The organism is Streptomyces sp. TP-A0874 (genome assembly GCF_001748085.1).
Lineage (GTDB): Bacteria > Actinomycetota > Actinomycetes > Streptomycetales > Streptomycetaceae > Streptomyces.
Genome location: NZ_BBZK01000007.1, coordinates 57,256 through 170,437, shown reverse-complemented (window position 1 = coordinate 170,437; position 113,182 = coordinate 57,256). Strand labels below are relative to the sequence as shown.

The 113,182-nt window shown below is 71.1% G+C and carries 108 protein-coding genes and 4 tRNA genes (2 of these 112 running past the window's edge); 33 read left to right on the top strand and 79 right to left on the bottom strand.

Annotated elements, in window-relative coordinates; all coding sequences use genetic code 11:
- From rpoB to BGP73_RS12990, 9 genes are all read right to left on the bottom strand, one after another.
- Nucleotides 1-1,573 carry the beginning of a DNA-directed RNA polymerase subunit beta gene (gene rpoB, locus BGP73_RS13030; protein ID WP_069814495.1) on the bottom strand. It extends 1,910 nt beyond the left edge of the window, so only the first 1,573 of its 3,483 coding nucleotides appear in the window; its start codon is at nt 1,571-1,573; its stop codon lies beyond the left edge, outside the window.
- Between the two features lie 579 nt (nt 1,574-2,152).
- Nucleotides 2,153-2,539, bottom strand: coding sequence for a 50S ribosomal protein L7/L12 (rplL, locus tag BGP73_RS13025; RefSeq protein ID WP_069814494.1), 387 nt, complete (start codon nt 2,537-2,539; stop codon nt 2,153-2,155).
- 128 nt (nt 2,540-2,667) lie between these two features.
- Nucleotides 2,668-3,240: a 50S ribosomal protein L10 gene (rplJ, locus tag BGP73_RS13020; protein ID WP_069814493.1), complete on the bottom strand. Its 573-nt coding sequence runs from the start codon at nt 3,238-3,240 to the stop codon at nt 2,668-2,670.
- Between the two features lie 277 nt (nt 3,241-3,517).
- Entirely contained in the window at nt 3,518-4,384 is an 867-nt protein-coding gene (locus BGP73_RS13015; protein ID WP_069814492.1) for a hypothetical protein, read from the bottom strand.
- A 426-nt stretch (nt 4,385-4,810) separates the two neighbouring features.
- Nucleotides 4,811-5,527, bottom strand: coding sequence for a 50S ribosomal protein L1 (gene rplA, locus BGP73_RS13010; protein WP_069814491.1), 717 nt, complete (start codon nt 5,525-5,527; stop codon nt 4,811-4,813).
- A 77-nt stretch (nt 5,528-5,604) separates the two neighbouring features.
- The gene (rplK, locus tag BGP73_RS13005) at nt 5,605-6,039 is read right to left on the bottom strand and encodes a 50S ribosomal protein L11 (protein ID WP_069814490.1); all 435 of its coding nucleotides are present in this window, start codon (nt 6,037-6,039) and stop codon (nt 5,605-5,607) included.
- A gap of 268 nt (nt 6,040-6,307) precedes the next feature.
- Nucleotides 6,308-7,123, bottom strand: coding sequence for a transcription termination/antitermination protein NusG (gene nusG, locus BGP73_RS13000; protein WP_069814489.1), 816 nt, complete (start codon nt 7,121-7,123; stop codon nt 6,308-6,310).
- A gap of 80 nt (nt 7,124-7,203) precedes the next feature.
- Nucleotides 7,204-7,491: a preprotein translocase subunit SecE gene (secE, locus tag BGP73_RS12995; protein WP_069814488.1), complete on the bottom strand. Its 288-nt coding sequence runs from the start codon at nt 7,489-7,491 to the stop codon at nt 7,204-7,206.
- A gap of 109 nt (nt 7,492-7,600) precedes the next feature.
- A tRNA-Trp gene (locus BGP73_RS12990) sits at nt 7,601-7,673 on the bottom strand.
- 212 nt (nt 7,674-7,885) lie between these two features.
- Between BGP73_RS12990 and BGP73_RS12985 the strand changes: the two genes are divergently transcribed.
- The gene (locus BGP73_RS12985; RefSeq protein ID WP_069814487.1) at nt 7,886-9,127 is read left to right on the top strand and encodes a pyridoxal phosphate-dependent aminotransferase; all 1,242 of its coding nucleotides are present in this window, start codon (nt 7,886-7,888) and stop codon (nt 9,125-9,127) included.
- A gap of 189 nt (nt 9,128-9,316) precedes the next feature.
- Nucleotides 9,317-10,396, top strand: coding sequence for an adenosine deaminase (locus tag BGP73_RS12980; RefSeq protein ID WP_069814486.1), 1,080 nt, complete (start codon nt 9,317-9,319; stop codon nt 10,394-10,396).
- Here BGP73_RS12980 and BGP73_RS12975 read toward each other — a convergent pair.
- From BGP73_RS12975 to BGP73_RS12950, 6 genes are all read right to left on the bottom strand, one after another.
- Nucleotides 10,386-11,441 carry a UDP-N-acetylmuramate dehydrogenase gene (locus BGP73_RS12975; RefSeq protein WP_069814485.1) on the bottom strand — a complete coding sequence of 352 codons (1,056 nt, stop codon included), beginning with the start codon at nt 11,439-11,441 and terminating at the stop codon, nt 10,386-10,388. The two genes, BGP73_RS12980 and BGP73_RS12975, sit on opposite strands and share 11 nt — an antisense overlap.
- Nucleotides 11,442-11,548: 107 nt before the next feature.
- Nucleotides 11,549-11,983 carry a MaoC family dehydratase gene (locus BGP73_RS12970; RefSeq protein ID WP_069814484.1) on the bottom strand — a complete coding sequence of 145 codons (435 nt, stop codon included), beginning with the start codon at nt 11,981-11,983 and terminating at the stop codon, nt 11,549-11,551.
- A gap of 1 nt (nt 11,984) precedes the next feature.
- On the bottom strand, nt 11,985-12,437 hold the full coding sequence (locus tag BGP73_RS12965) for a MaoC family dehydratase N-terminal domain-containing protein (RefSeq protein WP_069814483.1): 453 nt from the start codon (nt 12,435-12,437) through the stop codon (nt 11,985-11,987).
- Nucleotides 12,438-12,556: 119 nt separating this feature from the next.
- Nucleotides 12,557-12,721, bottom strand: a complete 165-nt coding sequence (gene rpmG, locus BGP73_RS12960; protein ID WP_003948671.1) for a 50S ribosomal protein L33 — start codon at nt 12,719-12,721, stop codon at nt 12,557-12,559.
- A gap of 87 nt (nt 12,722-12,808) precedes the next feature.
- A tRNA-Met gene (locus BGP73_RS12955) sits at nt 12,809-12,881 on the bottom strand.
- A gap of 48 nt (nt 12,882-12,929) precedes the next feature.
- A tRNA-Thr gene (locus BGP73_RS12950) sits at nt 12,930-13,002 on the bottom strand.
- Nucleotides 13,003-13,262: 260 nt separating this feature from the next.
- Between BGP73_RS12950 and BGP73_RS12945 the strand changes: the two genes are divergently transcribed.
- The 6 genes from BGP73_RS12945 to BGP73_RS12920 all read left to right on the top strand — a co-directional run bounded on the left by BGP73_RS12945 (nt 13,263) and on the right by BGP73_RS12920 (nt 18,968).
- Nucleotides 13,263-14,615, top strand: a complete 1,353-nt coding sequence (locus BGP73_RS12945) for an amidohydrolase family protein (protein ID WP_069814482.1) — start codon at nt 13,263-13,265, stop codon at nt 14,613-14,615.
- A 55-nt stretch (nt 14,616-14,670) separates the two neighbouring features.
- Nucleotides 14,671-15,339 carry an SDR family oxidoreductase gene (locus tag BGP73_RS12940; RefSeq protein ID WP_069814481.1) on the top strand — a complete coding sequence of 223 codons (669 nt, stop codon included), beginning with the start codon at nt 14,671-14,673 and terminating at the stop codon, nt 15,337-15,339.
- 373 nt (nt 15,340-15,712) lie between these two features.
- Nucleotides 15,713-17,206 carry a hypothetical protein gene (locus tag BGP73_RS12935; protein ID WP_069814480.1) on the top strand — a complete coding sequence of 498 codons (1,494 nt, stop codon included), beginning with the start codon at nt 15,713-15,715 and terminating at the stop codon, nt 17,204-17,206.
- 25 nt (nt 17,207-17,231) lie between these two features.
- Nucleotides 17,232-17,807 (top strand): hypothetical protein, encoded by a 576-nt coding sequence (locus BGP73_RS12930; protein WP_069814789.1) that lies wholly within the window; start codon nt 17,232-17,234, stop codon nt 17,805-17,807.
- 255 nt (nt 17,808-18,062) lie between these two features.
- Entirely contained in the window at nt 18,063-18,533 is a 471-nt protein-coding gene (locus tag BGP73_RS12925) for a hypothetical protein (protein WP_069814479.1), read from the top strand.
- Nucleotides 18,534-18,542: 9 nt separating this feature from the next.
- On the top strand, nt 18,543-18,968 hold the full coding sequence (locus BGP73_RS12920) for a DUF3592 domain-containing protein (protein WP_069814478.1): 426 nt from the start codon (nt 18,543-18,545) through the stop codon (nt 18,966-18,968).
- Nucleotides 18,969-19,290: 322 nt separating this feature from the next.
- Here BGP73_RS12920 and BGP73_RS12915 read toward each other — a convergent pair.
- Nucleotides 19,291-19,372, bottom strand: a tRNA-Tyr gene (locus BGP73_RS12915).
- A 433-nt stretch (nt 19,373-19,805) separates the two neighbouring features.
- Here BGP73_RS12915 and BGP73_RS12910 point away from each other — a divergent pair.
- Nucleotides 19,806-20,294 carry a YajQ family cyclic di-GMP-binding protein gene (locus BGP73_RS12910; RefSeq protein WP_069814477.1) on the top strand — a complete coding sequence of 163 codons (489 nt, stop codon included), beginning with the start codon at nt 19,806-19,808 and terminating at the stop codon, nt 20,292-20,294.
- 121 nt (nt 20,295-20,415) lie between these two features.
- Here BGP73_RS12910 and BGP73_RS12905 read toward each other — a convergent pair whose 3' ends face one another.
- The 13 genes from BGP73_RS12905 to BGP73_RS12845 all read right to left on the bottom strand — a co-directional run bounded on the left by BGP73_RS12905 (nt 20,416) and on the right by BGP73_RS12845 (nt 34,916).
- A complete protein-coding gene (locus BGP73_RS12905) occupies nt 20,416-23,064 on the bottom strand; it encodes an AAA family ATPase (RefSeq protein ID WP_069814476.1) in 2,649 nt (882 codons plus the stop codon).
- 182 nt (nt 23,065-23,246) lie between these two features.
- On the bottom strand, nt 23,247-23,639 hold the full coding sequence (locus BGP73_RS12900; protein ID WP_069814475.1) for a YccF domain-containing protein: 393 nt from the start codon (nt 23,637-23,639) through the stop codon (nt 23,247-23,249).
- 74 nt (nt 23,640-23,713) lie between these two features.
- Complete coding sequence (htpX, locus tag BGP73_RS12895; protein WP_069814474.1) at nt 23,714-24,577, bottom strand: zinc metalloprotease HtpX; 864 nt, start codon at nt 24,575-24,577, stop codon at nt 23,714-23,716.
- A 198-nt stretch (nt 24,578-24,775) separates the two neighbouring features.
- Nucleotides 24,776-26,506 carry an NADH-quinone oxidoreductase subunit N gene (locus BGP73_RS12890; RefSeq protein WP_079127487.1) on the bottom strand — a complete coding sequence of 577 codons (1,731 nt, stop codon included), beginning with the start codon at nt 26,504-26,506 and terminating at the stop codon, nt 24,776-24,778.
- Nucleotides 26,506-28,185 carry a complex I subunit 4 family protein gene (locus tag BGP73_RS12885; RefSeq protein ID WP_069814473.1) on the bottom strand — a complete coding sequence of 560 codons (1,680 nt, stop codon included), beginning with the start codon at nt 28,183-28,185 and terminating at the stop codon, nt 26,506-26,508. Before BGP73_RS12885 ends, BGP73_RS12890 begins: the two co-directional genes overlap by 1 nt.
- A gap of 3 nt (nt 28,186-28,188) precedes the next feature.
- Nucleotides 28,189-30,186 (bottom strand): NADH-quinone oxidoreductase subunit 5 family protein, encoded by a 1,998-nt coding sequence (locus BGP73_RS12880; protein WP_069814472.1) that lies wholly within the window; start codon nt 30,184-30,186, stop codon nt 28,189-28,191.
- Complete coding sequence (gene nuoK, locus BGP73_RS12875; RefSeq protein WP_069814471.1) at nt 30,183-30,578, bottom strand: NADH-quinone oxidoreductase subunit NuoK; 396 nt, start codon at nt 30,576-30,578, stop codon at nt 30,183-30,185. The genes BGP73_RS12880 and nuoK (BGP73_RS12875) overlap by 4 nt, the downstream gene beginning before the upstream one ends.
- On the bottom strand, nt 30,578-31,165 hold the full coding sequence (locus BGP73_RS12870; protein WP_069814470.1) for an NADH-quinone oxidoreductase subunit J family protein: 588 nt from the start codon (nt 31,163-31,165) through the stop codon (nt 30,578-30,580). Before BGP73_RS12870 ends, nuoK (BGP73_RS12875) begins: the two co-directional genes overlap by 1 nt.
- Nucleotides 31,162-31,704, bottom strand: a complete 543-nt coding sequence (locus BGP73_RS12865) for a 4Fe-4S binding protein (RefSeq protein ID WP_069814785.1) — start codon at nt 31,702-31,704, stop codon at nt 31,162-31,164. The genes BGP73_RS12870 and BGP73_RS12865 overlap by 4 nt, the downstream gene beginning before the upstream one ends.
- Nucleotides 31,705-31,757: 53 nt before the next feature.
- Entirely contained in the window at nt 31,758-32,723 is a 966-nt protein-coding gene (locus BGP73_RS12860) for a complex I subunit 1/NuoH family protein (protein WP_069814469.1), read from the bottom strand.
- On the bottom strand, nt 32,720-33,841 hold the full coding sequence (locus BGP73_RS12855; protein WP_079127486.1) for an NADH-quinone oxidoreductase subunit C: 1,122 nt from the start codon (nt 33,839-33,841) through the stop codon (nt 32,720-32,722). The genes BGP73_RS12860 and BGP73_RS12855 overlap by 4 nt, the downstream gene beginning before the upstream one ends.
- Nucleotides 33,838-34,503: an NADH-quinone oxidoreductase subunit B gene (locus BGP73_RS12850; protein WP_069814468.1), complete on the bottom strand. Its 666-nt coding sequence runs from the start codon at nt 34,501-34,503 to the stop codon at nt 33,838-33,840. Before BGP73_RS12850 ends, BGP73_RS12855 begins: the two co-directional genes overlap by 4 nt.
- Nucleotides 34,494-34,916 carry an NADH-quinone oxidoreductase subunit A gene (locus tag BGP73_RS12845; protein WP_374701141.1) on the bottom strand — a complete coding sequence of 141 codons (423 nt, stop codon included), beginning with the start codon at nt 34,914-34,916 and terminating at the stop codon, nt 34,494-34,496. The genes BGP73_RS12850 and BGP73_RS12845 overlap by 10 nt, the downstream gene beginning before the upstream one ends.
- Nucleotides 34,917-35,181: 265 nt before the next feature.
- Here BGP73_RS12845 and BGP73_RS12840 point away from each other — a divergent pair, with 265 nt between their 5' ends.
- The 7 genes from BGP73_RS12840 to BGP73_RS12810 all read left to right on the top strand — a co-directional run bounded on the left by BGP73_RS12840 (nt 35,182) and on the right by BGP73_RS12810 (nt 44,741).
- Nucleotides 35,182-36,402, top strand: coding sequence for a sensor histidine kinase (locus BGP73_RS12840; RefSeq protein WP_069814467.1), 1,221 nt, complete (start codon nt 35,182-35,184; stop codon nt 36,400-36,402).
- A gap of 15 nt (nt 36,403-36,417) precedes the next feature.
- Nucleotides 36,418-37,752, top strand: a complete 1,335-nt coding sequence (locus tag BGP73_RS12835) for a sensor histidine kinase (RefSeq protein ID WP_069814466.1) — start codon at nt 36,418-36,420, stop codon at nt 37,750-37,752.
- Between the two features lie 251 nt (nt 37,753-38,003).
- Nucleotides 38,004-38,675, top strand: a complete 672-nt coding sequence (locus tag BGP73_RS12830) for a response regulator transcription factor (RefSeq protein ID WP_079127485.1) — start codon at nt 38,004-38,006, stop codon at nt 38,673-38,675.
- A 316-nt stretch (nt 38,676-38,991) separates the two neighbouring features.
- The gene (locus BGP73_RS12825; protein ID WP_069814464.1) at nt 38,992-40,953 is read left to right on the top strand and encodes a 2-oxoacid:acceptor oxidoreductase subunit alpha; all 1,962 of its coding nucleotides are present in this window, start codon (nt 38,992-38,994) and stop codon (nt 40,951-40,953) included.
- A complete protein-coding gene (locus tag BGP73_RS12820) occupies nt 40,946-42,055 on the top strand; it encodes a 2-oxoacid:ferredoxin oxidoreductase subunit beta (protein ID WP_069814463.1) in 1,110 nt (369 codons plus the stop codon). Before BGP73_RS12825 ends, BGP73_RS12820 begins: the two co-directional genes overlap by 8 nt.
- Nucleotides 42,056-42,268: 213 nt before the next feature.
- Complete coding sequence (gene rarD / locus BGP73_RS12815) at nt 42,269-43,294, top strand: EamA family transporter RarD (RefSeq protein ID WP_069814462.1); 1,026 nt, start codon at nt 42,269-42,271, stop codon at nt 43,292-43,294.
- 367 nt (nt 43,295-43,661) lie between these two features.
- On the top strand, nt 43,662-44,741 hold the full coding sequence (locus BGP73_RS12810) for a serine/threonine-protein kinase (RefSeq protein ID WP_069814461.1): 1,080 nt from the start codon (nt 43,662-43,664) through the stop codon (nt 44,739-44,741).
- Between the two features lie 336 nt (nt 44,742-45,077).
- Here the strand turns inward: BGP73_RS12810 and BGP73_RS12805 are convergent, their stop codons facing one another.
- The 4 genes from BGP73_RS12805 to BGP73_RS12790 form a co-directional block, all read right to left on the bottom strand.
- Nucleotides 45,078-45,980, bottom strand: coding sequence for an ABC transporter permease (locus tag BGP73_RS12805; protein ID WP_069814460.1), 903 nt, complete (start codon nt 45,978-45,980; stop codon nt 45,078-45,080).
- On the bottom strand, nt 45,967-46,932 hold the full coding sequence (locus BGP73_RS12800; protein WP_069814459.1) for an ABC transporter ATP-binding protein: 966 nt from the start codon (nt 46,930-46,932) through the stop codon (nt 45,967-45,969). Before BGP73_RS12800 ends, BGP73_RS12805 begins: the two co-directional genes overlap by 14 nt.
- A gap of 87 nt (nt 46,933-47,019) precedes the next feature.
- Nucleotides 47,020-48,183 carry a LolA family protein gene (locus BGP73_RS12795; protein ID WP_069814458.1) on the bottom strand — a complete coding sequence of 388 codons (1,164 nt, stop codon included), beginning with the start codon at nt 48,181-48,183 and terminating at the stop codon, nt 47,020-47,022.
- 237 nt (nt 48,184-48,420) lie between these two features.
- A complete protein-coding gene (locus BGP73_RS12790; RefSeq protein WP_069814457.1) occupies nt 48,421-49,434 on the bottom strand; it encodes a polyprenyl synthetase family protein in 1,014 nt (337 codons plus the stop codon).
- A 371-nt stretch (nt 49,435-49,805) separates the two neighbouring features.
- Here BGP73_RS12790 and fahA point away from each other — a divergent pair, with 371 nt between their 5' ends.
- Nucleotides 49,806-51,029 carry a fumarylacetoacetase gene (fahA, locus tag BGP73_RS12785; protein WP_069814456.1) on the top strand — a complete coding sequence of 408 codons (1,224 nt, stop codon included), beginning with the start codon at nt 49,806-49,808 and terminating at the stop codon, nt 51,027-51,029.
- Between the two features lie 125 nt (nt 51,030-51,154).
- Nucleotides 51,155-51,823 (top strand): GOLPH3/VPS74 family protein, encoded by a 669-nt coding sequence (locus BGP73_RS12780; RefSeq protein WP_069814455.1) that lies wholly within the window; start codon nt 51,155-51,157, stop codon nt 51,821-51,823.
- A 63-nt stretch (nt 51,824-51,886) separates the two neighbouring features.
- Here BGP73_RS12780 and BGP73_RS12775 read toward each other — a convergent pair whose 3' ends face one another.
- Complete coding sequence (locus tag BGP73_RS12775; protein WP_069814454.1) at nt 51,887-52,354, bottom strand: hypothetical protein; 468 nt, start codon at nt 52,352-52,354, stop codon at nt 51,887-51,889.
- A gap of 195 nt (nt 52,355-52,549) precedes the next feature.
- Between BGP73_RS12775 and BGP73_RS12770 the strand changes: the two genes are divergently transcribed.
- On the top strand, nt 52,550-53,158 hold the full coding sequence (locus BGP73_RS12770; RefSeq protein ID WP_069814453.1) for a hypothetical protein: 609 nt from the start codon (nt 52,550-52,552) through the stop codon (nt 53,156-53,158).
- A 276-nt stretch (nt 53,159-53,434) separates the two neighbouring features.
- Here the strand turns inward: BGP73_RS12770 and nuoN are convergent, their stop codons facing one another.
- The 14 genes from nuoN to BGP73_RS12700 form a co-directional block, all read right to left on the bottom strand.
- Nucleotides 53,435-55,090: an NADH-quinone oxidoreductase subunit NuoN gene (gene nuoN, locus BGP73_RS12765; RefSeq protein ID WP_069814452.1), complete on the bottom strand. Its 1,656-nt coding sequence runs from the start codon at nt 55,088-55,090 to the stop codon at nt 53,435-53,437.
- Complete coding sequence (locus BGP73_RS12760) at nt 55,087-56,697, bottom strand: NADH-quinone oxidoreductase subunit M (RefSeq protein WP_069814451.1); 1,611 nt, start codon at nt 56,695-56,697, stop codon at nt 55,087-55,089. The genes nuoN and BGP73_RS12760 overlap by 4 nt, the downstream gene beginning before the upstream one ends.
- A 1-nt stretch (nt 56,698) precedes the next feature.
- Entirely contained in the window at nt 56,699-58,606 is a 1,908-nt protein-coding gene (nuoL, locus tag BGP73_RS12755; RefSeq protein WP_069814450.1) for an NADH-quinone oxidoreductase subunit L, read from the bottom strand.
- Nucleotides 58,607-58,618: 12 nt separating this feature from the next.
- The gene (nuoK, locus tag BGP73_RS12750; RefSeq protein WP_069814449.1) at nt 58,619-58,918 is read right to left on the bottom strand and encodes an NADH-quinone oxidoreductase subunit NuoK; all 300 of its coding nucleotides are present in this window, start codon (nt 58,916-58,918) and stop codon (nt 58,619-58,621) included.
- Nucleotides 58,915-59,739 carry an NADH-quinone oxidoreductase subunit J gene (locus BGP73_RS12745; protein ID WP_069814448.1) on the bottom strand — a complete coding sequence of 275 codons (825 nt, stop codon included), beginning with the start codon at nt 59,737-59,739 and terminating at the stop codon, nt 58,915-58,917. The genes nuoK (BGP73_RS12750) and BGP73_RS12745 overlap by 4 nt, the downstream gene beginning before the upstream one ends.
- Entirely contained in the window at nt 59,736-60,353 is a 618-nt protein-coding gene (gene nuoI / locus BGP73_RS12740) for an NADH-quinone oxidoreductase subunit NuoI (RefSeq protein ID WP_069814447.1), read from the bottom strand. The genes BGP73_RS12745 and nuoI overlap by 4 nt, the downstream gene beginning before the upstream one ends.
- On the bottom strand, nt 60,346-61,704 hold the full coding sequence (gene nuoH / locus BGP73_RS12735) for an NADH-quinone oxidoreductase subunit NuoH (RefSeq protein WP_069814446.1): 1,359 nt from the start codon (nt 61,702-61,704) through the stop codon (nt 60,346-60,348). Before nuoH ends, nuoI begins: the two co-directional genes overlap by 8 nt.
- Nucleotides 61,701-64,262: an NADH-quinone oxidoreductase subunit G gene (locus BGP73_RS12730; protein WP_069814445.1), complete on the bottom strand. Its 2,562-nt coding sequence runs from the start codon at nt 64,260-64,262 to the stop codon at nt 61,701-61,703. Before BGP73_RS12730 ends, nuoH begins: the two co-directional genes overlap by 4 nt.
- Nucleotides 64,259-65,632 carry an NADH-quinone oxidoreductase subunit NuoF gene (gene nuoF, locus BGP73_RS12725; protein WP_069814444.1) on the bottom strand — a complete coding sequence of 458 codons (1,374 nt, stop codon included), beginning with the start codon at nt 65,630-65,632 and terminating at the stop codon, nt 64,259-64,261. The genes BGP73_RS12730 and nuoF overlap by 4 nt, the downstream gene beginning before the upstream one ends.
- Nucleotides 65,629-66,408: an NADH-quinone oxidoreductase subunit NuoE gene (gene nuoE, locus BGP73_RS12720; RefSeq protein ID WP_069814443.1), complete on the bottom strand. Its 780-nt coding sequence runs from the start codon at nt 66,406-66,408 to the stop codon at nt 65,629-65,631. Before nuoE ends, nuoF begins: the two co-directional genes overlap by 4 nt.
- A gap of 17 nt (nt 66,409-66,425) precedes the next feature.
- Entirely contained in the window at nt 66,426-67,748 is a 1,323-nt protein-coding gene (locus tag BGP73_RS12715) for an NADH-quinone oxidoreductase subunit D (RefSeq protein ID WP_069814442.1), read from the bottom strand.
- 94 nt (nt 67,749-67,842) lie between these two features.
- A complete protein-coding gene (locus tag BGP73_RS12710; protein ID WP_069814441.1) occupies nt 67,843-68,592 on the bottom strand; it encodes an NADH-quinone oxidoreductase subunit C in 750 nt (249 codons plus the stop codon).
- A 91-nt stretch (nt 68,593-68,683) separates the two neighbouring features.
- Entirely contained in the window at nt 68,684-69,238 is a 555-nt protein-coding gene (locus BGP73_RS12705) for a NuoB/complex I 20 kDa subunit family protein (RefSeq protein WP_069814440.1), read from the bottom strand.
- Nucleotides 69,239-69,266: 28 nt separating this feature from the next.
- Nucleotides 69,267-69,626: an NADH-quinone oxidoreductase subunit A gene (locus BGP73_RS12700; protein ID WP_069814439.1), complete on the bottom strand. Its 360-nt coding sequence runs from the start codon at nt 69,624-69,626 to the stop codon at nt 69,267-69,269.
- 988 nt (nt 69,627-70,614) lie between these two features.
- Between BGP73_RS12700 and BGP73_RS12695 the strand changes: the two genes are divergently transcribed.
- Nucleotides 70,615-71,451: a C40 family peptidase gene (locus tag BGP73_RS12695; RefSeq protein ID WP_069814438.1), complete on the top strand. Its 837-nt coding sequence runs from the start codon at nt 70,615-70,617 to the stop codon at nt 71,449-71,451.
- Between the two features lie 105 nt (nt 71,452-71,556).
- On the opposite strand, the gene BGP73_RS12690 is transcribed toward BGP73_RS12695, so the two are convergent.
- The 6 genes from BGP73_RS12690 to BGP73_RS12665 form a co-directional block, all read right to left on the bottom strand.
- Nucleotides 71,557-72,858 carry a geranylgeranyl reductase family protein gene (locus BGP73_RS12690; protein ID WP_069814437.1) on the bottom strand — a complete coding sequence of 434 codons (1,302 nt, stop codon included), beginning with the start codon at nt 72,856-72,858 and terminating at the stop codon, nt 71,557-71,559.
- 217 nt (nt 72,859-73,075) lie between these two features.
- Nucleotides 73,076-74,074, bottom strand: a complete 999-nt coding sequence (locus tag BGP73_RS12685) for an asparaginase (RefSeq protein WP_069814781.1) — start codon at nt 74,072-74,074, stop codon at nt 73,076-73,078.
- A 78-nt stretch (nt 74,075-74,152) separates the two neighbouring features.
- Nucleotides 74,153-74,857 (bottom strand): demethylmenaquinone methyltransferase, encoded by a 705-nt coding sequence (locus tag BGP73_RS12680; RefSeq protein ID WP_069814436.1) that lies wholly within the window; start codon nt 74,855-74,857, stop codon nt 74,153-74,155.
- A 67-nt stretch (nt 74,858-74,924) separates the two neighbouring features.
- A complete protein-coding gene (locus BGP73_RS12675; RefSeq protein WP_069814435.1) occupies nt 74,925-75,647 on the bottom strand; it encodes an amidohydrolase family protein in 723 nt (240 codons plus the stop codon).
- A gap of 70 nt (nt 75,648-75,717) precedes the next feature.
- On the bottom strand, nt 75,718-76,920 hold the full coding sequence (gene mqnC, locus BGP73_RS12670; protein WP_069814434.1) for a cyclic dehypoxanthinyl futalosine synthase: 1,203 nt from the start codon (nt 76,918-76,920) through the stop codon (nt 75,718-75,720).
- 139 nt (nt 76,921-77,059) lie between these two features.
- Nucleotides 77,060-77,950: a menaquinone biosynthetic enzyme MqnA/MqnD family protein gene (locus BGP73_RS12665; protein ID WP_069814433.1), complete on the bottom strand. Its 891-nt coding sequence runs from the start codon at nt 77,948-77,950 to the stop codon at nt 77,060-77,062.
- Between the two features lie 327 nt (nt 77,951-78,277).
- On the opposite strand from BGP73_RS12665, the gene BGP73_RS12655 reads away from it, so the two are divergent.
- The gene (locus tag BGP73_RS12655; protein ID WP_069814431.1) at nt 78,278-78,481 is read left to right on the top strand and encodes a cold-shock protein; all 204 of its coding nucleotides are present in this window, start codon (nt 78,278-78,280) and stop codon (nt 78,479-78,481) included.
- A gap of 172 nt (nt 78,482-78,653) precedes the next feature.
- Here BGP73_RS12655 and BGP73_RS12650 read toward each other — a convergent pair whose 3' ends face one another.
- The 5 genes from BGP73_RS12650 to BGP73_RS12630 form a co-directional block, all read right to left on the bottom strand.
- Nucleotides 78,654-78,974 (bottom strand): DUF4229 domain-containing protein, encoded by a 321-nt coding sequence (locus tag BGP73_RS12650; protein ID WP_244501183.1) that lies wholly within the window; start codon nt 78,972-78,974, stop codon nt 78,654-78,656.
- Between the two features lie 79 nt (nt 78,975-79,053).
- Entirely contained in the window at nt 79,054-79,575 is a 522-nt protein-coding gene (locus BGP73_RS12645; RefSeq protein ID WP_069814429.1) for a GNAT family N-acetyltransferase, read from the bottom strand.
- Between the two features lie 61 nt (nt 79,576-79,636).
- A complete protein-coding gene (locus tag BGP73_RS12640; protein WP_069814428.1) occupies nt 79,637-80,332 on the bottom strand; it encodes a UdgX family uracil-DNA binding protein in 696 nt (231 codons plus the stop codon).
- A gap of 67 nt (nt 80,333-80,399) precedes the next feature.
- Nucleotides 80,400-81,566 carry an aminofutalosine synthase MqnE gene (gene mqnE / locus BGP73_RS12635; RefSeq protein WP_069814779.1) on the bottom strand — a complete coding sequence of 389 codons (1,167 nt, stop codon included), beginning with the start codon at nt 81,564-81,566 and terminating at the stop codon, nt 80,400-80,402.
- A gap of 116 nt (nt 81,567-81,682) precedes the next feature.
- The gene (locus BGP73_RS12630) at nt 81,683-82,141 is read right to left on the bottom strand and encodes an Lrp/AsnC family transcriptional regulator (protein ID WP_069814427.1); all 459 of its coding nucleotides are present in this window, start codon (nt 82,139-82,141) and stop codon (nt 81,683-81,685) included.
- 139 nt (nt 82,142-82,280) lie between these two features.
- Here BGP73_RS12630 and BGP73_RS23105 point away from each other — a divergent pair, with 139 nt between their 5' ends.
- Nucleotides 82,281-82,418: a hypothetical protein gene (locus BGP73_RS23105; RefSeq protein WP_170837825.1), complete on the top strand. Its 138-nt coding sequence runs from the start codon at nt 82,281-82,283 to the stop codon at nt 82,416-82,418.
- On the opposite strand, the gene BGP73_RS12625 is transcribed toward BGP73_RS23105, so the two are convergent.
- On the bottom strand, nt 82,415-83,146 hold the full coding sequence (locus BGP73_RS12625; RefSeq protein WP_069814778.1) for a UbiX family flavin prenyltransferase: 732 nt from the start codon (nt 83,144-83,146) through the stop codon (nt 82,415-82,417). The genes BGP73_RS23105 and BGP73_RS12625 overlap by 4 nt on opposite strands.
- 259 nt (nt 83,147-83,405) lie before the next feature.
- Between BGP73_RS12625 and BGP73_RS12620 the strand changes: the two genes are divergently transcribed.
- The gene (locus tag BGP73_RS12620; protein WP_069814776.1) at nt 83,406-83,960 is read left to right on the top strand and encodes a rhomboid family intramembrane serine protease; all 555 of its coding nucleotides are present in this window, start codon (nt 83,406-83,408) and stop codon (nt 83,958-83,960) included.
- A 22-nt stretch (nt 83,961-83,982) separates the two neighbouring features.
- On the opposite strand, the gene mqnP is transcribed toward BGP73_RS12620, so the two are convergent.
- Nucleotides 83,983-84,906 (bottom strand): menaquinone biosynthesis prenyltransferase MqnP, encoded by a 924-nt coding sequence (gene mqnP, locus BGP73_RS12615; protein WP_069814426.1) that lies wholly within the window; start codon nt 84,904-84,906, stop codon nt 83,983-83,985.
- Complete coding sequence (locus BGP73_RS12610; RefSeq protein ID WP_069814425.1) at nt 84,903-86,354, bottom strand: menaquinone biosynthesis decarboxylase; 1,452 nt, start codon at nt 86,352-86,354, stop codon at nt 84,903-84,905. The genes mqnP and BGP73_RS12610 overlap by 4 nt, the downstream gene beginning before the upstream one ends.
- Before the next feature lie 89 nt (nt 86,355-86,443).
- On the opposite strand from BGP73_RS12610, the gene BGP73_RS12605 reads away from it, so the two are divergent.
- Nucleotides 86,444-86,743 carry a PLDc N-terminal domain-containing protein gene (locus tag BGP73_RS12605; protein WP_069814424.1) on the top strand — a complete coding sequence of 100 codons (300 nt, stop codon included), beginning with the start codon at nt 86,444-86,446 and terminating at the stop codon, nt 86,741-86,743.
- 305 nt (nt 86,744-87,048) lie between these two features.
- On the opposite strand, the gene ccsB is transcribed toward BGP73_RS12605, so the two are convergent.
- The 8 genes from ccsB to BGP73_RS12565 all read right to left on the bottom strand — a co-directional run bounded on the left by ccsB (nt 87,049) and on the right by BGP73_RS12565 (nt 94,653).
- Nucleotides 87,049-88,140 carry a c-type cytochrome biogenesis protein CcsB gene (gene ccsB / locus BGP73_RS12600; RefSeq protein ID WP_069814423.1) on the bottom strand — a complete coding sequence of 364 codons (1,092 nt, stop codon included), beginning with the start codon at nt 88,138-88,140 and terminating at the stop codon, nt 87,049-87,051.
- A complete protein-coding gene (resB, locus tag BGP73_RS12595) occupies nt 88,137-89,972 on the bottom strand; it encodes a cytochrome c biogenesis protein ResB (RefSeq protein WP_069814422.1) in 1,836 nt (611 codons plus the stop codon). The genes ccsB and resB overlap by 4 nt, the downstream gene beginning before the upstream one ends.
- Nucleotides 89,973-89,974: 2 nt before the next feature.
- On the bottom strand, nt 89,975-90,739 hold the full coding sequence (locus tag BGP73_RS12590) for a cytochrome c biogenesis CcdA family protein (RefSeq protein WP_069814421.1): 765 nt from the start codon (nt 90,737-90,739) through the stop codon (nt 89,975-89,977).
- A gap of 6 nt (nt 90,740-90,745) precedes the next feature.
- The gene (locus BGP73_RS12585; protein WP_069814420.1) at nt 90,746-91,363 is read right to left on the bottom strand and encodes a TlpA family protein disulfide reductase; all 618 of its coding nucleotides are present in this window, start codon (nt 91,361-91,363) and stop codon (nt 90,746-90,748) included.
- Between the two features lie 191 nt (nt 91,364-91,554).
- A complete protein-coding gene (locus BGP73_RS12580; protein WP_069814419.1) occupies nt 91,555-91,887 on the bottom strand; it encodes a putative quinol monooxygenase in 333 nt (110 codons plus the stop codon).
- A gap of 167 nt (nt 91,888-92,054) precedes the next feature.
- Nucleotides 92,055-93,299 carry an NAD(P)/FAD-dependent oxidoreductase gene (locus tag BGP73_RS12575; RefSeq protein WP_212732809.1) on the bottom strand — a complete coding sequence of 415 codons (1,245 nt, stop codon included), beginning with the start codon at nt 93,297-93,299 and terminating at the stop codon, nt 92,055-92,057.
- 17 nt (nt 93,300-93,316) lie between these two features.
- Nucleotides 93,317-93,514 (bottom strand): ferredoxin, encoded by a 198-nt coding sequence (locus BGP73_RS12570; RefSeq protein ID WP_069814418.1) that lies wholly within the window; start codon nt 93,512-93,514, stop codon nt 93,317-93,319.
- A gap of 29 nt (nt 93,515-93,543) precedes the next feature.
- On the bottom strand, nt 93,544-94,653 hold the full coding sequence (locus BGP73_RS12565; RefSeq protein WP_069814417.1) for an aromatic ring-hydroxylating oxygenase subunit alpha: 1,110 nt from the start codon (nt 94,651-94,653) through the stop codon (nt 93,544-93,546).
- Nucleotides 94,654-94,846: 193 nt separating this feature from the next.
- Between BGP73_RS12565 and BGP73_RS12560 the strand changes: the two genes are divergently transcribed.
- Both BGP73_RS12560 and BGP73_RS12555 read left to right on the top strand, forming a co-directional pair.
- Entirely contained in the window at nt 94,847-95,875 is a 1,029-nt protein-coding gene (locus tag BGP73_RS12560) for an NAD(P)-dependent alcohol dehydrogenase (RefSeq protein ID WP_069814416.1), read from the top strand.
- A 147-nt stretch (nt 95,876-96,022) separates the two neighbouring features.
- Nucleotides 96,023-96,556, top strand: a complete 534-nt coding sequence (locus BGP73_RS12555; protein WP_069814415.1) for an Lrp/AsnC family transcriptional regulator — start codon at nt 96,023-96,025, stop codon at nt 96,554-96,556.
- A gap of 273 nt (nt 96,557-96,829) precedes the next feature.
- Here BGP73_RS12555 and BGP73_RS12550 read toward each other — a convergent pair whose 3' ends face one another.
- The 5 genes from BGP73_RS12550 to hemL form a co-directional block, all read right to left on the bottom strand.
- Nucleotides 96,830-98,290, bottom strand: coding sequence for a cytosine permease (locus BGP73_RS12550; protein WP_069814414.1), 1,461 nt, complete (start codon nt 98,288-98,290; stop codon nt 96,830-96,832).
- Complete coding sequence (locus tag BGP73_RS23100) at nt 98,287-98,433, bottom strand: hypothetical protein (protein ID WP_170837827.1); 147 nt, start codon at nt 98,431-98,433, stop codon at nt 98,287-98,289. The genes BGP73_RS12550 and BGP73_RS23100 overlap by 4 nt, the downstream gene beginning before the upstream one ends.
- A gap of 418 nt (nt 98,434-98,851) precedes the next feature.
- Entirely contained in the window at nt 98,852-100,126 is a 1,275-nt protein-coding gene (locus BGP73_RS12545) for a hypothetical protein (protein WP_069814413.1), read from the bottom strand.
- Between the two features lie 222 nt (nt 100,127-100,348).
- Nucleotides 100,349-101,107 (bottom strand): histidine phosphatase family protein, encoded by a 759-nt coding sequence (locus BGP73_RS12540; RefSeq protein WP_079127480.1) that lies wholly within the window; start codon nt 101,105-101,107, stop codon nt 100,349-100,351.
- Nucleotides 101,107-102,435 (bottom strand): glutamate-1-semialdehyde 2,1-aminomutase, encoded by a 1,329-nt coding sequence (gene hemL, locus BGP73_RS12535; protein ID WP_069814412.1) that lies wholly within the window; start codon nt 102,433-102,435, stop codon nt 101,107-101,109. Before hemL ends, BGP73_RS12540 begins: the two co-directional genes overlap by 1 nt.
- Nucleotides 102,436-102,752: 317 nt before the next feature.
- On the opposite strand from hemL, the gene BGP73_RS12530 reads away from it, so the two are divergent.
- From BGP73_RS12530 to BGP73_RS12515, 4 genes are all read left to right on the top strand, one after another.
- The gene (locus BGP73_RS12530) at nt 102,753-103,307 is read left to right on the top strand and encodes a hypothetical protein (RefSeq protein ID WP_079127479.1); all 555 of its coding nucleotides are present in this window, start codon (nt 102,753-102,755) and stop codon (nt 103,305-103,307) included.
- Between the two features lie 131 nt (nt 103,308-103,438).
- The gene (locus tag BGP73_RS12525) at nt 103,439-104,170 is read left to right on the top strand and encodes a helix-turn-helix domain-containing protein (RefSeq protein ID WP_069814410.1); all 732 of its coding nucleotides are present in this window, start codon (nt 103,439-103,441) and stop codon (nt 104,168-104,170) included.
- Nucleotides 104,171-104,239: 69 nt separating this feature from the next.
- On the top strand, nt 104,240-105,064 hold the full coding sequence (locus BGP73_RS12520) for a dihydrofolate reductase family protein (RefSeq protein ID WP_244501182.1): 825 nt from the start codon (nt 104,240-104,242) through the stop codon (nt 105,062-105,064).
- Nucleotides 105,009-106,967: an elongation factor G gene (locus tag BGP73_RS12515; protein ID WP_069814409.1), complete on the top strand. Its 1,959-nt coding sequence runs from the start codon at nt 105,009-105,011 to the stop codon at nt 106,965-106,967. The genes BGP73_RS12520 and BGP73_RS12515 overlap by 56 nt, the downstream gene beginning before the upstream one ends.
- 22 nt (nt 106,968-106,989) lie before the next feature.
- On the opposite strand, the gene BGP73_RS12510 is transcribed toward BGP73_RS12515, so the two are convergent.
- Nucleotides 106,990-107,481, bottom strand: a complete 492-nt coding sequence (locus tag BGP73_RS12510) for a MarR family winged helix-turn-helix transcriptional regulator (RefSeq protein WP_244501181.1) — start codon at nt 107,479-107,481, stop codon at nt 106,990-106,992.
- A 46-nt stretch (nt 107,482-107,527) separates the two neighbouring features.
- Between BGP73_RS12510 and BGP73_RS12505 the strand changes: the two genes are divergently transcribed.
- Nucleotides 107,528-108,142 (top strand): mycothiol-dependent nitroreductase Rv2466c family protein, encoded by a 615-nt coding sequence (locus tag BGP73_RS12505; protein ID WP_069814408.1) that lies wholly within the window; start codon nt 107,528-107,530, stop codon nt 108,140-108,142.
- A gap of 12 nt (nt 108,143-108,154) precedes the next feature.
- Nucleotides 108,155-108,886, top strand: coding sequence for an isocitrate lyase/PEP mutase family protein (locus tag BGP73_RS12500; RefSeq protein ID WP_069814407.1), 732 nt, complete (start codon nt 108,155-108,157; stop codon nt 108,884-108,886).
- 184 nt (nt 108,887-109,070) lie between these two features.
- Here BGP73_RS12500 and BGP73_RS12495 read toward each other — a convergent pair whose 3' ends face one another.
- The 3 genes from BGP73_RS12495 to BGP73_RS12485 all read right to left on the bottom strand — a co-directional run bounded on the left by BGP73_RS12495 (nt 109,071) and on the right by BGP73_RS12485 (nt 112,192).
- Nucleotides 109,071-110,309, bottom strand: a complete 1,239-nt coding sequence (locus BGP73_RS12495) for a cation:proton antiporter (protein WP_069814406.1) — start codon at nt 110,307-110,309, stop codon at nt 109,071-109,073.
- A gap of 4 nt (nt 110,310-110,313) precedes the next feature.
- Nucleotides 110,314-110,784: a cation:proton antiporter regulatory subunit gene (locus tag BGP73_RS12490; RefSeq protein WP_069814405.1), complete on the bottom strand. Its 471-nt coding sequence runs from the start codon at nt 110,782-110,784 to the stop codon at nt 110,314-110,316.
- Between the two features lie 214 nt (nt 110,785-110,998).
- On the bottom strand, nt 110,999-112,192 hold the full coding sequence (locus BGP73_RS12485; RefSeq protein ID WP_069814404.1) for an RtcB family protein: 1,194 nt from the start codon (nt 112,190-112,192) through the stop codon (nt 110,999-111,001).
- Nucleotides 112,193-112,354: 162 nt separating this feature from the next.
- Here BGP73_RS12485 and BGP73_RS12480 point away from each other — a divergent pair, with 162 nt between their 5' ends.
- On the top strand, nt 112,355-113,182 hold the 5' portion of the coding sequence (locus BGP73_RS12480; RefSeq protein WP_069814403.1) for a hypothetical protein. Its footprint extends 27 nt past the window's final position; only the first 828 of its 855 coding nucleotides appear in the window; the start codon lies at nt 112,355-112,357; its stop codon lies beyond the right edge, outside the window.

The following is a 113,182-nucleotide window of genomic DNA, read 5'->3' as shown; positions in this document are numbered from 1 at the left end:
AGCGGTCCTCTTCGTCGGCCGTCAGGTAGTCGACCTCGTCGGTGACGATGCCGTCCCGGACCCGGCGGTAGGGGGTCTCGACGAACCCGAAGGCGTTGACCCGGCCGTAGGAGGCGAGTGAACCGATCAGACCGATGTTCGGGCCTTCCGGCGTCTCGATCGGGCACATCCGGCCGTAGTGCGAGGGGTGCACGTCACGGACCTCGAAGCCAGCCCGCTCACGGGAGAGACCACCCGGACCGAGCGCCGACAGCCGGCGCTTGTGGGTGAGCCCGGAGAGCGGGTTCGTCTGGTCCATGAACTGGGACAGCTGGCTGGTGCCGAAGAACTCCTTGATGGAGGCGACGACCGGCCGGATGTTGATCAGGGTCTGCGGCGTGATCGCCTCGACGTCCTGGGTGGTCATCCGCTCCCGGACGACCCGCTCCATACGCGCCAGACCGGTACGGACCTGGTTCTGGATCAGCTCGCCGACGTTCCGCAGGCGGCGGTTGCCGAAGTGGTCGATGTCATCGGTCTCGACGACGATCGTCTGGCCGTCGGAGCTGACCGTCTCGCTCTCCCCGGCGTGCAGCTTGACCAGGTACTTGATGGTGGCGATGACGTCGGCGGTGGTGAGCACGCCGGAGTCCAGCGGCTCCTCGCCGCCGAGCTTCTTGTTCAGCTTGTAGCGGCCGACCTTGGCCAGGTCGTAGCGCTTGGGGTTGAAGTAGAGGTTCTCCAGCAGGGTCTGCGCCGCCTCACGGGTGGGCGGCTCGCCCGGGCGCAGCTTGCGGTAGATGTCGAGCAGCGCGTCGTCCTGGCCCTGGGTGTGGTCCTTCTCCAGGGTGGCCCGCATGGACTCGTACTCGCCGAACTCCTCGAGGATCTGCTCGGTGGTCCAGCCGAGCGCCTTGAGCAGGACGGTGACGGACTGCTTGCGCTTGCGGTCGATGCGGACGCCGACCATGTCGCGCTTGTCGATCTCGAGCTCCAGCCAGGCACCCCGGGACGGGATGATCTTGGCGGAGAAGATGTCCTTGTCGGACGTCTTGTCGATGGAGCTGTCGAAGTAGACGCCGGGCGAGCGGACCAGCTGCGAGACGACGACCCGCTCGGTGCCGTTGATGCAGAAGGTGCCCTTGTCGGTCATGAGCGGGAAGTCGCCCATGAAGACCGTCTGGGACTTGATCTCGCCGGTCTCGTTGTTGGTGAACTCGGCGGTGACGAAGAGCGGGGCGGCGTACGTGAAGTCGCGCTCCTTGCACTCGTCGATGGAGTTCTTCGGCGGCTCGAAGCGGTGGTCGCGGAAGGTCAGGGACATCGACCCGGAGAAGTCCTCGATCGGGGAGATCTCTTCGAAGATCTCCTCAAGACCGGACTTCGTGGGGACGTCCTGCCCACTGTCCAGGGCCGATTCGACACGAGCCTTCCAGGCGGCGTTGCCGAGCAGCCAGTCGAAGCTCTCGGTCTGCAGCGCAAGGAGGTTCGGAACCTCGAGGGGCTCCTTGATCTTCGCGAAGGAGATGCGCAGCGGGGCGGTGCTGGCGCCGTTGTTCGTATTGGCGGTCGAGGCGTTGCGCGAGGCGGCCAAGAGGGGGTCCTTCCGAGGGCTCGGACTCACTACGCGCGTACCGGTCCCGCTTCCACACAGAGCCGGGAAACCCCCCAGGTCAAGGAGGCTTCTTCAGCAGTGCACGGAGGCGGGCATGCCCCTGGTGACGGGCAGAGGGCAGCTAACAGGCAGCGCAAAGGGTCAGTGTAGCCCCTTGGCACACTGATGTCCAGAGCAGTTATCCGGAGACCGGCGCAGTACCAATCTCTCCCTCCGGGAGGCGCTGTTTCGGTGGCAGCGCCTCGTTGTTCTTTCTGCAACGCCTGGCGAAAGACTTCCCGCTTCGCCCTCGATCCATGCATCCGATCCCGGATCGTTTGTGAGGACGCGTCCTGAGAATCGCTTGCCGTCTGCCGTACGTCAAGGCCCCCACGCTGCCGACCTCGTCAACCGGACGCATGACCGGAGCAGCGAAGATCACCATACCCACCCGCGCCGACAGGGCAAGGCAGCCGTGTCGGCCGGCCCGGGAACGACGAGGGGCGATCACCCGTTCAGGTGATCGCCCCTCCTCAGAGGGTACGAGACCCCCCGATCGCGCCGGTGCGGCGCTGACGCTTACTTGACCTCGACGGAGGCGCCGGCGCCCTTGAGGGCCTCGGCAGCCTTGTCCGCGGCCTCCTTGGCGACCTTCTCGAGGACCGGCTTCGGGGTGCCGTCGACGAGGTCCTTGGCCTCCTTCAGACCCAGCGAGGTCAGCTCACGCACGACCTTGATGACCTGGATCTTCTTGTCGCCGGCGCCGGTGAGGATGACGTCGAACTCGTCCTGCTCGGGCTCCTCGGCAGCGGCGGGAGCGCCGGGGACACCCGCGGCCACGGCGGCGACCGGGGCGGCGGCCTCGACGTCGAACTTCTCCTCGAAGGCCTTCACGAACTCGGAGAGCTCGATCAGGGTCATCTCGCTGAACTGCTCGAGCAGGTCTTCCTGGGACAGCTTCGCCATGATGGCGTCCTTCCTTGATGCGGCTGGTGCCGGATGTACATTTCGGCGGGCGTACGGGCCCGCTGCGACCGTGGGGACGCGAGGTCACACGCGGATGCGTGCCACACCCCGGAGGGCGTGGGGGCTGACTACTCGGCCGCCTCGGCCTCGGCGGGAGCCGGCGTACCGGCACCGCCCTGCTCGCGCTTGTCCCGGAGCGCGTCCGCGGTGCGGACGAACTTCGAGAGCGGGGCCTGGAAGGTCGCCGCGGCCTTCGCCATGGACGCCTTCATGCCACCGGCCAGCTTGGCGAGCAGCACCTCGCGGGACTCGAGGTCCGCGAGCTTCTTAAAATCGTCCGCCGACAGCGCCTTGCCGTCGAGGACACCGCCCTTGATGACCAGGGCGGGGTTGTCCTTGGCGAAGTCCCGCAGGCCCTTCGCCGCCGCGACCGGGTCCCCGGTCACGAAGGCGACCGCCGACGATCCCTGGAACAGGTCGTCGAGCTGGTTGATCCCGGCCTCATTGGCCGCGATCTTGGTCAGCGTGTTCTTCACCACACGGTACTGAGTGTTCTCACCGAGCGAACGGCGCAGCTCCTTGAGCTGTGCCACGGTGAGACCGGTGTACGCGGTCACGACGGCGGCGTTGGAGTTGCGGAACTTCTCCGTCATCTCCTCAACAGCGGCGATCTTGTCGGGTGCTACCTGCTCCCTCGCCATGAGCCTCGGCCTCCTTCCGGTTGATCAGGACCGCTCGGAAGGGGCTGCAGACAACGAAACGCCCCGGGCGCAGGCGCACGGGGCGATACTCGACCGGACACAACCGTCCGGGAGCTCATCCGATCACCTGCGCGGGTCGTCCGCCGTACGCGGAACCTTCGGCCGCTGCGCTCCCTTTCGGAGCACCTCGGCGACCAGCGGTCTTTGGCTTCTCGCGAAGATTACGCGAACGGAGCCACTCCCGGCAAATCCGCCCGGCGCCGAAGCCGCGGCCCCCTCAGGAGGCGGCTCCGCCCTCGTCGAACACCCCGAGCAGAAGGGTGTCGAGAGGCTTCGACAACTGCTTCCAGTCGAGGATCTCGTCCGGGGAGGGTTCCTCCGCGTCGAAGTGGATGCCGGGGTTCAAGTACGCCAGTTGGCAGTCGAACCAGACCGGCGTGGCGTCCAGCCGAAGCGAGATCCGCTTCGGGTGCTGGTCCTCGTCGACCCACATCTCGATGAGCAGCTTGTCCCCGCCCGGCCGCGCACTCCCGCCGGTGAGCGCCACCCGCTCCGCGGGAGTGCCCACGGCCGCACGCTCGATCGGCGTGAACATGTGCGCGGCCTCCGCGCGGCCGAGCACCTCTTCCAACGCCAGCCGGCCCTTGTATCGCTGGGTCGGCACGTCGTCGAGGGACTCGGCACCGAGGTGCCTCAGATCCGGCGCGTCGGCCAGCAACGCCAGGTACTTCGTCGGGTCCTGGCCGGCGCCCGCCAGCCAGCGGACCACCCCGGAGTTCAACCGGGCCCCCGCGGGCCGATCCGCCAGCGCCGGGAGGTCCGCCCGCAGCCACTCCCTGCCCTTCAGCGCATCCACCTCCGAGTCGCGGCCGTTCACCAGAACCACGCCGTCCCGCCAGACCATGCGGGTGGAGCCCGCTTGAACCAAGGTGTCCGACTCGGGCTCTGCGAGAAACGGCCCGTCGACCCTGACCTCGGCGACGTACGGATCCCATCTCGTGGCTCCCGAGGTCAACGTCCCCTCTTCGTTGACCGTGAGATTCATCTGGAAAGTGGCGGATCCGGACTTCCGCACCACCCCCTGCACGGCCTTCAACTCCTGGACGGCCTCGTCCCGGCTCTGGAGTCGTTCTTTCGGAGCCACGCTCCCCCGACTGCTCTCCTCCGCTTGCCGCGCTTCCCCAACCGGCGACCGCCCGCACCCCGCCGCCGCGCCGGAGAGCAGGACGACCGCGAGTACCGCACCCGCCGTACGCAGGGCTCCTCCCCGTCTGCCCCGGTCCCGCACGGCGCCATCGGTTCTTCCGGCCATATCCCCACCCCTGATGCACCTGACTGCACATCGACAATGTCTGTGAAGATTAGCGCGAAAACGATCACACGTCGCACCAGAATTCATCACACTTCCTACCCGAAACCTGCTGCCCCCCGGGTGGCCGGGGGCAGCGAGCGGAAGACCGCCCTCGGGCAGAGCGAAAACGGCGACGGGCCCCGCACACCCGGCAAGGCGGGGTGTGCGGGGCCCGTCGGATTCGCGTGCGCGTCTCCGGCCGCCGTGTGCGGGTACGGCTCAGACCGCGGGCTCCTCCGTGAGGAGGTTGCGGGTGCGGCTGGCGTCCATCTGGATGCCGGGGCCCATCGTGGTGGTCAGGACCGCCTTCCTGATGTAACGGCCCTTGGCGGCGGACGGCTTGAGCCGGAGGATCTCGTCCAGCGCGGCGCCGTAGTTCTCCACCAGCTTGGTCTCGTCGAAGGAGACCTTGCCGATGATGAAGTGGAGGTTCGAGTGCTTGTCCACCCGGAACTCGATCTTGCCGCCCTTGATGTCGGTGACGGCCTTGGCCACGTCAGGGGTGACGGTGCCGGTCTTCGGGTTGGGCATCAGGCCGCGGGGGCCGAGCACCCGGCCGAGCCGACCGACCTTGCCCATCAGGTCCGGCGTCGCGACGACCGCGTCGAAGTCGAGACGGCCCTTGGAGACCTCGTCGATGAGCTCGTCGGCGCCGACGATGTCGGCGCCCGCGGCCTCCGCGGCCGCAGCACGGTCACCGGTCGCGAAGACCAGGACCCGGGCGGTCTTGCCGGTGCCGTGCGGGAGGTTCACGGTGCCGCGGACCATCTGGTCGGCCTTGCGGGGGTCGACGCCCAACCGCATGGCGACCTCGACGGTCGCGTCGAACTTCGTGGCGGAGGTCTTCTTGGCCAGACGGACGGCTTCGAGCGGGGCGTAGGCGTGCCCCGCCTCGATCTTCGCGTCCGCAGCCCGGAGGGACTTGCTGCGCTTCACTGCTGCTCCTCGGATTCTGTGGAGTCGTGGTGCGGACCGCGCCGGTCCTCCCACGGGTGGTGCTGAGCGGGTGGCTGTCAGCCCTCGACCGTGACGCCCATGGAACGCGCGGTGCCGGCGATGATCTTCTCGGCGGCCGCCACGTCGTTGGCGTTGAGGTCGGGCATCTTGGTGGTGGCGATCTCACGCACCTGGTCGCGGGTGATCTTGGCGACCTTGTTGACGTGCGGCTCGCCGGATCCCTTGTCCACCCCGGCGGCCTTGAGGATCAGCTTCGCGGCCGGCGGCGTCTTGGTGACGAAGGTGAAGGAACGGTCCTCGTAGACCGTGATCTCCACCGGCACGACCATGCCGCGCTGCGACTCGGTCGCGGCGTTGTAGGCCTTGCAGAACTCCATGATGTTGACGCCGTGCTGGCCCAGCGCCGGGCCGACGGGCGGAGCCGGGTTGGCGGCACCGGCCTGGATCTGGAGCTTGATCAGCCCCGCGACCTTCTTCTTCTTGGGAGGCATTGCTCTCTCCGGGTCCTAGTGAGAGGTTCTCGCCCCCAGTCCGGCATCCGGCTGGAGGCATACCGCACAACGATAACGGGTATGGCTGCGCGACTGGAAACCGGGAGGTCAGCGCGGGCCCGAAGCCCGTTCCGACCGACCGGCGCGAACACCGCGGGAGCCGGGGCCCGACCGGATCTCTCCGGTATCGGCCCCGGCTCCCGCGGAACGCTCGCTGCTGCCGTATCGGGCAACGACGCCCCGACGGGCGAACGCTGCCCGGTACGCGTCAGTTCTTCTGGATCTGGTCGAAGCTCAGCTCGACCGGGGTCTCGCGACCGAAGATCTCGACGAGCCCCTTGACCTTCTTGGAGTCGGCGTTGATCTCGTTGATGGTCGCCTGGAGCGTCGCGAACGGGCCGTCCGTGACCGTGACCGAGTCCCCGACCTCGAAGTCCAGCACCTGGACCTCGACCTTACGGCTGGGCACCGGCACGCCCGCCTCCTCGGCGGCGGCCTTCGCGGCCTTCTCCTCCGCCTCCGGGGCGAGCATCTTGACGATCTCGTCCAGGGTCAGCGGGTAGGGGTCGTAGGCGTTGCCGACGAATCCGGTGACACCCGGGGTGTTGCGGACGGCGCCCCAGGACTCGTTCGTCAGGTCCATCCGGACCAGCACGTACCCGGGCAGCTTGTTCTGCCGGACGGTGCGGCGGTCGCCGTTCTTGATCTGGACGACCTCTTCCTGCGGCACCTCGGCCTGGAAGATGTACTCCTCGACGTTGAGCGAGACCGCCCGCTGTTCGAGGTTGGTCTTCACGCGGTTCTCGTAGCCCGCGTAGGTGTGGATGACGTACCACTCGCCCGGGAGGGCCCGCAGCTCGCGGCGGAGCTCCTCGACCGGGTCGACCTCCGGAGCCTCGGCCTCGGCGGCCTCCTCCTCCGGCTCACCACCGGACTCGGCGGTCTCCGCCGCCACTTCGGCGGCGTCGACGTCGGCCACGCTGGAGCCGGCCGTCTCCGGTGCAGCCTCGGCAGCGTCGGCCGTCGCCGCAGCCTCTTCGCCCTCACGGGGCTCGATGGCGTCGTTCAGGTTCGGGTCAGACACGGTGGCTGCTCTTCTTCCTGGCTTCAAGGGGTTGAACCATGCGGAGGCGTGTATCGCCCGACGGACGGCCCCCGCGGGGGTCAGCCGAAGACGTACTTGACGACCTGGCCGAACCCATAGTCAATCACGGTCACGAGACAGATCATGATGACAACGAAGATGATCACCACTGTGGTGTAGGTCACCAGCTTGCTGCGCGTGGGCCAGACGACTTTCCGCAGCTCCGCGACGATCTGCCGGTAGAAGAGCCCGAGCCGACCCAACGGACCCTTCTTTCCACGCCTGCCACCGCGACGGGGCTTCTTCGCCCCCTCGTCCTCCGGACGACCACTTTCAGGCGTCGCGGTGGAGCCGATGGCTTCCGTCACTCGTCCTCACCTGATCCGGGTCGTGGCCGTGCCGCGCCCGGTCGAGCCGCACGGCGGTGCGTTGTCTTTGCATGCAATGGTGTACACGCCCTGGTAAGGACATGTGCAGCAGGGCCGGAGGGACTCGAACCCACAACCGCTGGTTTTGGAGACCAGTGCTCTTCCAATTGAGCTACGACCCTTCGTGACTCACCCCAACCTACCGCATTCGTCCGCGAGCACGGAGTGCGCAGCCCGGTGCGGCTGGTGAAAGCCAACGACGGTTGAGTGTACGTGCTCGCAGGCCCCGCGTCGAACACGAACCTCTCCTCCCGGCCGGTGCCGCGCCCCTCGCACCCGTCTCGTACCCCGGTATGGTGTGCGCTTCCCCGGAACGGTCTGGGACGATGCGCCCATGAGCGCTGCAACCTCCTCTTCCCCACGCGACCGACGGGTCTCGGCCCGGGTCGGTGCCATCTCCGAGTCCGCGACCCTCGCCGTCGACGCCAAGGCCAAGGCCCTCAAGGCTGCGGGGCGCCCGGTGATCGGCTTCGGCGCCGGAGAGCCCGACTTCCCGACCCCCGGCTACATCGTGGACGCGGCGGTCGAGGCCTGCCGCAACCCCCGGTACCACCGCTACACCCCGGCCGGCGGGCTCCCCGAGCTGCGGTCCGCCATCGCGGCGAAGACGCTGCGCGACTCCGGCTACGAGGTCGCCGCCTCCCAGGTGCTGATCACCAACGGCGGCAAGCAGGCCATCTACGAGGCGTTCGCCGCAATGCTCGACCCCGGTGACGAGGTCCTCCTGCCGACCCCCTACTGGACGACGTACCCGGAGTCGATCCGGCTGGCCGGCGGGGTGCCGGTGGACGTGGTCGCCGACGAGACGAGCGGTTACCGGGTCTCCGTCGAGCAGTTGGAGGCGGCCCGCACCGAGCGGACCAAGGTCCTGCTGTTCAACTCGCCGTCCAACCCCACGGGCGCCGTCTACCCGCGTGAGCAGGTCGAGGCGATCGGCCGCTGGGCCGCCGAGCACGGTCTCTGGGTGCTGACCGACGAGATCTACGAGCACCTGCTGTACGGCGAGGCCGCCACCGCGGGCGCCGCCTCGCTGCCGGCGCTGGTTCCGGAACTGCGCGAGCGGTGCGTCGTGGTCAACGGGGTGGCGAAGACCTACGCCATGACCGGCTGGCGGGTCGGCTGGATCATCGGGCCGGAGGACCTGGTGAAGGCCGCGACCAACCTCCAGTCGCACGCCACCTCCAACGTGGCCAACGTCTCCCAGGCGGCGGCCCTCGCGGCCGTCTCCGGCGACCTGACAGCGGTGGCCGAGATGCGCGAGGCCTTCGACCGGCGGCGCCGGACCATCGTCCGGATGCTGAACGAGATCGACGGCGTGGAGTGCCCCGTGCCGGAGGGCGCCTTCTACGCCTACCCCTCCGTGAAGGGGCTGCTCGGCAAGGAGATCCGGGGCCGGCGCCCGAGCTCCTCGGTGGAGCTGGCCGAGATCATCCTGGAGGAGGCCGAGGTGGCGGTCGTCCCCGGCGAGGCCTTCGGCACCCCGGGGTACCTGCGGCTCTCCTACGCGCTCGGCGACGAGGACCTCGCCGAGGGCGTCTCCCGGATCCAGAAGCTGCTGGAGGAGGCCCGGGACTGACCCAGGCACCCACCGCGGGGTGAGATGGAACACAGCGGGGCTCCCGGGATGTTTCCGGGGGCCCCGTTGCCCGTGCCGCCGCACCGGCGGAGCCAAGCCGGAGCCGCTGTTTCGCACAGTTCTGCGAGGCAGTCTCCGTTCGGGAAACCCCACTACCGGGCCGGGCCGCCGATACGGCAAGATCCTGGAATGTCGTTGTCTACCGGGGAGGCCCCCCGCTCGTCCGCCCGTGATGTCCGTCTGCTGCCCAAGGCGCACCTGCATCTCCACTTCACCGGCTCGATGCGGCCCAGCACGCTGCTGGAGCTCGCCGACAAGTACGGTGTGCACCTGCCCCAGGCACTGAGCGGCGGCGCCCCTCCGCAACTGCGCGCCACCGACGAGCGGGGCTGGTTCCGCTTCCAGCGGCTCTACGACATCGCGCGCTCCTGCCTGCGCTCCCCGGAGGACATCCGGCGCCTGGTCCGGGAGGCCGCGCAGGAGGACGCCGCCGACGGGTCGGGGTGGCTGGAGATCCAGGTCGACCCCACCTCGTACGCGCCGCGGTTGGGCGGGCTCATCCCCACCATGGAGATCATCCTGGACGCGGTGGACGAGGCCGCCCGCGAGACCGGGGTCGGGATGCGGGTGCTGGTCGCGGCGAACCGGATGAAGCACCCACTGGAGGCTCGTACGCTGGCGCGGCTGGCGGTGCGGTACGCCGACCGCGGGGTGGTGGGCTTCGGCCTGTCCAACGACGAACGGCGCGGGTTCGCCCGGGACTTCGACCGGGCTTTCGCCATCGCCCGGAACGGCGGCCTGCTGGCGGCGCCGCACGGCGGCGAGCTCTCCGGACCCGGCAGCGTGTGGGACTGCCTGGACGACCTCCACGCGGGGCGGGTGGGGCACGGTGTGCGTGCGGCGGAGGACCCGCGGCTGCTGGCCCGGCTCGCCGAGCGCGGGGTGACGTGCGAGGTCTGTCCGGCCTCGAACGTGGCGCTGGGGGTCTACGAGAAGGCCGAGGACGTACCGCTGCGGACGTTGTACGAGGCCGGGGTGCCGATGGCGCTGGGTGCGGACGACCCGCTGCTGTTCGGCTCCCGGCTCGCCGACCAGTACGAACTGGTCCGCTCCGCGCACGGTTTCTCCGACAGCGAACTGGCCGAACTGGGCCGGCAGTCGGTGCGGGGCTCGCGCGCCCCCCTGGAGGTGCGGGAGCGGCTGCTGGAGGGCATCGACGCCTGGCTCGCGGGGCCGGAGAGCGGCCCGGCGGCCGGTCTCAGAGGCTGACCCCGACCGTCACCGGCTCGTTGACCAGCGTCACGCCGAAGGCCTCCTGCACGCCGTCGCGGACCTCTCGGGCCAGCGCCAGGAGGTCCTCGGTGGTGGCCCTGCCCCGGTTGGTGAGGGCCAGCGTGTGCTTGGTGGAGATCCTGGCCGGGCCGGCGCCGTAGCCCTTGCGGTAGCCCGCCTTGTCGATGAGCCAGGCGGCGGAGGTCTTCACCAGCCCCTCGCCGGCCGGGTAGGCGGGGGGCGCGGTGTCGGCGCCGAGCCGTTCGGCCACCCGCCGCAGGAACGCCTCGTGCTCGGCGCTGGTGAGCACCGGATTGGTGAAGAACGAGCCGGCCGACCAGGTGTCGTGGTCCTCCGGGTCGAGCACCATGCCCTTGCCGGCCCGGAGTTTCAGGACGGTCTCCCGGGCCTCGGCGGCCGGTACCCGGTCCCCCGGCGCCACACCGAGCGCACGGGCCGTCTCGGCGTAGCGAAGCGGGGCGGAGAGACCGCCGGCGTCCTCCAACGCGAAACGGACCCGGAGCACCACGTAGCGCTCCGGGTCCGTCTTGAACCGGCTGCTGCGGTAGGAGAACCCGCACTCCGCGCCCGCCAGGGTGACCTGCTCCCCGGACTTCCGGTCCAGGGCCAGGACCTCGGTGATGGTGGCGGAGACTTCCTGGCCGTAGGCGCCGACGTTCTGGATCGGGGTGGCACCCGCCGAGCCGGGGATGCCGGCGAGGCACTCGACACCGGCCAGCCCCGCCTCCACCGTCCGGGCGACCGCATCGGACCAGTTCTCGCCGGCGGCGAGCTCCAGACGGGTCCCGTCGAGGTCGAAGCCGGTGGTGGCGATGCGCAGAGCGGTCCCCTCGAAGCCCTTGTCGGCGATGACGAGGTTGCTACCGCCGCCGATGATCAGCAGCGGGGTGCCGTGGGCGTCGGCTTCCCGTACGGCGGCCACCACCTCCTCGTCGGTGGTCGCGGTCAGCAGTCGGGTGGCCGGACCGCCGAGGCGGAAGGTGGTCAGCGGGGCGAGGGGCGCGTCGTGGGTTTCCTGCACGGCCCAAGCCTAAGGGGCCGGGGGCCGCCGCCTGGCTAGGCGGCCGCCGGTCGCCCTCCCCGAGGACCGCGTGGACCACGGGTGGCCGGGTCTTCGGGCTGCGGGAGTCAGGCGAGCCGGACCACGGCCCGGGACATGCCCAGCACCTTCTGCCCGGCGCTGGTCGCGACCAGGTCCACCCGGACGGTGCGTTCCTCGTCGTCGAGCTTGGCGGCGACCTTGCCGGTGACCTCGATCACGGCTCCCGCCTCGTCGTTCGGCACCACGACGGGCTTGGTGAACCGCACCCCGTACTGGAGGACGGCCCCGGGGTCGCCCACCCAGTCAGTCACCACCCGGATCGCCTCCGCCATGGTGAACATGCCGTGGGCGATCACGTCGGGCAGGCCGACCCGCTTGGCGAAGCTCTCGTTCCAGTGGATCGGGTTGAAGTCACCGGAGGCTCCGGCGTACCGGACGAGTGTCTCGCGGGTCACCGGGAAGGACCGGGCGGGCAGTTCCGCGCCGACCTCGACATCCGCGTAGGAGATCTCCGCCGCCATCTCAGCCCTCCTCCGGAGCGCGCGCCACCAGCATGGTGTGCGCGGTCACCACGTGCTCGCCGTTCTCGTCGTGCACTTCACCGCGTACCGACATCACGTCGTTGCCCGCCATGGACTTGATCGACTCGATGGACGAGGTCACCGAGAGCCGGTCCCCGGCCCGGACCGGGCGGGAGTAGACGAACTTCTGGTCGCCGTGCACCACCCGGCTGTAGTCCAGCCCCAACTGGGGATCCTCGATCACCTGTCCGGCAGCCTTGAAGGTGATCGCGAAGACGAAGGTGGGCGGGGCGATCACATCCGGGTAGCCCAGCGCTGTGGCGGCCTCCGGATCGGTGTAGACCGGGTTCGGGTCGCCGATCGCCTCGGCGAACTCGCGGATCTTCTCCCGACCGACCTCGTAAGGCCGGGTGGGCGGATAGCTCCTGCCGACGAAGGACTGGTCCAGCGCCATCGGTCCGACACCTTTCGCTGCTGAAGTGAACGGTGCACGCGTGGATACCGCCGCACGGGTGCACGGGACAACAGGAGGCCGCCCCCGGAATCGGGGACGGCCTCACAGTGAATCTCGAATCAGCGCGTCTCGCGGTGCGCGGTGTGCGCATTGCAGCGCGGGCAGTGCTTCTTCATCTCCAGGCGGTCCGGGTTGTTCCGCCGGTTCTTCTTGGTGATGTAGTTCCGCTCCTTGCACTCCACGCAGGCCAGCGTGATCTTCGGGCGGACGTCTGTGGCAGCCACGTGAGTGCTCCTTGACGAACGGATGACAGATGAACGCAGAAAGGAGTAGCCGACCGAAGGACAGACCTCACAATCGGCTACTGTCAGTAGCGGTGACCGGACTTGAACCGGTGACACAGCGATTATGAGCCGCTTGCTCTACCGACTGAGCTACACCGCTTTGATGCGTGCCCGGCCCGCCTGGAAAGACGAGCCGATCGCACATCAGAGCCCCAATACGGAATCGAACCGTAGACCTTCTCCTTACCATGGAGACGCTCTGCCGACTGAGCTATTGGGGCGAGCGGGGACGACATTACACGCTGAGCCGCCGAACGTGAAATCCGTATCCCGTCCGTCAGCCCCTCCCCCGATGTGCCCGGGCAGAGCCTCCGCCGACCTTCCCGGTACGACTATTCCGCTCCTCCGGGAAGCCGCCTCCGCTCCCCCATAGGCTCACCACACCGCTTCGTGATCTTGCGGGTGCGCACGGCGGTTCCACGCACCGAGCCGCGGAGCGTACTTCCTGGACCGCTGACCGCCAGATCCCCCCAGGAGCGCGATGCCCGACAGCCTGCCGCAGCCCCCCGGGCACGAGGGCGCCTCTCCCCGGTCCGACGCCCTGCTGCTCTGCAACGCCCGGCTGGTCGACGGCCGCACGGTGGACGTGCGCCTCAGCGGGGGCCGGATCGAGGCCGTCGGCACCGCCGGCAGCCTGGCGCGGGGCAGCGCGCCCCCGGCCACCGGAGCCCGTCCCCCGGCAGCCGACGCCCCCGGCGGATCCACCACCGCCGCGCTCCCGCCGGCCGGACCGGGCGCGAGGCTGGACCTCACCGGTCATCTGCTGCTGCCCGCCCCGGCCGAGCCCCACGCCCACGGCGACACCGCGTTCACCGCGGAGGCCGGCCCGCTCCGCCACACACCCGCGGAGGTCCGACGCCGGGTCGCCCAGTCCGCCCTGCTGCAACTCAGCCACGGGGTGACGGCCGTGCGCAGCCACGTCCGGATGGGCGACCTGCGGGGGCTGGCCTCGTTGGAGGCCGCACTCGAAGCCGGACGCGCGCTGCGCGGCCTCACCGACCTCTCGGTGGTCGCGCTGCCGAGGCTGCTCACCGGGGTCGCCGGGGCCGACGCCCTGGCGATGCTCCGCGACGCCGTGAAGATGGGTGCGGCCGTCATCGGCGGCTGCCCGGACGTCGACCCCGACCCCACCGGCTACGTCGAAGCCGTCCTCGACCTCGCGGCCGAGTACGGCTGCCCGGTCGACCTCCACACCGACGGGGACGATCCGGCCCGGCTGGCCCGACTGGCGGCGATGGCGGGAAGCCTGCGCCCGTCGGTGACCATCGGCCCCTGCACCGGGCCGGCGCTCTTCCCCCACCAGACCGCGGCCCGCACGGCCGACCGGCTGGCGGCCGCCGGCGTGACCGTGGTCTGCCTGCCGCAGGGACGCTGCACGGCGATGGAGGGCGACCGGCTACCGCCCGCCGGGACCTGCCTCCCGCCGGTCCGGCTGCTGCGGTCGGCCGGGGTGCGGGTGGTGGCCGGCAGCGGGGCGCTGCGGGACGCGGCCAACCCGGTCGGGCGGGGCGATCCACTGGAGGCCGCCTATCTCCTCGCCGCCCAGTCGGGGGAACGGCCGGTGGACGCCTACGCGGCGGTCAGCAGCGGGGCGCGGGCGGCGATGGGACTACCCGAGGTACGGGTGGAGGCCGGCTTTCCCGCGGAGCTCCTGGCCGTCCGCGGCGAACAGCTCGCGGGGGTGCTCTCGCTCGGCTACAGCCGGGTCGTGGTGCACGACGGGCGCGTGGTGAGCCGCACCAGCGCGGTCCGCGAGTACTGCGACCCCACTCTGCTCCGCACCCCGGACCTTCCGCGGCAGGGCCGCTCGGCGGCCGACGACCAGCGGCCCTGAGGGCGTCAGCGCGCCGGACCCGCGGCCCGCCCCGTCGACCGCGTACCGTCACCCCATGCGCATCGTCATCGCTGGTGGACACGGTCAGATCGCCCGGAGGCTGGAGCGGCTGCTCGCGGCCAGGGGAGACACGGTGGTCGGCCTCGTCCGGAAACCGGAGCAGACCGAGCAGCTGAGGGCCGAGGGCGCCCAGGCGGCGCTCTGCGACCTGGAGACCGCCTCGGTCGGCGAGGTGGCGGAACACCTGCGGGGCGCGGACGCCGCGGTGTTCGCGGCGGGCGCCGGACCCGGGAGCGGCGCCGCCCGCAAGGACACCGTGGACCGGGGTGCGGCGGTGCTCTTCGCCGACGCCGCGGAGGCGGCCGGCGTCCGGCGCTTCCTGCTGGTCTCCTCCATGGGGGCGGGCGCCGAGCCGCCGCCCGGGACGGAGCCGGTCTTCGCGGCCTATCTGCGCGCGAAGCGGGCCGCGGAGGAGTCCCTCCGGGCCCGTACCGGCCTGGACTGGACGATCCTGCGCCCGGGGCGCCTCACCGACGAACCCGGTTCGGGCCTGGTCGAACTCGCCGAGAGCACCGGCCGCGCCGCCGTCTCCCGGGACGATGTCGCCGCGGTGCTGCTCGCCCTGCTGGACGACCGGGACACCGCCGGCCGCACCCTCGAACTGGTCGGCGGAGACGTCCCGGTCGCGGAGGCGGTTCGGCAGGCGACCGCTCCCACCGGCTGAACCCCGGTCGCGCCCTCCCCCACCGACTGCGCCGGTCTTCCGGGCCGACTCGACGGCCCTCCACGGTTTTCAGGCGCCACCGGATCCCACGCCTCGAACGACCTGTCGGGCCGTCAGGAGACGTTTCGACGGTGGATTCTGCCCGGCAGCCGCTCCACACCTGCACCGAAGGCCCGAATTCGCCCGGATAACTCCCCGAACTAGGCCCATAATTAGGCCCCTGGCCCTACGGTCCGAACTCCTGTTGCCCATAAGCTCCCCTTCGCAGCCGCACAGGGGAGGACACAACATGTGGTGGTGCTGGGCCAGGGGCCCGAGAAACAGGTCGGGTTGGTCCACCGACCGGGGGGCGACCGCAGCCGAGTACATCGGCATGGTCGTGGTCGTGGTGGCGGTGTTCTCCGCGCTGGTCGGCACGGTGCTGCCGATCGGCGACAACATCCGGGACAAGATCTGCCAGGCGCTCGGCGGAAGTTGCGGGTCCGGTGGCGACAAGGAAGCGTCCGGGGACCCCAACGCCAAATACCAGCCCACGAGTTGCCAGACCCATTCGGTGGCATCCACCAAGGGCGGGAAGGCCAATGTCTCGTTCATGGGCTGGGGTGCCGAAGGCGGGGTGGAATACGGCTTCGAGACCTCGACGAACTGGGTCAACCGAGACACCAACGGCGACGGCAAGATCGACGAGAAGGATCAGGAGACGCGGATCACCTTCACCGACGCCGCTTCGGTGAAGGGCTCCTTCGGAGCGAAGGCCGGGGTCGGCAACGTCGGCGAGGCCAAGGTCGAGATCGGCGCCGGCATCAAGGTCTCCGCCGGGGACACCTGGGTCTTCGACAGCCCGGAGGAGGCCAAGGAGTTCCAGGACAGCCTGGAGAGGTACCAGAACCTCCACCGGCTCAACAGCAGCCCGGCGGGGTTGGTCACGACGCCACTGGGCTGGGCCGGCGTGGGCCCCAAGGCCGAGGAAGACAAGATCAAAAAGGAGCTCCAGTCCCAGCTGGGCAAGAAGCACATCTCAACCGGACAGGTCTCCGTCGACGTCGGCGTCGAGGGCGGCATGCAGTTCGGTCCCGGCAAGGGCAAAAAGAACAACGACGGTGACTCCGGAGGCGACGGCGACGGCGACGACGAGGACTCGCTGCTGCCCAGCGCGGGCGCCGGCGCCAAGGTCAGTATGGGCGGTGATGTGATCTGGGCCACGGACGACACCACCGGCACCAAGTCGTACACCTTCCAGGCCCGCGGTGAGGCCGGAGTCAACGCCAACGTCGACGCGGTCGTCGGGGAGGCACACGGTGAGGCGAAGATCGGCCGGACCGGAGCCATCACCATGACGGTCGACCAGAAGACCGGCGAACTCAAGTCGATCACCATGACCCAGACCATCGACAAGACGCTCAAGGGCGGGGCGAGCGCGAAGAGCCCGGTGGGTAAGGGCGGCGAGGGCAAGGTAGGCGTCGACAAGGGCGGATCGAGCATCGAGGTGATCAGCACCACGGTGCCGTTCGGCCCGGACGCGGACAAGAAGATGACGAACCAGCTCACTCAGGACATGCTCAGCGGCGGCGCCGAGGACATGTTCGGTTACCTCTTCGCCAACGCCCCGATCCCGGAGACCGACCCGGGAGACAGCGACCCCTGGGGCCACATGCTGTACGAGAGCGGCGTCGTCAGTAAGACTACGTACGACAATGTGGAAGACGCCTCGGAAACCGGGCTGGACATCAACCTGGGCATCGTGGGGATCGGTGGCGCCTACACCACCTCGTCCACCGAGAAGACCGTGAAAGAGGCCGAGTTTCTGGGCGCACCGGACAGCGACGGGAATCGTTCCTTCGTTCCCTTCAGCGAATGCGCCAGCTGAATCCGTGCGGCAAGGAGAGATGATCATGAAGCGTCCATACCGACGAACGGCTTTCGCAGCCGTCGCGCTGCTGGCCGGCGGGGTCCTGCTGGCCGGCTGCGGGGGGCAGGACGGCTCCGATGACTCCGCAGCTCCGGAGGGCTGGAAGACCCTGGAGGGTCCGACCGTCTCCGTCTCCTACCCGAAGGGGTTCACCGAGCAGAGCGAGGCCGACCGGGCCGAGTCGAACGACGCGGTCGCCACCTTCGAGGAAGACGGTCGCCTCGCGGCGATGATCTCCATCCAGAGCGACTTCACCGAGGTCGCCGACGCCGAGGAGGCGGCCGTCGCCATGGAGGGGACGGTACAGGCGACCGCACGCTGGACCGGCACCGAGGACATCTCCGTGCAGGGCGTGGACAAGGCCAAGAAGGTCAAGCTCACCTACGTCTCCAACGGGATGAACAACACCCCGGAGAAGGGGGCGACGGTGGACGGTTCGGTGATCACCGGAGTGGACTCCGAGGGTCGTGTCTTCGCCGTCCGGATCGACGCCCAGGAGGGCAAGCTCAGCGCGGCGGACCAGCGGAAGATCATCGAGAGCATCCACGTCACCGGGTAGCCGGCGGGTGCCCGTGCGCGTTCCACCCGCACGACTTGTGGCCGGGGGCATCGCGGCGTCGCCAGAAGCCCTCGGCCACCGGCGGGCATCGGCACCGGGGGCCGGCTCCCGGACGACTCGGATCGGCACCCGCGGACCACGGATTCCGTGAGAACTCGCCCAACGGGCAGGACGCCGGCAGCCGGTTGACACCGCCCCCCCTAGCAAGAGCCGCGTCCAACCGGTCAGCAGCATCGACCAGCAGAGGAATGCCCCGTGTCCTACTCAAGGCAGAACACCCCCTCCGGTCACTACGGTGGCGACAGCTCATACGGCGATTCCGGCCGCCCCCGGCTGCTCCAACTGGTGGTGCCCTGGGCCGCCGGGATCATCGTGCTGCTGGTGACTCAGGCCCTGTTCACCACGCTGACCTGGGATCTCATCGCAGGTAAGGACCTGGAGGCGTGGTACTCCATGTCGCCGGTGAAGGTGGTGCTGCTGGTCTACCTGCCCATGGTGGTCTCCTTCACCCTGGCCACCTGGGCCGCGTGTGCCGTGCACCGCGAGCCCTCATCCGACTCCTGGCCCCGCCATCTGGTGGCCGGCCTGGTACCGACGGTCGGGGCCCAGTTGGTCGCGGCCACCACCCTCGACGAGATCACCCTCTTGGCCGTCCTCGTCCAGGCCGGGTTGCTGGCCGTGGGCTGCACCCTCGGGTTCCTGGTGGACCGGCTCCGGCGGAGGTAGGTTCCGCCGATGGATGTCTTCGACCTCGTCCTCCCGCTGGTGCTCGTCATCAGCGCCGGAATCACCCTGGCCCTGGCCCGCAGCCTCCAGGCCAAGAGCCGCGGGCGCCAGCACGGCCTGACCACGACCGGGCGCTGCCTCCGGATCACCTTCGAAGAGGGGCCCGTCCGAGGTGTCGGACAGGGGCCCAAAACGCAGACCTCGGTCTTCGGCTTCACCGACAGCAACGGTCGATGGGTGGAGTTCGAGGTGTACGGCGCCTACGTACGCGAGGGCAGCTCCGTCACCGTGCGCTACGACCCGGCCAACCCCCGCCAGAGCGCGACCCTCTCCGATGTGCGCGGCGCCACCAGCTGCGCCGAGGTGGCCGCGTTGGTCATCTTCGCCCTCGTGACCCTGGTGATGGCAGTCATCGTGCTGGGCCCGTTGTTCTGAGTGGACGTCGCCGCGCCGGTCCGCGCCAGCGAGCGCCCGCGTGCTTCAGGACGCTGCTGCCGTCTGGCGCTGGTTACCGACCGGTGGCGTCAGACGCCTTCCGCCTCCGCCGGCTGGTCGCCATGCCGGTGGTTCGGTACAGCCAACCACCGTCCCCTCTGGGCGAGCGCCGTCCCACTCCACGGCGTCCCCACGAGCTGGTCAGCAGGCCGTCCGGGGTGAGACACAGAGCACGAACCGCCCGGGCGGCAGCCGCGGACCCCGGAAACGACGAAGGGCCTGTGATCAGCGTTTCTGCTGGTCACAGGCCCTTCTGTTCCTGTGGCGGCGCAAGGATTCGAACCTTGGAAGGCTGAGCCGGCAGATTTACAGTCTGCTCCCTTTGGCCGCTCGGGCACACCGCCTAGAACGCTGCTCCGAATCCGCCCCGGCGGGTTCCTCGCAACGACGTAAACCATACCCGATGGGGAGGGGTGGTCCGCTACCCGGTTGATCACCGGAACGGATCAGCCCGACCTCCGCTCCGGGCTCGCGTACGGGGCCACCGCGCACGCCCGTCGAACGCCGAACAGGGCGCTCCCCACCTCGGCAGCCAGGGCTGTTCCGGCTCCCCGGTGGATCAGCGCACGGCGTCCCGGACGCGCTACGCCGCAAGGCGGAGGTGGCCCGCCGTGCGGGGGTCGCTCTGGCTGTTCCGGCAAGGCGGCGCGGCGCCCCGGCGGCCGTCGTGCGGCCGCCGGGGATCGCGGGACAGCGCTTAGGCTTGTCGCGGCGGGCCGGTTGGGCCCGCGTTTCGCACTCTCCAACTCACGACTATCCACGAGGAGCCAACTCAACATGGCCGACTCCAGTTTCGACATCGTCTCGAAGGTCGAGCGGCAGGAGGTCGACAACGCCCTCAACCAGGCCGCGAAAGAGATCTCGCAGCGTTACGACTTCAGGAACGTCGGCGCATCCATCTCCTGGTCGGGCGAGAAGATCCTGATGCAGGCGAACTCCGAGGAGCGGGTGAAGGCGATCCTCGACGTCTTCCAGTCCAAGCTGGTGCGGCGGGGCATCTCGCTCAAGGCCCTGGAGGCCGACGAGCCCCAGCCCTCCGGCAAGGAGTACAAGATCTTCGCCTCGATGCAGGAGGGCATCTCCCAGGAGAACGCCAAGAAGATCGCCAAGCTGATCCGGGACGAGGGTCCCAAGGGGGTCAAGGCGCAGGTGCAGGGCGACGAACTGCGGGTGTCGTCCAAGAGCCGTGACGCCCTCCAGGCCGTGCAGCAGCTGGTCAAGGGCGAGGACTTCGACTTCGCGGTCCAGTTCGTCAACTACCGGTGAGCGCCCGGGCAACCGGCGGAGCGCACCGGTCCGACTGAGCCGCGGATGAGGGGCGGGTCGCCGAAGCCCATCGACGACCCGCCCCCGTCCGCCCACCGCCCGCCCTCCGCCGCCGGTGGGCCTATCCGGCCGCGGCCCGGTCGGCCAGCTCCAGCCAGGGGGCGGCGTTCGTCCTGGTGAAGACGCGGGCCGCCTCCCGGAGCGCGGAGCGGGCGAGTTCGGGCTCGCCCCGGGAGACGTCGACCGCGGCGAGGGCCAGCAGCGTGCGTCCCCGCTCCAGCGGGAGTTCCAGTTGGGAGAAGCGGCTCAACGCCTGCCCCAGCAGTTCCACCGCGGTTTCGGTGGAGCCGGCGGCCGCCGCTAGCAGCGCCTCCGCACGGTCCAGCGCGGCGAGCACCGAGTGCCGGCCCAGCCGCTCGGCCGTCGGCCGCACCCGGCCGAGGAGGTGCTCGGCGTGCTCCAGGTCCCCGGCGTGCACCAGGGCTTCGGCCAGCTCCTCCTGCCAGCGCAGCATCGAAGGGTCGACGATCAGCTTGCCGATGCCGAGTTCGCCGACCCGGCTCAGCGTCCGCACGGCGGCCCGGGGGTCTCCGGACACCAACTGGGTACGGCCCAGGGCGTAGAGGTTGCGGGCCAGGAACATCTGGTCCTGTTCCTTCTCCGACGCCCACACCCCGCGCCGGGCGTGGTCCATCGCCCGGTCGAACCGGCCGCCGGCCGACTCCGCCATGGCAGCGGTGAACCGGGCCGGTCCGGGCGAGAGCCCCGCCTCGTTGGTGAGGGTGATAGCCCGGCGGGCGTAGTTGAGGGCCTCCTTGCAGCGGCCCCAGCGGGAGGAGGTCTCGGAGAGGGTGCGGAGCACCTCGATCAGGTCTTCGGCCATGCCGGCCCGCTCCACGGTGGGCAGCAGCGCGAGGAGCCTCGCCCGGGCCTCCGCCAGCCGGTCGTCGAAGAGGGCGTGGCGGATGGCGAGGATGCGGGCCGAGTTGTGCAGCCCGGAGGAGACCACGGAGGCTTCGAGGGCCTGGGCTTCGGCGAGTACTCGCTCGGCGTCCGGGTCTCCGAGGATCCGGCCCATTCTGGCCCTGGCGGTGAGGGCCATCGCCGCCAGCTCGTGGTCGCCTTCGGCCGCGGCGATGGTGCCGGCCTCGACGGCGGCTTGCCGGGCCCCGACCGGATCGCCGTCGGAGAGCAGCAGCTTCCAGGTGAGCCGGAGTTGCACCGCTGCGCGCAGCCGGGGATCGTCTCCGGCGTCGGCGAGCGCCTGGGTGTAGATCTCGTCCAGTCCGGCGAGGCCCTGGCCGGCGGTGTCGGCGATGGCCAGACGGGCCCACACCCGGTCGGCGGGGCTGGCGTCGCGGGCGAGGATGGCGTCGGCGGCGCGCCGGGCGAGGTCGGGGCGACCGGCGCGGCCGGCGTCGCCTGCGGCGGCCACCAGCCGGGCCAGCGCGGCGGCGGGACGGTCCGCGGGGGTGCGCTCGGCGGCGAGGAGTCCGAGTTCGGCGGCGCGTGCGCCGTCTCCGCGGCGCCGGCCGGCGGCGGCCGCCGCGGTGAGTTCGACGGCGAGTTCGCCGTCGGCGTAGTCGACAGTGAGGGCGCGGTGCCTGATCACTTCCAGCGGGTCGTCCACCGCGGTGGCGAGTTCGGCGTGGCAGGCGGCGCGCTCGGCAGGGTCCGCGTCGGCGGCGAGCGCGGCGGGCAGCAGGCCGGCGGTGAAGGCGACGCGTCCGTCGACCGAGACAGTGACGAGTCCGGCGGCCTCGGCGGCGGCCAGTTCGCCCTCGGCCTCGTGCCGGCCGGAGCGGCGGATGGTGCCCACCGTGGGCCGGCTGGCCAGTGCGGCCCGCAGCAGGGTCCGCCGTACCTGGCCGGAGACGGCGGCCAGCAGCTCCCGGGCGGCGGCTCCGGCCGGTCCGCGGACCGCCGACTCCCCGCAGAGGGTGGCCGGGGCGGAGTCCGCCGCGGAACCGGCCAGGGCGAGGGCGAGGCGCGGGTTGCCGCCGCTGGCCCGGTGGATCCGCCCGGCCGGTCCGATCGGCAGATTGCGATGGATCAGTAGTTCGGTGATGCCCTCGTCGTCCAGCGGAGGCAGCGGCAGCGTCCGCACTCCGGCGACGCCGCATATCTCCTGGGCGATCCGGCGGGCGGCGGGCGGGCGCCCGAGGACGAGCAGCCGGAGGCCGGGCGGCAGGGGGCGGGCGAGGGCCTGCCGCAGCGGGTCGCTCGTGGCGGTGTCGCCGTCCGCGGCGGATCCGGTGCCGCCTCGGGGGTCGCTTCCCGGGTGGTGGGCGGGCGGTTCCGCGGGGCTCGGTGCGGTGGGCCGAGGGGCGACCAGCCACTGGGCGTCGTCAAGGATCAGCAGCATCGGCGCGCCGGGGGCCGGGGCCTTGCGGAGCGCGGCCAGCAGGGCCTGAGCGGCGTCCGCGGTCATCGTCTTCGGCGCCGTCGGGCGTCGTTCCTCGGTGCCTTCCGGGGCCCGGCCGGTGCCGAGCGGGGCCTGAGCGGCGAGGCCCGCCGCCCCGGGGGGCGGCGGGCAGGCGACGACCTGGGGCCGGGGTGGCTGCGGGGGGTGGGCGGTGATGCGGAGGACGGTCTCCCGCCGGGCCTTGGCGCGGGCTTCCAGGGCGGCGGCGACGGTGGTCTTGCCGCTGCCCGCGGCACCGATCAGAGCTGCCCGGCCGCCGGTGCGCAACGCCTCTTCGAGTTGGACGAGAAGGTTCTCACGTCCGACCGGCTCCCCGGGATACAGACCATCCTCAGCAGGCTGCATCCCCGACCACCGCCTTCAGGTCCATCACTGTCCGAGTTCGTATGCAAGCACATGTGCACGTGCAAGTGCATGTACGTCACAGAGTACTTTTCGCCTGCTGTACCGGGGAACACTTGACGGGATGTACATGATGGCACTTGAGACCCCCTCGAACCGGCCGTCGAGCAGCACCGGACACCGGCTCAGCCGGTGGCGAAGGGCCGGTCGGTGGGCACGATCTCGCGGCCCAGCGGCATCAGGGAGATCGGCAGCATCTTGAAGTTGGCGATCCCGAACGGGATGCCGATGATCGTCAGGCAGAGGCCGATGCCGCCGATGAGGTGTCCCAGCGCCAGCCACCAGCCGGCGAAGATGATCCACAGGACGTTGCCGACGGCCGAGCCGACACCCGCGTCCCGCCGCTCGACGGTGGTGCGGCCGAAGGGCCACAGCGCGTATCCGGCTATCCGGAAGCTGGCGATCCCGAACGGGATCGTGACGATGAGCAGACAGCAGATGATGCCGGCCAGGACGTAGCCGAGGGCGAGCCAGAAGCCGGAGAGCACCAGCCAGAGGAGGTTCAGCAGAGTCTTCACACTTCCACCCTCGCACCTCGTCGTCTCGGTGGCGTGCCTTCCACGTACCGATTCCGTCCGGCGCGCCGCCCGTCTCAGTAGCCGCGGCCGGCCATCCGTTCCAGGCGGGCGATGCGCTCGGCCATCGGCGGGTGGGTGGAGAAGAACCTCGACATGCCGTCGCCGGGCCGGAACGGGTTGGCGATCATCAGATGGCTCGCGGTCTCCAACTGCGGCTCGGGCGGCAGCGGCAGCTGCTGGGTGCCGGCTTCCAGCTTGCGCAGCGCGTCGGCGAGGGCCAGCGGGTCGCCGGTCAGTTGGGCGCCGGAGGCGTCCGCCTCGTACTCCCGCGCCCGGCTGACGGCCAGTTGGATCACCGTGGCGGCCAACGGCCCGAGGATCATGATCAGCAGCATTCCGAAGATGCCCGGTCCGTCGTCGTCCTCGGAGCGGCCGAAGGGGATCAGCCAGGCGAAGTTCACCAGGAACATCACCACCGAGGCGAGCGCCCCGGCGACGGAGGAGATGAGGATGTCCCGGTTGTAGACGTGGCTGAGTTCGTGGCCGATGACACCGCGCAGCTCGCGCTCGTCGAGCAGCCGGAGGATGCCGTCGGTGCAGCAGACCGCGGCATTGCGGGGGTTGCGGCCGGTGGCGAAGGCGTTCGGTGCCTGGGTGGGGGAGATGTAGAGGCGGGGCATCGGCTGGCGGGCGGCGGTGGAGAGTTCCCGCACCATCCGGTAGAGGCCCGGCGCCTCGAACTCGCTGACCGGTCGGGCGCGCATCGCACGCAGCGCCAGCTTGTCGCTGTTCCAGTACGCGTACGCGTTGGTGCCGAGCGCCACCAGAAGGGCGATGATCAGGCCGGTGCGTCCGAAGAAGCCGCCGATGACCAGGATGAGTGCCGAGAGGCCGCCGAGGAGGACGGCGGTCTTCAGCCCGTTGTGCCGACGATGCACGGTACGCCCTCCTGGTAGTGCGAGCAGGGGAACCAGTCCGGGAAGGGGCGCCGCCGCTCGGCGGGGGCCCTCCGTACCGGACAACGGTGGACACCGGCCGCGGGTTCCCCCGGGTTACCCCCGCCTCTGGAGGCGGGGCGAGGTCAGCGGGACCGCGGCCAGGGGCCCGGGCGGGTGCGCGCTGTCGGGCGGAACCTCTCAGAACAGGGCGGTGGCGGCGAAACGGAGTACGAGCTGCGGCGCCCCGGAGAGGGCCAGGCCGATCCCGGCGGCGAGGGCGATGGCGACCGCGGTGGCCCGCGGCGCGGCCGGGCCGCCGGTCGCCGGAGTCCCGGCTGCCTCGGGTGGCGCGACGGCCACCGGCCGGTCGGCGGCGAGGTCGGGGCTCTCCGCACCGGTGCCCCCTCCGGCGGTCCGGTCCGGGCCGCCGGAGCCCGGGTACGGGGTCGGGAGGCTGGTGGCCGGGGCCCGGAAGAGGACCGCCGTCCACTGGAGGTAGTAGTAGAGGGCGATCACCACGTTCACCGCCATCACCACCGCCAACCAGCCGAGGCCGGCGTCGAGGGCGACCCGGAAGACGGTCACCTTGGCGAACAGGCCGATGACCCCGGGGGGCAGACCGGCCAGGCAGAGCAGGAAGAAGCCGAGCGCCAGCGCGGCGGGCAGCCGGTGCGCCGCCATCCCCCGGTGGTCCGCGATCCGGTGACCGCCCCCGGAGCGGCCGACCAGAGCGACGACGGCGAAGGCGCCGAGGTTCACGGCGGCGTACATCAGCGCGTAGGCCACCGTCGATCCCACGGCCCGCAGCGGATCGCCGCCGTAACCGGCGGCGGCGATCGGCACCAGCAGGTAGCCGGCCTGGCCGATGGAGGACCAGGCCAGCAGCCGTACCGCGCTCTGCGCGGACTCCGGGCGCTGCCGCAGTGCGGCGACGTTGCCCACGGTCATGGTGAGCGCGGCCAGCGCGGCGAGCAGCGGCCCCCAGGTCGCGGCACGGCTGGGGAAGGCGAGCACGGTGAGCAGGATGAGGCCGCTGAAGCCCGCCGCCTTGCCCACCACCGAGAGGTAGCCGGCGACCGGCAGCGGTGCGCCGACGTAGGTGTCCGGCACCCAGAAGTGGAAGGGGACGACGGCCACCTTGAAGGCGAAGCCGACCAGGGTCAGCACCACCCCGGTGGCGGCCAGGGTGGACAGTCCGGGCGGCGGGTGGGCCAGGCCGTGGGCCACCGCGGAGAAGTGCATCGAGCCGGTGACCGCGTAGACGAAGCTGGTGCCCAGCAGGGTGACGGCCGTGGCGGTGACGGACGAGAGGAAGAACTTCAGCGCCGCCTCGGCGGAGAGCCGCTCGCCCCGGCGCAGCCCGACGAGGGCGAAGGCGGGCAGCGAGACGATCTCCAGGGCGACCACCAGCGTCACCAGGTCGCGGGCGGCCGGGAGCAGTGCGGCGCCGGCCGCGGAGGAGAGCAGCAGGAACCAGTACTCCCCTGCCGGAAGCCTCAGATCCGGTACCGAGTCCACCGACGGCAGCGCGGTCAGCAGCGCCCCGCCCAGCACCAGGAGCTGGATGGCGAGGGTGAAGCCGTCGGCCACGTAACCGCAGGTGGCAGCCTCGGCGGTGAGGCAGAAGGTGCGGCGCTCAGCTCCGGTGAGCGGGAGCAGGGAGAGGGCGGCGAGGGCCAGCCCCAGCACGGCCGTCCAGCCAAGCAGCGGCTTCCGCCGGTCCGGGAGGAAGAGGTCGGCCACCAGGACGACCAGGCCGGTGACGGCGGCGATGACCGGCGGTGCGACGGCCGTCCAGTCCACCGACTGGACGAGATCGCCCGCCAGGTGCTGCGGCGCGAAGTGCGGGGGGAGGGCCTGTGCCTGTTCCCCGGCCTGGGCCAGCGTCTGGTGCAGATCCTGGTACGCGCCCTGTGCGGTGCGAGCCATCAGCCACCCCCGCCGAGGAGGTTCCGGACGGCCGGGTCGGTGAGACCGAGGATGGCCGCGGGCCAGAGTCCGGCCAGCACGGTCAGGGCGACGAGCGGGCTCCAGGCGGCCAGCTCGTACCGGCGGACGTCGAGCAGCCGGGGCTCGGCCGCCGCCCCCGCCATGCTGCCGGGCCGGTGGGCAGCCGACGCCGAGGGCCCCGCGCCGGCCCCCGACCGGGCGACACCGGACGGCGCGGCGGCGCGCGACGGTTCGGCCGCCGGCTCCCCCATGCAGACCCGCCCCACCACGAGCAGGAGGTATCCGGCGGTGAGCAGGGTGCCGAAGGCCGCGATGCCCATGAAGGCGAGGAACGCCGGCCGGCTGAGGCCCTCGGCCGGCCGGAACGCCCCGAACATCGTGAGCATCTCGCCCCAGAAGCCGGCGAGTCCGGGCAGGCCCAGCGAGGCGATGGCGCCGAAGGCCAGCAGTCCGCCCAGGCGCGGTGCCCGGCCGTAGAGCGCGCCGCCGGTCCGGCCGGCGAGCCGGTCGAGGTCGGTGGTCCCGTAGCGCTCCTTCACCCCGCCGACGAGGAAGAACAGCAGGCCGGTGATGAGGCCGTGCCCGATGTTGGCGAAGAGGGCGCCGTTGACGCCGGTCGGGGTGAGCGTGGCGATCCCCAGCAGGACGAAGCCCATGTGGCCGATCGAGGAGAAGGCGATCAGCCGCTTGAGGTCGCCGCCCGCTCCGGTGCGGGCCAGCGCCAGGCAGGCGAGGCTGCCGTAGACGATCCCGGTCACGGCGAGCGCCCCCAGGTAGGGGGCGAGCGTGCGGGCGCCGTCCGGGGTGACCGGCAGCACGATCCGGACCAGGCCGTAGGTGCCCATCTTCAGCAGGACCCCGGCGAGGAGCACGGAGCCGGCGGTCGGCGCGGCGGTGTGGGCGTCCGGCAGCCAGCTGTGCAGCGGCCACATCGGGGTCTTCACGGCGAGGCCGATCCCGATGGCCAGGGCGGCGAGCAGTTGGGTGGTGTGCCCCAGCGACGCTCCGTCGTCGCCGGCCAGCGCGACCATGTCGAAGGTGCCGGCCTCGGTCCCCACGAGGAGGAAGCCGAGCAGCATCACGACGGAGCCGAGGAAGGTGTAGAGGATGAACTTCCAGGCGGACCGCTCCCGACCGTCGCCGCCCCAGCGGGCGATCAGGAAGTACATCGGTATCAGCACCGTCTCGAAGGCCAGGAAGAACAGCAGCAGGTCGAGGACGGCGAAGGAGGCGAGGGTGCCGGCCTCCAGCAGGAGGACCAGCGCGACGAAGCCCTTTGCGGACGGGCCCGCCGGCTTGTTGAAGTAGCTGTGGAGCGCGGCGAGGAAGGTGAGCAGCGCGGTGAGCACCAGCAGTGGCAGGGAGACGCCGTCCACCCCCAGGTGGATCCGGGTGCCGAGGGCGGGGATCCAGCTCGTGTCCACGGTCGCCTGCATGGTGGCCGGACGGTGGTGGTCGAAGCCGGCGGCGAGTACGGCGGTGAGCACGAGGACCGCGCCGGTCACGGTCACCCCGTGGCGGAGGACGGCCTGCTCGGGCCCGCGGCCGCGCAGGCCCGGCGGGGCGGGCAGCAGCGCGGCCACCGCGCCGGCCAGCGGCAGGAGGACGACGGCCACCAGCAGGTACCCCAGCACGGTGTCGTTGAGAAGGCCACTCACGGGTCACGCTCCGGTGGTGCCGAGGACGGCGGCTACCGTCAGGACGAGGGAGCCGGCGAACAGGACGCCGAGGTAGGTCTGCACGTTGCCGGTCTGGCTGCGGCGTACGGCCGCACCCAGCAGGCCGGGGGCGAGGGCGGCGCCGTGCACGTAGAAGTCGACCACCTCGCGGTCCAGGAAGCGCACCAGCCGGGCGGCGGCCCGCACGGGGCTGACGAAGAGCGCGGTGTAGAGGGCGTCGAGGTGGAAGCCGGAGGCGGCCGGCCGGTGCAGCGGGCCGAGGAGGAACCGCCCGGGGTCGGCCGGGTCGTCCGCGGCGGCGATGTCGCCGTAGGCCTGCCGGTGGGTGGCGATGGCCTCGACCTCGGATGTCGCCGGGTCGGCCTCCGGGTGGGCGGCGACCGCGCCTATCGGTGTCGCGAGCCGGGCGCGGGCGGTGGTGTGGAGCCAGGCGCCGTAGGTGACCAGCAGACCGGCCACGGCGAGCCCGACGCCCAGCACCGAGGTGGTGAGGGTGGGGCTGAGCGGGCGGCCGTCGAACCAGCCCGGCAGTGCGCCTGCGGCGAGGCCGAGGCCGGCGGTCGGCAGGAAGAGCACCCACAGCACGGCGTTCATCACCACCGGCTGCCGGCCGTGGTCGGGGGCGGGCAGTCCCTTGCCGTGGAAGGCGAGGAGCCAGAGCCGGGCCGCGTAGGCGGCGGTGAGCAGGGCGGTGAGCAGGCCGGCGAGCAGTACCGTCCAGCCCGCGGCCGAGGGCACGTCGGCACTGCCGCCGGCGGCAGCGCGTTCGGCGGCGGCCAGCACCGCCTCCTTGGAGAAGAAGCCGGCGAACGGCGGGATGGCGGCGAGCGCCAGCAGGGCGACGGTCATCGTCCAGTAGGCGTCGGGGATCCGCCGGGAGAGCCCGCCGATCCGGCCCATCGCGGCGAGCGAGTTGGTGCCGGCGGCGTGGATGACCACCCCCGCGCCGAGGAAGAGCAGCGCCTTGAAGGCGCCGTGGCTGAGCAGGTGGAAGACGGCGGCTCCCCGGTCTCCGACGGCGAGCGCACCGGTCATGTAGCCGAGTTGGCCGATGGTGGAGTAGGCGAGGACGCGTTTGATGTCGTCCTGGGCGAGTGCGGCGAGCGCCGAGCCGACCATGGTGACGGCGGCGAGCGCGGCGAGGACGAGCAGTGCGGCGGCGGAGGCGGCGAAGACCGGCAGCAACCGGGCGATGAGGTAGACGCCTGCGGCGACCATCGTCGCGGCGTGGATCAGCGCGGAGACCGGGGTGGGGCCGGCCATCGCGTCGGGCAGCCAGGTGTGCAGCGGGAACTGCGCGGACTTGCCGGCCACGCCGGCGAGCAGCAGCAGCGCGATCAGGGTCGGGTGGTCGAGTCCGCCACCGGAGGCGGCGGCGGTGAGCACCCCCGAGATCCGGAAGGTGCCCGCTTCGGAGGCGAGGGCGAACAGGCCGATGAGGAACGGCACATCGCCCAACTTGGTGACCAGGAACGCCTTGAGCGCGGCGGACCGGGCGGCCGGTGTCTCCCAGTAGTGGCCGACCAGGAAGTACGAGCAGACGCCCATGACCTCCCAGCCCACCAGCAGCACCATCAGATCACCGGAGTAGACGACCAGCAGCATCGCCGAGGTGAACAGGGAGACGAGCGCGGCGTAGGAACCGTAGCGGGGGTCCTCGCGGAGGTAGCCGGTCGAGTAGAGCTGGACGCAGAGCGCGACCAGGCCGACCAGGACCGCGACGAGTGCGGCGAACCCGTCGATGCGCACGGCCAGGTCGATGGGGACGGAGCCGGTGGGGGTGAGGCGGGTGGCGGCGTCGACCGTCTCCCCGCCGCCCTGGCGCAGCGCCACCAGGGCGGCGAGGACGGCGGAGGTCGCGGTGGGGAGGACGGCGAGCGGCTGGACGAGTCCGGGGACCCGCCGGCCCAGCAGGAGCCCCGCGAGGGCACCGAGGAACGGCAGGAGCGGTACCAGGACGGCGAGGGCGGTGGTGGTCACGCGGTGGCCTCCGCCCGCTGGGAGCCCGGCGCGGCGTGACGGTCCGACCCGGAGCGCCCGCCGCCGCCTCGGCCGGTTCCGCCGCCGGGCTCGGCGAGCTCGGTGAGCCGGTCGATGCCGAAGCTGCCGCGGCCGCGGTGGACCAGCAGGACGATCGCCAGCCCGATGCCGAGTTCCGCGGCGGCGATGGTGATGGTGAACAGGGTCAGCGCCTGCCCGGAGTGGAGCGTGTCGCGCAGCCAGACGTCGAAGGCGACGAGGTTGAGGTTGACGCCGCCCAGCATGAGCTCCACGGACATCAGGACGAGGATCACGTTGCGCCGGGCCAGCACGCCGTAGACGCCGGTGCAGAAGAGCAGCACGGCCAGCACGGCTGGGTAGGCGAGATGCATCAGCGCTGCTCCTTGTCGCCGGCAGGGTCGCTCCTGCGACCGCTGGACGGGTTTCTCTTGCGGGAGAGGACGATCGCCCCGATGAGTGCGGCGAGGAGCAGCACGGAGAGCGCCTCGAACGGCAGTACCCAGTGGCGGAAGAGGAAGTGCCCGGTGACCTCGGTGGAGCCCGCCGCGGCGCCGTCGAGCCCGATCCAGGTGGTGCGGAAGGCGTCGACGACCACCCAGACCAGCGCCGCGGCGGCTGCCGCGGCCACGGCGGCGGCCGTCCGGCGGTTGCCGGAGTCGGCGTCCGGGGAGGGGCCGATGGGCGCCCGGGTGAGCATCAGCCCGAACAGCAGCAGCACCACGACCGAGCCGACGTAGATCAGCACCTGCACCCAGGCGATGAACTCCGCGGTCAGCAGCAGGTACTCGACCGCGAGCCCGCCGAGCGCCACCACCAGCCAGCCGGCGGCGTGCACCAGCTGCCGGGTGGTGACCGTGACCAGGGCCGCGCCGAGCGTGACCAGGCCGACGAGGACGAAGACGATCTCGACCCCGGTCGGGGAGAGGAATCCGGGCGGGCCGGCGGCCAGGGCGGTCACTCGCCGTCCTCCTCCGTCCGCCCCGGGCCGGGGTGAGCCTGGTCCGCTCGGTCCGCCGTCTCCCGGGCGGCCTGCTCGGCGGCCAGCTTCTCGGCGGTCCGGCGCGCCGCGGCGATCTCCTTCGGTTCCTCGGCCGCCGGGTCGAGCGGGGGCGGCGCCGGCACCGTCCACATCCACTCGCGTAGCCGGTCCCGCTCGTGGGTGAGTTCCCGGATGTCGGTCTCGGCGTACTCGAACTCCGGCGACCAGAAGAGCGCGTCGAAGGGGCACACCTCGACGCAGATGCCGCAGTACATGCAGAGGGCGAAGTCGATGGCGAAGCGGTCCAGCACGTTGCGGCTGCGCTCCCGCCCGCCGGGCGCGGCCGGCGGCACGGTCTCCTTGTGCGAGTCGATGTAGATGCACCAGTCGGGGCACTCCCGCGCACACAGCATGCAGACCGTGCAGTTCTCCTCGAACAGCGCGATCACGCCGCGGGAGCGCGGCGGGAGTTCGGGCTGCACCTGCGGGTACCGCGCGGTGTGCGAGCGCCGGGTCATGGTGCGGAGGGTGACGGCCAGCCCTTTGGCGAGGCCGCTGCCGGGCAACGACACTACGAGACCACCACCTTGACGACGCCGGTGAGTGCGATCTGGAGCAGGGCGAGCGGCACGAGCGCCGTCCAGGCCAACCTCTGCAACTGGTCCTCCCGCAGCCGCGGATAGCTGACCCGCAGCCAGATGACGCCGAAGGCCAGTACGGCGCTCTTCAGCAGCGTCCACAGCCAGCCGAGGCCGGAGAGGCCCGGCGGGCCGTGCCAGCCGCCGAGGAAGAGGACGGTGGTCAGCCCGCAGAGCACCACGATGCCCGCGTACTCGGCGAGGAGGAAGAGCGCGAAGCGCAGGCCCGTGTACTCGGTGTAGGCGCCGAAGATGATCTCGGAGTCGGCGACGGGCATGTCGAACGGAGGGCGCTGCAACTCCGCGAGTCCGGCGGTGAAGAACACCACCCCGCCGACGAGCTGCCAGGGCACCCACCACCACTGGAACCCGTCCAGGATGCCGACCAGCGAGACGGTGCCCGCGGCCATGGCCACCGAACCGGCGCTGAGCAGCAGCGGCAGCTCGTAGGCGAGCAGTTGCGCCGCGGTACGCAATGCTCCCAGCAGGGAGAACTTGTTCGCCGAGGACCATCCGGCCAACAGCGACCCGAGCACCCCGACGCCCATCACCGCCAGGGCGAAGAAGACGCCCGCGTCGATGGCCTGGCCGACGGCTCCGCCGGGACCCAGCGGGATCACCAGCAGCACCAGGAGGTAGGGCAGCAGCGCGACGGCGGGGGCGAGTTGGAAGATCCGGCGGTCGGCGCCGGCCGGCACGATGTCCTCCTTCTGGGAGAACTTCACTCCGTCCGCGACCAGTTGGGCCCAGCCGTGGAACCCGCCGGCCTGCATGGGGCCGAGCCGGCCCTGCATGTGCGCCATGACCTTGTGTTCGGCCTGCCCGACGAGGAGCGGCAGCAGCAGGAAGGCTCCGAAGACGGCGAGCAGCCGCAGCGCGAGGTCGAGCGGCTCGTTCACGTCCCTCCGCCCCCTGTCTGTCCGCTGTCCGGTTCGTCCCGCTCCGCGGAGGCGTCCGGCTCGGCGGTCCCGGACTGCGGCTTCCGCGGCCTCGGTTCGGGCCGCTCGGGCTCGGGCCGGCGCGGCGGCTGCTCCTCGAACGCGGGAGTCGGATGATGCCATGGCGCGTCCGAGGCGGTGGCACCGCCCGTGCCCTGACCGCCGGGGGAAGCCGCTCCGGTGCCGCTCGGGCGCTGGCTCGCCGAGCCCTCGCCGGCGCTGCGGTTCCGGCGCGGCCGCCGGGCCGTGGCTCCGGCCCCGCCCCGGCCGGGCGGCCTGCCGGCAGCGGCCTCCGGCGGCGCTTCCGGCGCCTGCTCGGTGGCCGGACGGTCACCGCCGGCCGAGCGGTCCCGGCGGGCGGGGCGCTCGCCGGCCCCTGCCGTCCGGGCTCCCCGCCCGGTCCGGCCGGCAGCGGGGGGCAGTCGGCCCTTCATCGGCCCCCACTCGTTGGGGTCCGGGACCCCGGGGGGCAGCGACTGCCGCCTCCTGGGGCCTCCGTGCTCCGACTCCCCCGGCTCCTTCGCTCCGGGCCAGGCCTTGGACACCCGCGCGGCGAGGACGAAGTCCTTGCGCAGCGGACGGCCCTCGAAGCCTTCGGGGAGCAGCAGCGGGGCGAGGTGCGGATGGCCGGTGAAGTCGATCCCGAACATCTCGTGGGTCTCCCGCTCGTGCCAGCCGGCACCGGCGTAGACATCGGTGGCGGTCGGCAGCGCGGGGGCCTCCTGGGGCACGGCCGTGCGCAGCAGCAGCCGCCGCAACCGGCCCCGCCGCGGGTCGGTGGGGGCGAGCGAGACCAGGTGGGCGCAGACCAGGAAGCCCTGCTCGGGCTCGTGGGTGGCGCTCAGCCAGTCGAAGTAGCTGCAGCCGAGCCGGTCCCGGGCGGTCCGCAGGGCGTCCGGCCACCGCTCGGCCGGTACGTCCACGGTGAGCAGTCCGTAGGCCTCCTCGGCAGTCGCCCCTGGACCGAAGAGGCTCTCGACCCCCTCGGGTAGCCAACCGACCGGCGGCTGCGGCTGCTGCGGGGCGGCGTCCTCCGGCCCGCCGGGCCGCTCCGGCTCCCCGGGCCCGCGCTCGGTCACCGCCCGCCCTCCCGCCGCCCGCTCTCTTCCGGCCCCGCGACCAGGCCGCTGCGGAGCGCGTCGGTCGGTGTGCGCCGGCCGGGTCCGCGCTGCTGGCCGTCCGGTCCGGCGGCGTACCGGTCTCCGAGCGACTCCCGGGCGATCTTGTCCTGGAGGGTGAGGATGCCCTGGAGCAGCGCTTCCGGTCGGGGCGGGCAGCCGGGCACGTACACATCCACCGGAATGATCTGGTCCACGCCCTTGGTGACGGAGTAGGAGTCCCAGTAGGGCCCGCCGCAGTTGGCGCAGGCCCCGAAGGAGATCACGTACTTCGGCTCCGGCATCTGCTCGTGGAGCCGTTTGACCGCCGGGGCCATCTTGTCGGTGACCGTGCCCGAGACGATCATCAGGTCCGCCTGGCGGGGGCCCGGCGCGAACGGGATGACGCCGAGCCGGATGAAGTCGTGCCGCGCCATGGAGGCCGCGATGAACTCGATGGCGCAGCAGGCGAGACCGAAGTTGAAGACCCAGAGGCTGTACCGCCGACCCCAGTTGAGGACCACCTTCATCGGCTCGGGGGCGAGCCGGGCCAGCGCACCGAGGCGGCGCGGCTCCGGCAGCGGCTGCGGCTGCGGCTGCGGCTGCGCGGCGCTCGCACCGGCGGGTGCGGGGTTCACGTCCACGTGAGCACCCCCTTCTTCCAGGCGTACAGCAGTCCGACGGAGAGGAAGCCGAGGAAGACGAACATCTCCACCAGCGTGGTGGCGCCGAAGCCGGGGGCGGCGAAGACCGTCGCCCAGGGGAAGAGGAAGATCGAGTCCACCGCGAAGACGACGTAGAGGAACGCGTAGACGTAGTAGCGGATCTGGGTGTGCGCCCAGTCCCCGCCGACCGGGTCCACCCCGCACTCGTAGGCCAGCAGCTTCTCCCGGGTCGGCGCCACCGGCCGCAGCAGGCGGCCGGCCCCGAAGGCGACCGCGACGAACACCACCCCGACCAGCGCCAGCAGGCCCACTGCCGAGTAGCCGGCGAAGTAGTCCGCGGCGTGGCCGCCCGCCGCCGGGACGGTTGGTGCTGTGCGCTCGGTCGGCAGCACGTCCGCCCTCGCTCCCTGGCTGTCCCGTTCGACGATCTGTACGCACGGGAGTCTAACGACTCGGCGCGTGAACGAGCGGGTTCCCTGTCGAGCACCGGGCCGGGGAGGCCGCGCGTCATGCCCGGCGGACCGGGGCGCGGCGGCGGGGACGACGGGCAGCCCTCGGGCACCCCCGGGACCGGGCCGCGGTGGTGGGGTTTCCCCCCGGTCCGGTGCCCTGGCCACCCCATGGCGCCGCGCCGCCGGTCCCGGCAGGCTTGCCGGTATGCCCCAGCCTGATCCCGCCCCTCCGGCCGCAGCAGCCGACGGCCCGGCCACCGAGCGGCTGCCGCCGCCGCGCCCGCCGCTCTCGGCACAGTGCTGGCGGGAGATCGCCCACCTGCTGGTCAACCTGCCGTCGGGCGTGCTCGCGTTCGTCTACGTCTCGGCGTGGCTGTACGCCGGCGCGCTGCTCTCGCTGACCGTGGTGGGACTGCCGCTGCTCGCGGTCGGGCTGCTGGAGGTGCGGCGGTACGGCAGGTTCGAGCGGGCCCGCGCCCGGCTGCTGCTCTCGCTGCACGTCGACGAGCCGAGTCCGGTCGTCCGCCAACAGAGCGGCTTCCTCGGCTGGCTCCGGGCGATCCTGCAGGACCCGGTCGGCTGGCGCCACGTGCTCTACTGCGTGATCCGTCTCCCCTGGGGGATCGTCACCTTCACCATCACCCTGGCCGCGCTCTTCGTGGGCTGGCCGCTGCTGCCCTGGCTCGCCAGGTGGCAGACCGACGTGGACCGGGCGATGGTGCGGGGCCTGCTCTCGCCCTCCGACGAGTTGGAGCGGCGGATCGCCGAGCTGGAGTCGGATCGGGGCACCGTCGTCGACACCGCCGCCGCCGACCTCCGCCGCATCGAACGCGACCTCCACGACGGAGCCCAAGCCCGCCTCGTCGCCCTCGCCATGGAACTCGGCCTCGCCAAGGAGAAACTCCTCGAAGACCCCGAAGCCGCCGCCCACATGGTCGACGAAGCCCACAACGAAGTAAAAGTCGCCCTCCAAGAACTCCGCGACCTCGCCCGCGGCATCCACCCCGCCATCCTCACCGACCGCGGACTCGGCCCAGCCCTCTCCGCCCTCGCAGCCCGCTGCACCACCCCCGTCACCGTCACCGTCGACCTCCCCACCCGCCCCGCACCCGCCATCGAAGGCATCACCTACTTCACCACCTCAGAACTCCTCCAAAACATCAGCAAACACGCCCAAGCCACCCACGCCACCATCGACATCTGGCAAACCCACAACCGCCTCATGCTCCAAGTCACCGACAACGGCAAAGGCGGCGCCACCCCCACCCCCAACTCCGGACTCGCCGGCCTCGCCGAACGCCTCGACGCCGTCGACGGACTCCTCACCATCACCTCACCACCCCACAACGGCACCACCATCACCGCCGAACTCCCCTGGCGCCCCCACCAAGCCACCGCCACCCCTGGCGAGAGCCGGCTCAAGTAGAAACGGACGACGCCGATGACCGGCCCGCACGACCCCGACGGACCACAGCCCCGCCCCGGCCCGGTGCCGGCCGCGCTGCGCGCCCCCTTCCAGGCCCGCACCTGGCGGGAGTACCTCCACCTGTTGCTGAACCTGCCGATGGCGATCCTGATGTTCACCTTCGCCGTCACCATGAGCGCCCTGGGACTGGGGCTGCTCATCACCTTCCTCGGCGTGCCGGTGCTGGCCGCCGGGCTCGCCGGCTGCCGTGGGCTCGGCGCCGTGGAGCGGGCCCGGGCGCGGGCGCTGCTCCGGCTCGACGTCGGCTCACCGCGGCCGATCCGGCCGCCGAAGCCGGGCCTTCTCGCCTGGACCGGCGCCCTGCTCAAGGACGGGTCCTCCTGGCGGCAGCTGCTCTACGCCGTGGTGCACTTCCCCTGGGCGGTGTTCGCCTTCGCCCTCTCGACGGCCGTCTGGTCCGCCGGCTGGTCGATGCTGCTCTACCCGCTCTGGCACTGGATCCACCCGGAGTTCCTCGGCCAGCCGGGACTGCAGCTGTACGCGGACGGCCGCGGCCACGACGTCTACCTGGACACCCCCGCCGAGATCGGTCTGGCCAGCGCGCTCGGACTGCTGCTGGTGCTGGTCGGCTCCGCACTGATCCGGGCGTCGGCCCACGTGGACCGGGCGATGGTGAGCGGCCTGTTGGGCCCCTCGCGACTGGCCAGCCGGGTCTGGGAGCTGGAGTCGGATCGGGGCACCGTCGTCGACACCGCCGCCGCCGACCTCCGCCGCATCGAACGCGACCTCCACGACGGAGCCCAAGCCCGCCTCGTCGCCCTCGCCATGGAACTCGGCCTCGCCAAGGAGAAACTCCTCGAAGACCCCGAAGCCGCCGCCCACATGGTCGACGAAGCCCACAACGAAGTAAAAGTCGCCCTCCAAGAACTCCGCGACCTCGCCCGCGGCATCCACCCCGCCATCCTCACCGACCGCGGACTCGGCCCAGCCCTCTCCGCCCTCGCAGCCCGCTGCACCACCCCCGTCACCGTCACCGTCGACCTCCCCACCCGCCCCGCACCCGCCATCGAAGGCATCACCTACTTCACCACCTCAGAACTCCTCCAAAACATCAGCAAACACGCCCAAGCCACCCACGCCACCATCGACATCTGGCAAACCCACAACCGCCTCATGCTCCAAGTCACCGACAACGGCAAAGGCGGCGCCACCCCCACCCCCAACTCCGGACTCGCCGGCCTCGCCGAACGCCTCGACGCCGTCGACGGACTCCTCACCATCACCTCACCACCCCACAACGGCACCACCATCACCGCCGAACTCCCCTGGCGCCCCCACCAAGCCGACTAACCACCGCGAGACCCCTCGGATTGCTGAGGTGCTGGCCTCCGCCGCGGCCCCAGCCACGGGGCGGAGCAGCACGGGGCGACTCTGAGAAGCTGTTGTCCAACCCCGGGCCCGAGGTGTCTGGCACCGCCGACTCCGGCGTTGCCGTCGGTCGCCGACGCTCCGCGTCGACTCCCTCCTCCTTGGATTCGACGGCGCCAGACTCTCGACCTGATCCGAACCGGGGTCGGACAACAGCTTCTGAGGGGAACCGGGTGGGAAACAGCGTTCGAGTGGTCATCGCCGAGGATTCGGTGCTGCTCAGGGAGGGCCTGGTACGGCTGCTCACCGACCGGGGCCATGAGGTCGTCGCCGGTGTCGGGGACGGCGAGGAGCTGATCCGCGTGGTCGCCGAGCTGGCCGGCCGGGGGGAGCTGCCGGACGTCGTGGTGGCCGACGTGCGGATGCCCCCGACCCACACCGACGAAGGGGTGCGGGCCGCGGTGAGACTGCGCCAGGGGTACCCGGGGCTGGGTGTGCTGGTGCTGTCGCAGTACGTGGAGGAGCAGTACGCCACCGAACTGCTGGCCGGCAACAGCCGGGGCGTCGGCTACCTGCTGAAGGACCGGGTGGCCGACGTCCGCGAGTTCGTCGACGCGGTGGTCAGGGTGGCCGGCGGCGGGACGGCGCTGGACCCGGAGGTGGTCGCGCAGCTGCTCGGCCGCAGTCGGCGGCAGGACGTACTGGCCCGGCTCACCCCCCGGGAGCGCGAGGTGCTGGAGCTGATGGCCGAGGGGCGCACCAACTCGGCGATCGCCGGGCAGCTGGTGGTCAGCAACGGGGCGGTCGAGAAGCACATCAGCAACATCTTCCTGAAGCTCGGCCTCTCCCAGAGCGATGCGGACCACCGCCGGGTGCTGGCGGTCCTCACCTACCTGGACTCCTGACGTGGACCCCGGCTCCCCGCGCCGCCCCCTCCAGGTAGCCGGCCGGCTGCGACGGCGCCCACGAAGGGGAGAGACACCCCGAGAGCATTCCAGGTCTTATCGCCCAAATGGGAGGTACACCTGATGAATCACCGGAGACTGGCGTCTCACCGCCGGGTCCAGTATGTGACCCTGGCCAGGAAGGCGACCCTTACCGACGTAGAGTGGCGGTCGGGACGACCGGTTGACGCCCGCCGCCCCGGCGCACCGTACGGGGGACTCCGGCCTCCGATCCGGGGAACCGCCACAGTCGCCACCTCAGAGGAGGTCCATTCCAGTGACCAGCCAGGTCAGTAGCCCAGATGAGCAGGACACCGGGGCAGCTGTCAGGGAGCAGCGCAAGCCGGGCAAGGAGGTCCGGCGGCGGGAACGGGTGATCATCCGCTTCGCCGGGGACTCGGGTGACGGTATGCAGCTGACCGGCGACCGGTTCACTTCGGAGACGGCCTCCTTCGGCAACGACCTCTCGACGCTGCCGAACTTCCCCGCGGAGATCCGCGCCCCGGCAGGCACCCTGCCCGGCGTCTCCAGCTTCCAGCTGCACTTCGCCGACCACGACATCCTCACCCCCGGCGACGCCCCCGACGTGCTGGTGGCGATGAACCCGGCCGCGCTCAAGGCCAACCTGGGCGACGTCCCCCGGGGTGCGGAGATCATCGTCAACACCGACGAGTTCACCAAGCGCGCCATGGCCAAGGTCGGCTACACCGGCAACCCGCTCGAGGACGACTCCCTGGCGGCGTACCAACTGCACCCGGTACCGCTGACCACCCTCACCCTCGAAGCGCTGAAATCCTTCGACCTCTCCCGGAAGGAGGCCGAGCGGAGCAAGAACATGTTCGCCCTCGGCCTGCTCTCCTGGATGTACCACCGGCCGACCGAGGCCACCGAGAAGTTCCTCCGCCAGAAGTTCGCGAAGAAGCCCGACATCGCCGAGGCGAACGTGGCCGCCTTCCGGGCGGGCTGGAACTTCGGCGAGACGACCGAGGACTTCGCCGCCTCCTACCAGGTGGCCCCGGCGACCGCAGCCTTCCCGCCCGGCACCTACCGGAACATCTCCGGCAACCTCGCCCTCGCCTACGGGCTGATCGCCGCCGGCCAGCAGGCCGACCTGCCCCTCTACCTGGGCTCCTACCCGATCACCCCGGCCTCGGACATCCTGCACGAGCTCTCCCGGCACAAGAACTTCGGCGTGCGCACCTTCCAGGCCGAGGACGAGATCGCCGGCATCGGCGCCGCGCTGGGCGCGGCCTTCGGCGGCGCGCTCGGTGTGACCACCACCTCCGGCCCGGGGGTGGCGCTGAAGTCCGAGACCATCGGTCTTGCGGTCTCACTGGAGCTGCCGCTGCTGATCGTCGACATCCAGCGCGGCGGCCCCTCCACCGGACTCCCCACCAAGACCGAGCAGGCCGACCTGCTCCAGGCCATGTACGGCCGCAACGGTGAGGCCCCGGTGCCGGTGGTGGCGCCGGCCACTCCGGCCGACTGCTTCGACGCCGCCCTGGACGCGGCCCGGATCGCGCTGACCTACCGCACCCCGGTCTTCCTGCTCAGCGACGGCTACCTGGCCAACGGCTCGGAGCCCTGGCGCATCCCCAAGCAGGAGGACCTGCCGGACCTGCGGGTGCAGTTCGCCCACGGCCCCAACCACCAGCTGACCGACGGCACCGAGGTCTTCCACCCCTACAAGCGGGACCCCCGGACCCTCGCCCGACCCTGGGCGGTACCGGGCACCGCCGGGTTGGAACACCGGATCGGCGGCATCGAGAAGCAGGACGGCACCGGCAACATCTCGTACGACCCGGCCAACCACGACCACATGGTCCGCACCCGGCAGGCCAAGGTGGACGGGGTCTCGGTCCCCGACCTCACCGTCGACGATCCCGGCGGCGAGGCCAGGGTGCTGGTCGTCGGCTGGGGCTCCACCTACGGGCCGATCACCGCCGCGGTGCGGCGCGTCCGCGCCGCCGGCGACCAGGTGGCCCAGATCCATCTGCGCCACCTCAACCCCTTCCCGGGCAACCTGGGCGAGCTGCTGCGGCGCTACGACAAGGTGATCGTCCCGGAGATGAACCTGGGCCAGCTCGCGACCCTGCTGCGGGCCCGCTACCTGATCGACGCCGCCTCCTTCAACCAGGTCAACGGCATGCCGTTCAAGGCCGAGCAGCTGGCCTCCCACATCCAGCAGGTGGTCCGGGAAGGCCTGGAGGAGAGCAGCAAGGAGACCAGCGATGCCTGAGACGACAGCGCAGACCCCCTCGACCTTCCAGGCACTGTCCCTGGTGCCCAAGGCCGAGGCCAAGCAGACCATGAAGGACTTCAAGTCCGACCAGGAGGTGCGCTGGTGCCCGGGCTGCGGTGACTACGCCGTTCTCGCCGCCGTCCAGGGCTTCATGCCGGAGCTCGGGCTGGCCAAGGAGAACATCGTCTTCGTCTCCGGCATCGGCTGCTCCTCCCGCTTCCCGTACTACATGAACACCTACGGGATGCACTCCATCCACGGTCGTGCCCCGGCCATCGCCACCGGCCTCTCCTCCTCCCGCCCCGACCTGAGCGTCTGGGTGGTCACCGGGGACGGCGACGCCCTCTCCATCGGCGGCAACCACCTCATCCACGCGCTGCGCCGCAACGTCAACCTCAAGATCCTGCTCTTCAACAACCGGATCTACGGGCTGACCAAGGGGCAGTACTCCCCCACCTCGGAGATCGGCAAGATCACCAAGTCGACGCCGATGGGGTCCCTGGACACCCCCTTCAACCCGGTCTCGCTGGCGCTGGGCGCGGAGGCGTCCTTCGTGGCCCGCACCGTCGACTCCGACCGCAAGCACCTCACCTCGGTGCTGCGCGAGGCCGCCGCGCATCCGGGCACCGCGCTGGTGGAGATCTACCAGAACTGCAACATCTTCAACGACGGCGCCTTCGAGGTGCTCAAGGACAAGCAGCAGGCCCAGGAAGCCGTCATCCGCCTGGAGCACGGGCAGCCGATCCGCTTCGGAGCACCCCACCTGGAGGAGGACGGCGGCGACGGCCTGGGCGGCAAGGGTGTCGTCCGCGACCCGGCCACCGGTGACCTCAAGGTCGTCGACGTCACCGAGGAGGGCACCGAGAACGTCCTGGTGCACGACGCCCGGTCGGCCTCGCCCACCACGGCGTTCGCCCTCTCCCGGCTCGCCGACGCCGACACCCTCCACCAGACCCCCATCGGCGTCTTCCGGAACGTTCAGCGGCCGGTCTACGACACACTGATGAACGAGCAGTTGGAGGCGGCCGTCGAGCAGAACGGCAAGGGCGACCTCGCCGCGCTGCTCGCCGGGAACGACACCTGGACGGTGACCGGCTGAGAGAGCCGGACACGGACGCGGCGCGGCCCGGACCTGTCGACCAGGTCCGGGCCGCACTGCTCTTCCGGGCCGCACCGCTCCGCTCGGGCCGTACCGACCCGCGGGTCGGAACCGCGCGGCGGCGGTCAGTACCGTATGGCGGGACGGACATGACAGCCGGACACCCCCGGCGTTACCTTCGAACCCTCGTACCCACGCCTGCCAGGAGGCCCCTTGAAGCCGCAGAGAGAGCACCGGACAGGTCTGGTGTACGGCTTCGCGGCCTACGGGATGTGGGGGCTGCTACCGCTCTACTGGCCGCTGATGCAGCCCGCCGGCGCCCTGGAGATCCTGGCCCAGCGGATGGTCTGGTCGCTGGTGACGATCGTCGTGATCCTCGCCGTCATGCGCCACTGGGCGTGGATCCCCCCGCTGCTGCGGGAGCCCCGACGACTGGCCATGATCACCGTGGCCGCCACCGTCATCTCCCTCAACTGGGGGATCTACATCTGGGGCGTCAACACCGGGCACGTCGTCGAGGTCGCCCTCGGCTACTTCATCAACCCGCTGATCAGCATCGCCTTCGGAGTGCTGGTGCTGCGGGAACGGCTGCGCCCCGCCCAGTGGGCGGCGGTCGGCATCGGCGTCCTGGCCGTGGTGGTGCTCTCCGTGGCATACGGCCGGGTGCCGTGGGTCGCCCTCGTCGTCGCCTTCTCCTTCGGGGTCTACGCACTGGTCAAGAAGCAGGTGGGGCTCAGCGGCCTGGAGTCGCTGGCGGCCGAGAGCGCGGTGCAGTTCCTCCCGGCGCTGGTGTTCCTCGGCTACCTCGCCGCCCGCGGCCAGAGCACCTTCGGCACGGCCGGGGTCGGCCACACCCTGCTGCTGGTGAGCTGCGGAACGGCGACCGCGCTACCGCTGCTCGCCTTCGGGAGCGCGGCGGTACGGCTGCCGCTCTCCACGATCGGGATGCTCCAGTACATCGCGCCCACCTTCCAGTTCGTCATCGGCCTCGCGGTCTTCCACGAAGAGATGCCGCCGGAGCGCTGGGCCGGCTTCGTGCTGGTCTGGCTGGCGCTGTCCGTACTGACCTGGGACGCGTTCCGCACCGCACGCAACGCCCGGACGGCGGTCCGGCGGGCGGCTGCCGCGGCGAAGGCCTCAGTGACGGCGGAGGCGGAGGCGGTGGCCGCGGAGGGCGTGACCGCGGAGGCCGTGACGGTGGAGCGGGGCGACGGGGCGGAGCGTACGGCGGGGAGCTGACGCTCGGCAGCGTATGCCGTGCCGGGGTCGGTGGGCTGGTGCGCCGGCTCGGTGGTGGGTGACGCTGGGTGCGGGGCCGGTGGTGGGTGACGGTGCCGGGGGCTCCGGGGTGGGGGTGCCGCGACCGTCTATTTACGGGGCCCTGCGGGTCCGCTCTCCGACTGCGGGCCGGTCTGCCCCGCAAATACACGGCAGCGTCGCGGCACCCCCACCCGCTCCGCCCCCGTCCCCTCCCGACGCCCCACGCCCAGCCCGCATGATCATTCGCCGGTACCGCCCACGCCGGATGCCTACTGCCGGCGGGGGCACGCACACCCCCAAGCCGACTCGGCAGGACGGACGTGAAGGCCCAGTGAAGATCCCTGACATGTCGCGCGGGGCGCGGCTGACCGCCCATGGCGCGGTCTCCACGTCCTTGGCCTTACAGAGTGATCGCGCATTGCACGAGCTGGTGGAATCGGCCGATCCCATCGGGTCCGGCATCGGTGGGAAATCGGCCTTGACCGAGGTCGCCGGAAACCCCGTCTTCGTGAAGCAGGTGCCTCTCACCGACCTGGAGATGCGACCTGAGCACATCCGATCCACGGCGAACCTCTTCGAACTGCCCGTCTTCTGCCAGTACGGCATCGGCACGATCGGTGGGCCGGGCTTCGGGGCCTGGAGAGAACTCGCCGTGCACACCATGACCACGAACTGGGTACTCGCGGCTGAATACGAGGGCTTCCCCCTGATGTACCACTGGAGGGTACTGCCCGACCGGACGCCCCTGCCCGAGGAACTGGCCGACATCGAACGGGCCGTCGCCTACTGGGGCGGCGGGGCGCGGGTACGCCGCCGGATCGAGGCTCTCCAGCGGTCCTCCGCCAGCATCGCGCTGTTCCTGGAGTACATCCCGCAGAACCTGCACCAGTGGATGGACGCCCAGCTCCAAGCAGGCGGCGAGGCCACCGACCAGGCCTGCGCCATGGTGGAGAAGCACCTGGAGGCCGGAACCTCGTTCATGAACGAGCGGGGGCTGCTGCACTTCGACGCGCACTTCGAGAACATCCTCACCGACGGCCGGCGGCTCTACTTCGCGGACTACGGCCTCGCGACCTCCTCCCGCTTCGAGCTGTCCCGAGACGAAGCCGACTTCTTCGACCGCCATCAGGCTTATGACCGCTGCTACACCGCCACGTATCTGGTGAACTGGCTGGTCACCGCCGTGTACGGGTACCGGAGGGAGGATCAGGACGGCCGCTACGCACTGGTGCGCACCTTCGCAGACGGCAAGCGCCCCTCAGGAATCCCCGAGGAGGCCGCAGCGATCATCGCCCGGCACGCGCCGATCGCCGCCCTGATCTCGGGCTTCAACCGCGACTTCCAGCACCGGAGCCGGCGGACCAGGTATCCGTCGGAGGAGATCCACCGGCTTGGCGGCGGGAGGTACAGCCCCTCCACTTACTGATCGACGGACACCCGACGACTGCCGTTCGGACGGCCGGAGACCAGAACACCGGTCGGCGGAGTCATGGTCGGGCGGTGGACGGCGGGAGGGGGCGGGGCCGGAGTGGGTGGGGGTGCCGAGACGCTGCCGGATATTTGCGGGGCCAACCGGCCCGCACCCGGGAGACGGGCCCGCAGAGCCCCGTAAATATCCGGTCACGGCACCCCCACCCACGCAGGCCACGGCCCCGCACCACCCACCGACCACACGCCACCACCCAGCACCCAGCCGACCGCACGCCACCCACCCACGCAGCACCCAGCACAGGCCGGCGCACCGGCCCCGCCTCCCGGGGGCTCAGACCGTGATGTCGCGGGTGGTGAAGCGCGCCCACGCCGCTGAGCCGAAGACCAGGGCGTAGAGACCCTGCAGGCCGAGGTTCCGGAGGAGCTCGTCCCAGTAGACCGGGGCGCGCAGCAGGTCGGCGAAGCTCAGCCAGTAGTGCGGGAAGAGGTAGGGGTGGATGGCGTGCAGTTGCGGGATGGTGTTCACGATCTGCACGGTGATCAGCAGCCCCACGGTGGTCGCCATCGCCGCGATGCCGCTGTTGGTGAGGGTGGAGACGAACAGCCCCAGAGTGGCGAGCCCCAGCAGTGAGAGCGCGACCGCGCCGGCCACCGCCAGGGTGCGGAGCAGTCCCTCCGAGAAGGGGACGGTGACCCCGGAGATCAGCGTGACGTCGCCCAGTGGGAACAGCAGCGCGCCGGTGGCGAGTGCGGAGAGGACCACCACGCCCGTGCCGACCAGGCAGAAGACGGCGACGGAGGCGTATTTGACGAGCAGCAGCCGGGTGCGGCCGGCCGGCGCGACCAGCAGGTAGCGCAGCGTCCCGGCGCCGGCCTCCCCTGCGACCGCGTCCCCCGCGACCACCGCGACGGCCATGGGCAGGAAGAACGGCAGGGTCGCGGCGAGCGAGGTGAAGACGAGGAAGAGGCCGTTGTTGGTCACCTGGGCGATGAAGGCCGGGCCTTCCCCGGCGCCCTCCCCGACGGGGCCGCCCTGGCCGGTCTCGATCCGCACGGCGATGCCGACCAGGACCGGCACCCCGGCGAGCACGCCGAGCAGGGCCAGGGTCCGCCAGCGGCGGAAGGTGAGCACCAGTTCGCTGCCGAGCAGCCCCGGGGTGGGGAGGAGTCTCCGCCGCTCCGCGGTGGGAGGCGGAGCGGAGACCGTGTCGGTGGTGGCTTCAGCCCGCGACATCGAAGCCCTCCCCGGTGAGCGCGAGGAAGGCGTCCTCCAGCGAGGGGCGTTCGAGACCGAAGGCGCGCACCCGTACTCCGTCCTCTACCAGGGCGGCGTTGAGGTCCGCCAGGTCGACCGGCTGTTCGCCGGGTCGGTTCCCCGGCGGTTCCCCGGTCACCTTCTCCTCGGCGACCTGGAGGTCCGCCACGCCGTGCCGCCGCAGGGTGCGGACGGCCCGGGCCGGATCCGGGGTGGTCACGGTCAGCCGCCCGCGTACCCCCGCGGAGAGCTGGGCGACCGGCGCCTGCACCAGGAGCCGGCCGCCGGCCATCACCGCCGCCTGGGTGCACACCTGCTCGATCTCGTCCAGCAGGTGGGAGGAGAGGAAGACCGTGGTGCCCTCGGCCGCCAGCCCTCGGATCAGGGTGCGGATCTCCCGCATCCCCTGGGGGTCGAGACCGTTGGTGGGCTCGTCGAGGACGAGCAGTCGGCGAGGACGGAGCAGGGCGGCGGCGAGGGCCAGCCGCTGCTTCATGCCCAGTGAGTACGCCCGCGCCTTCTTCCCGGCCACCGCGCCCAGCCCCACTCTGTCGAGCGCGGCGGCGACCCGGGCTGGCCTGGTCCGCGGCTCGGCGGCCGGATCGGCCGCGTCATAGCGGACCAAATTCTCCCGTCCGGTCAGGAAGCCGTAGAGGGCCGGCCCCTCGATGAGGGCCCCGACCTCCGGCATGACCTGCCGCACGGACGCCGGCATGGGCCGGCCGAGCACCCGCGCGGTTCCCGCGGTGGGCTCGACCAGCCCCATGAGCATGCGGATGGTGGTCGTCTTCCCGGAGCCGTTGGGCCCCAGGAAGCCGAACACACTGCCGCTCTCCACCGTCAGGTCGAGCCGGTCCACGGCCAGCCGCCCGCCCCGGAAGCGCTTGGTCAGGCCACGGGTCTCGATGACCCACTCGCCGTTGGACGGCAACTCTCCTCCTAATGCCGCGTCAGGTAGCGTTTGCCCGTCAAGGAGCGGCGTTCGTTGCCTGACGCGGCACTCTGTTCCCGGTGCCGGCTACCGAGCGCTGTCGGCTGCCTTGACCAGGGTCTCCTTGTCGACCGCGCCGGCGTAGACGGCACCGTCCTCGGTCAGCAGCGCGTTGACCAGCCGGGTCTTCAGCAGCCGGCCGGTGCCGAACTTGCCGTCGACCTTCTCGCCCAGGCTGTCGAGGAGTTTGCCGCCTTCGGCCGGGATCTCGCGCTGCTTGACGTCGCCGGAAAGCTCGGGGGCCTCCAGCCGGAGCACCGAGGTCCATCCGTCGCCGATGACGTCGAGCGCCGGCTCCGGCCGCTGCTTCCCGGTCCGCTTGCCGCTGTCCTCGTGCTCGGTGACCTTCGCGCCCTTCGGCGGGGTGAAGTCGAAGGACTTGGCGTCCGGGCGGGAGAAGTCCACCGAGGTGAACCCGGCCTCCACCGCGGGCTTGCCGCCGTCACTCGGCATGAGGGTGACCCGCAGCGGCACGCCCTTGTCGGCGTCCACGGCGATCCGCAGAGAGCCGATGGTGGAGCCGCCCTGCTTGGGCTTGATCAGCAGTTGGTAGGCGTCCCGGCCGGCGACCCTCGCGGTTCCGTCGACCGTCACCGAGGTGGTCTCGTCCACGGCGTCGAGCGCCTGCCGGGCGAGTTCGCGCGGGGTCGTCCCCGGCAGCTCCCGGTGGTGCTGCCGCGGTCCGGCCCCCTCGTCAGCGGTGGCGTGGTAGACGCTGTTGCTGGCGGAGTCGTAGGCCCACACCTGGTCGGCGTTGTGGATGAGGCTGTACTCCTGCGCTCCGTCGATGATGGCGACCCGCTGCTTATCGGGGCCGTCGGCGGCGACCCGCAGGGTGTGCGTCCCGGACCACAGCTCCATCAACTTGGCGCTCGGCTCGGCCGAGGACCCGCCCTCGCCGCTCCCGGCGCCCATGCCCGGCAGTTGGGGGAGCCCGAGATCGGTGTCGACCTTGACCGTGCCGGACAGCTGCTCGGTCTCCGACTCCGCTATCCGGGTGATGAGTTGCTCGGCGGAGAGCTTCGGCAGGTCCGGGCTGCCCGCGTTGGCCATCGCGGGTACGAGCGCCGCCGCCACCGCGGTCACCCCCACCAGCGCCACCGGCAGGGCGTAGCGGGCCGTTCTGCGCCTGCTCCCCGTGCCGTCGCCGTCCCAGTCTTCGCCGTGTTCTGTCGGCCGCTTGCGTGACATACGTCCTACCTCCGTGGTTGACGCCCGGCCAGGGCGGCGAACTCCCTCGCCGCCATTCTCACCGGACCTCCGCCTTCCTGCTCTCATCTCACCAAAGGCAGCGGCCTTATGCGTCAACCGACAGGTGCAACCTGTCGTACTGCCGGCGGAGGAGTCGCGTCCCGGCGGGTAAGACGAGAGGGCGTGTGCGGCCCCGAGCCCCGTCAGGGTCAGCCCTGAGGCGGACCCCGAACCGGGTCAGCCCGCGCGGTGCACCACCGCGTCGCAGAGTTCCTGCAGGGCCGACTTGGCGGCGCACTCGGGCAGCGGGTCCAGCATCGCGCGGGCCTCGGCCGCGTAGCGCACGGTCTCCCGCCGCGCCAGTTCCAGCGCGGGGTGGACCCGCAGCCTGCGCAGCACCTCGGCCAGCTTCTCGTCGTCACCGGCGAGGTCCGAGTCCAGGAGGGCGCAGAGTTCCAGGTCCTCCGGGGAGCCGCTCGCCTGGGCCTGCGCCCGGAGGTGGAGCACCGGCAGGGTGGCGACCCCCTCGCGCAGGTCGGTCCCCGGGGTCTTGCCGGACTCCCGGCTCTCGCTGGTGATGTCGAGGACGTCGTCGGCCAGTTGGAAGGCGATGCCGAGCCGCTCGCTGTACTGGGTGAGGATGTCCACGACGCTCTCGTCCGCGCCCGACATCATGGCGCCGAAACGGCCGGCGACGGCGATCAGCGAGCCGGTCTTGCCGGCGAGGACGTCGAGGTAGTGGTCGATCGGGTCGCGCCCGTCGCGTGGCCCGGCCGTCTCCAGGATCTGCCCGGTGACCAGCCGTTCGAAGGCTTCCGCCTGGATGAGCACCGCGGCCGGCCCGAGGTCGGCCAGGATGTGGGAGGCCCGGGCGAAGAGGAAGTCACCGGTGAGCACCGCCACCGAGTTGTCCCAGTTGGCGTTGGCGCTGGCCACACCGCGGCGTACGTCCGCCTGGTCCATGACGTCGTCGTGGTAGAGCGTCGCCAGGTGGGTGAGCTCCACGACCACCGCGGCCGGCACCACGCCGGGGGCGTGCGGGTCGCCGAACTGGGCGGCGAGGGTGACGAGCAGCGGCCGGAACCGCTTGCCGCCGGCCCGGACCAGGTGCTGCGCGGCGTCGGTGATGAACGGCACATCGCTCTTGGTGATCTCGAGCAGGCCCTCTTCGACAGCAGCCAACCCGGCCTGGAGGTCTGCCTCCAGCGCCTGGTCCCGCACGCTCAGCCCAAAGGGCCCGACGACGGTCACGAGCGTTTCTCCTGTCTCCAGACGACTACCGCGGGGTTCGAAGAGTCGCTGCCTCCACCCGGCAGCGTATCGGGTCAGCCGGGGATCCCGGTGGCCGCCTGTCCGTGCCAGCACCCTCGGAGCACCCCCTGACGGACTCGGTGGAGCTCACCGTGGTTTCGATCCGCTTTATACCGGTTCATACCGGCGGGCGCCGCCCGGCCCCGAGGCTCACCCACCCGGCCGACAGCCGCCATCCGACCGCCGGCCAGCGCTGTGACTCTCGCCACTTCTCCGGACGATCCGCCCACACCGGGCGCCCGAACCTCTTTGGGGGGCAAGCCGTAATCTGTGCCTGGCCCCTCAGGCGATCAGGAAGGCGAGGCAGTTCCATGCCCCAGCAGGACCCGTTCGACCTGCCGGCAGGCGACCCCTTCGGCCTGCACAACCTCCCCTACGGGGTGTTCAGCACGGTCGACGAACCGGGCCGTCGAAGAATCGGCGTGCGGTACGGCGACCGCGTCCTCGACCTGTCCACGGCGGCCAACGCGCTCGGCTCGGCCCACACCGACGTGCTCGCCAAGCCGACGCTCGGGCCGCTGCTGGCCGCCGGACGCCCGGTCTGGGAGGCCGTCCGCGCCAGCGTCGTCACCTGGCTCGGCTATCCGGCGATCGAGCCGTTCCTGCACCCGGTCAGCGGGGTCCGGATGCACCTGCCCTTCGAGGTCGCCGACTACGTCGACTTCTACGCCAGCGAGCACCACGCGTCGAACGTCGGCCGGATCTTCCGCCCCGAGGCGCCCTCACCGCTGACCCCGAACTGGAAGCACCTGCCGATCGGCTACCACGGGCGGGCCGGCAGCGTCGTGGTCTCCGGCACCCCCGTGACCCGGCCCAGCGGCCAGCGCCGGTCCCCCGGCGCGGCGGCCCCGGAGTTCGGCCCCTCGCGCAAGCTCGACATCGAGGCCGAGGTGGGCTTCGTCGTCGGCACCCCGTCGACCCTCGGCGCCCCGGTGCCGCTGTCGGCCTTCCGGGACCACGTCTTCGGGGTGTGCCTGGTCAACGACTGGTCGGCGCGGGACATCCAGTCCTGGGAGACCGTGCCGCTGGGGCCGTTCCTCGGCAAGTCCTTCGCCACCTCGATATCCGCCTGGATCACCCCGCTGGAGGCGTTGGAGGCCGCCCGTACCGCCCCGCCGGAGCGCGACCACCCGCTGCTGCCCTACCTGGACGACTCGGAGGCGGAGCCGGGCGGGCTGGACATCCGCCTCACGGTCGCGCTCAACGGGCACCCCGTCTCCGAGCCGCCGTTCGCCGGTATGTACTGGACGGCCGCCCAGCAACTGGCCCATATGACGGTGAACGGCGCCCCGCTGCGCACCGGCGACCTCTTCGCCTCCGGCACGGTCAGCGGCCCCCGGCTGGAGCAGCGCGGCTGTCTGCTGGAGATGACCTGGGACGGTCGCGACCCGGTCGAACTGCCCAGCGGCAGCCGGACCTTCCTGGAGGACGGTGACGAGGTCACCATCACCGCCTGGGCCCCGGGGCCCGGCGGAGTCCGCACCGGGCTGGGCGAGGTCACCGGCAGGATCCTCCCGGCCCCGCCGGCCGACTGACGGTCGCGCCGCGAGGTCGGGTGTCTGGCCGGATCCGACCGCACCGCCCCACCGGTCCCCTGCGCCCCGGCCCGTGCCGCGTACAATTCCGCACCACCCCGGAAGCGAGCGACAACGGAGCCCATATGGAACTGCCCGACGTCACTCTCGCCGAGGAGTTGCTCCTGCTGGCGCTCGACCCGGCCCGCGGCAGGACGCGCTGCGACGCCCGGGACCTCTCCTACGGTCTGGCCGCCGCGGCCCTCGCCGACCTGGAGCTCTCCGGGCGGATCGTGGAGCACCGCGGCCGGATCTCGGTGACCGATCCCCGCCCCCCGGCCGATCCGCTGCTCGCCAAGGTGCTCGTCAGCCTCGTGTCGCAGGACGGGGGCAGGGCCTCCAGGGGTGTACGGGTCCAGGCCTGGGTGCGCGGTGCGGCGCCGTACGTCGAGGAGATGTGCGCCCGGCGGCTGGCCGAGCGCGGCGCGGTGCGGGTGGAGATGCGCCGGGTGCTGCGGCTCTTCTCGACCCGCCGGCTGCCCGCCGGACCGCTGGACTGGTCGACCCCGAGCCGGGACCGGCTGGACGCGGCCGTGCGGAGCGGTTACCCGGACCGCCGCAGCCGGCTGCTGGGCGCCTTCGCCTCCGCGACCGGGCTGTCCGACGCCCTCTACACCGGCCTCGACTCCCGGCGGATCCGGCGGGAGATGCGGCAGTTGGCCCGGGAGGAGTGGCCTGCCTACGCGGTGCGGTGCGCCCTGGAGAAGCAGGAGGCCGCGGCCCCGCGCTCACCGCTGGCCCTGCTGGGGCAGTAGGGCCCGTCCGTTCTCTCTCCCCCGGTTCCGGTGGCCGAGCCGGTTCCGCGGCCCGGCGGTCCGTCATCGACCGTGTGCGGGCTCGCCGGAGGGGGCGGGCGGCTCGGCGCGTAGGCGCCATCCCGCGCTCTCCTCCTGCTGGTGCCAGAACTCGTGGAAGCGTCCGCGAGCCGCCAGCAGCTCCTCGACGGTGCCCTCCTCGGCCACGGCGCCGTCCTCGAGGAACAGGACGCGGTCGGCGTTGCGGACGGTGGCCGGCCGGTGGGTGACGATCACCCGGGTCCTCGGACGGTGGTCGGCGGTCGGGGCGTCCACGACGGCCGCCTCGTTCTCGGTGTCGAGAGCGCTGGTCGCCTTGTCCACGAGGAGCACCGGGGCGGGCTTGAGCAGGGCGCGGGCGATGCCGACGCGCTGGCGCTCGTCGCCGGAGAGCGCCGTACCGCCCTCGGCGGCGTAGCCGGCGGTGTCCACACCGTCGATCAACACGCGCCCCCGGGTCGGGGAGTGCAGCCCGGCGAGCAGGGCGAGCACCGTGCTCTTGCCGCTTCGCCGCCTCTCCTACCCGCCACGGTGCAACGCCCTTCCCACGTCGAGACGGCCACCATCAGAAGTTAGGGTGACCTGCCGGGCAGGCGGAGGCCAGGAGGCACCGAACGCGAACGCGGGACAGACCGCGCGGTCGCCACCGAAAATGGAGGCCGCCGGAAGCGGGGACGAGGGGGCACCATGAGCGGGGAGCGGTTCGAGCAGTACGGCGCCGTACGGCGGCGGCGGGAGGAGCGGAGCCTCAGGCTGTTCCCCGGTGTCATCCTGGTGGGATTGCTCGGCTGGTTCGTCTTCGGCTTCTTCCGCCGTCCGCCTGCCGGGACGCACGAGCGGCTGTTCGTCTGCGCTGCCGCCGCCCTGACCGCCGCGATCCTGGCGTTTCTGTGGTTCCTCTCCGCTCGCGTGCTGCCGGCGCTGGATCGCACGCCCCGGCGGGCGGTGGTGACGGGCTGGTCGGTGATCGAGGGGAAGGACGAGGACTTCGTGGACGAGCCGTACACCCTGGTGCGGGTGTCCTTGGTGGAGGACGGTTCTACCCATGCCTCGCACCTGGCCGACATCATCGCCCCGCAGTCCACCGACCGTTTCACCATCGGCTCACAGTGGTACGTCCACGCCTTCACCGGTTCGCAGACCTGGACGAGCGACCCTCTGCGCAGCCGGGTGATCCTGGCGCGAGAGCACGAGGACGTCATCCGCACCGGCTACTGCCTCTCGTCGGAGAAGGCGATGCATGTGCCCGGGCCCGGGTCGGATCTGCTGCTGCGGCGCTTCGAGAACGACCGGTGACCTCGGGGTCACCACCGCACCCGCCGCCGGCCCGACACACCCTCACCCCGAGCTGAGACGGTCGCCGAGGGCCATGCCCCGCTCTCCGGCCCCGGGTTCGCCGTACGCGCTGGCCCGACGGCCGGCTGCCGCCGCCGGGCGGAGAGCGCCCTCGCCCGTCTCCTCCTGGCTGAGCGGTTCTTCGTCTGGGCGCCCCAGCACAGGAGCGGCCGCGGAAACGACCGCTGCCCGACCTCCCCCATGGTGGGGAGACCGGGCAGCGGACCGTCGGACGGGCTACTGGGCGAAGGTGCCCGCCTGCCCCGCCAGGTCGAGGAAGTACTGCGGAGCCACGCCCAGCACCACCGTCACCGCGACCCCGACGGCGATGGCCGCCATCGTCATCGGGCTGGGCACCGCGACGGTGGGCCCCTCCGGGGTCGGATCGTTGAAGAACATCAGCACGATCACCCGGATGTAGAAGAACGCGGCGATGGCCGACGCCACCACACCGACGACCACCAGCGGCCCGGCGCCGCCCTCGGCCGCGGCCTTGAAGACCGCGAACTTGCCGGCGAAGCCCGAAGTCAGCGGGATGCCGGCGAAGGCGAGCAGGAACAGCGCGAAGACCGCCGCGGTCAGCGGCGAGCGCCGGCCGAGCCCGGTCCACTTCGACAGGTCAGTGGCCTCTCCCCCCGCGTCCCGCACCAGGGTGACCACGGCGAAGGCGCCGACGGTGGTGAAGGAGTAGGCCGCGAGGTAGAAGAGGACCGAGGAGATCCCCGAGGGGGTCATGGCGATGACGCCGGCGAGGATGAACCCGGCGTGCGCGATCGACGAGTAGGCGAGCAGCCGCTTCACATCGGTCTGGGTGATCGCCACGATCGCACCGAGCAGCATGGTCACGATGACCACGCCCCACATCACCGGACGCCAGTCCCAGCGCATCCCGGGCAGCACCACGTAGAGCAGCCGGAGCAGCGCGCCGAAGGCGGCCACCTTCGTCGCCGCGGCCATGAAGCCGGTGACCGGGGTGGGCGCGCCCTGGTAGACGTCCGGCGTCCACATGTGGAACGGCACGGCGCCGACCTTGAACAGCAGGCCCATGAGGAGCAGCGCACCGCCGATGAGCAGCAGCGCGTCGTTGCCCATCGTCCCGGCGAGCGCCGGGTCGATCTGCTGGGTGGAGCCGTCGACCACCCGGGCGATACCCGAGTAGGTGACGGTGCCGGCGTAGCCGTACAGCAGCGCGATCCCGAACAGCAGGAAGGCCGAGGAGAAGGCTCCGAGCAGGAAGTACTTGATCGCGGATTCCTGCGAGAGCAGGCGCTTGCGCCGGGCGAGGGCGCAGAGCAGGTAGAGCGGCAGCGAGAAGACCTCCAGCGCCACGAAGAGCGTCAGCAGGTCGTTGGCCGCGGGGAAGACCAGCATCCCGCCGACCGCGAAGAGCAGCAGCGGGAAGACCTCGGTGGTGGTGAACCCGGCCCGGACGGCGGCCTGTTCGGCTGGGCCGCCGGGCACCGAGGCCGCCTGGGCGGCGAAGGAGTCGACCCGCTGGCCGTGGGCCGCCGGGTCCAGCCGCCGCTCGGCGAAGGTGAAGATCGACACCGCCGCGACCAGCAGGATGGTGCCCTGGAGGAAGAGCGCCGGTCCGTCGACGGCCACCGCGCCCATCGCCGCGACGCCCGCCTTCTTCTCCGAGTGGCCGGAGGCGGCCAACCCGACGACCGCCGCGAAGGCGGCCGCCAGGGCGAGGAAGGAGAGCAGCAGTTGCCCGTAGTAGCGGGCGCGCCGGGGGAGGAACGCCTCGAACAGGATGCCGATCACGGCCGCGCCGAGGACGATCAGTGTGGGGGTCAGCAGCCCGAAGTCGATGTCCGGGGCCGTGATCTTGGTCGGCCCCTCGGCCGCCAAAGTTGTCCACAGGCTGTGGACGGTTGCCGTGTCGCTCACTTGCCGGCCTCCACGTCTTGCGCGGCCACTTCAGGCTTCGGATCGGTCTTGTGCACGTCGGAGAGCGTGTGCTTGACCGCCGGGTCGACGATCTCGGTCAGCGGTTTCGGGTAGACGCCCAGGCCGATCAGCAGCGCGATCAGCGGGCCGGCCACCAGCAGCTCCCGCATCCGGAGGTCCGGCATGGTGCGGATCGCGTCCTTCACCGGACCGGTCATGGTGCGCTGGTAGAGCACCAGGACGTACAGCGCGGCGAGCACGATGCCGATGGTGGCGAGGACTCCGATCACCGGGTAGCGGCTGAACGTGCCGACCAGCACCAGGAACTCGCTGACGAACGGCGCCAGGCCGGGCAGCGAGAGGGTGGCCAGTCCGCCGACGAGGAAGGTGCCCGCCAGCAGGGGGGCCACCTTCTGCACGCCGCCGAAGTCGGCGATGAGCCGCGATCCGCGCCGCGAGATGAGGAAGCCGGCCACCAGCAGCAGGGCCGCGGTGGAGATGCCGTGGTTGACCATGTAGAGCGTCGCGCCGCTCTGGCCCTGACTGGTCATCGCGAAGATGCCCAGGATGATGAAGCCGAAGTGCGAGATCGAGGCGTAGGCGATCAGCCGCTTGATGTCGCGCTGGGCGATCGCCAGCAGCGCACCGTAGATGATGCTGATCACCGCGAGCACCAGGATCGCCGGCGTCGCCCAGGCACTCGCTCCGGGGAACAGCCCGAGGCAGAAGCGGAGCATCGCGAAGGTGCCGACCTTGTCCACCACAGCCGTGATCAGCACCGCCACCGGAGCGGTGGACTCCCCCATCGCGCCGGGCAGCCAGGTGTGCAGCGGCCACAGCGGCGCCTTGACGGCGAAGGCGAAGAAGAAGCCGAGGAACAGCAGCCGTTCGGTGCTGGTGGCGATGTTCAGGTCGCCCGCGGCGTGCGCCTGGGTGATCTGCTGGAGGGAGAAGGTGCCCGTGCCCAGCTGGTCGGCGGTGACCACGTAGAGCCCCACGACCGCGGCGAGCATGACCAGCCCGCCCGCCAGGTTGTAGAGCAGGAACTTCACCGCGGCCCTGCTGCGCTGCTTCGCGGCCTGCTCCTCGCCCTGGGCGTGTGCCCGGTCCCCGAAGCCCCCGATGAGGAAGTACAGCGGGATGAGCATGGCTTCGAAGAAGATGTAGAAGAGGAAGACGTCGGTGGCCTCGAAGGAGAGGATCACCATCGCCTCGATCATCAGGATCAGCGCGAAGAAGCCCTGGGTCGGCCGCCAGCGGCGGTTGGGCTCGCTCTCCTCCAGCGCGTCCGCGTCCCGCCAGCCGGCGAGGATCACGAACGGGACCAGCAGCGCGGTCAGCGCGATGAGCGCCACCCCGATGCCGTCCACCCCGAGTTCGTAGCGGACGCCGAAGTCGGCGATCCAGGAGTGCGACTCGGTGAGCTGGTAGCGGGAGCCGCCCGGGTCGAAGCGGGCGAGCACGACCGCCGCCAGCCCGAAGGTGCCGATCGAGACGAGCAGCGCGAGCCACTTCGCGACGTTCCGCCGGGCCGCGGGTACGGCGGCCGTGGCGACCGCGCCGAGCGCGGGCAGCACGGCCGTGGCCGTCAGTAGGGGAAAGGACATGTCAGACCGCCCTCATCAGCAGGGTCGCGGCGATGAGGATCGCCGTACCGCCGAACATCGAGACCGCGTAGGAGCGAACGAAGCCGTTCTGCATCCTCCGCATCTGGCCGGAGAGTCCGCCGACCGCCGCCGCGATGCCGGTCACCGCTCCGTCCACGCCCTTGGCGTCGACGCGGGCCAGGCCGCGGGTCAGGTGTTCGCCGGGCTTGACCAGGACCACGTGGTTGAAGTCGTCCTGGAGCAGGTCGCGGCGGGCGGCCCGGGTGAGCCAGCTGCCGCGGGGGGCCTCCACCGGCACCGGCTTGCGGCCGTACTGGAGCCAGGCGAGCGCCACACCGATCAGCAGCACCAGCATGGTGGCCGCGGTGACGGTGGTCGCGCTGACCGGCGAGTTGCCGTGGGAGTGGCCGGTCACCGGCTGGAGCCAGTTCAGGAAGGAGCTGTTCCAGCTGAACAGCCAGCCGGCGAAGACCGAGCCGAAGGCGAGCACGATCATCGGGATGGTCATGGTCTTCGGCGACTCGTGCGGGGTGGGCTCCGTGCCGGAGGCGTTCTTGGCCGCCGCGCCCTTCCACCGCTCCTCGCCGAAGAAGGTCAGCAGCATGACCCGGGTCATGTAGTACGCCGTGATGGCCGCACCGACCAGGGCGACGGTGCCGAGCACCCAGCCCTGGGTGCCGCCCTTGGCGAAGGCCGCCTCGATGATCTGGTCCTTGGACCAGAAGCCGGAGAGCCCCGGGAAGCCGATGATGGCCAGGTAGCCGAGCCCGAAGGTGGCGAACGTGACCGGCATGTACTTCCGCAGGCCGCCGTACTTCCGCATGTCGACCTCGTCGTTCATGCCGTGCATGACCGATCCGGCGCCGAGGAAGAGCCCGGCCTTGAAGAAGCCGTGGGTGACCAGGTGCATGATGGCGAAGACGTAGCCGACGGGGCCGAGCCCGGCCGCCATGATCATGTATCCGATCTGCGACATGGTCGAACCGGCGAGCGCCTTCTTGATGTCGTCCTTGGCGCAACCGACGATCGCACCGAAGAGCAGGGTGACCGCGCCGACGACCACCACGGCCGTCTGCGCGTCCGGTGCCCCGTTGAAGATCGCCCCGGACCGGGTGATCAGGTACACGCCGGCGGTCACCATGGTGGCCGCGTGGATCAGGGCCGAGACCGGGGTCGGGCCCTCCATGGCGTCGCCGAGCCAGCTCTGCAGCGGCACCTGGGCCGACTTGCCGCAGGCGGCCAGGAGCAGCAGCAGACCGATCGCCGTCAGCTTGCCCTCGCTGGCTCCACCCACCGCCCCGAAGACGGGACCGAAGGCGAAGGTGCCGAAGGTCGTGAACATCAGCATGATGGCGATGGACAGGCCGAGGTCGCCGACCCGGTTGACGATGAAGGCCTTCTTCGCCGCCGTCGCCGCGCTCGGCTTGTGCTGCCAGAAGCCGATCAGCAGGTAGGACGCGAGTCCGACGCCCTCCCAGCCCGCGTACAGCAGGAGGAAGTTGTCGGCGAGCACGAGCAGCAGCATCGCCGCCAGGAACAGGTTCAGGTAGCCGAAGAAGCGGCGCCGCCGCTCGTCGTGCTCCATGTAGCCGATCGAGTAGATGTGGATCAGGGTGCCCACACCCGAGATCAGCAGCACGAAGGTCATCGACAGCTGGTCGAGCTGGAATCCGAGGTCGGCCTGGAAACCCTCGACCGGGATCCAGCTGAACAGGTGCTGGTGCAGGGTGCGTTGACTGCCGTCCCGGCCCAGCATGTCGGCGAACAGCAGCACGCCGACGACGAAGGAGGCCGCCGCGAGCACCGTGCCGAGCAGGTGGCCGGCGCGGTCGAGCCGCTTCCCGCCGCACAGCAGCACGGCCGCGCCGACGAGCGGCGCCGCGACGAGCAGTCCGATGAGGTTCTCCACTGTTGCGACCCCTTACAGCTTCATCAGGCCGGCGTCATCGACCGAGGCCGAGTGGCGGGAACGGAAGAGCGTCACGATGATCGCCAGGCCGACCACGACCTCGGCGGCGGCGACGACCATCGTGAAGAAGGCGATGATCTGGCCGTCGAGGTTGCCGTGCATCCGCGAGAAGGTGACGAACGCCAGGTTGCAGGCGTTGAGCATCAGCTCGACGCACATGAAGACGACGATGGCGTTCCGCCGGATCAGCACCCCGGCGGCACCGATGGTGAACAGCAGCGCCGCGAGGTAGAGGTAGTTGACCGGGTTCACTTGGTGACCTCCTCGCTGGGCGCTTCGCCGCGCTCCAGCCGCGTCTCGGAGCGGTGCTCCAGCGCGGCCAGCTCCGCCAGGGCCTCGCCCGAGACGTCGCGGATCTGACCCCGGGCGCGCAGCGTCGGGTTGACGGTGAGTTCCGAGGGGGTGCCGTCCGGCAGCAGGCCGGGGATGTCCACCGCGTTGTGCCGGGCGTAGACACCGGGTGCGGGCAGCGGCGGCAGTTGCTTGCCCTCCCGGACCCGCGCCTCGGCCAGCTCGCGCTGGGTGGCGGCCCGCTCGGTGCGCTCCCGGTGGGTGAGCACCATGGCGCCGACGGCCGCGGTGATCAGCAGCGCACCGGTGATCTCGAACGCGAACACGTACTTCGTGAAGATGAGCGAGGCCAGCCCGTAGACGTTGCCCTGGGCGTTGGCCTGCCCGAGTCCCATGAAGTTCCAGCTGCGCAGCGAGGCGTTGCCGATACCGGCGATCAGCAGGATGCCGAAGCCCAGGCCGCAGGCGACGGCCAGCCAGCGCTGGCCCTTCAGCGTCTCCTTGAGGGAGTCGGCGGCGGTGACGCCGACCAGCATCACGACGAACAGGAAGAGCATCATGATCGCGCCGGTGTAGACCACCACCTGCACGATGCCCAGGAAGTAGGCGCCGTTGGCGAGGTAGAAGACCGCCAGGACGATCATGGTGCCGGCCAGACAGAGCGCCGAGTGAACGGCGCGGCGCAGCAGAATGGTGCCGAGCGCGCCGAGCACGGCGACCGTTCCCAGCACCCAGAACTGGATGGCCTCTCCGGTGGAGGCGGCGGCGGCGAGCGTGTTCACTTCCCGGCCACCCCCTCCACCGTGGGTTCGGCCTCGGTGGACTCCGCCGCGGGCTCGGCCGGGGCCTCGCCCTTGGAGACGGCGGTCTGCCGCACCGTCCCGGGGGCGGCCTCGGTGACCAGCCCGCGGTAGTAGTCCTGCTCGTCCATGCCCGGGAAGATCGCGTGCGGTGAGTCGACCATGCCTTCGCGCAGGCCCACCAGCAGCTCCTCCTTGGTGTAGATGAGGGATTCCCGGGAGGAGTCGGCGAGCTCGTACTCGTTGGTCATGGTGAGCGCCCTGGTCGGGCAGGCCTCGACGCACAGCCCGCACAGGATGCAGCGCAGGTAGTTGATCTGGTAGACGCGGCCGTAGCGCTCACCCGGGGAGTAGCGCTCCTCCTCGGTGTTGTCCGCGCCCTCCACGTAGATCGCGTCCGCCGGGCAGGCCCAGGCGCACAGCTCGCATCCGATGCACTTCTCCAGCCCGTCCGGGTGCCGGTTGAGCTGGTGCCGGCCGTGGAAGCGAGGAGCGGTGTCCTTCTTCTGCTCCGGGTACTGCTCCGTCAGCCGCTTCTTGAACATGGCCTTGAAGGTCACGCCGAAGCCGGCCACGGGGTTCTGGAAGTCAGCCATTGTGCGCCTCCTCCTCGGTGGCGGTTTCGGCCGGCACGTTCCCGGCGAGCACCCGCTCCTGCCGCGAGGGTCGTCGGGGTACGGGCGGCAGGGTCTGTCCCGGCAGCGGTGGTACGGGGTAGCCGCCCGCCATCGGATCGAACACCGGCTCGGCTTCGGACTCAGCCTCGGCGGCCGCCTGCTTATCGCTCCGCTCGCGGAAGAGGTCGACCACGAAGGAGAGCAGCAGGATCAACAGGACCGCGGCGACGACGTAGAAGACGATGTCGCGGAACTCGTAGTTCTCGTTGCGCAGCGCCCGGACGGTGGCGACCATCATCAGCCAGACCATCGAGACCGGGATGAGCAGCTTCCAGCCGAGCTTCATCAGCTGGTCGTAGCGGACGCGTGGCAGCGTGCCACGGAGCCAGATGAAGAAGAAGAGCAGCGCGTGGAGCTTGATGGTGAACCAGAGGATCGGCCACCAGCCGTGGTTCGCGCCCTCCCAGTAGGTGCTGATCGGCCAGGGGGCCCGCCAGCCGCCGAGGAAGAGGGTGACCGCGACCGCCGAGACGGTGACCATGTTGACGTACTCGGCCAGCATGAACATCGCGAACTTGATCGACGAGTACTCGGTGTTGAAGCCGCCGACGAGGTCGCCCTCGGACTCCGGCATGTCGAAGGGCGCGCGGTTGACCTCGCCGACCATCGCCACGATGTAGATCACGAAGGAGACCGGCAGCAGGATCGCGAACCAGCGGTCCTCCTGGGCCTCCACGATGGTGGAGGTCGACATCGACCCGGAGTAGAGGAAGACGGCCGCGAAGGAGAGGCCCATCGCGATCTCGTAGCTGATCACCTGGGCGACCGAGCGCATCCCGCCGAGCAGCGGGTACGTGGAGCCGGAGGACCAGCCGGCGAGCACGATGCCGTAGATGCCGACCGAGGCGACCGCCAGGATGTAGAGGACGGCGACCGGCAGGTCGGTCAGCTGCATCGTGGTGCGGTGGCCGAAGATCGAGATCTCGTTGCCCGCCGGACCGAACGGGATCACCGCGATCGCCATGAAGGCGGGTACCGCGGCGATGATCGGCGCCAGGATGTAGACGATCTTGTCGGACCGCTTGACGACGACGTCTTCCTTCAGCATCAGCTTGATGCCGTCGGCCAGCGACTGCAGCAGGCCCCAGGGGCCGTGCCGGTTGGGTCCGATGCGCCGCTGCATCCAGGCGACGACCTTGCGCTCCCAGACGATCGAGAAGAGCACGGTCAGCATCACGAAGGCGAAGCAGAAGATCGCCTTGATGCCGACCAGCCACCACGGGTCCTGCCCGAACAGGGACAGGTCTTCTGCGGCAAGCTGCCAGTTCATGCCTTCACCTCCTGGGCCGCTGCGTCGGCGGCGCGGTTCGCCCCCGGCGACAGCTTCACCAGCGCCCCGGGGAGGGCTCCGGTGTCGGATCCGACGCCCGCGCCGACCGAGTTGAGCGGCACCCAGACGACCCGGTCGGGCATCGGGGTGATCTTCAGCGGCAGTTCGACGGAGCCGGCCGGTCCGCTGACCCGCAGCGGCTGGCCGTCGGCGACCCCCGCCTCGGCGGCCGTCGCGGCGGAGAGCCGGGCGACCGCCGGGTGCCGGGTACCGGCCAGCGCATCGTCGCCGTCCTGCAGCCGGCCCTGGTCGAGCAGTAGCCGGTGGCCGGCGAGGACCGCCTCGCCCTCGGCGGGCCGGGGCATCGGCCGGGTGTTCTCCTCCGGAGCGGTGGCCCGCGGCCCGTCCCAGCCGCCCAGGCGGTCCAGCTCCCGGCGGGCGGCACGGACGTCCGGCAGCCCGAGGTGGACGTCGCCGCCCTCGACGCCGGCGACCGCGTCGGCGAGCATGTGCAGCACCCGGCCGTCCGGCATGACGTGCCGGCGGGTCATCTGCTCCGGCTTGATGGCTGCTTCGAAGACCCTGGCCCGCCCCTCCCAGTTGAGGAAGGTGCCGGACTTCTCGGCCACCGCGGCGACCGGCAGCACCACATCGGCCCGCTCGGTGACCTCCGAGGGCCGCAGCTCCAGGCTGACCAGGAAGCCGACTGCGTCCAGCGCCTGCCGGGCCCGGGCCGGGTCGGGGAGGTCCGCGACCTCGACGCCGCCGACGAGCAGCGCCCCCAGCTCCCCGCTGGCGGCCGCCTCGATGATCTCGGAGGTGTCGCGGCCGTAGCGGTAGGGCAGCGCCTCGGCGGCCACTCCCCAGACATCGGCGACCTCCTCGCGGGCGCGCATGTCCGCGACCGGACGGCCACCGGGCAGCAGCCCGGGCAGCGCGCCGGCCTCGACCGCGCCGCGCTCACCGGCCCGCCGCGGGATCCACACCAGGGTGGCCCCGGTGGCGGTGGCGGTGCGTACGGCGGCGGTCAGCGCTCCGGGGACGGCGGCGAGCCGCTCGCCCAGGACGATGATCGTGCCCTCGCCGCGGAGCGCCTCGGCCGCCTGCTGTCCGGCGGCGTCCAGGCCGACTCCGCCGGCCAGCGCGTCGAACCACTCGGTCTCGGTGCCGGGCGCGGCCGGCAGCAGCGTGCCTCCCGCCTTCTTCAACCCGCGGGTGGCGTGGCTGGCCAGGGCGAAGGTGCGCTGGCCGTGCTTGCGGTGCGCCTTGCGGAGCCGGAGGAAGACGCCGGGCGCCTCCTCCTCGGCCTCGAACCCGGCGAGCAGTACCGCCGGCGCCTTCTCCAGGGCGGTGTAGGTGACCCCGGCGCCGTCCAGGTCCCGGCCGTGGCCGGCCACCTTGGCGCCGAGGAAACCGGTCTCCTCGGCGCTGTGCGCCCGGGCCCGGAAGTCGATGTCGTCGGTGCCCAGCACCAGGCGGGCGAACTTCGCGTAGGCGTAGGCGTCCTCGACGGTCAGCCGGCCGCCGGTGAGCACCGCCGCCCCGGAGCCGCCCTCCCGGGCGGTGCGGGCCCGGGCCGCGGAGAGTCCGCGGGCGGCGGTCTCCAGCGCCTCCGGCCAGCTCGCGGGCGTCAGCTCACCGGTGTCGGCGTCCCGGACCAGCGGGGTGGTCAGCCGGTCCGGCCGCTGCGCGTAGCGGAAGCCGAAGCGCCCCTTGTCGCACATCCACTCCTCGTTGACCTCGGGGTCCTCGCCCGCGAGGCGGCGCATCACCTTGCCGCGCCGGTGGTCGGTGCGCATCGAGCAGCCGCCCGCACAGTGTTCGCAGATGCCCGAGGACGACACCAGGTCGAAGGGGCGGGAGCGGAACCGGTAGGCGGCCGAGGTGAGCGCGCCGACCGGGCAGATCTGGATGGTGTTGCCGGAGAAGTACGACTGGAACGGCTCGTCCTCGCCGGTGCCGACCTGCTGCAGCGCACCGCGCTCCAGCAGTTCGATCATCGGGTCGCCGGCGATCTGGTTGGAGAAGCGGGTGCAGCGGGCGCACAGCACGCACCGCTCGCGGTCCAGCAGCACCTGCCGGGAGATCGGGACGGGCTTCTCGTAGGTCCGCTTCCGCCCGTCGAACCGGCTCTCCGCCTGGCCGGCGGACATCGCCTGGTTCTGCAGCGGGCACTCCCCGCCCTTGTCGCAGACCGGGCAGTCCAGCGGGTGGTTGATGAGCAGCAGCTCCATCACACCGCGCTGGGCCTTCTCCGCCACCGGGGAGGTGAGCTGGGTCCGCACCACCATGCCGTCGGTGCAGGTGATGGTGCAGGAGGCCATGGGCTTGCGCTGGCCCTCGACCTCGACGATGCACTGCCGGCAGGCGCCGACCGGGTCCAGCAGCGGGTGGTCGCAGAACCGGGGGATCTCGATGCCGAGCTGCTCGGCGGCGCGGATGACGAGCGTGCCCTTCGGCACGCTGATGCCGATGCCGTCGATGGTGAGTGACACGAGGTCTTCCGGCGGTACCGCCGACTCGCCCCCGGAGGAGGGTGCATTGGTGGTCACAGTCATGCCTTCACCTCCAGGTGGGAGGACGTCGGGCCGTCGGCCCAGAGGGTGGACTTGGCGGGGTCGAAGGGGCACCCGCCGCCGGTGATGTGCTGCTCGTACTCCTCGTGGAAGTACTTGAGCGAGGAGAAGATCGGGCTCGCGGCGCCGTCGCCGAGCGCGCAGAACGACTTGCCGTTGATGTTGTCGGCGATGTCGTGCAGCTTCTCCAGGTCGGACATCAGGCCCTTGCCGGCCTCGATGTCCCGGAGCAGCTGGACGAGCCAGTAGGTGCCCTCCCGGCAGGGGGTGCACTTGCCGCAGGATTCGTGCGCGTAGAACTCCGTCCAGCGGGTGACCGCGCGGACCACGCAGGTGGTCTCGTCGAAGCACTGGAGGGCCTTGGTGCCCAGCATGGAGCCGGCGGCGCCGACGCCCTCGTAGTCGAGCGGCACGTCCAGGTGCTCGTCGGTGAGGATGGGCGTGGACGAGCCGCCCGGCGTCCAGAACTTCAGCCGGTGCCCGGGACGGATCCCGCCGCCCATCTCCAGCAGCTGGCGCAGGGTGATGCCCAGCGGCGCCTCGTACTGGCCGGGGCTGACCACGTGGCCGGAGAGCGAGTAGAGGGTGAATCCAGGGGACTTCTCGCTGCCCAGGGAGCGGAACCACTCCTTACCGCGGTTGAGGATGGCGGGCACCGAGGCGATCGACTCGACGTTGTTCACCACCGTCGGGCAGGCGTAGAGGCCCGCGACCGCCGGGAACGGCGGCCGCAGTCGGGGCTGTCCGCGCCGCCCCTCCAGGGAGTCGAGCAGCGCGGTCTCCTCGCCGCAGATGTAGGCCCCGGCGCCGGCGTGCACGGTGACCTCGAGGTCCCGTCCGCTGCCGAGCGCGTCCTTGCCGAGGAGTCCGGCCTGGTAGGCCTCGCGGACCGCCTCGTGCAGCCGCCGGAGCACCGGCACGGTCTCACCGCGCAGGTAGATGAAGGCGTGGGAGGAGCGGATCGCGTAGCAGGCGATCGCGATGCCCTCCAGCAGCGCGTGCGGGTTGGCGAAGAGCAGCGGGATGTCCTTGCAGGTGCCCGGCTCCGACTCGTCGGCGTTGACGACGAGGTAGTGCGGCTTGTCGTCGCCCTGCGGGATGAACTGCCACTTCATACCGGTGGGGAAGCCGGCGCCGCCGCGGCCGCGCAGGCCGGACTCCTTGACGTAGGCGATGACCTCGTCGGGCTCCATGGCCAGCGCCTTGCGCAGCCCCTCGTACCCCTGGTGCCGCCGGTAGGTCTCCAGCGTCCAGGAGTTCGGCTCGTCCCAGAACTCGGAGAGGACCGGCGAGAGGAGTTTCTCCGGGCTCGCACCGCTCTCGTTGCCGTTCACGTTCGCGGCCAAGGTCATCGTTCACCGTCCTCGGTCGCGGGTCCGGCCGACTGCTGCGGCTCGGACGCCGACGTCTGCTCGTCCCCGCCCGCCGGGTCGGTCTCGCCGCGCGGCGGCACCACCTTGGCCGGCGCGGTCTCGCCCTTGGCGAGCCGCAGTCCGACGAGTGAGGCGGGGCCGGCGCCGCCGGACGCCTCGACCGCACCGGGCCGCGGGTCGGGGAAGCCGGCCAGGATCCTCGCGGTCTCCTTGTACGTGCACAGCGGCGCGCCGCGGGTGGGCTCGACGCTCCGGCCGGCGCGCAGTTCGTCCACGAGTTGCTTGGCCGACTCGACCGTCTGGTTGTCGAAGAACTCCCAGTTGACCATCACGACCGGGGCGAAGTCGCAGGCGGCGTTGCACTCGATGTGCTCTAGCGTGACCTTGCCGTCCTCGGTGGTCTCGTTGTTTCCGACCCGCAGGTGCTCCTGGAGCGCCTCGAAGATGGCGTCGCCGCCCATCACCGCGCAGAGGGTGTTGGTGCAGACGCCGACCTGGTAGTCGCCGGAGGGCTTGCGCCGGTACATCGTGTAGAAGGTGGCGACCGCGCTGACCTCGGCGGTGGTGAGGTCCAGCACCTCGGCGCAGAACCGGATGCCGGTGCGGCTGACGTGCCCTTCCTCGGACTGCACCAGGTGCAGCAGCGGCAGCAGCGCGGAGCGGCTGTCGGGGTAGCGGGCGATCACCTCCTCCGCGTCCTTCTGGAGCCGGGCGCGCACCTCGGCGGGGAAGTCGGGCGCGGGGAGCTGCGGCATCCCCAAACTGACGTCTGTCACCGGTCGACGCCTCCCATCACGGGGTCGATGGATGCGACTGCGACGATGACGTCGGCCACCTGGCCGCCCTCGCACATCGCCGCCATGGCCTGCAGGTTGGTGAAGGACGGGTCCCGGAAGTGGACCCGGTAGGGCCGGGTGCCGCCGTCGCTGACCATGTGCACGCCGAGCTCCCCCTTGGGGGACTCCACCGCCGTGTACACCTGGCCCGGGGGCACCCGAAAGCCCTCGGTGACCAGCTTGAAGTGGTGGATGAGCGCCTCCATCGAGGTGCCCATGATGTTCTTGATGTGGTCCAGCGAGTTGCCGAGTCCGTCCGGGCCGAGGGCCAGTTGGGCGGGCCAGGCGATCTTCTTGTCGCCGACCATCACGGGCCCGGGCTCCAGCTTGTCCAGGCACTGCTCGACGATGCGCAGCGACTGCCGCATCTCCTCCAGCCGGATCAGGAAGCGGCCGTAGGAGTCGCAGGTGTCGGTGGTCGGCACCTCGAAGTCGTAACTCTCGTAGCCGCAGTAGGGGTTGGACTTCCGCAGGTCCTGCGGGAGGCCGGCGGAGCGGAGGACCGGACCGGTGGCCCCCAGCGCCATGCAGCCGGTGAGGTCGAGGTACCCGATGTCCTGCAGGCGGGCCTTGAAGATCGGGTTGCCGGTGGCGAGCGCGTCGTACTCGGCCAGGTTCTTCCGCATCTTCTTGACGAAGTCGCGGACGGCGTCGACCGCGCCGGGCGGCAGGTCCTGGGCGAGGCCGCCGGGGCGGATGTAGGCGTGGTTCATCCGCAGACCGGTGATCAGCTCGAACAGGTCGAGGACGAGTTCGCGGTCCCGGAACCCGTAGATCATGATCGTCGTGGCGCCGAGCTCCATACCGCCGGTGGCGAGCGCCACCAGGTGGGAGGAGATCCGGTTCAGCTCCATCATCAGCACCCGGATGACGTTGGCCCGCTCGGGGACGTCCTCCTCGATGCCGAGCAGTTTCTCCACGCCCATGCAGTACGCCGTCTCGTTGAAGAACGGCGTGAGGTAGTCCATGCGTGTGACGAAGGTGGTGCCCTGCGTCCAGGTCCGGTACTCGAGGTTCTTCTCGATACCGGTGTGCAGGTAGCCGATACCGCACCGGGCTTCGGTGACCGTCTCACCGTCGATCTCCAGGATGAGCCGGAGCACGCCGTGGGTGGACGGGTGCTGCGGGCCCATGTTGACGATGATGCGCTCGTCGTCGGCGCGGGCGGCGGCCTCGGCGACCTCGCCCCAGTCTCCGCCGGTGACGGTGTAGACGGTGCCTTCCGTCGTCTCGCGCTGCTGCGCTTGCGAGGTGTTCATCGGGCTCCTCCTCGCGGGTCCGGTGCCGAGTGGCCGCGCCGGGTGAGGGCTCGCGGCCGGGGGTGCGGGGGTCGGGCCCCGGTGAAGTGCGCCATCAGGTGTACGACCTCCGCTGGTCGGGCGCCGGGATCTGGGCGCCCTTGTACTCGACGGGGATGCCGCCGAGCGGGTAGTCCTTGCGCTGCGGGAAGCCCTGCCAGTCGTCGGGCATCATGATCCGGGTGAGCGCCGGGTGGCCGTCGAAGATCAGACCGAAGAAGTCGTAGGCCTCGCGCTCGTGCCAGTCGTTGGTCGGGTAGATCTCGACCAGTGAGGGCAGGTGAGGATCGCTGTCCGGAGCGGTCACTTCCAGGCGGATCAGCCGGTTGTGGGTGATCGACCGGAGGTGGTAGACGGCGTGCAGTTCGCGGCCCGCGTCCTCGGGGAAGTGGACGGCGCTGACGCCGGTGCACAGCTCGAAGCGGAGCGCGGGGTCGTCCCGCAGGGTCCTGGCGACCTGCCGGAGGTGCTCGCGCTCCAACTGGAAGGTGAGCTCACCGCGGTCGACGACGGTCTTCAGGATGACGCTCTCGGGCACCAGGCCCTGTTCCTCCAGCGCGCCCTCCAGTTCGTCGGCGACCTCGTCGAACCAGCCCCCGTAGGGGCGGGCGGAGGCACCGGGCATCCGCACGGTGCGGACGAGCCCGCCGTAGCCGGAGGTGTCGCCGCCGTGGCTGGCGCCGAACATGCCGCGGCGGGTCCCGATGACCTCGGTCACGTCGCCGCGCTGGCCCGGGAGGTTGTTGGCGTCCGGGCCCTGGTCCGGACCCTGGTCCGGGCTGACGCTGTTACGGCCCTCGCTCACCGAGCACCCCTTTCCTTCACTGCTCCGCCCGACCGGCGCCCGGCCGCGGATCCCGCCGCCGTCCGCCGCGGGCCGGTCCCGCGTACGCCGCTCACCGGAGCAGCCCCTTCATCTCGATCGTCGGCAGTGCCTTGCGCGCCGCCTCCTCCGCCTCCCGGGCCGCGGCCTCGCGGTTGACGCCGAGCTTCCCGTGGCGGACCTTCTCGTGGAGCTTGAGGATCGCGTCCAGCAGCATCTCGGGGCGCGGCGGGCAGCCGGGCAGGTAGATGTCGACCGGTACGACGTGGTCGACGCCCTGCACGATCGCGTAGTTGTTGAACATGCCGCCGCTGGAGGCGCAGACCCCCATGGAGATGACCCACTTGGGGTTCGGCATCTGGTCGTAGACCTGCCGCAGGACGGGAGCCATCTTCTGGCTCACCCGGCCGGCGACGATCATCAGGTCCGCCTGGCGGGGCGAGCCGCGGAAGACCTCCATGCCGAAGCGGGCGAGGTCGTAGCGGCCGGCGCCGGTGGTCATCATCTCGATGGCGCAGCAGGCCAACCCGAAAGTGGCCGGGAACATCGAGGACTTGCGGACCCAGCCCGCGGCCTGTTCGACGGTGGTGAGCAGAAATCCGCTCGGAAGCTTCTCTTCGATACCCATTTCAGTGCCTCTCCCTAGTCCCCGGCCCCTAGTCCCATTCCAGCCCGCCACGGCGCCAGACATAGGCGTAGGCGACGAAGACGGTGAGCACGAAGAGCAGCATCTCCACGAGCCCGAAGAGCCCCAGGGCGTCGAAGGAAACGGCCCAGGGATAGAGGAAGACGATCTCGATATCGAAGATGATGAAGAGCATCGCCGTCAGGTAGTACTTGATCGGGAATCGACCGCCGCCGGCCGGTTGCGGGGTCGGCTCGATTCCGCACTCGTAGGCTTCGAGTTTCGCCCGGTTGTAGCGCTTCGGACCGACCAGCGCGGCCATGACCACGGAGAAGATCGCGAAGCCTGCCCCGAGGGCGCCGAGCACGAGGATGGGCGCATAGGCGTTCACGCTCCTCGCTCCTTCCAGTCGACGGTGCCTGTCGGTGGCGTGTGCCCCGACTCACGAAGATCGCGTCTATGTGAGGCAGTTCACAAGCCCAAGTCGCCGACATCCTATGCCTCCGGGTCTGTGAGCTGCGACACGGGGTGCGACTCCGATCTTGTGATCTCCACCACCAGCCCAAGGATCCAAAAGTCGGATGAGCGGTGATCTTCATACGCGAAGCGGCAGAGTAGTCACCAGAGGTGACAAGCGATGGAGTTTTCGCTGGTCACAGAGGGGGCTTCTGTTATCAACCCAAAGCTGCTCCAGACAAATTGGACTTGGACAGCACGGGGTGATAACGATCCTCGGCCGCCGTCGGACCCTTCCGCAGCCCGGAACGAGCCCGTGGACGGCGGTGGCGGCCGCCCTTCCGGGTCGGAACCGCCGACGGTCCGGAGGCGCCTGCGGGGCGCTCCGGGCACCGCCGCGGAGCGCTCGGTTCCGGCGGACCGGCGGCCCCCGGGCGCCCCGCCGGGCCCACCGGACCGGGTGGTTCACCACTCGGCCCGGTCGAGCGAGGGGAAAACCCCCGAATCACCGCCCCGGCCGTTCCGCGTTCCGACGCCCGCCCGGACCCGCGCCCGCCGGCGGAACCGGATACCGAAAGCGCGGTATCACCCCCGGCGGGATGCGACGGCCCGGACGGAGGCGGGGAATCCAGCGCGCCGTTTAGGCCGCACGGCTGGTTGCGCGGCAAACGGTGAGTTCCGCCACGTCGCCCTCGTGTTCGGAAATTCGTTGGTTGGCCACATAACGCGGCCGGTGATATGCGCCGGGAGAATCCGTCGAAGATCCCGGAAAAGCCCGACGCCGGGCGGAGTTGGGAAAAGCTGACGGTCGCACAGTTCCGGCCGCGGATGCTCGACGGCCCCCTGTCTCGACGCGTACGCATCAATTGTGAGCGATTCCACTTCCTTGAACGGAACCATGCCGCCCTGATAGCCACATAGCCATGTCAAAGGCCGCTCATTCAGCAAAACACCGGAAACCCCGGAGCCGGGCGTCGGTCTGGGGACTGCGTGCCGGTGTCGCCACTGGAGTCCTCGGCACCCTGGCCGCTTCGGCCGCGTTCGCCTCCTCGCTCACCCCCTCCGAGTCCGCCGCCGCCCAGGTCGCGGAGGTCCCGGCGCTCAACGGCTCGGTCTCCGAGGCCGCCCAGCGCTCCTCGGACGCGACCCTGCGGGCCGCACTCGACTACGACCTGCGGGACCAGCAGCGGACGACGGCCGCCGCGGCCCGCAAGTCGGCGAAGGAGTCCGCCGGGAAGAAGGCCGAGCAGGCCGCCCGCAAGGCCGCCCAACGGCGCGCGGAGCAGGCCGGGGCCGAGGAGCAGCGCGCCGCGGAGCGCGCCTCCCGCAGCACCGCACGTCCCGCGTTGGACGGCGCAGCCAAGACCGCGACCACCACCGCCGCCAAGACCGCGGCCACCGCCACGGACAGCGCCGCCAGCGTGCTCGCCTTCCTCGAGTCCCAGCTGGGCAAGGCCTACGTGCTGGGCGCCACCGGCCCCAGCGCCTACGACTGCTCGGGCCTCACCCAGGCAGCGTTCCGGACCGTCGGCGTGGAGCTGCCCCGGGTCTCCCAGGACCAGTCGACCGTCGGCACCCCGGTCTCCCTCGACTCGCTGCTCCCCGGCGACCTGCTCTTCTGGGGCGGCACCGGCAGCGCGTACCACGTGGCCGTCTACGTCGGCGACGGCCAGTACATCGACGCCGCTAACCCCGGCAAGGGCGTCGTCAAACAGGACCTCAGCTACTCCCCGCCCACCTCGGCGCGGCGGGTGCTCTGAGGCTGACGCCCTCCACGGCGGACAGAGCGGGCGGGCGGTCACCGGCGACTACCGGTGACCGCCCGCCCCTCGCCGCCCGCCCGCGGGCGGCGATGTGTTCCAGGGTCAGGCCTTCGGGGCGACCTTGCTGAGGCCGTTGATGACCCGGTCCATCGCGTCGCCGCCCTGCGGGTCGGTCAGGTTGGCCAGCAGCTTGAGGGTGAACCGCATCAGCAGCGGATGGCTGAGTCCCCGCTCGGCCGCCAGCTTCATGATCCTCGGGTTGCCGATCAGCTTCACGAAGGCGCGGCCCAGGGTGTAGTAGCCGCCGTAGGTGTCCTTGAGGATCTTCGGATAGGTGTGCAGGGCGCGTTCGCGCTGGAGCGGGGTCCGCCTGGCGTGGGCCTGCACGATGACGTCCGCCGCGATCTGCCCCGACTCCATCGCGTAGGCGATGCCCTCGCCGTTGAACGGGTTGACCATCCCGCCCGAGTCACCGACGAGCAGCAGCCCCTTGGTGTAGTGCGGCTGGCGGTTGAAGGCCATCGGCAGTGCGGCCCCCCGGATCGGGCCGGTCCTGTTCTCCTCGGTGAAGCCCCAGTCCTCGGGCATCGAGGCGCACCAGGCCTTGAGGATCTCCCGCCAGTTCAGCTCCTTGAAGGCGGCGGAGGAGTCGAGGACGCCCAGCCCGACGTTGGAGGTGCCGTCGCCCATGCCGAAGATCCAGCCGTAGCCCGGCAGCAGCCGGTCCCGCTCACCGCGCCGGTCCCACAGCTCCAGCCAGGACTCGAGGTAGTCGTCGTCGTGCCGAGGGGTGGTGAAGTACGTCCGCACAGCCACCCCCATCGGCCGGTCCTCCCGCCGGTGCAGCCCCATCCCCACGGAGAGCCTGGTCGAGTTGCCGTCCGCAGCGATGACGAGCGGCGCGTGGAAGGAGACCGGCGCCTTCTCCTGGCCCAGCTTCGCCTCCACCCCGGTGATCCGACCGGTCCGCTCGTCGACGATCGGCGCGCCCACGTTGCACCGCTCGTACAGCCGCGCCCCGGCCTTCTGCGCCTGCCGGGCCAGCTGCTCGTCGAAGTCGTCGCGCCTGCGGACCAGACCGTAGTCCGGGTACGAGGCCAGTGCCGGCCAGTCGAGCTGCAGGCGCATCCCCCCGCCGATGATGCGCAACCCGCGGTTGCGCAGCCAGCCGGCCTCCTCGGAGATGTCGATACCCATGGCGACCAGCTGTTTGACGGCGCGTGGGGTGAGGCCGTCGCCGCAGACCTTCTCCCTCGGGAAGGCGGTCTTCTCCAGCAGCAGCACGTCGAGTCCGTACTGGGCGAGGTGGTACGCGGTGGCGGCGCCGGCAGGGCCGGCTCCTACGACGATCACATCGGCGCTGCGCTCGGAAGCGGCTGCGTTCGTCGAGGCGGGCTCGGTCACGTCGGTACTCCCGGGCGGAGAGGCGGGGCACGGCCGCGCGAGGCGGCCGGCACGGGAACGGGCCAAGTCTATGCGCGGACCGGCCGGATGGTGGGCGGGGGCGTGTTGGCCGGATGGTGGCGGCGGCGGACCGGCGCGCCCGGCCGCCACCCGACGGCACCTCAGGAAGCGGGCATCCCGGGGCCGTCGGGCGAGGAGTGCCGGGCGCGGCCGCGGGTCAGGCGGCCGCGGCGCCGGCGCCCGGCTCGACCAGTCGGTGCAGGGTGCTCCGGCGCCCCTCCGGGTCCGCGGTGGACATCAGCGCCGCCAGTACGGCGATCCGCGCCTGACCCGCGCGGAGGGTCCCGGTCGGTACCGCGCCGGCGGCGATCAGGTCGACCGCCCCGCCCCCGGTGTAGATCGGGGTGACCGGCCCGGACGGCACCCGGGTGGTGAGCGCCACCAGCACCCCGCGGGAGACGGCGTCGGCCACCGCCTCCCGGGTCTCGGGCGTCGCGTTGCCCGCCCCGGTGCCGACCAGCACCAGGCCCGCCGCACCCGCGTCCACCGCGGTGCGCAGCAGCAGCGGGTCGGCGTCGGGGTGGTGCACCACGATGTCGACACGGGGCGGCTCGACGTCAGTCGGCGGCAGGGCCAGCGGCCGGCCGCGGGACGGCCGCCGGGCCACCTCGACCAGGCCGGAGACGACCGAGCCGAGCGGCGCCCCGGAGGGGTCGGCGAAGGCGTCCAAGCCGATCGTCCGGGTCTTCACCGTGCCGCGGGCGGCGTGGATCCGGCCGGCGAAGGCGGTCACCACCCCCAGGTCGCGGACGCCGGCGGCGGTCAGCAGGGCGTCGTGGAGGTTCCCGGCGGCGTCGCTGTCGGGGTTCTCCAGCGGCAGTTGGGCGCCGGTGAGGACCACCGGGCGGGGGTCGTCGTGGTACAGGTCGAGCAGGAACGCCGACTCCTCCAGGGTGTCCGTCCCATGGGTGACGACCACCCCGTCCACCGAGGGGTCGCTGAGCGCCTCCCGCACCGCACGGACCAGCCGCAGTTGGTGGCCCGAGGTCAGTCGGGCGCTGTTGACGGTGAAGAGGTCCACGACCTCGGGCCGCACCCCCTCGGGGACGGCCGAGGCGCCCAGCACCTCCGCCCCGGCCGCCTCGGCCGCGTACCCCGTGCCCCGCCAGCGGCTGGCGATGGTGCCGCCGGTGGTGACCACCACGATGCGCTTCACTGCGTCCCCGCTCTCCACTGCACCCTCGTTCCTCCCCCCTCGCTCCGCGTGTTCCGCCGGCCCGGGCCGGGCGACCACTCAGTCCCCGGCCGGTCCGCGCAGCCCGCGGTGCAGCGCGACGATGCCCCCGCTGAGGTTGCGCCAGGCGACCTTCGTCCACCCTGCGCGCTGCATCCGGCCGGCGAGCCCCGGCTGGTCCGGCCACGCGCGGATGGACTCGGCGAGGTAGACGTAGGCGTCCGGGCTGCTGCTGACCGCCGTGGCCACCGGGGGCAGCGCCCGCATCAGGTACTCGGTGTAGACGGTCCGGAAGGGGGCCCAGGTCGGGTGGCTGAACTCGCAGATCACGATCCTGCCGCCGGGCCGGGTGACCCGCAGCAGTTCGGCCAGCGCCTCGTCCGTCGCCTGGACGTTCCGCAGCCCGAAGGAGATCGTCACCGCGTCGAACACGCCGTCGGCGAACGGCAGCCGGGTGGCGTCCCCGGCGACGAACGGCAGCCGGGGGTTGCGGCGCTTGCCCTCCGACAGCATTCCGAGCGAGAAGTCACAGGGCACGACGTGCGCGCCGGTGGCCGCGAACGGCAGGGCGGAGGTGCCGGTGCCGGCCGCGAGGTCCAGCACCCGCTCGGCCGGGCGGGCGTCGACGGCCCGGGCGACCGCCCGCCGCCAGAGCCGGGCCTGGCCCAGCGACAGCACGTCGTTGGTCAGGTCGTACCGGGCCGCCACGTCGTCGAACATGGCGGCGACTTCCTGCGGCTGCTTGTCCAGGGAGGCTCGAGTCACCGCACCATTCTCCACTCCGGCGGCGCCGGCTCCGCAGCCGGTGCGCCCGGAGGCCGCCGGCGGGCCCTCACCTCCGGCGGTGCAGCAGCCGGCCGCCGAGGACGGTGGCCAGGCAGGTGCCGGCGCCGGCCCGGCCCAGCGCCGCGAGCGGATCGGCGACCGTAGCGAGCGGTTCGCCCGGCGAGTCGGTGTCCGACGCGCCCGCGCGGGCCCCCTCTCCCGCCCCGCGGAGGGCGAAGACGGCGAAGTCGGCGGGCGCCCCGGCGGCGAGGGCGCCGCCCAGTGGGACGGCCTCCGCCCCGGGGCGGTCGGGCTCGCCCACCGTCGGGTCGAGGGACGGCGGGCCCGGCACCCGAGCGCCCGGGAGGACCCGCAGTCCGGACCGGGCCACCGCGGTACGCACCGCCGGCCTGCCGAACGGCCCGATCAGGGCCGTCGTCCCGTAGCGGAGCATGGCCTGCAGACCGCGCCGGGCGCTGGCGCTCCAGCGGGTCTCGGTCATCTCCAGCGCGGCCAGGTCGGCTCCGGTGAGCGGCGCGGTGCCGAGTCTGTCGGCCTCCCGGGGATCGGGGTGGTATGCCTCCTCCAGCAGCGCCGCCGCCCGCCGGTTGAGCAGGCCGGGGACGAGCAGCCCGGGCCAGCGGCGGACCCGGGCCGTCGGGTTCCGCCCCGTCAGTTCCGGTCCCGGCCCGACCGCCACGATCCGCGGCCCCTCGACCAGCACCGCGCCGTTCGGCAGCGGCGGCCCTTCGGCGGGCAGGACCAACTCGGCGGTGTGCAGGGTGAGCATGAGCCGATGCTCGCACGTCCGGCGCCGGGCGGCACGGGGCCTCCCCGCGGGCCGGTGGCGGACCGGAGCGTCAGTTGCCGGCGTCGATGAGCTTCAGTTCCGGGTGCGCCGTGCCGCCCTCGATCGCGGTGGAGGACAGGTGCGAGACGACGTGGTCGTCGACCGGGTCGTCCGCCGGGTCCTGGTGCACCACCAGGTGCTCGTAGGTCGTCGAGCGCTGGGCGGGTACCCGGCCGGCGGCGCGGATCAGCTCGATGATCTCCATCCGGTTGGACCGGTGCTTCGCCCCGGCCGAGGAGACGACGTTCTCCTCCAGCATGATCGAGCCGAGGTCGTCGGCCCCGTAGTGCAGGGAGAGCTGTCCGACCTCCTTGCCGGTGGTCAGCCAGGAGCCCTGGATGTGGGCGACGTTGTCCAGGAAGATCCGGGCGATCGCGATCATCCGGAGGTACTCGAAGAGGGTGGCCTGCGTCTGCCCCTTCAGGTGGTTGTTCTCCGGCTGGTAGGTGTACGGGATGAAGGCCCGAAAGCCGCCCGTGCGGTCCTGTACGTCGCGGATCATCCGCAGGTGCTCGATCCGCTCGGCGTTGGTCTCGCCGGTGCCCATCAGCATGGTCGAGGTGGACTCCACCCCCATCCGGTGGGCGGTCTCCATGATCTCCAGCCACCGCTCGCCGGACTCCTTCAGCGGGGCGATGGCCTTGCGCGGCCGCTCGGGCAGCAGTTCGGCGCCCGCGCCGGCGAAGGAGTCGAGACCGGCCGCGTGGATCCGGCGGATCGCCTCCTCCGGGGTGACTCCGGAGATCCGGGCCATGTGCTCGACCTCGGACGCCCCCAGCGAGTGGATGACCAGCTCGGGGAACTCCCGTTTGATCGCCGCGAAGTGCTCCTCGTAGTACTCGACTCCGAAGTCCGGGTGGTGGCCGCCCTGGAACATGATCTGGGTGCCGCCCAACTCCACGGTCTCCGCGCAGCGCCGCAGGATGTCGTCGAGGTCGCGCACCCAGCCCTTGGCGGTGTCCTTCGGGGCGGCGTAGAAGGCGCAGAACCGGCACGCCGTCACACAGAAGTTGGTGTAGTTGATGTTCCGCTCGATGATGTAGGTCGCGATGTGCTCGCTGCCCGCGTAACGCCGACGGCGCACGGCGTCGGCCGCCGAGCCCAGCGCGTGCAGCGGCGCGGAGCGGTAGAGGTCGAGCGCCTCGGCCGGGCTGATCCGGCCTCCCGCGGCGGCACGGTCGAGTACGGACTGGAGGTCGGCGTTCTCGGCCACCGGGACGTCCCCTTCGGAAGTTTCGTTACGGGCCGATCCAGCCTACGCCAGGGGGCGGCGGCCCCAGGGGTGGCCTGCGGCCGGACGGCGGAGCGACCGCGTCCGGCATCCTCCGGCGACATGTGGCCGGGCGAGGCCCTCAGGGGGATTCCAGCATCTCCACCCGCACGTCCGGGGGGAACCCGGTGGTGCCTCCGGTCCGGCGGGCGAACTCGGCGATCCCGGCGAGCTGTTCCGAGCCGAGCCGGAAGTCGAGCGTGGTGAAGTAGCGTTCCAGCACCTGCGCGTCGAAGGACTCCCAGCGCGCCGCCTGCTCGGCCACCTTGGCGACCTCGCGCAGCGACAGGTCGCGCGAGGCCAGGAAGGTCTCGTGGACCTTGTGGACCAGCTCCGGCTCCCGCGCGAGGTAGTCGCGGCGGGCCGCCCAGACGGCGAAGACGAAGGGCAGGCCCGTCCAGTCCTTCCACATCTGCCCCAGGTCGTGCACCTCCAGGCCGAGCCGGGGGGCGTCGTGGAGCGAGGCCCGCAGCGCCGCGTCACCGATCAGCACGGCCGCCCGCGCCTCCTGCATCATCGCGCCGAGGTCCGGTGGGCAGCGGTAGTAGTCGGGTGCGATGCCGTACCGCTCGGCGAGGAGGAGCTGGGCCAGGCGTACGGAGGTGCGCGAGGTGGAGCCGAGCGCCACCCGCTCCCGGTCCAGTTGTTCGAGCGGCAGCTGGGAGACGATCACACAGGACATGACCGGCCCGTCGCAGCCGACCGCGATGTCCGGCAGCGCCACCAGCTCGTCGGCGTTGCGGAGAAACTCGACCAGGGTCACCGGGGCGATATCGAGTTCCCCGCGGATCAGCTGTTCGCTGAGCTTTTCCGGGGTGTCCTTGCTGAGCTCGAGATCGAGAAGGGTGCCCGTCCGCGCCAGTCCCCAATACAGCGGCAGGCAATTGAGAAACTGGATGTGGCCGACCCGAGGCCGGCTGCGGCGGTGCTCGTCGGCGGCGGAGGGGTTGGCCGCTCGGTCAGAAGTATCCACGTCGTGAGGCTAGACCCGACGGCCCTCCCGAGTGACGTCGGGGGCTCCGCGAGTCGCGCCGGGCGGGCCGGGCCGGAGGTCGGCCGCGGGCCCGTGGTGGACGCCGAGGTGCAGGTCGTCGCCGTGGAGCAGCGGCTTACACCCCACCAACGAGTGATCTTGACCTCTTTCCCGGCAACGAAGGAGCGTGCTAGGCTCGCCGCAAGTTGCAGTTTGGTTTCCCTTGCAGTACAGAGCCTGCGGAGCATGTAACTCCGCAGGCTTTTGTCATTTTCAGACTTCTTGCAGGTTCTGGAGCAGGGCAACCCTTTGGCCCAAGGAGGGCTTATGGCTACCGGAACCGTCAAGTGGTTCAACGCTGAGAAGGGCTTCGGCTTCATCGCCCAGGACGGCGGCGGCCCCGATGTCTTCGTCCACTACTCCGCGATCAACGCGACTGGTTTCCGCTCTCTCGAGGAGAACCAGACCGTTAACTTCGACGTCACCCAGGGTCCGAAGGGCCCGCAGGCCGAGAACGTCACCCCGGCCTGATCCGACGGATCACCGGGTCGGCCGATCGCGGTCGATCTAGCAGTACCCAAGGAGCTCCGCTCACCGTGGCCGCGGTGAGCGGAGCTCCTGCCGTTGGGCGCGTCGTCTTCGGCAAGGGTGGCGCGGGCCGGTGGGCCTCCCCGGTCACAGCACCGGCTCCGGCCTCAGCCGCTCACTTGGCGGTGTCCGCCGCCTTGGCCGCGTCCACCGCGGCGTCCTCTTCACCCTGGGCGGCGGAGAGTCGGCTCTTCGCCCGCTCCACCCGCTCGACTATCTGGACGGACATCTCGCCCCGCTCCCGGCGGAGCAGCACCCAGCTCAGCGGCCCGGAGAGCAGCAGCGCGGCCATCACCACCAGCAGCGGGTCGGGGTCTTCGAAGCCGGAGGGCAGCACCCGCAGGGAGAGGATCAGCACCAGGACGGCGAGGCAGCCGACGAAGACGCCGAGCCGCAGCGCGGTGTAGCGGATCGTGGCGTACTTCTTGCTAGTCACGGACAGACCTTCTTCTCAACATCGGCCGAAAGGGTCCCCTCCCAGTGAAGCACAGCGCCGAGCGGGCCCGTCCGCGAGGTCAGTGGAGCGGCAGCCACATGGTGATGTCGTCGCGGTAGTCGTCTTCGGCGACCTTGATCGCCCCGGGCACCCGGCCGACCTCCTTGTAGCCGCAGGCGGCGTAGAAGTCTTCCAGTCCGAGCCCGCCGCGGCAGGTGAGCCGGACCGCCCGGAGCCCTTGGTGGCGCGCCTCGGCGGCGACCGCCGCCATCAGCTGCCGGCCGGTCCCCTGCCCCTGCTGGGAGGGGTGGACCATGACGGTGTACACCGACCACCAGTGCCGCATCAGTGGCGAGCTGTTGGGCACGAGGAAGGCGGTCGCGACGACGCTGCCGTCCTCTTCGGTCCCGACCAGCAGCTGGCTGTCGCCCGTGGTCATGGCGGCGAGTTGCCGCAGCAGCGCCGGCCGCACGGTTTCGGCGGTCACCGGGGGCACGAACCCCACGGCCCCTCCGGCGTTGGTGACATCCGCCCACAGGCTGCAGATCTCCTGGCGGAGCCGCTCACCGACCGGGGGGTTCAGTTGATACGTAATAGCCACAAGGGCAGGTTAGCTATTACACAATCCCCGGGGCAAGGACGGCTCGGAAGCGGACACCGGCTCAGTCCAACGCCTCCGCCGCCACCCGCAGATCGTCGACGAGCCCGGCGCGCACCGCCTCCCGGTCGTCCGCGCGGAGCACGGCGGAGGGGTGGATGGTGGCCACCAGCACCCCCTCCCAGGCGGTCTCCGTACCGGCCGGGTCCCCGCCGACGACCGGCGCGGCGAACGGCATCGGTCGGCCTCGCTGCTCCGTCACCCGGAACCCGGACCCGAGCAGCGCCTTGCCCGCGGTCGCGCCGAGCGCCACGATCACTTCCGGGTCGAGGACCGCCAACTCCGCGTCCAGCCACGGCCGGCAGGCGCCCATCTCCCGGAGGGTCGGCGGTTTGTGGATACGCCGTTTCCCGCGCTCCGCACGGTGCTCGAACTTGAAGTGCTTGACGGCGTTGGTGACGTAGGTCTGTCCCGGGTCGATGCCGACCTGCTCCAGCGCCTCGTCGAGCACCCGCCCGGCGGGTCCGACGAACGGCTCACCGCGCCGGTCCTCCTGGTCTCCGGGCTGTTCACCGACGAGCACCACCCGGGCGTCGGCGCTCCCCCGCCCGAACACGGTCTGGGTCGCGGCGCGGTGCAACGGGCAGCCGTGGCAGTCGGCCGCGGCGGCCCGGAGCGCCGACAGGTCAGCCCCCGGGGGTACGAAGGGCCGGGCGTCGTAACCGCTCTCCGCATCAGGTCGTGACTCCGCTCGCGCCATGGAGCGCGCGGTACCCGGCTCGGCCGGCCGTACGCCCCGGGTAGCCCGAACGGCCCCGCATCGCGGTTCAGACCCGCATGGCCTGCGGCTGCTCCCGGCGGTCCGGGTCCGGACCGGGGTACTCGTTGATGATCTCGTAGCGGGTGTTCCGCTCGACCGGCTGGAAGCCCGCGTCACGGATCAGTTCCAGGAGGTCCTCCCGGGTGAGCTTGTCCGGGGTGCCGAAGTTGTCCGCGTCGTGCGTGATCTTGTACTCCACCACCGAGCCGTCCATGTCGTCCGCCCCGTGCTGGAGCGCGAGCTGGGCGGTCTGGAGACCGTGCATCACCCAGAAGACCTTCACGTGGGGCACGTTGTCGAACAGCAGTCGGGAGACGGCGAAGGTCTTCAGCGCCTCCGCCCCGGTCGCCATCGTGGTGCGCGCCTGGAGCCGGTTTCGGACCTTGCCGTCCTTCATGTCCACGAAGTCGTGCTGGTAGCGCAGCGGGATGAAGACCTGGAACCCCCCGGTCTCGTCCTGCAGCTCACGCAGCCGCAGTACGTGGTCCACCCGGTGCCTGGGCTCCTCGATGTGCCCGTAGAGCATGGTGCAGGGCGTCTTGAGGCCCTTCTGGTGGGCCAGCCGGTGGATGCGCGACCAGTCCTCCCAGTGGGTGGCGTGGTCGACGATGTGCTGCCGCACCTCCCAGTCGAAGATCTCCGCGCCGCCGCCGGTGAGCGACTCCAGCCCGGCGTCGATCAGCTCGTCCAGGATCTCGGAGGCGTCCATGCCGGAGATGGTCTCGAAGTGGTGGATCTCGGTGGCGGTGAACGCCTTCAGCGAGACGGTCTCCGGCAGCGCCTCCTTGAGCGCCTTGAGGGAGCGCGGGTAGTAGCGCCAGGGCAGGGTCGGATGGAGGCCGTTGACGATGTGCAGTTCGGTGAGGTTCTCGCCCTCCATGGCCTTGGCGAGGCGGACGGCCTCCTCGATGCGCATCGTGTAGGCGTCCTTCTCGCCCGGCTTCCGCTGGAACGAGCAGTACGCGCAGGAGGCGGTGCAGACGTTCGTCATGTTCAGGTGGCGGTTGACGTTGAAGTGGACGACGTCGCCGTTCTTCCGCCTGCGCACGCCGTGGGCGAGGCCGCCCAGCCAGGCGAGGTCGTCGCTCTCGTAGAGCGCGACGCCGTCCTCACGGGTCAGCCGTTCCCCGGTGCGGACCTTCTCCTCCAGCTCGCGCTTGAGCCCCGCGTCCATCCGGCCGCCTCCCATTTGTCTGCTTGTCGAGCCTCCCCGAGCGTACCGCTCGGCCCACCGCCGGGACGGCTCGCCCTCAGGACGTGTCCGACGTCCCCGTACGGTCCGCCGGCGCCTCAAGGGGTCTCCGCAGGCAGTTCACCCACCCGGTCCTCCCACTTGGCGGAGAGCACGATGGTGGTACGGGTGCGCGAGATGCCCTTGATGCCGGAGAGGCGTCGGATGGTGCGCTCCAGGCCGGGCATGTTGGGCACCCGCACCTTGAGCATGTACGAGTCCTCGCCGTTGATGAACCAGCAGTCCTCGATTTCCTTGAGGTCGCGGAGCCTGTGCGCCACGTCCTCGTGGTCGGTGGAGTCCGACAGCTGGAGGCCGATCAGCGCGGTCACCCCGAGGCCGAGTGAGGCCGCGTCCACGGTCGCCCGGTAGCCGGTGATCACACCGGCGGACTCCAGCCGGTTGATGCGATCGGTGACGCTCGGCCCGGACAGCCCGACGAGCCGTCCGAGCTCCGCGTACGAGGCCCGGCCGTTCGCCCGGAGAGCCTGGATGAGCTGCCTGTCCACCGCGTCCATAAGCGTGGCCCTTCTGACGTTTAGCCATCTCACAGGTTTACGTATAGAATCAAAGGTGTGCAGGGGAAGATACCTGCGAATCTTTCACTCGATCAAGCGATCAGCCGTAAGTCATAAACTTTTCAGGAGGAACCTCACCGTGTACACGATCGAGATGGCCCAGGCCCGCATGCATGAGCTGCGCGAGCTGGCGGCCCGCTCGCGTGCCCACCGGACCGTCTCCAACCCCCGCACCACCGGTCGGATCTTCCGCCGCCGGCCCGGCGCGAAGCGCTAACCCCAGCGCTCTTCCCCCCGAGCTCGGTCGGACGCCCGCCGCGAGCCCCCACCGAGCTCCCCCTCCCATCCGCGGTAGAGCTTCTGCGGCACCCCCGCCGCGTCCAGCACCCTTCCGGCGACGAAGTCGACCAGGTCCTGGATATGCGTCGCTCCCGCGTAGAACGCCGGCGAGGCGGGCACCACCACGGCGCCCGCCTCGTCCAGTGCCACCAGGTGCCGCAGCGTCTGCCCGGCCAGCGGGGTCTCCCGCACCGCCACCACCAGCCTTCTGCGCTCCTTCAGGGTCACGCTCGCCACCCGCTGCAGCAGGTCCTTGGACAACCCCAGCGCCACCCCGGCCACCGCGGCCGTGCTCGCCGGGACGATCAACATGCCCTTGGCCGGGTAGGAGCCGGATGACGGCCCGGCCGCCAGGTCACCCGGCGACCAGTGCCGCACCCCGGACAGCTCGGGCAGCGTCCCCGCGAAGTAGTCCGGGGTGCCGTCGGCCCCGCGGGCCAGCCAGGCCCTGAGGTCCGCGGACCAGTGGGCGTCCCGGAAGGGCAGGCCCGTCTCGTCCAGCAGGGTGAGTCGGGAGGCCCGGCTCACCACCAGGTCCACGGCCTCGCCGGCGTGCAGCAGCGCGCGCAGCACCGCGGCGGCGTACGGCGTGCCGGAAGCTCCGGAGACCCCCACCACCCACGGGCGGCGCTCCCCGGTTCCGGTACCCGCCTCGGTGACCGGGATCGCGTTCTCGTCCGCTTCTGGGGCGGCCTGCGGCGGAGGTTGCGGTTTGGGCGGCTGCACGTCTGGAGCCTATCCCCGTCCCCGGTACGGAACCCGGCACCGGGTGCCGACCGTTCTCCCGTTGAGAGCCGCCCGCTGAGAGTCACCCTTGCCAGGAGGCGCCATGTCATACGGTTCGTCCGCCGGACGCCCCTGGGAGCAGCGCGCCGTCCCGCGTGCGGACGGCGGGCTGGAGCGGGCCAGGTCCGCCGGGCTGCTCATGGTCGGCTGGGTGGCGCTGCTCTGGCTGCTTGAGGTCATCGACGCCGTGACCGGGCACGCCCTGGACACCTACGGCGTCTCCCCGCGGGAGGTCGGCGAGCTCCGGGACGTGATACCCGCCGCCTTCCTGCACTTCGGCTTCGACCACGTCGCGGCCAACAGCCTGCCGCTGCTGGTCCTCGGTTTCCTCGCCGCGCTCCGCGGCACGGGCCGCTTCCTCGCCGTCGTCGGCATCATCATCGTCGTCGGCGGCCTCGGCGTCTGGCTGACCGCGCCGGCCGGTTCGGTCACCGCGGGCGCCTCGATCGTGGTCTTCGGCCTCTTCGGCTACCTCCTGGTCCGCGGCTTCGTCGACCGGGTCATAACCGACGTCATCGTCGGGCTCGTGGTGGCCGCGCTCTACGGCTCGATCCTGTGGGGGGTGCTCCCCACCGAGGGCTCAGTCAGCTGGCAGGGCCACCTCTTCGGTCTCCTCGGCGGGGTACTGGCCGCCGTGCTGCTCCGCCGCCGCCCGGCGCCCGGTGCCGGGCGGCCGGCCACGATCATCGGCTGACCGGCGAAGGGGTACCGGCGCCTCAGCCGCCGAGGCCGCGCGCGGTGAGGTCCAGCAGGGCGAAGAGGAAGAGGACGCAGCCGATCACGCCGTTGACCGTGAAGAAGGCCCGGTTCAGGCGCGAGAGGTCGTGCGGCCGGACGATCGAGTGCTCGTAGCAGAAGGCGGCGGCGACGATCAGCAGCCCGGTCCAGAAGAAGCCGCCCGCACCGGTGGCCACCCCGTACCAGGCCAGCAGCCCGGTGGTGACGACATGGCAGGCGCGCGCACCGTGCAGGGCCGCCGCGATCCCGAAGCGGGCCGGGACCGAGCGGACGCCCTGGGAGCGGTCCGCGGCGACGTCCTGGCAGCCGAAGATCAGGTCGAAGCCACCGATCCAGACGCCCACGGCGGTGCCGAGGATCACCGCCTCCCACGACCAGCTGCCGGTGACGGCCAGCCAGGCGCCGACCGGTCCGATCGCCTGGGCCAGCCCGAGGATGGCGTGCGGGTAGTCGGTGAAGCGCTTGCCGTAGGGGTAGACCACCATCGGCACCACCGCGAGCGGGGAGAGCGCCAGGCAGAGCGGGTTGAGCAGTGCGGCGGCGCCCAGGAAGACGACCACCGCGATGAGCGCCCCCGTCCAGGCGGCCCGTACCGACATCGCCCCGGTCACCAGCTCGCGGCCCGCGGTGCGCGGGTTCCGTGCGTCGAGTTCGCGGTCGATGATGCGGTTGCACGCCATCGCGAAGGTGCGCAGCCCGACCATCGCCACGGTGACCAGGAGGAGTTCCCACCAGTGGACGGTGCCGTCCTGAAGGAACATGGCGGTCAGCGCGGCGATGTAGGCGAACGGCAGCGCGAAGACCGAGTGCTCGATCATCACCAGCCGCAGGAACGCCCGGACCCGTCCGGGCCGCGCGGGTTCGGGTCCGAAGACGTCCGAGGTCGCGGAGTCCGCGCTCACAAGCCGTACTCCTTCCATCGTTCGGTGACCCGGGCGGAGATCTCCGGATCGGACTCGATCATCTCCGGCCAGCCGCCGTCTCGCGTGTAACCCTCCCCCGGCAGTTTCCGCGTGGCGTCGATCCCGGCCTTGCCGCCCCAGAACTGCTGGTACGAGGCGTGGTCGAGGTGGTCCACCGGGCCCTCGACCACGGTGAGGTCACGGCTGTAGTCGGTGTTGCCCAGCGCCCGCCACGCGACCTCGTGCAGATCGTGCACGTCGCAGTCGGCGTCGACGACCACGATCAGCTTGGTGAGCGACATCATGTGCGCCCCCCAGATGGCGTGCATGACCTTCTGCGCGTGCTTGGGGTACTTCTTGTCGATCGAGACGATGGCGCAGTTGTGGAAGCCGCCGGCCTCCGGCAGGTGGTAGTCCACGATGTCCGGAACGATGATCTTGAGCAGCGGGAGGAAGAACCGCTCCGTCGCGCGGCCGAGCGGACCGTCCTCGGTCGGCGGCCGGCCGACGACGATCGACTGGAGCAGCGGGCGGCGGCGCATCGTGACGCAGTCGATGGTCAGCGCCGGGAAGTCCTCCTGCGGCGTGTAGAAGCCGGTGTGGTCACCGAACGGCCCCTCCGGCAGCGTCCGCCCCGGCTCCAGCCAGCCCTCAAGCACCACCTCGGCGTTGGCCGGGACCTGGAGCGGCACGGTCTTGCAGTCCACCATCTCCACGCGCCGGCCGGCCACGAAGCCGGCGAAGAGGTACTCGTCGATGTCGCCGGGCAGCGGCGCGGTGGAGGCGTAGGTCACCGCCGGCGGACAGCCGAAGGCGATCGCGATCGGGAGCTTCTCCCCCCGCCGGGCCGCCACCTGGTAGTGGTTCCGGCTGTCCTTGTGGATCTGCCAGTGCATGCCGATGGTGCGCCGGTCGTGCCGTTGCAGCCGGTAGAGCCCGAGGTTGCGGACCCCGGTCTCGGGGTGCTTGGTGTGCGTCAGGCCGAGGTTGAAGAAGGAGCCCCCGTCGCCGGGCCAGGTGAACAGCGCCGGCAGTTCCTCCAGGTCGACCTCGTCCCCGGTGCGGACGACCTCCTGCACGGGAGCGGCCTTGACCTTCTTCGGCGGGAGGTGGGCCACGCTGCCGAGTTTGCCGAAGGCCTCCCGCATCCCGACGAAGCCTTGCGGCAGTTCGGGTTTGAGCAGGCTTCCGATCTTCTCGGTGATGTCCTCGTAGCTCTCCAGACCGAGGGACTTGAGGAGTCGCCGGTCGGTGCCGAAGACGTTCATCGCCAACGGCATGGCGGAGCCCTTGACGTTCTCGAAGAGGAGCGCCGGGCCGCCGGCCTTGTTCACCCGGTCGACGATCTCGCCGACCTCCAGATGCGGATCGACCTCCGCTTTGATCCGCTTCAGGTCGCCGTCGCGTTCCAGCGCCCGCAGCAGCGAGCGAAGATCGTCGTAAGCCATGCGCCCCAGTATCCGACAACCCGTACCCTGGAGGCGTCACCGGGGCCGTCCAGGCCCCCCTCACCCGTTTTCTGGGGGCTCGTTCCGCCATGCTCAGGTATCTGCCGTTCTTGCTGGTCCTGGCGCTGTGGATCTATGCGTTCATCGACTGCCTCAACACTCCTGAGGACGAGGTCCGCAACCTTCCCAAGCCCATCTGGGTACTGATCATCGTGCTCTTCGGCTACATGCTCTTCGGATCCCTCGCCTGGCTCATGGCCGGTCGGCCGCGCCGCGCCGTTCCGGCCGGCGGGTTCGGCGGGGGGCACGGCCGGTGGGTGGCGCCCGATGACAACCCGGACTTCCTCCGGTCGCTGGACGACGACAAGAAGGACAAGGACAGCGAGTGAGGCGTCCCGGCGGATCCTGACGGCGCCGCCTCCGAGGCCCGCGCCGCCTGCGGGACGCGCGCGGCCCCGGGCCCCCGGTGCCGCGGAAGACAGCACAGGCGAGTGGCCGCCGTCCCCGGAAGGGGGCGGCGGCCACTCGCGTGCGCTGGGCCGGGTCGGTGAGGGCGCGTCCGCTGCCGGTCCGGCAGCGCGAGCGGGAGCCTTCGCGGCCCGGTCCGAGGGCCGCGCCGCTTTGACCGCCGGCGGCGGCCAGGCGTACCCGACCGCCGCAGGCCGCTCAGGCGTACCCGACCGCCGCAGGCGGCTCAGGCGTAGGAGTGCAGGCCGTCCACGAAGAGGTTGACCCCGTAGTAGTTGAAGAGGAAGCAGGCGAAGGCGACGAGCGCCAGGTAGGCGGCCTTCCGGCCGCGCCAGCCGGCGGTGGCCCGGGCGTGCAGGTAGCAGGCGTACGCGACCCAGGTGATGAAAGTCCAGACCTCCTTGGGGTCCCAGCCCCAGTAGCGGCCCCAGGCCGCCTCGGCCCAGATGGCACCGGCGATGAGCGTGAAGGTCCACAGTGGGAAGACCGCGGCGTTGATCCGGTAGGCGAACTTGTCCAACGTCGCGGCCGAGGGCAGCCGTTCCAGAACCGATGTGGCGAAGGCCCCCGGCTGCGGCCCGTCGGCGGCGGCGAGCTTGGCCTCGTAGCGGTCGCGGAAGAGGTAGAGCAGTGTGGCGACGGCTCCGAGGTAGAGCACCGCGCCGGAGATGATCGCGCAGGAGACGTGGATGTAGAGCCAGTACGAGTCGAGCGCGGGAACCAACTGGTCGCTCTCGGTGTAGAACACGGAGACGGCCAGCCCCAGGTCGAGCAGGACGGTGGTGACCAGGGGCAGCCCCAGCCAGCGGACATTCTTACGGAGCGCCAGCCCCACCACGTAGGCCCCGACGGCGACCATCGAGAAGGTGGTGGAGAACTCGTACATGTTGCCCCACGGCGCCCGTTGCACCGACAGGGCTCGGGCCAGCACACCGGCGGCGTGGATGGCGAAGGCCAGCACGGTCAGGGAGATGGCGATCCTGCCGGACATGTCGCCGCCGGCGTCGCTGCCGGCCGCCCCCGGTCCGTCCGGTACGTCACGGCTGCCGGAGCCACCGCGGGTGACGACCTTCGGCCGCTCCAGGACGGTCGTCCCGCCCTTGCCACCGGAGATCTCCACGGTCTCGGTCCGGCCGGCGTCGCCGGTCCCGTCGGAGGCGGTCAGCGCCGCGGCCGTGCGGCCGACCTTGCTGCGGCTGCCCAGCACCCACTCCGCCATGTGCGCGATAAAGGCGAGCGTATAGACCGCCATCGCCGAATAGATCAGCACATTGCTGATGTAGGCCATGTTCTCGTTGGCCGCCGCAGCGAGGTTCACGCGCGCGCTCCTTCGACAGGATCAGCAGGATCATTGCCCTGATTGTCCGGACCCGCGGCCTCTTCGGGCTCGGGGTCCGGATGCTTCGTTGCCGGGTCGTCGGCCTCCGCTTCGGACCCTTCCTCGGCCGCCGGCTCCCCGGCGGCCCCGCTGACGGGCGCCTCCGCCCGGAGGGCCACGGCGAGATCGGCCAGCTCCTCCGGAAGCTTCGGCGACTCACTCCGCCCGAGGCCGGCGAGTTCGACGAGGGTCTCGCCGTCGGCCCCCCGGCTCGCCCGGACCCATACCCGGCGGCGCTGGATGAACAGCGAGCCGGCGAGACCGGCCAGCGCCGCGACCGCGCCGACGAGCGCCAACCCGTTGGCGGGCTGGTGGGAGACCTGGAAGGTGGCCCAGGTCTTGACCCCCTCGAACTCGATGCTGCCGGCGCCGTTCGGCAGCTCGGCGCTCTCACCGGGGCGCAGGAACTTCCGGAAGGGCTCGCCCTCGGCGTCCTTGAACTGCTTCATCTTCTCGGTCTCGAGCTGGTAGACGCTCTGCGGCACACCGGAGTCGATGCCCAGATCGCCGCGGTAGGCGTTGATCGCCAGGACCGGGTAGTCGAGGGCGGGGAAGGAGGAGTGTGGGCCGCGCACCTCGTCGAGGGCGAAGGTGGGCAGGAAGCGCCCCTGGAATCCGAGCTGGTTCTTCTTGCCCTCCTTGTCCCGGTAGTCGGGCACCTTGATCACACCGACCGAGGTGAAGCCGGTGTCCCCCTGGGGCAGGAACGGGGTCGGCCCCTGGTAGGCGATGTCGCCCTGCCCGTCCCGGACGGTGACGACCGGCGCGTAGCCGTGACCGACCAGGTAGACCTTGTTCCCGGCGACCTCCAGCGGCTTGTTCACCTCGATGACGGTCTTCCGCTCCTCCCCTGAGGCGCCCTCCCAGTAGGTGGCGCGGGCGCGGAAGGTGCGCGGGGTGCCCTTCTGCGGGCCGGTCCGTTCGAAGGTGGCGTCGAAGCCGTCCAGGGCGAAGCCGAAGGGGGCCAGCCCGTCGCTGTCGAAGAGCGTGCCGGAGCTGAACTCGTCGTACTGGATGAGGGTGTTGGAGAAGCCGTCCCCCTCCACCACGAGCTTGCCGCCCTCCGACTTCCACAGCTGCCCCACCGCGAAGGCGACCAGGATCACGATCAGCGCGATGTGGAAGAGGAGGTTGCCCACCTCCCGCAGATAGCCCTTCTCCGCGGCGACGGCGTCCCCGCTGCGGTGGGTCCGGAAGCGGCTCCGGCCGAGCAGCCGGTGGGCCGCGCCCAGCACCTCCTCGGGCGCCGCCCCGGTGCGCCAGCTGGTGTACGCCGGCAGCCGGCCCAGCCGGCGCGGGGCGGCCGGTGGCCGGCCGCGGAGCTGCCTGGTCAGCTGCCAGCCGCGGGGGACGATGCACCCGATCAGCGAGACGAACAGCAGGATGTAGATCGCCGAGTACCAGACGGAGCTGTAGACGTGGAACAGCCCGAGCCTGTCGTAGATCGGCGCCAGGGTCTGGTGTGCCTGCCGGAACTCCTCGACCTTCATCGGGCTGACGCCGCTCTGCGGGATCAGCGAGCCGGGGATCGCGCCCAGCGACAGCAGGAAGAGCAGGATCAGGGCGACCCGCATCGAGGTGAGCTGCCGCCAGGACCAGCGGGCCCACCCCAGGAGCCCGAGGGCCGGGACGTTGATCGAGTCGGCCGGGGCGGTGGAGAGCCGGGCGGCCGCCGAGCCGCCGGGCGGCTCGGTGTCCGGCCCCTCGGCCCGACCCTCGGCGGACTCCGTCGCGCTCGGGTCTATCTCGGTGTTCGTACCGGTCTCGGACATGTTCACAGCCCCGGAGTGAAGGTGGCGGACCAGACCTGGAGGTGGGCGATCATGCGGTCCCACACCCCCGTGACGAGCAGCAGGCCGACCACGACCAGCATCAGCCCGCCTGCTCGCATCACCCACACATAGTGCCTCTTGACCCAGGCGAAGGCGCCCAGCGCCCGCCGGAAGGCGACGGCGGCGAGGATGAAGGGCACCCCCAGGCCGACGCAGTAGGCCACGGTGAGCAGCGCGCCGCGCCCGGCGCTCGCCTCGTTGAAGGCGAGGGCGTTGACCGCCCCGAGCGTGGGGCCGATGCAGGGGGTCCAGCCGATGGCGAAGAGTACGCCCAGCAGCGGTGCCCCGGCCAGGCCCACCACGGGCCTGCGGTGGAAGCGGAGTTCCCGCTGGGTGATGCCGCCGAGGATCCCCATGAAGGCCAGGCCGAGCAGGATCGTGAGCCCGCCCAGCACCTTGGAGATGGTGGCCTTGTGTTCTTCGAGGGTGAGGCCGAAGTTCCCGAACAGCGCGCCGTAGGAGACGAAGACGGCGGTGAACCCGAGCACGAAGAGCGAGGCGCCCGCCGCCATCCGGCCCCGCCTCGCCTCGGCCAGGTCGGTGCCGCTGACGCCGGTGACGTAGGAGAGGTAGCCGGGGACGAGCGGCAGTACACAGGGCGAGAAGAAGGAGACCAGTCCGCCGAGGAGGGCCACCGGCAGGGCCAGCAGCAGGGCGCCGGTGAGCACGGTCTCGTTCACGGCGGAGGCGGCGGCGAGGTGGGGCACTTCAGATCACTTCTCCGCGATGAGCGGGTCGAGCATGTCGTGCAGCTCATCCTCGCCGAGCGCGGTGAGGGCTCTGGCCGCGATCTTCCCGTCCCGGTCGATGACGAGGGTGGAGGGGATGGCCTTGGGGTTGAGGCTGCCCTTGGGGAAGCGCAGCATCAGTTTGCCGACCGGGTCGTAGAGGCTCGGGTACGGAACCTCGTACTCCTTCTGGAACTTCACGGCCGGTGCGAGGTTCGGGTCCCGGGCGTTGATGCCGACGAACTGGACGCCCTGATCCTCGGTCTCGTTGGCGACCTTGACCAGGTGCGGCATCTCGGCGCGGCAGGGGGCGCACCAGGAGCCCCAGACGTTCACCAGCACCACTTTGCCCCGGTAGTCGGCGAGGTTGAGCTGCTTCCCGTCGATCGTCTCGCCGGAGAGGTCCGGTGCGGCCTGCCGGTTCTTCCTGGGGACGGTGTCGATGCCTCCCGGGCCGGTGACGAACCGGGTGTCCGCGGAGCCGCCGGCGGTCTCCCCGCCGCCGCAGGCGGACAGCGTCAGTGCGGCCACCGCGGCCCCGGCGGCGAGGAGAGCCGTACGGAAGCGGACGGACCGGCGTCGAGAGTCTCGGCAGGCACTCATGTGAAAAGTTTCGCATGCCCGTTTCGCCGATCTTCAGGGCCCCCTCGGTCCTCCGCGCGCCCCGGGCGGAGGGCCGTTTCGGCGCCGGCCCGCCGCCGGGTCCTGCCCGGCGGGCCGGGACCGGCACGGGGGAGGTGCTCCGTGCCGGCGGCCCGCGGGCGGTACGGCGGCGGTCGGCGCGCCGGTCGGGACTACGCCTGGTCCGAGATCTCCAGCTCGCCCATCCGCGACCAGTCGTCGCCGGGGATCTCGCAGTTGATGATGCGCGGCGTCTCGCTCAGCGCCTCGCGCATCGTCTCCAGGCCCTTCCGGAAGTGCTCGGACTTCACGTGCTCCTCGCCGGCCCGAGCGTCGCGGAACGCCTCCACCAGTACGAACTCGTCGGGGTCGTCGACGCTGCGCGACCACTCGAACCAGAGGTTGCCGGCCTCGGCGCGGGTGGCCCGGGTGAACTCCTCCACCCGCGAGAGCCAGCCGTCCCGGTGCTCCGGCCGCACCTTGAACTTCACCGTGATGAAAATCATCTACCGCTCCTTTTGTGCGACTTCTCCCGGTTCGCGGAATCCGTGGCCGACGGTACCAACCGGCCCGCTCCAACGACGCGCCGCGCCGCCTCGTTTGGGCCCCCGCCTGGTGGACACCGTCGCTGAGATGTTGCCACCTCTGGGCCCGGGTGCACGCCTCCGGCCGGTCAGCCGGCGTCGGCGGGGACCCCCGCCCCCTCGGTCACGGCACGAGCGCCCTGCTCCCATCCCGGTACCTCGTGGACGGGCGCGGCGGCAGCGACCCACCTTCGGCACAGCATGGCCAGGCGCTGCTGCCCGAAGACGAAGGCCCCGACCAGCCGCCCGTCACGGGCGTAGAGGACCGCGGGCCGCCCGCCGTCCCGGGGGACCTCCCGCACCTCGTCGTACCGGTCGGTCTCACCGACGATGCTGAGCCGCTGGCCGAACTGGTCGGACCACACGTAGGGGGCCGCGGTCAGCCCGCGCCGGCCTCCGTCGAGCAGGTTGCGGGCCACCAACTGGGCCTGGTCACAGGCGGAGGTCCAGTGTTCGTGGCGGCTGTAGCCGCCGCCGTCGGCCCGCCGCCACGCGACGGCGTCCCCCACACCCCAGATCCGGCCGGCGTCGTCGGCCCGGCCGTCGGCGGCGCAGCAGAGCCCCGCGGGTGAGAGGAGGAGTCCGGAGCCCTCGAGCCACTCGGTGTTGGGCTGGGCGCCGACGCCCACCACGGCCAGATCAGCCCGGAGCGTCGCCCCGTCGTCCAGGACCACACCGGTCAGCTGCGGAGAGCCGGTGAAGGCCCGGACGGTCCGACCGCAGTGGACCGTGACACCGTTCTCCCGCACCAGGGCCATGACCCCCGACGCGGCCTCGGCGCCGATGCTCCTGGAGAGCGGTGTCCGGGCGGCCTCGACGACGGTCACCGGCAGCCCCAGCGAACGCGCCGCGGAAGCCACCTCCAGGCCGACGAACCCGGCGCCGACGACCACGACGTTCTCGGCGCTCCGGAGCCGGTCCCGGACCGCCAGCGCGTCGTCGAGGGTGCGCAGTGTCAGAACGCCGGGCGGCGGCTCCGCGAACGGTTGGCGCGCCCGGGCCCCGGTGGCCACCACGAGCGCGTCGAAGCCGACCGTCTCCGCCTCGGCCGCCCGGTCGCCCCGGCCGGCCAGCCGCAGCAGGCCCGCGGCGGGATCCAGCCCGACCGCCGACCGGCCCAGCCGCAGGTCGACCGCCAGGTCCTCCTCGAGCGCCGACCGGCTGGTGAGCCGGGTGACACCGGCCTCGGCGGCGCCGGTCAGCACCTCCTTGGAGAGCGGCGGGCGCTCGTAGGGCAGGTGCGGTTCGTCGCCCACCAGGGTCAGGCTTCCTTCGAACCCGTGCCTGCGCAGGGCCTCCACGGTGCGCAGTCCGGCGAGGGAGGCGCCGACCACGGCGACCCTGCGGGGGGCTATGACTCCTCCAACCGCAGGGCTCCGGCCGGGCACGCGGCGATCGCGTCGGTGACCGCCTCCCGGTCGGCGGGGTCCACACCGTCGACGAGTATCTCGACCTTGCCCGCCTCGCTGAGGTCGAACACGTGCGGCGCCGCCACGACGCAGTTGGCGTACCCCTGGCACTTGCCCAGGTCGACTGCGATTACAGCCATGTCAGCTCCTTGTTCTCGTCCGAGCCGGGTCAGGAGGCGAGGCTGGCGTAGGCGCGCTTCATGAACGCCTGCAGCGGGCTCTCGCTGTCGAGCATCAGCCGGCCGGTGGGCACCCGGCGCGACCGGTAGCCGACCTGCTGCACCTCGGTGGCCTGCTGGTCCTCGATCAGGGTCTGGTCCCACATCTCCAGCCACTCCTTGACCACCGCCGGGTCCGATCCCGGCTTGGAGTACATGTCGACGTAGGCGAAGGAGCGCTCGTACCCCAGCGGCACGATGGTGCCGATGAAGCCGACGTAGTCGTCGAGCGCGAAGAAGGAGGAGGGGAAGGTGAAGGCGAACCGGAAGCCCTTGAGTCCGGCCGGGTCGACCCCGTTCGGGAGCCACTTGATGGGCCCGTCGTGCCAGATCGTGTGGTCTCCGGAGTCCAGGTTGTAGTCGCTCGGGCCGACCTCGTAGGTCTTGCCGAAACTGGTGCGGTGGAGCGTCGGGCAGTGGTAGCACTCGACCGCGTTCTCCGCCCAGATCTTCCAGTTGCAGTCCATGGTGTACTCGTAACGCACCTCGAACCGGTAGTCCTTGAGGTCGGCGTTGAGCTGGTCGGTGCGGGACCGGATCTCCTCGGTGACGCTGTGCAGCGGCTCCGCGTGGGGGTCGGGGTTGACGAACACCCACTGGTCCCACTGCTCGACCGAGACCGCGGCCAGCGAGATCGTCGAGCAGTCGAAGCCCGGTTCCCGGTCGGACCGCGGCGCGGACCGCAGCTGTCCGTCGAGCCCGTAGGTCCACCCGTGGTACGGGCACTGCAGCAGCGGTTTGTTCCCACTGCCTTCGGCCAGGGAGTGGAGCCGGTGCCGGCAGACGTTCACGAAACCGCGCAGCTCACCGTCCTTGCCCCGGGTGATGATGATCGGCGTGTTGCCGGCCTGGGTGACGGTGTAGTCGCCGGGCTTGGCGAGCACCGACTCGTGACACGCGTACAGCCACGACCTCGAGAAGATCTTCTCCTCTTCCAGCTCGTGCACCTCGGGGGCGAAGTACAGCTCAGCCGGCAGTGTGTGGCCACGGTCCAGTCCGTCCAGGATCTCCTCGTCGGAGGGAAGGTTGTACTTCTGGCGGATCGCTTCGAGGGTTACCACGGCACAGTCCTCACTCTGGTACGCGATGCGTAGAAAAAGCTCCACTGGGCTATGCAAGTTTCGGTCATGGTGCCCTATCGTCTACGCATAGGTCAATCAGTGAGGTGGCTCGACCGCTCGACACCGAGTCGGGGGGTTCGGCGCGAAACGCGCCGCGCCGGACGGGTCCGCCGCACTCCGAAGGAGGTCTGTGGTGAAAGCGGTACGGGTTCACGAGTACGGTGCACGGCCCCAGCTGGACGACATCCCGGAGCCCGGGGTCAGCGGCCCCTGGGACGTCCTGGTCGAGATCGGCGCGGCCGGTCTCTGCCGCACCGACCTGCACATCCTGGAAGGGCAGTGGGAGAGCATCCAGCAGCCGGAACTGCCGTACGTGCTCGGGCACGAGAACGCGGGCTGGGTCAGGGAGGTCGGAAGCGCGGTGACCAACGTCGCGGTGGGCGACGCCGTCATCCTGCATCCGCTCGTCACCTGCGGGCTCTGCTCGCCGTGCCGGATCGGTGAGGACTCCCACTGCGAGAACGCGACCTTCCCCGGGCTCAACGTCGACGGCGGGATGGCCGAGTACATGCTGAGCAACGCCCGCGCCGTCGTGAAACTCGACGAGGGCCTGGCCCCCCGCGACGTGGCCGCCCTGGCGGACGCCGGCCTCACGGCCTACCACGCCGTACGGAAGGCCGTGCCGCTGCTGGCCCCCGGCAGCCACGCCGTCGTCGTCGGGGCCGGGGGGCTCGGCCACATCGGGATCCAGGTGCTGGCGGCGCTGACGGCCTCCCGGATCACCGTGGTCGACCGCTCCGAGAGCGCCCTGGAACTGGCCGGCAGCCTCGGTGCGCACGAGGTCGTGCGGTCCACCTCCGAGGAGGCGGTGCTCGAACAGGTCGCCGACATCACCAAGGGCGGCGCCGACGTGGTCTTCGACTTCGTGGGCGAGCACGGGACGGAGCGGACCGGTCCGCAGCTGCTGCGGAACCGGGGCCACTACTACACGATCGGATACGGCGGGGAGGTGCGGCTGCCCACACTGGAGCTCATCTCCCGCGAGATCAACGTGATCGGCAACCTCGTCGGCACCTACAACGACCTGGTGGAGCTGATGACGCTCACCGCCGAGGGCCGGGTCTCCCTCCACACCCAGGTCTACGACCTCGCCGACGTCCAGCGGGCGATCGACGACCTCGACTCGGGGCAGCTGGTGGGCCGCGGGATCCTGGTGCCCTGACCGGGACCCCGGTGCACTGACGGGAAACCTGCGCCTCACCGCAGTCGGCGGGCCTGACCGGAGGATCCGGTCAGGCCCGCCGTCGTCGGAGCCCCCGGCTTTTACGCATCGCGCAGCGGCACGCCGGGATTCGCTAAGATCGCGCTTGTGAGATGGACAAAAGGCAACGCGGACGATGAAGCCGCGCCGGAGGGCGACGAGACCCCCCTGGACTCGACCGACAGCAGGATATTGAGCTTGCTGCAGCTCAACGGCCGCACCTCCTACCGGGAGATCGCCCGGAAGCTGGGGGTCTCCGAGGGCACGGTGAGAGGGCGCGTCGGCCGGCTGCAGTCAGCGGGTGTGCTGACCATCGCCGCGATCGCCGACCCCTTCAAGCTCGGTTACAGCGTCCTCGCCTTCACCCTGCTCAAGGTGGAGCTCGGCCGGCAGCAGTCGGTCGTCGACGAGCTCGCGACCTGGGACGAGATCACCTACATCTCGTCGTGCACCGGCCGGGCCGACCTCTACGTGCAGTTCGTCTGCCGGGACCGGGACCACCTGTGGCGCCTGCTCTCCCAGCGGCTGCCGGCGGTGGACGGCGTGCTGGACGCCGAGACCTTCCAGGAGCTCAAGATGCACAAGGTGTCCTACGTCTACCCGAACGTCGAGAACGGCTCCTCGCCCGCGGTCAGCGAGTAGCAGCGGAGGCCGTCCCCCTCCCCTTGCTCAGGGAGGCCTCCCCGCACCCGCCCTGCCCGGATGCTTCCGCCCGAGCAGGGCGCGTTCGCCCGAGCAGGCCGTACGGAGCGGGGCAGACGGTACGGAGCAGGCGCGACGGGTTCGAACAGCTGCCAGCGCTGACCGTGGTTGTCCGGTGTGGAGCGCTGGGCGGCAGCGATGCGCTCGGTGGGCGCACGGCCGGCTCGGGGTGAGCGCCGTACCGTGCTTCGGGTGCGGTGACCGGCGGGCGGGTCAGGGCCGCGGACCGACCGGTGTCTCGGCCGGTTCGGCCGGGGGCTCCTGCTCCGCCTCGGAGCGGTCCAGGCGCCCGCGCCACAGCAGGGACAGCAGTGTGTAGACCACGGCCGCCACCAGCACGGCCGGCAGGGACGCCGTCAGGTACTTGAACAGCGGCGACCTGGGCTCGTAGGTGACCGGGTTCAGCAGCAGCTGGTATGTCACGCTTCCGAGGACGAGCGCGATGACACCCGCGGGGTTGAAGCCGCCCAGGTACCAGTAACAGGACGACCGGTTGTGACGGTAGAGGCCGGAGACCCGCATCGTCTTCCGGCGCCCCAGCAGGTACCAGTCGGCGATCTGGACGCCGACGACCGGGGCGATCATCAGCCCGATGAAGGCCATGAACCGGTCCACGTTCTCGAAGAACTCGGTGGCGAAGAAGAGGACGACCAGGAGCATCGGCGACAGGACGACGGCCGCCACCACCCGCCAGCTCATCCGGCTGCTCACCTGCGGGATCTGCGAGACACCCAGCGTCGCGACGTAGGCCCCCACCAGGGTGGAGCCGATGTTGGCGAAGGCCACGAAGAGCAGCACGACGACGCCGCCGAACTGGCCGGCTATCTCGGGGGCCCAGACCGTCGGGTCCGGCTCACCGGTGACCAGCGAGGAGTAGAGGCTCACGATGGCGACCACCACCCACGCCACGCCCAGGCCGAGCATGGAGGGCAGCACCGCCTTCCGCCCGGTGTTGACCATGCGGACCATTCCGCCCATGTACGACCACCAGCCCCAGGTGCTCACGATGAGCAGCTCGATGACCGAGGTGTAGTTGAGCAGTCGGCTCGGAGCGGGGTCCAGGGGCGCGGCGGAGAAGATCTCGTTGAAGCCGTGCGCGCGGAACAGCACGACCAGCAGGTAGACCGACATCAGCGAGATGGTGATGGCGATGACCGGCCCGGCCTTCTGCAGGGAGCTGGCGCCCCGGCTGACCATCACCCAGACCAGCACGACGCCGGCCGCGGAGAGAGCCGTCGCGGCGGTGGACCGCGCCGAGGAGTCGATCAGCCCGGTGATCACCAGGACCGACGCGGCCGACCGTCCGAAGAAGATCATCAACACGGCGTTCCAGCCCAGTGCCGTGGCGTACTGCATGAACAGCGCGATGTAGCTGCCGCGGGTGCCGAGTTGCGGCTTGGTCGAGATGACGGTCTCGATCCCGTGCTTGGTGCTGGGCGGAACGGTGGCCAGGGTGACGAGCAACTGGCCGATCAGGCCACCGGCGAGCATGGCCGCCGCGCCCATCTTGGCGTTGAGGTAGAAGGCCGAGGCGCCACCGACGACGAAGGACCATGTCGCGATGCCGGCGGTCGCACAGACCGCGCCCAGCACGAAGCCGTTCCAGTCCCGCTCGCCGAGTGGTATCGGGAGGCTGGACTTCCGGATCCTGATCGATCCTTGCGGGCGTCTCACAGCCATCCCCCGATCAGCAGGAGCGCCGGCAGCAGGACCCCGAGCACGGCGAGCAGGAGGTAGTCCGCCCGGTGGAGTTCTTCGCCGACCGGTGCGGAATCAAGTTCGGGCGGATCCAGCAGGACGGTCTCTTCGTCGGACATTGGGACTCCCGTCTCAGACGCTGAGGCAGGCGCGCTTGCTCCACCTGCTATCCGTACCGCGTAACAAGATGAGATGGTTATTACGCGTTCATCGCGAGAGGATGGCACTCGCTGCGCAAATGGTCAATAGATTCCCCAGTTGTCGCCGAAACCGCGTAGATCCAGGGGCTGCTGAATCCGCAGTGCGAAGGGACGCAGGAGCCGCCGGACGCCCTGCGAGGGAGGCGCCGGGCGGCAGCGCCCGAGGGCCCCGGCAACGGCTGAGGGCCTTTCCGTCACTTGGTGTGGATTATGGCAATCCACACCAAGTGACGGAAAGGCCCTCGTGTTCCGCGGCCCCGCCTGAGGCCCCCGGCCTGGGCCGGACGGTCACGGACGCAGCCGTCACCGCCGGCTCGGCGAAGGGCGTCGAGCCCGGTCAGCTCCCGCCGGCGCCCTCCTCGGTGGACGCTTTCAGCCAGTTCCGCCAGCCGCCCGGGGGCCGCTCCCCCACCCCCAGGCTCCGCAGCTTCTCCAGCACGGCCGGGTCCTGGGCGTCCAGCCAGTCCACGTACTGCCGGAAGGAGACCAGGCGCACGTCACCGTGCTGCTCGTCGGCGATGTGCTTGAGCGCCTCCTCGACGGCGTCCATGTATATGCCGCCGTTCCACTCCTCGAAGTGGTTGCCGATGTAGTAGGGGGCCCGGTTCGTCTCGTAGGCGCGCTGGAAGCCCTGGACGTACGCCTCGGTCGCCTGCTTCTTCCACCCCGGGTAGTTGGCGGGGTCGCTCTGGGTGGCGTTCCGGGACTGGTTGGCCAGCATGTTGTAGTCCATGGAGAGGACCTCGAAGCTGCGGCCCGGGAAGGGTATCTGCTGGAGCGGGAGGTCCCAGAGGCCCTGCTTCTTCGACGGCCAGACCTGGAGGCCCCCGGGGGAGCTGGCGTCGTACCGCCACCCCAGCTTCCTCGCGGTCGGCAGCAGGCCGTCCTGACCGAGCAGACAGGGGGTCCGGCCGCCGACCAGCTCCTTGCGGTAGTCGAAGGGCAGCGGGTCGAGATCGTCGAAACCGGTGTTCGTACGCCACTCGGTGACGAAGGACATCGCCTGGTCTATCTCCGAGCGCCACTGGGCCGGGCTCCAGTTGGCCACCGAGCCGCTGCCGGCGCAGAAGTGGCCGTTGAAGTGGGTGCCTATCTCATGGCCGTCCAGCCAGGCCAGCCGGATGTTCTCCAGGGTGACCCGGATGTGCTCGTCGGTGAGGTAGCCGATGTCGGAGGCGCCCACCGGGTTGTTCGGCGGTCGGTACTGGTCCTTCTTGCTCTCCGGCAGGAGGTACAGCCCGGAGAGGAAGAAGGTCATGGCCGCCCCGTGGTCCTTGGCCAGTTTCCGGAAGCGGGGGAAGAGACCGTTGCCGACCTCACCGGCCCCGTCCCAGGAGAAGACCACGAACTGCGGCGGAGTCTGCCCCGGCTCCAGCCGCTCGGGCTCCGGCTGGTGCGGCTGCTTCCCCGTGTCCGCCGTCGACCCGTCGCCGATCGGTTTGTCCTCCGGCTCCCGGCTCGGCCCGCCGCCCGGCTCGTCCTTCCGCGGGGGACCGCCCGGGGTGCCGGAGTCCGACGCCTTCCCCGACGCCGAATCGCAGCCGGCGAGCCCGAGGGCCGCCGTCGCCCCCAGGCCCATCCCGAGCAGCCCCCGTCGACTGATGTCCCGCATAACGTTCCCCATCCGCACTGGTCCGGCGCTCATGTCCCGCGCACGGAAGGCGACGGCACCGGACGGAGGCGGACCGCGAACCCGCGGCGCCCCCGGTCAGGCCCGGAACGTCCCGGCGCCGGAACGCCCGGCCACCCGAACGCCCGGCTACCGAACGCTCGGGCACCCGAACACTCGGACACCCAGACATCCGGGTATCCGAACGCTGAGGCTCCCCAGCGCTCAGGCTCCGAAACCCTTGGCGCCCTTCACCGGCTTGGCACCCGCCAGAAGATGGGCCGGCACGAGGTCCCGAGCGGGTTCGGTGTAGCCGACCGATACGATCCGGTCCCCCTGGTAGGTGAAGCTGGTCAAGCTCGCCAAGGTGCACTGGCGTCTGCGGGGGTCGTGCCACAGCCGCCGGCGCTCGACGAAACTGCGCACCACCCAGATCGGGAGCTGGTGACTGACCGCCACCGCCTCGTGCCCCCGCGCGGCGTCGCGCGCAGCACTCAGCGCCGCCATCATCCGTACGACTTGATCAATGTAGGGTTCACCCCAGGAGGGGCGGAAGGGGTTGGTCAGGTGCCGCCAGTTGGCCGGCTTCCGCAACGCCCCGTCGCCGACCCCGAAGGTCTTGCCCTCGAAGACGTTGGCCGCCTCGATCAGCCGCTCGTCGGTCGCTATGTCCAGCGAAAGCACCTTGGCGACCGGCGCCGCCGTCTCCTGGGCCCGCTCCAGCGGCGAGGAGACGACATGGGTGATGTCCCGGTCCGCCAGGTGCTCGGCGACCCGCTCGGCCATCTGCCGGCCCAGCGCCGAGAGGTGGTACCCCGGGCGGCGGCCGTAGAGCACGCCCTCCGGGTTGTGCACCTCGCCGTGGCGCAGCAGGTGCACCACCGTGGTCTCGCCGCCCTCGGCACCGGAAACGTCGCCGCCCGCGGCCGTCTCCTGCGGGCTCGCCGCGTCCGCCGCGCTCAGCCGCTCGCTCTCCCCGGCCATCAGGCCACCGCCCCTTCCTCCGCCTGGGCCGCCGCTCGGGCCGCCGAGGGCAGCGCGGCCGCGATACGGTCCAACGCCGCCTGGTCGTGGGCGGTGGAGACGAACCACGACTCGAAGGCGGACGGCGGCAGGTACACGCCCTGCGCCAGCATCTCGTGGAAGAAGGCGGTGAACCGGAACGCCTCCTGCGACTTGGCCCCCGCGTAGTCCCGGACCTCGGCGTCGGTGAAGAAGACGGAGAACATGTTGCCCGCGGTCTGCACCCGGTGGGCCACCCCCTCCTTCGACAGCGCCTCGGTCACCAGGGCGCGCAGCTGCCGCGAGGTGTCGTCGAGCCGCCGGTAGGCGTCGTCGTCCAGCAGCCGCAGCTGCGCGATCCCGGCAGCCGTCGCCACCGGGTTCCCCGAGAGCGTGCCGGCCTGGTAGACGGCCCCGGCCGGGGCCAGGTGCGCCATCACCTCTCGGCGACCGCCGAAGGCGGCGGCGGGGAAGCCACCGCCCATCACCTTGCCGAAGGTCAGCAGGTCCGGAGTGACGCCGTCGAGGCCGTACCAGCCGGCCCGGGAGACCCGGAATCCGGTCATCACCTCGTCCGAGACGTAGAGCGCGCCCTCGGCGGAGCACAGCTCCTTCAGCCCCGCGTTGAAGCCGGGCCGCGGCGGCACCACGCCCATGTTGCCGGGGGATGCCTCGGTGATCACGCAGGCGATCTCGCCCGGGTGCGCGGCGAAGGCGGTCCGTACCGCCTCCAGGTCGTTGTACGGCAGCACGATCGTGTCCCCGGCCTGTGCCCCGGTGACCCCCGGGGTGTCCGGCAGGGCGAAGGTCGCCACCCCGGAGCCGGCCGCGGCCAGCAGCGCGTCGACGTGGCCGTGGTAGCACCCGGCGAACTTGATCACCTTGGCCCGGCCGGTGAAGCCGCGGGCCAGCCGGATCGCCGACATCGTCGCCTCGGTCCCGGAGGAGACCAGCCGCACCTGCTCCACCGGCGCCACCCGGTCGACGATCTCCTCGGCCAGCACCACCTCGCCCTCCCCGGGCGTGCCGAAGGAGGTGCCCCGGCCCACCGCCGCCTGTACGGCCTCCACGACGGCGGGGTGCGAGTGGCCGAGGATCATCGGACCCCAGGAACAGACCAGGTCGACGTACTCACGGCCGTCGGCGTCGGTCAGGTAGGGGCCGCGGCCGGAGACCATGAAACGCGGCGTACCGCCCACCGCACCGAAGGCGCGCACCGGAGAGTTCACGCCACCCGGCGTCACGGCGGCCGCACGCTCGAAAAGCTTCTGCGAGACTGAGTCATCGTACGAGTGAGTCACGCACTCCATGGTGTCAGAGGTGGAGAGTAACGACTTGGTGCGCGGTAACGAGCGGATCAGCGAGCGGGGCGTCCTCCGCCTTCGAATCCAAGACGGCGGAGGGAATCGACGCGATGCAGCCCCTCCGGATCAGGCCGAACCGAGCGGGGCGGAGCCGTCGACCGACGCCAACGCCGGAGGCGGAATCGTATGACGCCGGGAGCCCGCTCGTCACCGCGTACCAAGTCGTAAGGGCTCCCGGGCGTTTCACCGGCCGGTCCCGGGGGAGGTCTCTGAGAAGATGATCGGGTTGCGCGGCTATCGCCGTGAATAGTCGGGTGGAGAATATGCATCGCGGTGGCGAACTGGGCGAAGGGACGGACGGCCGGGGCCCGAAGCGTGCCCAGCGGGGCCGCCACCGGCGCAATGCACATGAGGCACGGATCGGAAGCAGGAGTGGCCGGGTGGGGGTGACCTACAAGTACTTCGGTGCGCCCGACGGAGCGACCGCGGCCCGGGTCCCCATCTCCATGCGCCCGGAGGAGCTCGGGGGTGACGAGCTCGGCATGGGCGGCATGTTCACCAAGATCAAGCCGGAGACGATGGCCGCGATGGTCCTCACCGGCATCGAGGGGGTGCCGCTGCACCGGGTGCCCCCGCTGGAACTCGTCGTGCTGCACCCCGACTACGCGGTGGTCAAGCTGCCGATGACCGTGGTGGACCCGCTGCGGGACGTCGGCGAGGAGTCGGTGGGCGCGGCGGCCTTCATCTGGTCCACCGTGCCGGACCGGGGCGGCCCGCGCGACGCCTTCCACGTCTACCAACTGCTGCATGAGTGGCAGGACTTCAGCCACCGCCTGCATGACGCGGGCCACCAGCCTTATTGCCTGGTGTGGCCCTGACCCGGCGGTAGCCGCAGGCCGGTTGCGGCCGGTGCCTCCACGCACGCCCCACGGGCATCCCGCACGCGCGCTCCGGCTGTCCGGCCCACGTGCCAAACTGCCGTCGGGCAGCGGTGTGCGGGGGTGACCGGTTGGGTCTGGAGATCGAGAGCCGGCCGTCTGAGCTGCCGTACATCGAGCGGGTATGGCGCAGCCGCAGCGACGGCCTGGGCCGGATGACATCGATCGCGGCGTCGCACTGGGAGCTCGTCTTCTGGCTCGACGAGGGCCGGGTCCGGGCGGCCGTGCTGGGGCCGGAGCCCATGGCCTGCCAGGCTCCCGTGCCCGAGGACACGACCTTCTTCGGCATCAGCTTCGCCCTCGGCACTTCGATGCCGCACCTGCCGACCAGCCGGCTCCCGGGCGGTAGCGCGGAGATCCCCGAGGTGACTCGGCGGTCCGTCTGGTCGAAGGGCTCCGCATGGTGCTTGCCCGATTACGACAACGCGGAGGGGTTCGTGCGGCGCATGGCCCGGGAGGGCATCCTGGAATGCGACCCGATCGTGCCCGCGGTGCTCGACGGCCTCACCCCCGATGTCTCCGAACGCATCCTCCAGCAGCGCTTCGTCGCGGCCACCGGCCTCACCCGGGGCGCCATCCGGCAGATCGACCGGGCCCGCCGGGCAGCGGTGCTGATCCGGGAGGGCGTGTCGGTCCAGGACGTCGTGCACCGGTTGGGCTACTTCGACCAGCCGCACCTGGCGCGCTCCCTGAAGCGGTACATCGGCCGGACCGCCACTCAGCTGAGCGTTCCCGACCGGGCGGAGCCTCTGTCGCTTCTGTACAAGCCCTCCTCCCCAGCGCCCGCCCAACCTCCTCCCTGACATCACCGACAGGGTTCGCCCGCTCCCGGCCGGGAGCGGGCGGACGACCCGACTGATCACGGAGGAACCATGCGCAAGGTCGTTTCCGGGCTGTTCGTCTCGCTCGACGGTGTCGCCCGGTCGCCGGACGAGTGGCAGTTCGCGTTCGACGAGGAGATGGGCGCCTCCCTGGCGGAGACTCTGGAGACGGCCGACACCATTCTGTTGGGCCGGGTGACCTTCACCGAGTGGGCCGGCTACTGGCCGTCGGTGACCGGCGGCGAGGACGCCGGCTTCGCCGAGTGGATCAACGACTCGCCCAAGTACGTGGTCTCCACCACCCTGGAGGACGTCGCGGGCTGGGCGAACAGCACGCTCGTCAACGGCGACCTGCCGACCGCGATCGAGAAGCTCAAGGCCGGTGCGGGCAAGGGCGTCGCCGTCGCGGGCAGCCCGACGCTGGTGCGTTCCCTGCTGGAACAGGACCTGCTGGACGAACTGGTGCTGCTGATCCACCCTGGTGGCCGGGGAGGGTCGCAAGAGGCTGTTCTCCGACGACGCCTCCCTGAAGAAGTTGCAGCTGGTGAGCGCCCGGCCGACCAGCAGCGGCGTGATCATCGCGAAGTACCGTCCGGTGCACTGAACTGGTGGGGTGTCGGACGAGTGCACAGCGACTCGTTGCGGGGACGAGAGCACCGCCGGGGGATGGGGCGCCGGCAGAAAATACCGAAGCAGGTGCCGAGCAAGCGTGCCACCATGCTGAAGACGTCAGACGATCAGGAGGAGCTCGTAATGCGCCGATTCTTCGAAGCACCCCAGCCCCCTTACCGGACGGTGACTTTCGAGGACTTCGGCACCCATGCACATCCAACGCACCCTGAACATCGGCATCCTGGCGCACGTCGACGCGGGTAAGACCAGCCTGACCGAGCGACTGCTGTTCGACACCGGCAGCATCGACCGACTCGGCAGCGTCGGCGCCGGCGACACACGGACCGACACCTCCCCGACCGAGCGGGATCGCGGTATCACGGTTCGTTCGGCCGTGGCGCCCTTCGTCGTCGGCTCCACGCAGGTCAACCTGCTCGACACCCCCGGCCACACCGACTTCCTCGCCGAGGTCGAACGCGCCCTCGCAGTCCTCGACGGCGCGGTCCTGGTCCTCTCCGCCGTCGAGGGGGTCCAGGCACACAGCCGCCTCCTGATGCGCACCCTGCGCGGCATGGGCCTGCCGACACTCGTCTTCGTCAACAAGATCGACCGCCCAGGTGCCCGGCAGGACGACCTGCTCACGGACATCCAACGCAAACTGGCACCGGACATCATCGCCATGACAGCGGTCCGCGGCCTCGGCACCGCTGCTGCTCGCACCGTTCCGGAGTCGCTCGCGGACCCGGCTTTCGGCAGCCGCCTGGCGGAGGTGCTCGCCGAGAACGACGAGGCCCTGCTCGCCCGTCTCGTCGACGGTCCGATTCTCACACCGGAAGAGCTCCACACGGCGCTCGCCGACCACACGGCCATGGGACGGGTCCATCCGGTCTACTTCGGCTCCGCGCTCAGCGGCGAGGGCGTCGGCGCACTCGTCGACGGCCTCACCAGCCTCGTCCCGCCCGCGTACTCGGCTTCGGATGCCGGCGGGCGGGAGCCCCGGGGCATCGTCTTCGCCCTGGAACGCGGGCCGTCCGGTCGGAAGACCCACTACCTGCGGCTCTTCAGCGGCGAGCTCGCGCCCCGCCAGCGTGTGACGTTCCACCGCCGCCGGTCCGACGGCGCCTACGACGAGCAGACCGCGACGGTGACGAGGCTGGAGGTGATCGGCCGACCCAACGAGGTCAAAGGTCCACTGACGGCCGGGAACATCGGAAGAATCAAGGTGGCGGACATCCGGGTGGGTGACCAGATCGGCAAGCCGGACGCCCTCGACGACACCGGACAACCACGCCTGCCGACTCCGACTCTCCAGACCCGCGTCCGGTCACGCACCGACACACCTGGTGCGGCTGCCCGCCTGCACACCGCCCTGCAGTCGCTGGCGGAGCAGGACCCCTTCATCGACGTGCGTGTGGAACAGGACGGCGCCACGTCCATCCTGCTGTACGGAGAGATCCAGAAGGAGATCCTGGCCGCGGAACTGCGGGAAGCATTCGGTCTCGACGCCGTCTTCGAACCGAGTCGCACCATCTGCCACGAGCGCCCGGTCGCAGTCGGCGAGGCGTGCGAGGAGATGGCATACCGCGCCCCCGGTCCCAGCGGGTTCTGGGCCACCGTCGGGCTGCGTGTCGAACCCGCGCCCCAAGGGGCCGGGGTCTTCTTCCAGTACGAGACAGAACTCGGGGCGCTGCCGCCGGCGTTCCACCGCGCCGTCGAAGAGGGGGTGCGCGCTGGACTCGGCTGCGGGCCCCGTGGCTGGGCGGTGACGGACTGCACGGTCACCCTGACCCGTTCCGGATTCGTCGGTCCGGTCAGCACGGCCGGCGACTTCCGCGGCCTGACCCCCCTCGTCCTGGCACGGGCACTGGAGGACGCCGGCACCCTGGTCTACGAACCCTCCTCGGTCTACGAAGTGGAAGTGCCACTGGACGCCCTCCCCGCGATCACCACGGCCCTGACCGGCCTTGATGCGGAGATTCACCAGACACGCGGAGGCGACACCTGCTGGAGCCTCACCGGCCGTATCCCCACCCGTCAGGTACAGGCCATCGAGCGCCAACTGCCGGGGCTGACACACGGCGAGGGACTGTGGTGGTCACGGCCCTCCGGGGAGCGGCCCTGCGCACGGTGGACAAGGATCCCGCCGCCGAAGCACCCGTCGGCCTGACGCCGGTCTCCTTCCGCCCGCTCTATTCGCGGGACCCAGGCTCGGCGTGGTCGAGCAAGCGGCCCAGCAGATGGCTGAGGGTCTCCCGCTCCTCGGCGCTCAGGGGCGACAGCAACGCGCTCTCGTTGGACAGATGCGGCTCGATGAGCCGGTCGGCGAGAGCGCGGCCGTCGTCCGTGATGTGCACCAAGCGGCTGCGTCCGTCGTGGGGCGACGGGCTGCGCTGGGCAAGGCCCGCCGCGACGAGTCGGTCGATCCGCTTGGTGGTCGCACCCGCCGTGACGAGCATCGTGCGGGCGAGGGCACCCGGCGCGACCGGCCGGTCGAGGCGGCGTAGCGCCGCCAGTACGTCCCAGTCGCCCGGGTGCAGGTCGGCCGCTGCCAAGGGGGCGCGCAAGCCGAGGTCCCACAGCGCCCACAGCCGCTGAACGCGTCCGACGATCAGCATGGGTGACGGATCGAGGTCCGGGCGCCGCGTGCGCCACGCCTCGACCGCCTGTTCCACCGGGTCCACCGCTCTCCCTCCAAAGTACTTTCCTGGGAAAGCTATCATCCTGTCCATGAGCCAAGACCGAACACCTGTCGCGGATGTCTACGTCGACCCGCAGTGCCCCTTCGCCTGGATCACGACCCAGTGGCTCCTTGAGGCCGCCCGGCACACACCCCTGGCGGTCGGAGTCCACCTGATGAGCCTGTCCTGCGTGAACGAGGGGCGTGAGCTGGATCCCTGGTACCGGAAGTACAACGACGAGGCCTGGTCGGCGGCGCGGGTCGCCGCCGCCCTCCTCGACTCCGACCGGAGCGAACTGTGGCCCCGGTTCTACGAGACCTTCGGACGCCGGCGCCATGTCGACGGCGTACGCGACAACCCGCTCAACCTCCGCGAGACGGTCAGCGAACTCGACCTGCCGGCAGCGCTGCTGGACGCCGCAGCGGATCCCTCGCGCGATGACGACCTCCGGAGACGGACCGCCGAGGCGATCGCCGGCTGCGGAGGCGACGGCGGGACACCGATGGTCCACGTGCACGGCCGAGCGTTCTTCGGCCCGGTCCTCACCGAGATCCCCCGAGGAGCGGCAGCCGTCGAGCTGTGGCAGGCGGTGGAGACGATGGCCCGCACCCGCGGTTTCAGCTCCCTGACCACCGAACGCGGCGAGCAGCTGCACACGAGTTGAAGGTACGGACCGATGCCCCCCTCCCAAGCTGACAAGGCCCACCTCCTGCGGTCGCTCCACCAGGGGACGGAACTGCTGCGACTCCTCAACGTCTGGGACGTGGCCTCGGCGAGAGCCGTCGCCTCGCGCCCCGGCACCACGGCGATCGCCACCGCCTCCGCGGCCATCGCCGCCGTCCACGGCCACGAGGACGGCGAGCAGATCCCGCTCGACCTCCACCTGGCGGCCGTCCGCCGCATCTGCGCAGCCGTCTCCCTACCCGTCACCGCCGACCTGGAACGCGGCTACGGTGACGTCGGCGCGACCATCGAGGCCGCCGTCGACGCCGGTGCGGTCGGCGCGAACCTCGAGGACGCCATGGCCCCGTGCGAAGCGTTCGCCCGGGACATCCGCGAAGCCGTCGCCGCGGGCGCGAGCACGGCGGTGCCGCTGTTCGTCAACGCACGGACCGATGTCTACCTCGCCGCCGAGGCGCTCGACGAGGACGAACGCCGCACCGAAGCCATGGCACGAGGGCTCGCCTACCTGGAAGCGGGGGCGGACTGCGTCTTCGTCCCCGGACTCGTGGACGAGGCCTCCATCCGGGAGCTGGCGGCGGCGTTCGGGCCCGGAAGGCTGAGCCTGCTCGCCCGACCCGGTCTCCCAACGGCCCCCCGACTCCAGGAGCTGGGGGTCGCCCGGCTCTCCCACGGCCCGGCACTGCTCCACCACGCCATGGCGGCGATAGCCGACTACGACCGCTGAGGGCCGTCGGCCTCCGCCGTGTGACCGGTCCCCGAGGGACGCGGCGCGCTTGCCGGCCCGTGCCGCAGGGGTGGCGGGCAGCCGAGTCGCGTCCGCTGACGCGATACCAGCGGAGGCCGGCGGCCGTTTCATCTGGAGGGGGCAGCCGGTCGGCTGCCCAGCTCGTTTGGGCCCAGCGGCGGTCTCACCGCCGCGCGGGCGGATCCGGCCGGCTGATCGCCGGCTCGCCGGCCGTCCCGACCGTGTCCAGAGTGACGCCGATCGTCCCCGTGTGCCTGGTCAGCCGCTGGGCGACCGGCTCGGCATAGCGCGCCGTCAGCGGCCCGAGGATGACCAGCAGCAGGACGTACGCCGTCGCCAGCGGCCCCAGTTGCGGCTCGATCCCCGCCGAGACGGCGAGCCCGGCGATCACGATGGAGAACTCGCCGCGGGCCACCAGGGTGCCGCCGGCCCGCCAGCGCCCCCGGCGGCCGATCCCGGCCCGGCGGGCGGCCCAGTAACCGGTGGCGATCTTGGTGAGGATGCTCAGCACCGCCAGCAGGAACGCCGGCACGATCACCGGCGGGATGCTGGCCGGGTCGGTGCTCAGACCGAAGAAGACGAAGAAGACCGCGGCGAACAGGTCCCGCAGCGGCAGCAGCAGCGCGTGCGCGCCCTCGGCCGCCTCCCCCGAGAGCGCGATGCCGACGAGGAACGCCCCGACCGCCGCCGAGACCTGCAACTGCTGCGCCACCCCGGCCACCAGCAGCGTCAGTCCGAGGACCACCAGCAGCAGCTTCTCCGGATCCTCGGTGGAGACGAAGCGGGAGATCATCCGCCCGTAGCGGACCGCGACGAAGAGCACCAGCCCGGCCGCGCCCAGCGCGACGGCCAGCGTGACGCTGCCGGCGACCAGCCCGGCGCCGGCCAGCAGGGCGGTGAGGATCGGCAGGTACACCGCCATGGCGAGGTCTTCCAGCACCAGGACGCTGAGGATGACGGGGGTCTCGCGGTTGCCGACCCGGCCCAGGTCGTTGAGCACCTTGGCGATGACCCCGGAGGAGGAGATCCAGGTGACACCTGCGAGCACCACGGCGGCCACCGGCCCCCAGCCCAGCAGCAGGGCGGCGGCAGCGCCGGGCAGCGCGTTGAACGCGAAGTCGACGGCCCCGGCCGGGTACTGGGTCTTGAGGTTGCTGATCAGGTCCGCCGCCGTGTACTCGAGGCCGAGCATGAGCAGCAGCAGCACGACTCCGATTTCGGAGCCGAAGGAGACGAACTCCTCGCTGGCACCGAGCGGCAGCAGCCCGCCCTGGCCGAAGGCGAGGCCGGCGAGCAGGTACAGCGGGATGGGGGAGAAACCGTAGCGTCCGGCGAACCGCCCCAGCAGCCCGAGGGCGAGGATGATGGCGCCGAGTTCGATCAGGAAGAGGGCTGAATGCATCCGATCACTCCCGTTCCAGGACGGCGGCGGCCGCGTCCACGCCCTCGCGAGTGCCGATCACGATCAGGATGTCCCCGCCGGCGAGCCTGAAGTCCGGGGTGGGTGACGGAATGGCCTCCGCCCGGCGCAGCACCGCGACGATGGAGGCGCCGGTCTCGGTCCGTACCCGGGTCTCGCCGAGCAGCCGGCCGTTCCAGTACGACACGGCGCTCAGCGGGAGGCGCTCGGCGACCAGTCCCAGGTCGGTGGTGTAGAGCAGGCTGGGGCTGCGGTCGTTGGGGGCGAGTGTGTCGGCCACCGTGGCGGCCTCCGGACCGCTGAGGTGGATGGAGAACGAACAGGCGTCGGGATCGTCGGAGCGGTACGCGTTGAGGCTGCGTGATCCGTCCCGGTGCGCGACCACCGAAACGTGTCGGTGGTCACGGAGTGTGAGGTCGTACTGGACCCCGATCCCCGGCAGCGGTGTCGTGCTCATACGCGGTGTCGGCACGGTGGCCCCCTGGTACGGCGGTAGGCGTGGAACTCGGTTTCGGCAGGCCTGCGGCACTGTCCAAACCCGACCACACTACGGCCTGGCGGGGCCGGACCGCGAGGGCGGCCGGGGCCGGCCCCGGCACCACCAGGGCCGCGGCCGACGGTAATTGGCCGCCCGCCCCTCCCGGGGCGGACGGTCGGCGCCGCCCCGGGGTTCAGCCCTTCACACAGACCAGCTGCCGCAGCTTGGCGACCACCTCGACGAGGTCCCGCTGTTCCTCCATGACCTGGTCGATCGGCTTGTAGGCGCTCGGGATCTCGTCCACCACGCCGGCGTCCTTGCGGCACTCCACACCCTGCGTCTGGCGTACCAGGTCCTGCGCCGTGTACCGCTTCCGCGCCGAGTTGCGGCTCATCCGCCGGCCCGCGCCGTGCGAGGCCGAGTTGAAGGAGGCCTCGTTGCCCAGGCCCCGCACGATGTACGAGCTGGTGCCCATCGATCCGGGGATGATGCCGTAGTCACCGCTCCCGGCCCGGATCGCCCCCTTCCTGGTGACCAGCAGGTCGGCGCCGTCGTAGCGCTCCTCGGCGACGTAGTTGTGGTGGCAGGAGATGACCGGTTCGAAGGTGGGAGCGGCCTTCCGGAACTCACGGCGGACGATGTCCTGGAAGAGGCTCATCATGATCGCGCGGTTGTGGCGGGCGTACTCCTGCGCCCAGAACAGGTCGTTGCGGTAGGCCTCCATCTGCGGGGTGTCGGCGACGAAGACGGCCAGGTCCCGGTCGACCAGGTCCTGGTTATGCGGCAGCCCCCTGGCGACCGTGATGTGGTGGTCGGCGAGTTCCTTGCCGATGTTCCGGGAGCCGGAGTGCAGCATCAGCCAGACCGAGCCCGACTCGTCGAGGCAGAACTCGATGAAGTGGTTTCCCGAGCCCAGCGAGCCCATCTGCCGCACGGCCCGGTCGCGGCGGTACCTGACCGCCTCGGCCACCCCGTCGAACCGCCGCCAGAAGTCGTTCCAGCCCCGGGTGGGGAAGTCCCTGAGCCGCCCGGGGTCGACCGGCTCGCGGTGCATCGCGTGTCCCACCGGGATGGCCTGTTCGATCTTCGACCGCAGCCGAGAGAGGTCCCCCGGCAGGTCGTTCGCGGTCAGCGAGGTCTTCACCGCGGACATCCCGCAGCCGATGTCCACCCCGACCGCCGCGGGGCAGACCGCCCCGCGCATGGCGATCACCGAGCCGACCGTCGCCCCCTTGCCGTAGTGCACGTCCGGCATCACGGCCAGCCCCTCGACCCAGGGCAGCGTCGAGACGTTCCGCAGTTGGCCCATCGCGGCGCTCTCCACGGTGCCCGGGTCCGCCCACATGCGGATGGGCACCCTCCCGCCGGGCAGTTCGGTGTACGGCATGGTGATCTCGTTCCCCCACGGAATCGGCCAGAAGGCAAAACAGGACTTACTGCCAGGTACCCGGCAGCACCTCGGCGAACCCGCCCGCCTGTGCGGTAGACATTGTTTCCAATGGCCATCGTTCGATGGCAACGAATTTTCCTTCGAAAGGAGCGGGGGACCGTGCGGCGAAGGTCTTACGCGCCCGGTGCCGCCCTGGCAGCAGTGCTGCTACTGGGGGGCGCGGCCGGCTGCACCGGCGCCCCGGGCGGCGGCTCCGGCGATCTGAAGCCGGGCGGCTCCTCGGCCGGCTCCTCCGGCGCCCCTCCCGGGAAGTACCGGACGCTCCCCGAGCCCTGCGGGGCCGCCACCGAGGAGACCCTCGGCGTGCTGCTCCCCGGCTACCAGGACCTCGCCGAGACCCAGCGCGAGAGGGCGTACGCGGGGCACGCCACCCTCACCTACGACACCGATCGGCGGGTCGGCTGCCGCTGGCAGGACGAGTCCTCGGACGGCTCCCGGCACCTCGAGATCGACTTCGAGCGGGTGGTCTCCTACGACCCGGAGGTCAGCGACGACGACCGGGCCCAGGAGCTGTACGAGAAGAAGGCCGAGGCGGCGAAGATCCCCGACGCCTCGCAGGACCAGGAGGAGACCGGCAGCGGCAGGCCCTCGTCCTCTCCGAGCGACGACCCCGACGCCGGCGTCGGGAAGGCCGGGAAGAGCGCGGTGGCCGGCGGGAAGGGGAAGAGCGGCTCCCCCAGTGAGAGCCCGCCCGCGGACGCGAGCGACGATCCGCGGACCGCCCCCCGGACACTGGACGACCTCGGCCAGGTGGCCTACATCGACGACCGGCTCGTCACCTCCGACTCGGGCGTCCACCGGGACGTCACGGTCGTCTTCCGGGCCTCGAACGTCCTGGTCACCGTCCGGTACGACCTGTGGGCCAACCAGCAGTCCGGCCTGCTGGACAGCGCCGACCTCCAGGAGAAGGCGCAGCGGATCGCCGCC

Coding starts and splice junctions, on each gene's coding strand:
- rplL (WP_069814494.1), bottom strand. CDS start 2,539: ATGGCGAAGCTGTCCCAGGAAGACCTGCTCGAGCAGTTCAGCGAGATG.
- rplJ (WP_069814493.1), bottom strand. CDS start 3,240: ATGGCGAGGGAGCAGGTAGCACCCGACAAGATCGCCGCTGTTGAGGAG.
- rplK (WP_069814490.1), bottom strand. CDS start 6,039: ATGCCTCCCAAGAAGAAGAAGGTCGCGGGGCTGATCAAGCTCCAGATC.
- BGP73_RS12985 (WP_069814487.1), top strand. CDS start 7,886: ATGAGCGCTGCAACCTCCTCTTCCCCACGCGACCGACGGGTCTCGGCC.
- BGP73_RS12980 (WP_069814486.1), top strand. CDS start 9,317: ATGTCGTTGTCTACCGGGGAGGCCCCCCGCTCGTCCGCCCGTGATGTC.
- BGP73_RS12970 (WP_069814484.1), bottom strand. CDS start 11,983: ATGGCGGCGGAGATCTCCTACGCGGATGTCGAGGTCGGCGCGGAACTG.
- BGP73_RS12965 (WP_069814483.1), bottom strand. CDS start 12,437: ATGGCGCTGGACCAGTCCTTCGTCGGCAGGAGCTATCCGCCCACCCGG.
- BGP73_RS12945 (WP_069814482.1), top strand. CDS start 13,263: ATGCCCGACAGCCTGCCGCAGCCCCCCGGGCACGAGGGCGCCTCTCCC.
- BGP73_RS12940 (WP_069814481.1), top strand. CDS start 14,671: ATGCGCATCGTCATCGCTGGTGGACACGGTCAGATCGCCCGGAGGCTG.
- BGP73_RS12935 (WP_069814480.1), top strand. CDS start 15,713: ATGGTCGTGGTCGTGGTGGCGGTGTTCTCCGCGCTGGTCGGCACGGTG.
- BGP73_RS12930 (WP_069814789.1), top strand. CDS start 17,232: ATGAAGCGTCCATACCGACGAACGGCTTTCGCAGCCGTCGCGCTGCTG.
- BGP73_RS12920 (WP_069814478.1), top strand. CDS start 18,543: ATGGATGTCTTCGACCTCGTCCTCCCGCTGGTGCTCGTCATCAGCGCC.
- BGP73_RS12910 (WP_069814477.1), top strand. CDS start 19,806: ATGGCCGACTCCAGTTTCGACATCGTCTCGAAGGTCGAGCGGCAGGAG.
- BGP73_RS12905 (WP_069814476.1), bottom strand. CDS start 23,064: ATGCAGCCTGCTGAGGATGGTCTGTATCCCGGGGAGCCGGTCGGACGT.
- BGP73_RS12890 (WP_079127487.1), bottom strand. CDS start 26,506: ATGGCTCGCACCGCACAGGGCGCGTACCAGGATCTGCACCAGACGCTG.
- nuoK (WP_069814471.1), bottom strand. CDS start 30,578: ATGCATCTCGCCTACCCAGCCGTGCTGGCCGTGCTGCTCTTCTGCACC.
- BGP73_RS12865 (WP_069814785.1), bottom strand. CDS start 31,704: ATGACCCGGCGCTCGCACACCGCGCGGTACCCGCAGGTGCAGCCCGAA.
- BGP73_RS12840 (WP_069814467.1), top strand. CDS start 35,182: ATGCCCCAGCCTGATCCCGCCCCTCCGGCCGCAGCAGCCGACGGCCCG.
- BGP73_RS12835 (WP_069814466.1), top strand. CDS start 36,418: ATGACCGGCCCGCACGACCCCGACGGACCACAGCCCCGCCCCGGCCCG.
- BGP73_RS12820 (WP_069814463.1), top strand. CDS start 40,946: ATGCCTGAGACGACAGCGCAGACCCCCTCGACCTTCCAGGCACTGTCC.
- BGP73_RS12810 (WP_069814461.1), top strand. CDS start 43,662: ATGTCGCGCGGGGCGCGGCTGACCGCCCATGGCGCGGTCTCCACGTCC.
- BGP73_RS12805 (WP_069814460.1), bottom strand. CDS start 45,980: ATGTCGCGGGCTGAAGCCACCACCGACACGGTCTCCGCTCCGCCTCCC.
- BGP73_RS12795 (WP_069814458.1), bottom strand. CDS start 48,183: ATGTCACGCAAGCGGCCGACAGAACACGGCGAAGACTGGGACGGCGAC.
- fahA (WP_069814456.1), top strand. CDS start 49,806: ATGCCCCAGCAGGACCCGTTCGACCTGCCGGCAGGCGACCCCTTCGGC.
- BGP73_RS12780 (WP_069814455.1), top strand. CDS start 51,155: ATGGAACTGCCCGACGTCACTCTCGCCGAGGAGTTGCTCCTGCTGGCG.
- BGP73_RS12770 (WP_069814453.1), top strand. CDS start 52,550: ATGAGCGGGGAGCGGTTCGAGCAGTACGGCGCCGTACGGCGGCGGCGG.
- BGP73_RS12760 (WP_069814451.1), bottom strand. CDS start 56,697: ATGTCCTTTCCCCTACTGACGGCCACGGCCGTGCTGCCCGCGCTCGGC.
- nuoI (WP_069814447.1), bottom strand. CDS start 60,353: ATGGCTGACTTCCAGAACCCCGTGGCCGGCTTCGGCGTGACCTTCAAG.
- nuoH (WP_069814446.1), bottom strand. CDS start 61,704: ATGAACTGGCAGCTTGCCGCAGAAGACCTGTCCCTGTTCGGGCAGGAC.
- BGP73_RS12730 (WP_069814445.1), bottom strand. CDS start 64,262: ATGACTGTGACCACCAATGCACCCTCCTCCGGGGGCGAGTCGGCGGTA.
- nuoF (WP_069814444.1), bottom strand. CDS start 65,632: ATGACCTTGGCCGCGAACGTGAACGGCAACGAGAGCGGTGCGAGCCCG.
- nuoE (WP_069814443.1), bottom strand. CDS start 66,408: ATGCCGCAGCTCCCCGCGCCCGACTTCCCCGCCGAGGTGCGCGCCCGG.
- BGP73_RS12715 (WP_069814442.1), bottom strand. CDS start 67,748: ATGAACACCTCGCAAGCGCAGCAGCGCGAGACGACGGAAGGCACCGTC.
- BGP73_RS12705 (WP_069814440.1), bottom strand. CDS start 69,238: ATGGGTATCGAAGAGAAGCTTCCGAGCGGATTTCTGCTCACCACCGTC.
- BGP73_RS12695 (WP_069814438.1), top strand. CDS start 70,615: ATGTCAAAGGCCGCTCATTCAGCAAAACACCGGAAACCCCGGAGCCGG.
- BGP73_RS12675 (WP_069814435.1), bottom strand. CDS start 75,647: ATGCTCACCCTGCACACCGCCGAGTTGGTCCTGCCCGCCGAAGGGCCG.
- BGP73_RS12655 (WP_069814431.1), top strand. CDS start 78,278: ATGGCTACCGGAACCGTCAAGTGGTTCAACGCTGAGAAGGGCTTCGGC.
- BGP73_RS12640 (WP_069814428.1), bottom strand. CDS start 80,332: ATGGCGCGAGCGGAGTCACGACCTGATGCGGAGAGCGGTTACGACGCC.
- mqnE (WP_069814779.1), bottom strand. CDS start 81,566: ATGGACGCGGGGCTCAAGCGCGAGCTGGAGGAGAAGGTCCGCACCGGG.
- BGP73_RS12630 (WP_069814427.1), bottom strand. CDS start 82,141: ATGGACGCGGTGGACAGGCAGCTCATCCAGGCTCTCCGGGCGAACGGC.
- BGP73_RS12620 (WP_069814776.1), top strand. CDS start 83,406: ATGGTCGGCTGGGTGGCGCTGCTCTGGCTGCTTGAGGTCATCGACGCC.
- BGP73_RS12610 (WP_069814425.1), bottom strand. CDS start 86,354: ATGGCTTACGACGATCTTCGCTCGCTGCTGCGGGCGCTGGAACGCGAC.
- BGP73_RS12605 (WP_069814424.1), top strand. CDS start 86,444: ATGCTCAGGTATCTGCCGTTCTTGCTGGTCCTGGCGCTGTGGATCTAT.
- resB (WP_069814422.1), bottom strand. CDS start 89,972: ATGTCCGAGACCGGTACGAACACCGAGATAGACCCGAGCGCGACGGAG.
- BGP73_RS12585 (WP_069814420.1), bottom strand. CDS start 91,363: ATGAGTGCCTGCCGAGACTCTCGACGCCGGTCCGTCCGCTTCCGTACG.
- BGP73_RS12580 (WP_069814419.1), bottom strand. CDS start 91,887: ATGATTTTCATCACGGTGAAGTTCAAGGTGCGGCCGGAGCACCGGGAC.
- BGP73_RS12570 (WP_069814418.1), bottom strand. CDS start 93,514: ATGGCTGTAATCGCAGTCGACCTGGGCAAGTGCCAGGGGTACGCCAAC.
- BGP73_RS23100 (WP_170837827.1), bottom strand. CDS start 98,433: ATGTCCGACGAAGAGACCGTCCTGCTGGATCCGCCCGAACTTGATTCC.
- BGP73_RS12545 (WP_069814413.1), bottom strand. CDS start 100,126: ATGCGGGACATCAGTCGACGGGGGCTGCTCGGGATGGGCCTGGGGGCG.
- BGP73_RS12540 (WP_079127480.1), bottom strand. CDS start 101,107: ATGGCCGGGGAGAGCGAGCGGCTGAGCGCGGCGGACGCGGCGAGCCCG.
- hemL (WP_069814412.1), bottom strand. CDS start 102,435: ATGGAGTGCGTGACTCACTCGTACGATGACTCAGTCTCGCAGAAGCTT.
- BGP73_RS12530 (WP_079127479.1), top strand. CDS start 102,753: ATGCATCGCGGTGGCGAACTGGGCGAAGGGACGGACGGCCGGGGCCCG.
- BGP73_RS12520 (WP_244501182.1), top strand. CDS start 104,240: ATGCGCAAGGTCGTTTCCGGGCTGTTCGTCTCGCTCGACGGTGTCGCC.
- BGP73_RS12515 (WP_069814409.1), top strand. CDS start 105,009: ATGCACATCCAACGCACCCTGAACATCGGCATCCTGGCGCACGTCGAC.
- BGP73_RS12505 (WP_069814408.1), top strand. CDS start 107,528: ATGAGCCAAGACCGAACACCTGTCGCGGATGTCTACGTCGACCCGCAG.
- BGP73_RS12500 (WP_069814407.1), top strand. CDS start 108,155: ATGCCCCCCTCCCAAGCTGACAAGGCCCACCTCCTGCGGTCGCTCCAC.
- BGP73_RS12495 (WP_069814406.1), bottom strand. CDS start 110,309: ATGCATTCAGCCCTCTTCCTGATCGAACTCGGCGCCATCATCCTCGCC.
- BGP73_RS12490 (WP_069814405.1), bottom strand. CDS start 110,784: ATGAGCACGACACCGCTGCCGGGGATCGGGGTCCAGTACGACCTCACA.
- BGP73_RS12485 (WP_069814404.1), bottom strand. CDS start 112,192: ATGCCGTACACCGAACTGCCCGGCGGGAGGGTGCCCATCCGCATGTGG.